This is a genomic window from Polaromonas sp., from assembly GCF_039930745.1.
Classification (GTDB): domain Bacteria; phylum Pseudomonadota; class Gammaproteobacteria; order Burkholderiales; family Burkholderiaceae_C; genus Polaromonas.
On sequence record NZ_JBDTTH010000003.1, the window covers coordinates 1 to 113,134 of the forward strand.

Annotated in this window: 113 protein-coding genes and 2 tRNA genes (1 of these 115 cut by a window edge); 87 read left to right on the forward strand and 28 right to left on the reverse strand. The window is 60.5% G+C overall.

Annotation, left to right across the window (positions count from 1 at the left end; all coding sequences use genetic code 11):
- Positions 1-1,081: methionine adenosyltransferase (gene metK, locus ABI660_RS01780; protein ID WP_348064341.1), on the reverse strand; the 1,081-nt coding region annotated here is incomplete at its 3' end.
- Positions 1,082-1,258: 177 nt separating this feature from the next.
- Between metK and ABI660_RS01785 the strand changes: the two genes are divergently transcribed.
- Together ABI660_RS01785 and ABI660_RS01790 are read left to right on the forward strand one after the other, a co-directional pair.
- A complete protein-coding gene (locus tag ABI660_RS01785; protein WP_348064343.1) occupies positions 1,259-2,146 on the forward strand; it encodes a lysophospholipid acyltransferase family protein in 888 nt (295 codons plus the stop codon).
- Positions 2,143-3,039: a lipid A biosynthesis acyltransferase gene (locus ABI660_RS01790; protein ID WP_348064345.1), complete on the forward strand. Its 897-nt coding sequence runs from the start codon at positions 2,143-2,145 to the stop codon at positions 3,037-3,039. Before ABI660_RS01785 ends, ABI660_RS01790 begins: the two co-directional genes overlap by 4 nt.
- 77 nt (positions 3,040-3,116) lie before the next feature.
- Here ABI660_RS01790 and ABI660_RS01795 read toward each other — a convergent pair whose 3' ends face one another.
- A complete protein-coding gene (locus ABI660_RS01795; RefSeq protein ID WP_348064347.1) occupies positions 3,117-4,166 on the reverse strand; it encodes an alpha/beta fold hydrolase in 1,050 nt (349 codons plus the stop codon).
- Positions 4,167-4,269: 103 nt separating this feature from the next.
- Positions 4,270-4,995, reverse strand: a complete 726-nt coding sequence (yihA, locus tag ABI660_RS01800; protein ID WP_348064349.1) for a ribosome biogenesis GTP-binding protein YihA/YsxC — start codon at positions 4,993-4,995, stop codon at positions 4,270-4,272.
- Positions 4,996-5,217: 222 nt separating this feature from the next.
- Here yihA and ABI660_RS01805 point away from each other — a divergent pair, with 222 nt between their 5' ends.
- Complete coding sequence (locus tag ABI660_RS01805) at positions 5,218-5,859, forward strand: c-type cytochrome (protein ID WP_348064351.1); 642 nt, start codon at positions 5,218-5,220, stop codon at positions 5,857-5,859.
- Here the strand turns inward: ABI660_RS01805 and ABI660_RS01810 are convergent.
- Complete coding sequence (locus ABI660_RS01810; protein WP_348064353.1) at positions 5,856-6,038, reverse strand: hypothetical protein; 183 nt, start codon at positions 6,036-6,038, stop codon at positions 5,856-5,858. The genes ABI660_RS01805 and ABI660_RS01810 overlap by 4 nt on opposite strands.
- On the opposite strand from ABI660_RS01810, the gene ABI660_RS01815 reads away from it, so the two are divergent.
- The 4 genes from ABI660_RS01815 to ABI660_RS01830 all read left to right on the forward strand — a co-directional run bounded on the left by ABI660_RS01815 (position 6,037) and on the right by ABI660_RS01830 (position 11,321).
- Positions 6,037-8,247, forward strand: coding sequence for a cytochrome c biogenesis protein ResB (locus ABI660_RS01815; protein ID WP_348064355.1), 2,211 nt, complete (start codon positions 6,037-6,039; stop codon positions 8,245-8,247). The two genes, ABI660_RS01810 and ABI660_RS01815, sit on opposite strands and share 2 nt — an antisense overlap.
- A complete protein-coding gene (gene ccsB, locus ABI660_RS01820) occupies positions 8,244-9,590 on the forward strand; it encodes a c-type cytochrome biogenesis protein CcsB (RefSeq protein ID WP_348064357.1) in 1,347 nt (448 codons plus the stop codon). The genes ABI660_RS01815 and ccsB overlap by 4 nt, the downstream gene beginning before the upstream one ends.
- Positions 9,591-9,675: 85 nt before the next feature.
- Entirely contained in the window at positions 9,676-10,674 is a 999-nt protein-coding gene (gene msrP / locus ABI660_RS01825; RefSeq protein WP_348064359.1) for a protein-methionine-sulfoxide reductase catalytic subunit MsrP, read from the forward strand.
- Positions 10,674-11,321: a protein-methionine-sulfoxide reductase heme-binding subunit MsrQ gene (locus tag ABI660_RS01830; protein ID WP_348064361.1), complete on the forward strand. Its 648-nt coding sequence runs from the start codon at positions 10,674-10,676 to the stop codon at positions 11,319-11,321. The genes msrP and ABI660_RS01830 overlap by 1 nt, the downstream gene beginning before the upstream one ends.
- Positions 11,322-11,395: 74 nt before the next feature.
- Here ABI660_RS01830 and ABI660_RS01835 read toward each other — a convergent pair whose 3' ends face one another.
- From ABI660_RS01835 to ABI660_RS01845, 3 genes are all read right to left on the reverse strand, one after another.
- On the reverse strand, positions 11,396-12,223 hold the full coding sequence (locus ABI660_RS01835; RefSeq protein WP_348064363.1) for an MBL fold metallo-hydrolase: 828 nt from the start codon (positions 12,221-12,223) through the stop codon (positions 11,396-11,398).
- Positions 12,224-12,306: 83 nt separating this feature from the next.
- Entirely contained in the window at positions 12,307-13,611 is a 1,305-nt protein-coding gene (lysA, locus tag ABI660_RS01840) for a diaminopimelate decarboxylase (protein WP_348064365.1), read from the reverse strand.
- Positions 13,608-13,946: a lipoprotein gene (locus tag ABI660_RS01845; protein ID WP_348064367.1), complete on the reverse strand. Its 339-nt coding sequence runs from the start codon at positions 13,944-13,946 to the stop codon at positions 13,608-13,610. Before ABI660_RS01845 ends, lysA begins: the two co-directional genes overlap by 4 nt.
- Between ABI660_RS01845 and cyaY the strand changes: the two genes are divergently transcribed.
- Positions 13,920-14,267 carry an iron donor protein CyaY gene (cyaY, locus tag ABI660_RS01850; RefSeq protein WP_348064369.1) on the forward strand — a complete coding sequence of 116 codons (348 nt, stop codon included), beginning with the start codon at positions 13,920-13,922 and terminating at the stop codon, positions 14,265-14,267. The genes ABI660_RS01845 and cyaY overlap by 27 nt on opposite strands.
- Here cyaY and ABI660_RS01855 read toward each other — a convergent pair.
- The gene (locus ABI660_RS01855) at positions 14,264-16,567 is read right to left on the reverse strand and encodes a penicillin-binding protein 1A (RefSeq protein ID WP_348064371.1); all 2,304 of its coding nucleotides are present in this window, start codon (positions 16,565-16,567) and stop codon (positions 14,264-14,266) included. The two genes, cyaY and ABI660_RS01855, sit on opposite strands and share 4 nt — an antisense overlap.
- Here ABI660_RS01855 and ABI660_RS01860 point away from each other — a divergent pair.
- From ABI660_RS01860 to tatC, 38 genes are all read left to right on the forward strand, one after another.
- Positions 16,560-16,916, forward strand: a complete 357-nt coding sequence (locus tag ABI660_RS01860; protein ID WP_348064373.1) for a hypothetical protein — start codon at positions 16,560-16,562, stop codon at positions 16,914-16,916. The genes ABI660_RS01855 and ABI660_RS01860 overlap by 8 nt on opposite strands.
- A 48-nt stretch (positions 16,917-16,964) precedes the next feature.
- A complete protein-coding gene (locus tag ABI660_RS01865; protein WP_348064375.1) occupies positions 16,965-18,044 on the forward strand; it encodes a pilus assembly protein PilM in 1,080 nt (359 codons plus the stop codon).
- Positions 18,041-18,697: a PilN domain-containing protein gene (locus ABI660_RS01870; protein WP_348064377.1), complete on the forward strand. Its 657-nt coding sequence runs from the start codon at positions 18,041-18,043 to the stop codon at positions 18,695-18,697. The genes ABI660_RS01865 and ABI660_RS01870 overlap by 4 nt, the downstream gene beginning before the upstream one ends.
- Positions 18,698-18,724: 27 nt before the next feature.
- Complete coding sequence (locus ABI660_RS01875) at positions 18,725-19,399, forward strand: type 4a pilus biogenesis protein PilO (protein ID WP_348064379.1); 675 nt, start codon at positions 18,725-18,727, stop codon at positions 19,397-19,399.
- 47 nt (positions 19,400-19,446) lie between these two features.
- Complete coding sequence (locus ABI660_RS01880; RefSeq protein ID WP_348064592.1) at positions 19,447-19,956, forward strand: pilus assembly protein PilP; 510 nt, start codon at positions 19,447-19,449, stop codon at positions 19,954-19,956.
- A complete protein-coding gene (locus tag ABI660_RS01885; RefSeq protein ID WP_348064380.1) occupies positions 19,953-22,070 on the forward strand; it encodes a type IV pilus secretin PilQ in 2,118 nt (705 codons plus the stop codon). Before ABI660_RS01880 ends, ABI660_RS01885 begins: the two co-directional genes overlap by 4 nt.
- A 168-nt stretch (positions 22,071-22,238) precedes the next feature.
- Positions 22,239-22,781 (forward strand): shikimate kinase, encoded by a 543-nt coding sequence (locus tag ABI660_RS01890; protein ID WP_348064382.1) that lies wholly within the window; start codon positions 22,239-22,241, stop codon positions 22,779-22,781.
- 115 nt (positions 22,782-22,896) lie between these two features.
- Positions 22,897-24,012 carry a 3-dehydroquinate synthase gene (gene aroB, locus ABI660_RS01895; RefSeq protein ID WP_348064384.1) on the forward strand — a complete coding sequence of 372 codons (1,116 nt, stop codon included), beginning with the start codon at positions 22,897-22,899 and terminating at the stop codon, positions 24,010-24,012.
- A gap of 79 nt (positions 24,013-24,091) precedes the next feature.
- Entirely contained in the window at positions 24,092-25,306 is a 1,215-nt protein-coding gene (locus tag ABI660_RS01900; protein WP_348064386.1) for a deoxyguanosinetriphosphate triphosphohydrolase, read from the forward strand.
- Complete coding sequence (locus ABI660_RS01905; protein WP_348064388.1) at positions 25,303-26,523, forward strand: MFS transporter; 1,221 nt, start codon at positions 25,303-25,305, stop codon at positions 26,521-26,523. Before ABI660_RS01900 ends, ABI660_RS01905 begins: the two co-directional genes overlap by 4 nt.
- Before the next feature lie 213 nt (positions 26,524-26,736).
- The gene (locus tag ABI660_RS01910) at positions 26,737-27,888 is read left to right on the forward strand and encodes an ABC transporter substrate-binding protein (protein WP_348064390.1); all 1,152 of its coding nucleotides are present in this window, start codon (positions 26,737-26,739) and stop codon (positions 27,886-27,888) included.
- A gap of 67 nt (positions 27,889-27,955) precedes the next feature.
- Positions 27,956-28,654, forward strand: a complete 699-nt coding sequence (locus ABI660_RS01915; RefSeq protein ID WP_348064392.1) for a transposase — start codon at positions 27,956-27,958, stop codon at positions 28,652-28,654.
- Positions 28,655-28,885: 231 nt separating this feature from the next.
- Positions 28,886-33,682 carry a glutamate synthase-related protein gene (locus tag ABI660_RS01920; RefSeq protein ID WP_348064394.1) on the forward strand — a complete coding sequence of 1,599 codons (4,797 nt, stop codon included), beginning with the start codon at positions 28,886-28,888 and terminating at the stop codon, positions 33,680-33,682.
- A gap of 27 nt (positions 33,683-33,709) precedes the next feature.
- On the forward strand, positions 33,710-35,188 hold the full coding sequence (locus ABI660_RS01925; protein WP_348064396.1) for a glutamate synthase subunit beta: 1,479 nt from the start codon (positions 33,710-33,712) through the stop codon (positions 35,186-35,188).
- A 325-nt stretch (positions 35,189-35,513) separates the two neighbouring features.
- The gene (locus ABI660_RS01930; RefSeq protein WP_348064398.1) at positions 35,514-36,359 is read left to right on the forward strand and encodes an ABC transporter ATP-binding protein; all 846 of its coding nucleotides are present in this window, start codon (positions 35,514-35,516) and stop codon (positions 36,357-36,359) included.
- Entirely contained in the window at positions 36,356-37,150 is a 795-nt protein-coding gene (gene mlaE / locus ABI660_RS01935) for a lipid asymmetry maintenance ABC transporter permease subunit MlaE (RefSeq protein WP_348064400.1), read from the forward strand. Before ABI660_RS01930 ends, mlaE begins: the two co-directional genes overlap by 4 nt.
- A gap of 97 nt (positions 37,151-37,247) precedes the next feature.
- A complete protein-coding gene (mlaD, locus tag ABI660_RS01940) occupies positions 37,248-37,751 on the forward strand; it encodes an outer membrane lipid asymmetry maintenance protein MlaD (protein WP_348064402.1) in 504 nt (167 codons plus the stop codon).
- The gene (locus ABI660_RS01945) at positions 37,748-38,491 is read left to right on the forward strand and encodes a VacJ family lipoprotein (RefSeq protein ID WP_348064404.1); all 744 of its coding nucleotides are present in this window, start codon (positions 37,748-37,750) and stop codon (positions 38,489-38,491) included. Before mlaD ends, ABI660_RS01945 begins: the two co-directional genes overlap by 4 nt.
- A gap of 149 nt (positions 38,492-38,640) precedes the next feature.
- Positions 38,641-39,276, forward strand: coding sequence for an ABC transporter substrate-binding protein (locus ABI660_RS01950; protein WP_348064406.1), 636 nt, complete (start codon positions 38,641-38,643; stop codon positions 39,274-39,276).
- Between the two features lie 14 nt (positions 39,277-39,290).
- On the forward strand, positions 39,291-39,566 hold the full coding sequence (locus tag ABI660_RS01955; RefSeq protein WP_348064408.1) for an STAS domain-containing protein: 276 nt from the start codon (positions 39,291-39,293) through the stop codon (positions 39,564-39,566).
- A 98-nt stretch (positions 39,567-39,664) separates the two neighbouring features.
- Positions 39,665-40,606 carry an ABC transporter ATP-binding protein gene (locus ABI660_RS01960; RefSeq protein ID WP_348064410.1) on the forward strand — a complete coding sequence of 314 codons (942 nt, stop codon included), beginning with the start codon at positions 39,665-39,667 and terminating at the stop codon, positions 40,604-40,606.
- On the forward strand, positions 40,603-41,358 hold the full coding sequence (locus tag ABI660_RS01965; RefSeq protein WP_348064412.1) for an ABC transporter permease: 756 nt from the start codon (positions 40,603-40,605) through the stop codon (positions 41,356-41,358). The genes ABI660_RS01960 and ABI660_RS01965 overlap by 4 nt, the downstream gene beginning before the upstream one ends.
- Positions 41,359-41,491: 133 nt before the next feature.
- Positions 41,492-41,740: a BolA family protein gene (locus ABI660_RS01970; protein WP_348064414.1), complete on the forward strand. Its 249-nt coding sequence runs from the start codon at positions 41,492-41,494 to the stop codon at positions 41,738-41,740.
- Between the two features lie 8 nt (positions 41,741-41,748).
- Entirely contained in the window at positions 41,749-43,023 is a 1,275-nt protein-coding gene (gene murA, locus ABI660_RS01975) for a UDP-N-acetylglucosamine 1-carboxyvinyltransferase (protein WP_348064416.1), read from the forward strand.
- Positions 43,020-43,667 (forward strand): ATP phosphoribosyltransferase, encoded by a 648-nt coding sequence (hisG, locus tag ABI660_RS01980; protein WP_348064418.1) that lies wholly within the window; start codon positions 43,020-43,022, stop codon positions 43,665-43,667. Before murA ends, hisG begins: the two co-directional genes overlap by 4 nt.
- Before the next feature lie 7 nt (positions 43,668-43,674).
- Positions 43,675-45,045 (forward strand): histidinol dehydrogenase, encoded by a 1,371-nt coding sequence (gene hisD / locus ABI660_RS01985; RefSeq protein ID WP_348064420.1) that lies wholly within the window; start codon positions 43,675-43,677, stop codon positions 45,043-45,045.
- Between the two features lie 107 nt (positions 45,046-45,152).
- On the forward strand, positions 45,153-46,220 hold the full coding sequence (gene hisC / locus ABI660_RS01990; RefSeq protein WP_348064594.1) for a histidinol-phosphate transaminase: 1,068 nt from the start codon (positions 45,153-45,155) through the stop codon (positions 46,218-46,220).
- A complete protein-coding gene (gene hisB, locus ABI660_RS01995) occupies positions 46,217-46,837 on the forward strand; it encodes an imidazoleglycerol-phosphate dehydratase HisB (protein ID WP_348064422.1) in 621 nt (206 codons plus the stop codon). Before hisC ends, hisB begins: the two co-directional genes overlap by 4 nt.
- Before the next feature lie 82 nt (positions 46,838-46,919).
- Positions 46,920-47,609, forward strand: coding sequence for an imidazole glycerol phosphate synthase subunit HisH (gene hisH, locus ABI660_RS02000; protein WP_348064424.1), 690 nt, complete (start codon positions 46,920-46,922; stop codon positions 47,607-47,609).
- Positions 47,610-47,693: 84 nt separating this feature from the next.
- Entirely contained in the window at positions 47,694-48,434 is a 741-nt protein-coding gene (gene hisA, locus ABI660_RS02005; protein ID WP_348064426.1) for a 1-(5-phosphoribosyl)-5-[(5-phosphoribosylamino)methylideneamino]imidazole-4-carboxamide isomerase, read from the forward strand.
- 180 nt (positions 48,435-48,614) lie between these two features.
- Positions 48,615-49,394 (forward strand): imidazole glycerol phosphate synthase subunit HisF, encoded by a 780-nt coding sequence (gene hisF / locus ABI660_RS02010; protein ID WP_348064428.1) that lies wholly within the window; start codon positions 48,615-48,617, stop codon positions 49,392-49,394.
- 195 nt (positions 49,395-49,589) lie between these two features.
- Complete coding sequence (gene hisI, locus ABI660_RS02015; protein WP_348064430.1) at positions 49,590-49,979, forward strand: phosphoribosyl-AMP cyclohydrolase; 390 nt, start codon at positions 49,590-49,592, stop codon at positions 49,977-49,979.
- 12 nt (positions 49,980-49,991) lie between these two features.
- The gene (locus ABI660_RS02020; RefSeq protein WP_348064432.1) at positions 49,992-50,372 is read left to right on the forward strand and encodes a phosphoribosyl-ATP diphosphatase; all 381 of its coding nucleotides are present in this window, start codon (positions 49,992-49,994) and stop codon (positions 50,370-50,372) included.
- 23 nt (positions 50,373-50,395) lie between these two features.
- Positions 50,396-50,767 (forward strand): hypothetical protein, encoded by a 372-nt coding sequence (locus ABI660_RS02025; protein ID WP_348064434.1) that lies wholly within the window; start codon positions 50,396-50,398, stop codon positions 50,765-50,767.
- A gap of 23 nt (positions 50,768-50,790) precedes the next feature.
- Positions 50,791-51,165 (forward strand): histidine triad nucleotide-binding protein, encoded by a 375-nt coding sequence (locus ABI660_RS02030; RefSeq protein ID WP_348064436.1) that lies wholly within the window; start codon positions 50,791-50,793, stop codon positions 51,163-51,165.
- A 241-nt stretch (positions 51,166-51,406) separates the two neighbouring features.
- Positions 51,407-51,649, forward strand: coding sequence for a Sec-independent protein translocase subunit TatA (tatA, locus tag ABI660_RS02035; protein ID WP_348064438.1), 243 nt, complete (start codon positions 51,407-51,409; stop codon positions 51,647-51,649).
- A 153-nt stretch (positions 51,650-51,802) separates the two neighbouring features.
- Positions 51,803-52,282, forward strand: a complete 480-nt coding sequence (tatB, locus tag ABI660_RS02040; RefSeq protein ID WP_348064440.1) for a Sec-independent protein translocase protein TatB — start codon at positions 51,803-51,805, stop codon at positions 52,280-52,282.
- Positions 52,283-52,336: 54 nt separating this feature from the next.
- Positions 52,337-53,137, forward strand: a complete 801-nt coding sequence (gene tatC, locus ABI660_RS02045; protein WP_348064442.1) for a twin-arginine translocase subunit TatC — start codon at positions 52,337-52,339, stop codon at positions 53,135-53,137.
- Between the two features lie 68 nt (positions 53,138-53,205).
- Here the strand turns inward: tatC and ABI660_RS02050 are convergent, their stop codons facing one another.
- Positions 53,206-54,360, reverse strand: a complete 1,155-nt coding sequence (locus ABI660_RS02050) for a trypsin-like peptidase domain-containing protein (RefSeq protein ID WP_348064444.1) — start codon at positions 54,358-54,360, stop codon at positions 53,206-53,208.
- 207 nt (positions 54,361-54,567) lie between these two features.
- Between ABI660_RS02050 and cysK the strand changes: the two genes are divergently transcribed.
- On the forward strand, positions 54,568-55,491 hold the full coding sequence (cysK, locus tag ABI660_RS02055; protein ID WP_348064446.1) for a cysteine synthase A: 924 nt from the start codon (positions 54,568-54,570) through the stop codon (positions 55,489-55,491).
- Between the two features lie 133 nt (positions 55,492-55,624).
- Positions 55,625-56,413 carry a Nif3-like dinuclear metal center hexameric protein gene (locus ABI660_RS02060; protein WP_348064448.1) on the forward strand — a complete coding sequence of 263 codons (789 nt, stop codon included), beginning with the start codon at positions 55,625-55,627 and terminating at the stop codon, positions 56,411-56,413.
- Positions 56,414-56,449: 36 nt separating this feature from the next.
- On the opposite strand, the gene ABI660_RS02065 is transcribed toward ABI660_RS02060, so the two are convergent.
- Positions 56,450-57,742, reverse strand: a complete 1,293-nt coding sequence (locus tag ABI660_RS02065; protein WP_348064450.1) for a diguanylate cyclase — start codon at positions 57,740-57,742, stop codon at positions 56,450-56,452.
- Between the two features lie 217 nt (positions 57,743-57,959).
- On the opposite strand from ABI660_RS02065, the gene pdxA reads away from it, so the two are divergent.
- A complete protein-coding gene (gene pdxA, locus ABI660_RS02070; RefSeq protein ID WP_348064452.1) occupies positions 57,960-59,000 on the forward strand; it encodes a 4-hydroxythreonine-4-phosphate dehydrogenase PdxA in 1,041 nt (346 codons plus the stop codon).
- 183 nt (positions 59,001-59,183) lie between these two features.
- On the opposite strand, the gene mscL is transcribed toward pdxA, so the two are convergent.
- The gene (gene mscL, locus ABI660_RS02075; protein WP_348064454.1) at positions 59,184-59,606 is read right to left on the reverse strand and encodes a large conductance mechanosensitive channel protein MscL; all 423 of its coding nucleotides are present in this window, start codon (positions 59,604-59,606) and stop codon (positions 59,184-59,186) included.
- Between the two features lie 226 nt (positions 59,607-59,832).
- On the opposite strand from mscL, the gene petA reads away from it, so the two are divergent.
- The 6 genes from petA (at position 59,833) to ABI660_RS02105 (ending at position 64,192) form a co-directional block, all read left to right on the forward strand.
- Complete coding sequence (gene petA, locus ABI660_RS02080; protein ID WP_348064456.1) at positions 59,833-60,456, forward strand: ubiquinol-cytochrome c reductase iron-sulfur subunit; 624 nt, start codon at positions 59,833-59,835, stop codon at positions 60,454-60,456.
- Between the two features lie 73 nt (positions 60,457-60,529).
- The gene (locus ABI660_RS02085) at positions 60,530-61,930 is read left to right on the forward strand and encodes a cytochrome bc complex cytochrome b subunit (protein WP_348064458.1); all 1,401 of its coding nucleotides are present in this window, start codon (positions 60,530-60,532) and stop codon (positions 61,928-61,930) included.
- 76 nt (positions 61,931-62,006) lie between these two features.
- Positions 62,007-62,717, forward strand: a complete 711-nt coding sequence (locus tag ABI660_RS02090) for a cytochrome c1 (RefSeq protein WP_348064596.1) — start codon at positions 62,007-62,009, stop codon at positions 62,715-62,717.
- Between the two features lie 85 nt (positions 62,718-62,802).
- Positions 62,803-63,414 (forward strand): glutathione S-transferase N-terminal domain-containing protein, encoded by a 612-nt coding sequence (locus ABI660_RS02095; protein WP_077594012.1) that lies wholly within the window; start codon positions 62,803-62,805, stop codon positions 63,412-63,414.
- A 156-nt stretch (positions 63,415-63,570) separates the two neighbouring features.
- Entirely contained in the window at positions 63,571-64,104 is a 534-nt protein-coding gene (locus ABI660_RS02100; RefSeq protein WP_348064598.1) for a ClpXP protease specificity-enhancing factor, read from the forward strand.
- A gap of 12 nt (positions 64,105-64,116) precedes the next feature.
- A tRNA-Thr gene (locus tag ABI660_RS02105) sits at positions 64,117-64,192 on the forward strand.
- A 119-nt stretch (positions 64,193-64,311) separates the two neighbouring features.
- Here the strand turns inward: ABI660_RS02105 and ABI660_RS02110 are convergent.
- Entirely contained in the window at positions 64,312-64,683 is a 372-nt protein-coding gene (locus ABI660_RS02110; RefSeq protein ID WP_348064460.1) for a hypothetical protein, read from the reverse strand.
- Here ABI660_RS02110 and ABI660_RS02115 point away from each other — a divergent pair.
- From ABI660_RS02115 to eutC, 7 genes are all read left to right on the forward strand, one after another.
- Positions 64,678-65,658: a M23 family metallopeptidase gene (locus ABI660_RS02115; protein WP_348064462.1), complete on the forward strand. Its 981-nt coding sequence runs from the start codon at positions 64,678-64,680 to the stop codon at positions 65,656-65,658. The two genes, ABI660_RS02110 and ABI660_RS02115, sit on opposite strands and share 6 nt — an antisense overlap.
- A 135-nt stretch (positions 65,659-65,793) precedes the next feature.
- Positions 65,794-68,559: a preprotein translocase subunit SecA gene (secA, locus tag ABI660_RS02120; protein WP_348064464.1), complete on the forward strand. Its 2,766-nt coding sequence runs from the start codon at positions 65,794-65,796 to the stop codon at positions 68,557-68,559.
- A gap of 93 nt (positions 68,560-68,652) precedes the next feature.
- Positions 68,653-69,894: a bifunctional glutamate N-acetyltransferase/amino-acid acetyltransferase ArgJ gene (gene argJ, locus ABI660_RS02125; protein WP_348064466.1), complete on the forward strand. Its 1,242-nt coding sequence runs from the start codon at positions 68,653-68,655 to the stop codon at positions 69,892-69,894.
- 12 nt (positions 69,895-69,906) lie between these two features.
- Positions 69,907-70,878: an ATP-binding protein gene (locus ABI660_RS02130; protein WP_348064469.1), complete on the forward strand. Its 972-nt coding sequence runs from the start codon at positions 69,907-69,909 to the stop codon at positions 70,876-70,878.
- Complete coding sequence (locus ABI660_RS02135) at positions 70,875-71,345, forward strand: NUDIX domain-containing protein (protein ID WP_348064471.1); 471 nt, start codon at positions 70,875-70,877, stop codon at positions 71,343-71,345. Before ABI660_RS02130 ends, ABI660_RS02135 begins: the two co-directional genes overlap by 4 nt.
- A 200-nt stretch (positions 71,346-71,545) precedes the next feature.
- Entirely contained in the window at positions 71,546-72,952 is a 1,407-nt protein-coding gene (locus ABI660_RS02140) for an ethanolamine ammonia-lyase subunit EutB (protein ID WP_348064473.1), read from the forward strand.
- A gap of 24 nt (positions 72,953-72,976) precedes the next feature.
- Entirely contained in the window at positions 72,977-73,804 is an 828-nt protein-coding gene (gene eutC, locus ABI660_RS02145; protein ID WP_348064475.1) for an ethanolamine ammonia-lyase subunit EutC, read from the forward strand.
- Between the two features lie 20 nt (positions 73,805-73,824).
- Here eutC and ABI660_RS02150 read toward each other — a convergent pair whose 3' ends face one another.
- Both ABI660_RS02150 and ABI660_RS02155 read right to left on the reverse strand, forming a co-directional pair.
- Positions 73,825-74,508, reverse strand: a complete 684-nt coding sequence (locus tag ABI660_RS02150) for a lytic transglycosylase domain-containing protein (protein ID WP_348064477.1) — start codon at positions 74,506-74,508, stop codon at positions 73,825-73,827.
- 5 nt (positions 74,509-74,513) lie between these two features.
- Complete coding sequence (locus ABI660_RS02155; RefSeq protein WP_348064479.1) at positions 74,514-76,256, reverse strand: proline--tRNA ligase; 1,743 nt, start codon at positions 76,254-76,256, stop codon at positions 74,514-74,516.
- Positions 76,257-76,370: 114 nt separating this feature from the next.
- Here ABI660_RS02155 and ABI660_RS02160 point away from each other — a divergent pair, with 114 nt between their 5' ends.
- Both ABI660_RS02160 and ABI660_RS02165 read left to right on the forward strand, forming a co-directional pair.
- Positions 76,371-77,060, forward strand: coding sequence for an RNA pyrophosphohydrolase (locus tag ABI660_RS02160; protein ID WP_348064600.1), 690 nt, complete (start codon positions 76,371-76,373; stop codon positions 77,058-77,060).
- Entirely contained in the window at positions 77,050-77,544 is a 495-nt protein-coding gene (locus tag ABI660_RS02165) for a CNP1-like family protein (protein WP_348064480.1), read from the forward strand. Before ABI660_RS02160 ends, ABI660_RS02165 begins: the two co-directional genes overlap by 11 nt.
- Here the strand turns inward: ABI660_RS02165 and proB are convergent.
- The 4 genes from proB to rplU all read right to left on the reverse strand — a co-directional run bounded on the left by proB (position 77,534) and on the right by rplU (position 80,576).
- A complete protein-coding gene (gene proB, locus ABI660_RS02170) occupies positions 77,534-78,670 on the reverse strand; it encodes a glutamate 5-kinase (RefSeq protein WP_348064482.1) in 1,137 nt (378 codons plus the stop codon). The genes ABI660_RS02165 and proB overlap by 11 nt on opposite strands.
- A gap of 87 nt (positions 78,671-78,757) precedes the next feature.
- Positions 78,758-79,846, reverse strand: a complete 1,089-nt coding sequence (gene cgtA / locus ABI660_RS02175; protein WP_348064484.1) for an Obg family GTPase CgtA — start codon at positions 79,844-79,846, stop codon at positions 78,758-78,760.
- 122 nt (positions 79,847-79,968) lie between these two features.
- Positions 79,969-80,226 carry a 50S ribosomal protein L27 gene (rpmA, locus tag ABI660_RS02180; protein WP_348064486.1) on the reverse strand — a complete coding sequence of 86 codons (258 nt, stop codon included), beginning with the start codon at positions 80,224-80,226 and terminating at the stop codon, positions 79,969-79,971.
- Positions 80,227-80,264: 38 nt separating this feature from the next.
- On the reverse strand, positions 80,265-80,576 hold the full coding sequence (gene rplU / locus ABI660_RS02185) for a 50S ribosomal protein L21 (RefSeq protein WP_077593996.1): 312 nt from the start codon (positions 80,574-80,576) through the stop codon (positions 80,265-80,267).
- 159 nt (positions 80,577-80,735) lie between these two features.
- Between rplU and ABI660_RS02190 the strand changes: the two genes are divergently transcribed.
- From ABI660_RS02190 to ABI660_RS02230, 9 genes are all read left to right on the forward strand, one after another.
- On the forward strand, positions 80,736-81,719 hold the full coding sequence (locus ABI660_RS02190; RefSeq protein ID WP_348064488.1) for a polyprenyl synthetase family protein: 984 nt from the start codon (positions 80,736-80,738) through the stop codon (positions 81,717-81,719).
- Between the two features lie 17 nt (positions 81,720-81,736).
- Positions 81,737-81,813, forward strand: a tRNA-Pro gene (locus ABI660_RS02195).
- Positions 81,814-81,968: 155 nt separating this feature from the next.
- Positions 81,969-83,705, forward strand: a complete 1,737-nt coding sequence (pilB, locus tag ABI660_RS02200; RefSeq protein WP_348064490.1) for a type IV-A pilus assembly ATPase PilB — start codon at positions 81,969-81,971, stop codon at positions 83,703-83,705.
- A gap of 86 nt (positions 83,706-83,791) precedes the next feature.
- Positions 83,792-85,009, forward strand: coding sequence for a type II secretion system F family protein (locus tag ABI660_RS02205; RefSeq protein WP_348064492.1), 1,218 nt, complete (start codon positions 83,792-83,794; stop codon positions 85,007-85,009).
- Positions 85,009-85,869: an A24 family peptidase gene (locus tag ABI660_RS02210; RefSeq protein WP_348064494.1), complete on the forward strand. Its 861-nt coding sequence runs from the start codon at positions 85,009-85,011 to the stop codon at positions 85,867-85,869. The genes ABI660_RS02205 and ABI660_RS02210 overlap by 1 nt, the downstream gene beginning before the upstream one ends.
- A 4-nt stretch (positions 85,870-85,873) precedes the next feature.
- Positions 85,874-86,473, forward strand: coding sequence for a dephospho-CoA kinase (gene coaE / locus ABI660_RS02215; protein WP_348064496.1), 600 nt, complete (start codon positions 85,874-85,876; stop codon positions 86,471-86,473).
- Between the two features lie 38 nt (positions 86,474-86,511).
- Positions 86,512-87,267: a cell division protein ZapD gene (zapD, locus tag ABI660_RS02220; RefSeq protein ID WP_348064498.1), complete on the forward strand. Its 756-nt coding sequence runs from the start codon at positions 86,512-86,514 to the stop codon at positions 87,265-87,267.
- A 40-nt stretch (positions 87,268-87,307) separates the two neighbouring features.
- Complete coding sequence (locus tag ABI660_RS02225) at positions 87,308-87,514, forward strand: DNA gyrase inhibitor YacG (protein ID WP_348064500.1); 207 nt, start codon at positions 87,308-87,310, stop codon at positions 87,512-87,514.
- A gap of 60 nt (positions 87,515-87,574) precedes the next feature.
- Positions 87,575-87,826: a hypothetical protein gene (locus tag ABI660_RS02230; RefSeq protein ID WP_348064502.1), complete on the forward strand. Its 252-nt coding sequence runs from the start codon at positions 87,575-87,577 to the stop codon at positions 87,824-87,826.
- A gap of 62 nt (positions 87,827-87,888) precedes the next feature.
- On the opposite strand, the gene grxD is transcribed toward ABI660_RS02230, so the two are convergent.
- From grxD to hemA, 4 genes are all read right to left on the reverse strand, one after another.
- Positions 87,889-88,209 (reverse strand): Grx4 family monothiol glutaredoxin, encoded by a 321-nt coding sequence (gene grxD / locus ABI660_RS02235; protein WP_348064504.1) that lies wholly within the window; start codon positions 88,207-88,209, stop codon positions 87,889-87,891.
- Positions 88,210-88,324: 115 nt separating this feature from the next.
- Positions 88,325-89,167 carry a peptide chain release factor N(5)-glutamine methyltransferase gene (gene prmC / locus ABI660_RS02240; protein WP_348064506.1) on the reverse strand — a complete coding sequence of 281 codons (843 nt, stop codon included), beginning with the start codon at positions 89,165-89,167 and terminating at the stop codon, positions 88,325-88,327.
- A gap of 100 nt (positions 89,168-89,267) precedes the next feature.
- Positions 89,268-90,386, reverse strand: coding sequence for a peptide chain release factor 1 (gene prfA / locus ABI660_RS02245; RefSeq protein ID WP_348064508.1), 1,119 nt, complete (start codon positions 90,384-90,386; stop codon positions 89,268-89,270).
- 94 nt (positions 90,387-90,480) lie between these two features.
- Complete coding sequence (gene hemA / locus ABI660_RS02250; RefSeq protein WP_348064510.1) at positions 90,481-91,761, reverse strand: glutamyl-tRNA reductase; 1,281 nt, start codon at positions 91,759-91,761, stop codon at positions 90,481-90,483.
- A 117-nt stretch (positions 91,762-91,878) separates the two neighbouring features.
- Between hemA and ABI660_RS02255 the strand changes: the two genes are divergently transcribed.
- Complete coding sequence (locus tag ABI660_RS02255) at positions 91,879-92,169, forward strand: hypothetical protein (protein WP_348064512.1); 291 nt, start codon at positions 91,879-91,881, stop codon at positions 92,167-92,169.
- Positions 92,170-92,176: 7 nt separating this feature from the next.
- Here the strand turns inward: ABI660_RS02255 and ugpQ are convergent, their stop codons facing one another.
- The 6 genes from ugpQ to ugpB form a co-directional block, all read right to left on the reverse strand.
- A complete protein-coding gene (gene ugpQ / locus ABI660_RS02260; RefSeq protein WP_348064514.1) occupies positions 92,177-92,917 on the reverse strand; it encodes a glycerophosphodiester phosphodiesterase in 741 nt (246 codons plus the stop codon).
- A complete protein-coding gene (locus ABI660_RS02265; RefSeq protein ID WP_348064516.1) occupies positions 92,914-93,255 on the reverse strand; it encodes a VOC family protein in 342 nt (113 codons plus the stop codon). The genes ugpQ and ABI660_RS02265 overlap by 4 nt, the downstream gene beginning before the upstream one ends.
- 5 nt (positions 93,256-93,260) lie before the next feature.
- A complete protein-coding gene (locus ABI660_RS02270; RefSeq protein ID WP_348064518.1) occupies positions 93,261-94,271 on the reverse strand; it encodes a sn-glycerol-3-phosphate import ATP-binding protein UgpC in 1,011 nt (336 codons plus the stop codon).
- 108 nt (positions 94,272-94,379) lie between these two features.
- Entirely contained in the window at positions 94,380-95,231 is an 852-nt protein-coding gene (gene ugpE, locus ABI660_RS02275) for a sn-glycerol-3-phosphate ABC transporter permease UgpE (RefSeq protein ID WP_348064520.1), read from the reverse strand.
- A gap of 78 nt (positions 95,232-95,309) precedes the next feature.
- A complete protein-coding gene (gene ugpA / locus ABI660_RS02280) occupies positions 95,310-96,197 on the reverse strand; it encodes a sn-glycerol-3-phosphate ABC transporter permease UgpA (protein ID WP_348064522.1) in 888 nt (295 codons plus the stop codon).
- 94 nt (positions 96,198-96,291) lie between these two features.
- On the reverse strand, positions 96,292-97,602 hold the full coding sequence (ugpB, locus tag ABI660_RS02285) for a sn-glycerol-3-phosphate ABC transporter substrate-binding protein UgpB (protein WP_348064524.1): 1,311 nt from the start codon (positions 97,600-97,602) through the stop codon (positions 96,292-96,294).
- 205 nt (positions 97,603-97,807) lie between these two features.
- Here ugpB and ABI660_RS02290 point away from each other — a divergent pair, with 205 nt between their 5' ends.
- From ABI660_RS02290 to folE, 13 genes are all read left to right on the forward strand, one after another.
- Entirely contained in the window at positions 97,808-101,752 is a 3,945-nt protein-coding gene (locus ABI660_RS02290) for an FAD/FMN-binding oxidoreductase (RefSeq protein ID WP_348064526.1), read from the forward strand.
- 19 nt (positions 101,753-101,771) lie between these two features.
- The gene (locus ABI660_RS02295; protein WP_348064528.1) at positions 101,772-102,185 is read left to right on the forward strand and encodes a DUF971 domain-containing protein; all 414 of its coding nucleotides are present in this window, start codon (positions 101,772-101,774) and stop codon (positions 102,183-102,185) included.
- A gap of 166 nt (positions 102,186-102,351) precedes the next feature.
- Positions 102,352-103,083, forward strand: a complete 732-nt coding sequence (gene ubiE, locus ABI660_RS02300) for a bifunctional demethylmenaquinone methyltransferase/2-methoxy-6-polyprenyl-1,4-benzoquinol methylase UbiE (protein WP_348064530.1) — start codon at positions 102,352-102,354, stop codon at positions 103,081-103,083.
- A gap of 23 nt (positions 103,084-103,106) precedes the next feature.
- A complete protein-coding gene (locus tag ABI660_RS02305; protein WP_348064532.1) occupies positions 103,107-104,048 on the forward strand; it encodes a Tim44-like domain-containing protein in 942 nt (313 codons plus the stop codon).
- Between the two features lie 159 nt (positions 104,049-104,207).
- Positions 104,208-104,792: a hypothetical protein gene (locus tag ABI660_RS02310; RefSeq protein ID WP_348064534.1), complete on the forward strand. Its 585-nt coding sequence runs from the start codon at positions 104,208-104,210 to the stop codon at positions 104,790-104,792.
- Positions 104,789-106,342 (forward strand): ubiquinone biosynthesis regulatory protein kinase UbiB, encoded by a 1,554-nt coding sequence (gene ubiB, locus ABI660_RS02315; protein ID WP_348064536.1) that lies wholly within the window; start codon positions 104,789-104,791, stop codon positions 106,340-106,342. The genes ABI660_RS02310 and ubiB overlap by 4 nt, the downstream gene beginning before the upstream one ends.
- A 45-nt stretch (positions 106,343-106,387) precedes the next feature.
- Complete coding sequence (locus ABI660_RS02320; protein WP_348064538.1) at positions 106,388-107,833, forward strand: sodium:solute symporter family protein; 1,446 nt, start codon at positions 106,388-106,390, stop codon at positions 107,831-107,833.
- Between the two features lie 133 nt (positions 107,834-107,966).
- A complete protein-coding gene (locus ABI660_RS02325; protein ID WP_348064540.1) occupies positions 107,967-108,314 on the forward strand; it encodes an FmdB family zinc ribbon protein in 348 nt (115 codons plus the stop codon).
- On the forward strand, positions 108,314-108,934 hold the full coding sequence (locus tag ABI660_RS02330; RefSeq protein ID WP_348064542.1) for a DUF502 domain-containing protein: 621 nt from the start codon (positions 108,314-108,316) through the stop codon (positions 108,932-108,934). Before ABI660_RS02325 ends, ABI660_RS02330 begins: the two co-directional genes overlap by 1 nt.
- 58 nt (positions 108,935-108,992) lie before the next feature.
- Complete coding sequence (aspS, locus tag ABI660_RS02335) at positions 108,993-110,780, forward strand: aspartate--tRNA ligase (RefSeq protein ID WP_348064544.1); 1,788 nt, start codon at positions 108,993-108,995, stop codon at positions 110,778-110,780.
- Between the two features lie 164 nt (positions 110,781-110,944).
- Positions 110,945-111,391, forward strand: coding sequence for a dihydroneopterin triphosphate diphosphatase (gene nudB / locus ABI660_RS02340; protein WP_348064546.1), 447 nt, complete (start codon positions 110,945-110,947; stop codon positions 111,389-111,391).
- 117 nt (positions 111,392-111,508) lie between these two features.
- On the forward strand, positions 111,509-112,762 hold the full coding sequence (gene clsB / locus ABI660_RS02345; RefSeq protein ID WP_348064548.1) for a cardiolipin synthase ClsB: 1,254 nt from the start codon (positions 111,509-111,511) through the stop codon (positions 112,760-112,762).
- Between the two features lie 143 nt (positions 112,763-112,905).
- Positions 112,906-113,134, forward strand: the 5' end (the start) of a protein-coding gene (gene folE, locus ABI660_RS02350) for a GTP cyclohydrolase I (protein WP_348064550.1). It continues 500 nt past the right edge of the window; 229 of the gene's 729 nt are visible here — the first part of the coding sequence; it begins with the start codon at positions 112,906-112,908; its stop codon lies beyond the right edge, outside the window.

Sequence of the window (113,134 nt, forward strand, 5' to 3'; positions counted from 1 at the left end):
CGTAGATGGGGCGCAGCAGGTCCAGCATCTGGATGATGCCTTTCGGACGCAGGTCAAAGTGCTCGTTCACCAGGGCTGAGAGTTTGTCGTCAGGCATGACACCTGTGCCTTCGGTGTACACGGTGACGTTCATCGGACGCGCGACGCCAATTGCATACGCCACCTGGATCTGGCACTGGCGCGCCAGACCGGCGGCCACGATGTTCTTGGCAACATAGCGGGCCGCGTAGGCCGCCGAACGGTCCACTTTCGAGGGGTCTTTGCCCGAGAACGCGCCGCCACCGTGCGGACAGGCGCCACCGTAGGTGTCCACGATGATCTTGCGGCCGGTCAGACCGCAATCGCCTTGCGGGCCACCAATGACGAAGCGGCCGGTCGGGTTGATCAAGTACTTGGTTTCCTTGAGCCACTCCTTGGGCAGCACTGGCTTGATGATTTCTTCAATGATGGCTTCGATGAACGAGGCCTTCATCTTGTGCGGCGTTTCGCTCTGGTCGGGGCTGTGCTGCGAGGAGAGCACAACGGTGTCAATGCTGTGCGGCTTGCCGTCGACATAACGCATGGTGACCTGGCTTTTTGCGTCAGGGCGCAGGAAAGGCAGGCGGCCGTCCTTGCGCAACTGGGCCTGGCGCTCCACCAGTCGGTGTGCGTAATAAATCGGTGCGGGCATCAGATCCGGCGTTTCGTCGCAGGCGTAACCGAACATCAGGCCCTGGTCGCCGGCGCCGGTGTTCAGGTGGTCGTCGGACGCGTGGTCCACGCCCTGGGCGATGTCGTTGCTCTGCTTGTCGTAGGCGACCAGCACGGCGCAACCTTTGTAGTCGATGCCGTACTCGGTGTTGTCGTAACCGATACGCTTGATGGTGTCCCGCGCGACCTGGATGTAGTCCACATGCGCATTGGTGGTGATTTCACCGGCCAGCACGACCAGACCGGTGTTGGTCAGGGTTTCGGCGGCCACGCGCGAAAGCGGATCCTGCTTGAAGATGGCATCGAGGATGGCATCGGAAATCTGGTCGGCGACCTTGTCGGGATGGCCTTCGGAGACGGATTCGGAAGTAAAGAGAAAATCGTTCGCCATTGCGTACACTCCATGAAGTTAGTCGGCGCGTTGCCGGCTTGGGGTGCTTCGGCGAACGCTTTAGCAGTTTGGTTTAATGTCGCCCTGCAAGTTGTTCAGTAACTCGGCGACAAGGACCATTATATCGTTTTCCCTCCACGGTATTGCTCGCATATCCCGGCCCTTCCTAGCCTTTTCATGATTCTGCTGTTTCGTTTTTTCTCCCACTGGTCTTTGCGCGCACTGCATGCGCTGGGTGCGGCCCTGGGCTGGCTCGTCTGGCTGCTCAGCCCCGCTTACCGCCGGCAGTTTCGCGCCAACGTGGCGCAGGCCGGCATCGGTTTTGACGCGGCCCGGCCGGCGATTGCCGAAGCCGGACGTTTTGTAGCCGAACTGCCCAAGCTCTGGATGCGGCCGCAAAACGAGTCCTGTCTCGCTAATGTGCGAGTGGAAGGCCAGATGCATGCCGAGCAAGCGTTTGGCCGGGGACGGGGGGTGATTTTTTTTGGGCCGCATTGCGGCAGCTTCGAGCTGGGCCCGCAGGCGCTGGCGGAGCTGTATGGCCCGATCACCGCGATTTACAGACCGGCCCGCAAGCCCTGGCTGGCGGCGATTGAACAGGCGACCCGCCAACGGCCGCAACTGACGGTGGTGCCCGCCAGCCTGAGCGGCATCCGGCTGATGCACAAGACCCTCAAGGCCAACCAGGCCGTGGCCCTGCTGACAGACCAGGTGCCGCCCGAGGGGCTGGGAGTGTGGGCGCCGTTTTTCGGCAAGCCGGCTTACACCATGACGCTGGCGGCCCGGCTGGCGCTGCAAAGTGGGGCCGTGCTGCTGCCGGTGAGCTGCGAGCGCCTGCAGCGCGGCGAAGGTTATTTCCTCAAGATCTGGCCACCCGTGACAGGTTTGCGAGCGCAAGAATCGCCGCCAGCCGAGGGCGGCCCGCGCACCGGGCCATTGCAGGCCGAGATCCTTCATGTCGTGACGCGCATCAACCAGGCGATCGAGGCCATCGTCCTGAGCCAGCCGGGCCAATACCTGTGGGGCTACGCGCGCTACAAGACACCACGCAAGGACGCGTTTTGAAGCCCCCTCGCCAATGGCTTGGTCGCCTGGTCACCCGGACCGGCATTTACCTGATGCAGGTGCTGGCAGTATTTCCGCTCCCCCTGGCGCGGGCGCTCGGTGCAGCCTTGGGATGGGTGCTGTACGGCCTGGTCGGGGCGCGCCGGCGCGTCGTGCAGGCGAATCTGCAACTGTGTTTTCCCTCACTCGGCCAGGCCGAGCGGCGCCGGTTGACCCAGCAGACCTTTGTGTATTTTGCCCAGGCGTGGCTGGACCGCGCCTGGCTGTGGCACGCGCCGCAGGCCTGGGTGCAGCAGCGTGTGCGGCTGAGCGGCGCTATGCACGAACTCGCCGGCAACGAACCCACGGTGATCTTTTTGCCGCATTTTGTCGGCCTGGATGCGGCTTGGGCTGCCGCCGCTCTGCATTCGCCGCGCCAGTCGACAACCATTTACACCGACCAGTCGAACAAGCTGGTGGATCGCTGGATATTGCGTGGCCGCCAGCGTTTTGGCCACCTGCGGCTGTTCGGGCGGGCTGACGGCGTCAAACCCATCGTGACGGCCTTGCGCGAAGGGCAGCCGCTGTACCTGCTGCCCGACATGGACTTTGGTCCCGACGATTCCGTGTTTGTGCCGTTTTACGGTCTGCCGACAGCGACCGTGCCTTCGCTTTCCCGCTTCGCCCGTCTGGGCCGCGCCAAGGTGGTGCCCCTGGTACCGCGCCTGACGCCTTGGGGCTACGAGGTAGAGGTTCTGCCGGCCTGGACCAACTTTCCGTCGGAAGACCCGGTGGCGGATACCGCTTTCATGAATGCGCAGCTGCAAGCCTACATTGACACCATGCCGGCGCAGTACTACTGGGTGCACAAGCGCTTCAAGACGCGGCAGGAAGGTGAGCCCTCGCTCTACTAGGCCGGATCAGCCCGATTTTAAGTGTTTTTGGGCTCCAGCCCTTGTGGATCGGGCGCTGATAGCTATAAAAACAATAGCTAATGGGTTTGGCCCAAGAAGTTCTGCAGGTAAGCGGCCACCCGTTCGGGCTGTTCATGCACGATCCAGTGGGAGGCGCCGGGCACCTGCTGCAGCTGCATGTCCGGCACGTAGTCGCCCAGGCCTTCGATCAGGGCCGGCGGCAAGGCGATATCGTCGAGCGCCCAGATCACCAGCGTTGGCAGCAGAACTGTCAGGCGCTCGCGTACCAGCGTAATTGCCGCGGCGGCGGGGTCGTTGTGCGGTGGCCCGGGCCGTGGCGGGCGCAGCGGCGAGGCGCGGTACAAGTTGCAGCCGCCGTTGAGCCCGGCGCGCCAGACTTCGCGGTACTGCTCCCTGACACTGTCGGTGAGCCAGGCCGGCTGGCTGTCGCTGCCGTTGGTCAGAAACTGCCACAAGCGGCGGAAGTCGTCCTGGGCCAGCAGCGCCTCGGCGTCCGGACGGATCAGGAAATTCATGTAAGCGCTGGCGGCCTGCTGGGCCGGCGAGTGCTGCAGCTCGCGCAGAAACGTGCCTGGATGCGGCGAGTTGATGATGGCGAGTTTTTTCATCAGCTGCGGCATGGCGGCAGCCAGGTTCCAGGCGATGGCGCCGCCCCAGTCGTGAGCCACGAGGCAGGCTAATTGGCCCCCACGCTTGTCACTGCGCGTACTGCGCTGCCCCCCGAGGGGGCGCTGCGCCTGCGGCCCGGCAAAGCCGGTTCCGCGGCCCCGGCTGGCAGGAAGAGAGCCCCCACGATTGTCATGGTGTGTACCTTCGCTGGCACAGACCATTTCAACCAGCGCGGCAATGTCCTGCATCAGGTGTTTGGGTCGGTAGGCGTCAACTTCCGGCGGTGCACTCGACTTCTCGAAACCGCGCAGGTTGGGTGCGATGCAAAAGTAAGCACCGTTTTCCGGCTTGGCAAAGTGCGCCAGCAGGGGGTCCCAGACAAAAGCTCCCTCCGGAAAGCCGTGCAGGAACATCAGGACGGGCCGGCCCGGGTCACCCGCCATGCGGCAGGACAGGGTGATGCCGTGGGGCAGGGGTATCAGACGGGTTTCAATCATGATGCTATGCATTCAGTAGCTGTCAGCCCCCGTGTTACCTGGGCTACAGGCAGTTTTACTTGAAAAATGCACAAGCGGTAAGCCCGGCCCTGCATGTGGGAATTCAGGCCTCGTCGGACTCTTCTTCCGGTGGCGGCGTTGCTACTGCCTTGGCGGCCTTGTCAGGCTTGACCAGCGGATGGGCCCACTGCCACAGGTGCTGGGCCACTTCTTCCACGCCTTGCCGCTTGAGCGCAGAAAACAGTTTGACATCGCCGCCGCCGGCCTGCAGTCGCACAATGGACAACGCCTTGGCTGCCTCGGTTTTGTTGAGCTTGTCGGACTTGGTCAGCAGCACCAGAAACTTCAGGCCTTCCTCGACCCGCGGGCGGATCACGTCCAGCAGAATTTCGTCAAGTTCCGTCAGTCCCAGGCGCGGGTCGCACAGCAGCACCACGCCCTTGAGGTTGTCGCGCGTCTGCAGGTAATTGCCCATCACCTGCTGCCAGCGGTATTTGGCGGCCTTGGGCACGGCCGCGTAGCCATAACCGGGCAGGTCGGCCAGCACCGCATCGGTCACCCCTTGTTTGCCTAGCGAAAACAAATTGATGCTTTGCGTGCGGCCCGGGGTTTTGGAGGCAAAGGCCAGGCGGTTGATCTGGGTCAGCGTGTTGATGCAGGTGGACTTGCCGGCATTGGAGCGGCCGACGAAAGCAATCTCCGGGAAATCGAGCATCGGCAGGTGCTTGAGTTCAGGCGCCGTGGTCAGGAATTTGGCGGTGTGCAGCCAGCCCATGGCGATCTTGGCTTCGGCCGATTGCGGGGGTTGGGCGGCAAGGGTTGCAGCCATTTTGGCCGCCGCCACTTTGGGTGGGGCCCTTTTGGCCGTGGGCTTCTGCGTTTTAACGGGGGTGGATCGCGGGGATATGCTCATATTTGGGATTGTCCCCCAAGCCATTGTAAAATCACGGAGTTTTGCGCCAAGTTCGCGTCCGGAAGCTTATTAATTTCAGCCCAGGCTGCGCGCCGGATAGCAACGTTCCCTTTAGAGTCAACTATTAAATCCCCCGATATGAAGCTTGTTTCCACTTCGTTGATTGCCTGTTTATTTGCCGCCTTGCTGGCGCCCATGGCTGCCCAGGCCGCTGGCGAGGCTGCACCGGCCAAGGTGGCCAAGCCTGACCTGGTCAGGGGAGAAGCGAGTTATACCGCTGTGTGCGTGGCCTGCCATGCCGCCGATGGCAATTCCGCCATACCGGTGAACCCCAAGCTTTCACAGCAGCATCCGGAATACCTCGTCAAGCAATTGCAGGAGTTCAAGGCTGGCAAGCGCAAAAACCCCGTCATGCAGGGATTTGCCGCAGCGCTTTCCGATGAGGACATGAAAAACATCGCTTACTGGGTGACGTCCAAAAAAGCCAAAGCCGGTTTTGCCAAGGACAAGGAACTGGTCACTCTGGGTGAGCGCATTTACCGCGGCGGCATTTCCGACCGCCAGGTGCCGGCTTGCGCAGGTTGCCACAGCCCCAACGGTGCCGGCATTCCCTCGCAGTACCCGCGTCTGGGTGGCCAGCATGCTGAATACACCGCGTCCCAGCTGACGGCCTTTCGTGATGGCGTGCGCGGCAACAGTCTGCAGATGACACAGGTGGCAGCCAAATTGAACGACAAGGAAATCCGCGCGGTGGCGGACTACATTGCCGGTTTGCGTTAAATCAACCGAAAACCCGCGAAGTCCGTGGGTTTGCCGGGCGGGAAAGCCTCTTTCTTGGGAAAATACGGCGGTGTATCAGCTTTGTATTGAACCCCTGCCGGAATAAGCACTCCATACCAGGGCGGGTCTTTTGCAGAAGACCCGCCTTTTTTTATTGCCGCCCACCAAGCATCACGCATGACCGTTTCCAGCCACGCAGTTTCCACCCACGGCCTGAGGCTCAAGTCCGGCTCGCATGCCTTGCGCTCGGCCGTAGAGCTGCTGTCGTCGATGCGGTTCTCGATCTCGCTGCTCACGGTGATCTGCATTGCATCGGTCATAGGCACGGTTCTCAAGCAGCAGGAGCCGCTTGGTAATTACGTGAATCAGTTCGGCCCGTTCTGGGCCCAGGTGTTTGGTGCTGTCAGCCTGTACACGGTGTACAGCGCCTGGTGGTTCATCCTGATTCTGGCTTTCCTGGTGGTGTCCACCTCCTTGTGCATCGCCCGCAACACACCAAAAATCTTCGCTGACCTGAACCAGCTGAAGGAGGACATCCGCACGCAAAGCCTCAAGGCTTTCGGACACCGCGCTGAGGCGGTGCTGGGCGAAGGGCCTGAAGCGGCAGCGCGACGCATCGGGCAAACGCTGGTGCAGGGTGGCTGGAAGGTCAAGCTGCAACAGCGGAGCACACCCGGCGGCGAGGGCTGGATGGTGGCGGCCAAGGCCGGTGCTGCCAACAAGTTTGGCTACATTGCGGCGCACAGCGCCATCGTGCTGGTGTGTGTGGGTGGCCTGCTCGATGGCGACCTGATCGTGCGGGCGCAGATGTGGCTGAACAACAAGACCACCTATACCGGCGGCGGACTGATTGCCGACGTGCCGGCCCAGCACCGTTTGGGTGAGCGCAACCCGACTTTTCGCGCCAATCTGCTGGTTGCCGAGGGCACGCAGTCGAGTACGGCCATCCTGAACCAGCCCGGTGGAGTGTTGCTGCAGGATCTGCCTTTTGCGGTAGAGCTGAAAAAATTCATCGTCGAGTACTACTCGACCGGCATGCCCAAGCTGTTTGCCAGCGAGATCGTGATTCACGACAAGGAAACTGGCGAGAAAATCCCGGCCCGCGTGGAGGTGAACCATCCGGCCCGCCACAAGGGCATAGAAATTTACCAGTCCAGCTTTGACGATGGTGGCTCGAGTGTCACGCTCCAGGCGGTGCCGCTGGCCATCGGCCGTCAGGCCTCGGGCAAGGCCTTTGAAATTCAGGGGACGATTGGCGGCTCCAGCAGCCTGACCAATGGTGCCGAAAAAATGACGCTGGAGTACACCGCGCTGCGTGTCATCAATGTCGAGAACTTCGGCGGCTCGGGCAGCATGGGTGCGACTTCCGGCGCGGATGTGCGCAAGGTCGATTTGCGCCAAGCCATTGATTCGCGCCTGGGTGCGGCCAACAAAACCCGGGAAAACAAGGAGCTGCGCAATGTCGGCCCCAGCGTGACCTACAAGCTGCGCGACGCGGCAGGCCAGGCCAGGGAATTCCACAACTACATGCTGCCGGTCAAGATGGATGCCGGCGAGTCCAGCCCGGCGCTGTTCCTGCTGGGTGTGCGTGAAACCCCGGCCGAGCCTTTCCAGTACCTGCGCATTCCTGCTGACGAGCAGGGCAGCATGGAGGGCTTTTTGCGTATGCGCCGCGCCTTGGCAGACCCCGTCCAGCGCGAGCGTGCCGTGCAGCGTTATGTGCGGCTGGCCACGCCCGCTGACCGGCCTGAACTGGCGCAGCAACTCTCTGCTTCTGCATCACGCGCCCTGGCCTTGTTTGCCGGGTCCGACCAGGCTGACGGCGCGGCCAAACCGCTGGCTGGCCTGCAGGCCATTTCTGACTTCATGGAGACCAATGTTCCGGAGTCCGAGCGCAACCGGGCGGGCGAGGTGCTGGTGCGCATTCTCAATGGTGTGCTGTTTGAGTTGCTTCAATCCACACGCGAGCAAAACGGCCTGAAACCTTTGCCGCTGGATGAAAAAACCCAGGCTTTCATGGCACAGGCCGTGTTGTCCCTCAGTGATGCGCACCACTACCCGGCACCCATGGCGTTTGCGTTGAAGGACTTCACGCAACTGCAGGCTAGCGTTTTCCAGGTGGCACGTACGCCCGGTAAAAACATTGTGTACCTGGGTTGCGCACTGTTGATTCTCGGCATTTTCGCCATGCTTTATGTGCGCGAGCGTCGCCTCTGGGTCTGGCTTGCGCCGGCTGGAGAAAACGTGGATTCCACAGAGTCCGGAAAAAGGCCAGAATCGGGTGGAGGCAGCCAGGCCACCATGGCTATGTCGACCAACCGCCAGACCATGGACGGCGGCAAGGAATTCGAAATGCTGAAGACAAAACTTTTACAGGTGCCACGATGAACACCACCACCCTGAGCTCGCGAACCACCGACGCGAACACCATCAGCCTGCAGCAAGGGTATTTCGCCAAACGCAATGCGCTCGACTGGATTTTCGCGGTCATAGCGCTGGTGGGCGGGCTGTATGCCTTCGCCCGCTACAGCGCTTTCATGGATGGTTACGAAAAAGGCATCCTGCTCGGGGCGATTCCTGCTGCCATTGCCATGGGCTGGTTCTGGCGACCGCTGCGCGTTCTGATGTTGCTGGTGGCGGGGTTCTCCTTGCTCGGCATCATGTCCTACCAGGGTGATCTGGCACGCGCGGAGCAGGTGTTCTGGCTCAAGTATTTCCTGTCCAGCCAGTCAGCCATCCTGTGGATGAGTGTGCTGTTTTTCATGAGTACCGCGTTCTATTGGCTCGGCATGTTTGCCCGGGGGCAGAGCGGCACGATGGAGTCGCTGGGCTCCCGGATCGCCTGGGTGGCTGTAGGCATGGCGCTGGTCGGCACCATGGTGCGCTGGTACGAAAGTTACCTGATCGGTGCAGATGTCGGCCACATCCCGGTGAGCAATCTGTACGAGGTGTTTGTGCTGTTCAGCTGGATGACAGCCGCGTTTTACCTCTACTTTGAAGCGCAGTACAAGACCCGTGCCATGGGGGCTTTTGTCATGCTGGTGGTCAGCGCTGCGGTGGGATTTCTGCTTTGGTACACCGTGGTCCGCGAGGCGCATGCAATCCAGCCGCTGGTACCTGCTCTCAAAAGCTGGTGGATGAAGCTGCATGTACCCGCCAACTTTATCGGTTACGGCATGTTTTCATTGGCAGCCATGGTGTCGCTGGCCTACCTGATCAAGCAGCAGGCGCTGGAGACACGCTGGTACAAACTGACGCCGCTGTGGCTGCTGGGTGTGGTGCTGTGTTTTGTGCCGGTTGTTTTTCGCAAGTCATCCGAAGTAGGTGGCGGCAATTATTGGCTCGGGTATCTGCTGGTTTCCGGCCTGATTGCTGCGGGTATTTTGCTGGGCCGCCAGCGGATTGCCGACCGCCTGCCGAGTGCCGAAGTGCTCGACGACGTGATGTACAAGGCCATTGCCGTTGGTTTTGCGTTTTTCACCATTGCCACCGTGCTCGGCGCCCTTTGGGCTGCAGAGGCCTGGGGCGGGTACTGGAGCTGGGACCCCAAGGAAACCTGGGCGCTGATTGTCTGGCTCAATTACGCCGCATGGCTGCACATGCGGCTGATGAAGGGCTTGCGGGGCACTGTGGCGGCTTGGTGGGCGCTCGTTGGGCTGGCTGTGACTACGTTTGCCTTTCTGGGCGTCAACATGTTTCTTTCGGGTTTGCACAGTTACGGGGAGCTGTAGCCGCAGCTTCCGGGGTTGAATCCTTGTAAGAAATGGCTGCGTACCCAGACTAACCCTCAACCATTCACGACAACAAGGACACAAGATGTTGATCAAAACCCCTACGAGCGGCTTTAGTCATCCGGTCTCCAGCGAGATCACGCCGCAAGGTGTCTACCAGCAACGGCGCGACCTGATCAAACTGATGGCTACCGGGGCAGCAGGCACAACCATCGCCTCCTGGGCCGGCCGTGAAGCCATGGCACAGGCTGTCACCAAACCCGGGAAGCTGGCCGCTTTGCCTGGCGGCAAGTCAGCGGTGGCTGGCGCGGTCACCATGGAGAAAGTCACGGACTACAAAGACGTGACGAGCTACAACAACTTCTACGAATTCGGCACCGACAAGGCGGATCCGGCAAAAAATGCCCACACCCTGGTGACCAAGCCCTGGACGGTGGCGGTTGAAGGCCTGGTCAAGCAGCCCAGAACTTATGCGATCGAAGATCTGATCAAGCTCAGTGCACAGGAAGAACGTATCTACCGCCTGCGCTGCGTTGAAGGCTGGTCCATGGTGATCCCTTGGGTCGGCTATTCGCTGGCGGAGCTGATCAGGAAGGTCGAGCCGCTGGGCAATGCCAGATACGTTGAGTTCATCACCCAGGCGGACCCTAAAACCATGCCTTTTGTCGGCTCACGTGTGCTCGACTGGCCTTATGTCGAGGCGCTGCGCATGGATGAGGCGATGCACCCCTTGACCCTCCTGAGCTTTGGCATATACGGCGAAGTACTGCCTAACCAGAGCGGCGCCCCGGTGCGCCTGGTGGTGCCGTGGAAATACGGCTTCAAAAGCGGCAAGAGCATCGTCAAGATCCGTTTCACCGACAAGGAACCGCGCACCGCATGGAACAAAGCCGCGGCCAATGAATACGGCTTCTATTCCAATGTGAACCCGAACGTGGACCACCCGCGCTGGAGCCAAGCCACGGAACGCCGTATCGGTGAGGATGGCTTGTTTGCGAAGAAACGCAAGACGCTGATGTTTAACGGGTATGAGGCGCAGGTCGGCCAGCTTTACGCCGGCATGGATCTCAAGAAGAACTATTGATGAAGACCGTCAATGCGGTATTGCTGCACCCGGCAGCCAAGCCGCTGGTATTTGTTTTGGCCCTGCTGCCTTTTGCCTGGCTGTTCTACGGAGCCTTAACCAACAACCTGGGTGCCAACCCAGCCGAGCACCTGATACGCGCCACCGGCGACTGGACCTTGCGCTTCCTGTGCATCGTGCTGGCCGTGACGCCCTTGCGCGTGATCAGCAGCACACCGGCGCTGGCGCGCTTTCGCCGCATGCTGGGCCTCTTCGTCTATTTTTATGTGCTGGTTCATTTGCTCAGCTACAGCTGGTTTGACATGGGCTTTGATCTGGCCGACATCCTCAAGGACATCATCAAGCGCCCTTTCATCCTGGTGGGATTTAGCGCTTTTCTGCTACTGACACCGCTGGCTGCGACCTCTTTCAACGCCGCCATACGCAAACTGGGTGCGAAGCGCTGGCAAATGCTGCACAAACTGGTGTACCTGATCGCGGGCCTGGGCTTGCTGCATTTTTTCTGGATGCGCTCAGGAAAAAACGACTTTGCCGAAGTGTTTGTTTATGCCGGGATCATTGCCGTCCTGCTGGGATGGCGCCTTTGGCAGCATTGGGGGCGCCGCCAGAGCCGCGCTGTGCCACAAAACACCGCTACCCTGCAGTGAGCGTGCGAAAGCGCTACTAAATCAGGAGCTGATTACGACCAACTCATAAGGGCTGGGGCCGGTTTTCCTTGATTTCAGCCGTTCACGGCACGTAGCGCCGGACGGATCTGGCGGGCGATCGGATCAATGCTTGCTGTGGGCAACTGATAAGCACGATCATCAAACAGGTCGATGCCGCACATCAAGTTCTCAACCCAGTCGAAGAACTCGTTCACAGCCTGCTTACCCACAATGGGCGCGCCATGCTGCGGCACCAGCATGGCGATGTCCATCGAACGCACCATGCTGACCCAAAGGCGCAGGATTTTGTTGGACACCATATAACGCCGGTGAAAACCTTCCATCAGGGGGATGTGGGGCTTGAGGCTGGTGACGGGCTGACGTGCCTGCACGCCAGACATCATGGACACGCCCAGGTCGCCCGTGAACAGGATGCGGCTCACGGGATCGTAGAAATGGAAATTGCCTTCGGAATGCATGAAATGGGCTGGGACGAGCCAGAGTTCATTATTTCCCAGGGGCAGGCGCCCACCGGCATCGGGAACGCCAATCACGCGCTTGTCGGTTTTTCCGACCTTGGTGAAGTGCGGAACAAAACGCTCCCATACCCGCGAAATTACCAGCAGGGCCTGGGTGCTGCTCATCCAGCGGTCCAGCGAGGCGATGATGTCGGGGTCCGCGTGCGAAGCAATCACATAGGACAGCTTGTACGGTGGAAAGTGCTGCGTCATGCCCATGAAGAGCTCGTTGTACGCCAAGTTGCCACCGGGGTCGATGATGGCACCGGTGCCGTTGTCAACGATGAGAAACTGGTTGGCTTGAACCGCCTGTCCGTCTTCTTCAATGAGATCGGTGAACATCAGGCAGATGTGATTTTTGTCGCGGTAAAGTTCCAGGGGCATGGTGCTTGCCGTTGCGTTGCTGAAAGCCAACTGTAGACTTACCCCCGCGGCAAGCCCTTGATGAATATCAAGGGCTGATGGTTTCAGGGCAGCAATTTTTCACCACGGAAGGTGTCGACGGCTGTTTCGCGCGCACGTATGAGATGCGCCTGGGTACCATCCACCAGAATCTCGGCGGCGCGACCGCGGGTGTTGTAGTTACTGGCCATGCTCATGCAATACGCGCCTGCCGACAGCACGGCGAGGCGATCACCCGCGACAACGGGCAGGGTACGGTCGCGACCGATCCAGTCACCACTTTCGCAGACCGGGCCAACCACATCGTAGACCTTGTCTGGTGTGTCACGACGCTGCACCACAGGCACGATGCCGTGAAAGGCCTGGTACATGGCAGGCCGCGGAAGGTCGTTCATTGCAGCATCAATGATGCAGAAATTTTTCTCCTCGCCGGGTTTTAGATAAAGCACCTCGGTCAGGCAGACACCGGCATTGCCTACCAGCGAGCGGCCCGGTTCGACCATCAGTTTTTTGCTGCCGTAACCGCGTGAATCGAGTTTGCCGAGCAATTCCTGCCACAGCGCATCCGCTGCGGGTGGCGCGTCCTGGTTGTAATTGATACCAAGGCCGCCACCAAAATCAATGTGCTCAATCGGAATTCCCGAGGCCTCTATGCTTTGGACCAGATCCAGCACTCGATCCATCGCGTCCAGATAAGGGGTGGACTCGGTAATCTGCGAGCCGATATGACAGTCGATGCCGACCACCTGCAGACCTTTGAGTGATGCCGCATGCCGGTAAATCCGCAAGGCGTCCTCGTGGGCCACACCGAACTTGTTGCCCTTGAGACCCGTCGAGATGTAGGGGTGGGTTTTCGGATCAACATTGGGGTTGACGCGAATACTGATCGGTGCGATGCGGTTCATGGCCAGTGCCACACCGGACAGCACATCCAGTTCGGCCTCGCTTTCGACGTTGAAGCAAGCAATGCCAGCCTCCAGCGCCTGCTGCATTTCCGGGCGCGTTTTGCCGACACCCGAGAAGATGACCTTGCGCATATCTCCACCGGCTGCCCGTACACGTTCAAGTTCGCCACCGGAAACGATGTCAAAACCGCAGCCGGCGCGGGCGAAAACCTGCAGCACGCCCAGCGAAGAGTTGGCTTTCATGGCATAACAAATCTGCGCGTTGCGGCCGGCAAAGCCCCGCTGGTAGGCGGCCAGCGCACCCAGCATGGCAGCCTTGGAATACACGAACACAGGGGTTCCGTGCTGGCTGGCCAGTGCGTCCAGGCGAACGCCTTCCATGTACAGGTCGTCCTGTCGGTAGACCAGTTGCGGTGCGCCTGGAAGGACGCCTGACGACGCGGCGGGTTGGGCGGATGTTTTCATCGAGAGGGCAGCAGGGCGGGGCCGGACGCGGGCGGCGCAGCTGGAAGATCCGTTGTCGCATTTGTTGCGCCTACCGGCGCGCTGGCTGAAGCGGCAGGTGTGGGTGCTGTGGACGGGGAGACGCTTGCCGGAAGCACTTTGGGTGGAGGTGGCATGAACAGCGGGCCTTTCTGGCCGCAGGCCACGAGGCAAGCCGCGGCAGTCGCAGCCCATGCGATTCTTGAAAGGCCATGAGCCCGGGAGGCAGGCGTGCTGCGGCCTAAAATTTGAAAACGAATTTGAAATCTTGCAAACATGATGGGATTGTAATGACCGACCTTGACTATCTTGACCATGCTGAGGCTGCACTCAAGGCAATCGAAGTAGCGTGTGACCGCATCAACGATGAAACGGATGCCGACATCGACAACCAGAGGACAGGCGGCATGATCACGCTGACTTTTGCCAACCGCAGCCAGATCGTCATCAATCTGCAAAAACCGCTGCAGGAAGTATGGATGGCTGCTCGCGCCGGCGGATTTCACTACAGGCTCAATGAGAACCGATGGATCGACACCAAGGACGGCAGCGAACTGTTTGCAGGCTTGTCGCGCTATGCCAGTGAGCAGGCCGGCCAACCGCTGGTGTTCAGCGCGCCACCCGTTGCCCGCCTTTAGTTTTTGAACAGGTCCAGAATCCGGCGCCGTTCGTCGCTCGGAGGAGGAGTCTGGATGGCGGCTCCCGGTGGAACCGGTTGACCGGTGACCGGAACATCTGGACCTGCACCCGAACCTGCAGCAGGCCGGTCGCCTAGACCCACACTGCTGACACCGGAACCTTTGGCGTATTCGTCATAAAACCATTCACCACCGATGTTGACCACCCCCTGGGGGGCTGAAAATTCAGTGACGGGCACCCCTTTAAGCGCATATTCCATGAAATTGATCCAGACCGGCAGGCTCAATCCTCCCCCGGTTTCCCTATCACCGAGCTTTCTCGGGTTGTCATAACCCATCCATACCGCTGCCGTGAGTGTTGGCTGGAAGCCCACAAACCAGGTGTCAATCGAGTCGTTGGTCGTGCCTGTTTTGCCATAGAGGTCTGGCCGCTTCAAGGTCGCCTGGGCTCGGGCAGCCGTGCCTGAGCGGGCAACTTCCTGCAAGAGGCTGGACATGATGAAAGCGTTCCGTGCCTCAATGCCGCGTACGGAGTCATCGAGAATCGGAACCGGGCTTTCTACTACCACCTTGCCTTTCTGGTCGGTAATTTTGGTGATCAGATAGGGGTTGATGCGATAACCTCCGTTGGCAAAAACCGAATAACCGATGGCCATCTGCAACGGTGTCACTGAGCCGGCGCCCAGTGCCATCGTCAGATAGGCCGGGTGTTTGTCGGCGTCAAAACCAAAGCGGGTTATCCATTCCTGGGCATATTTGGGGCCTATTGCTTGCAGTATCCGGATGGAAATCATGTTTTTCGATTTGGCCAGGCCGCGGCGCAGGCTCATCGGGCCATCGAAGGTGCCATCGTAGTTCTTCGGTTCCCACGGTTGGCCACCGGTAACGCCGGCATCAAAAAACAGGGGAGCATCGTTAACAACTGTGGCTGGCGTGAATCCCTTTTCAAGTGCAGCTGAATAGATAAATGGCTTGAAACTGGAGCCGGGTTGCCGCCAGGCTTGTGTCACATGGTTGAACTTGTTCTTTTCGTAGTCAAACCCGCCGACCAGCGCCCGGACAGCGCCGTTGCGCGGGTCCAGGGCAACAAAAGCGCCTTCGACCTCCGGCAGCTGTGTTATTTCCCAAGTGTTTTTGGGTGTTCTGGCTACACGGATCAAGGCGCCCGGACGGATTCTGATGTTGGGTGCAGCTTTCTCGGACAGGCCCGATTGGGCGGGCCTGAGCCCTTCACCGGTGATTTCGATGGTTTCGCTATTTTGGCGGACCGCCACGATTTTTTTAGGCCCTGCTTCCAGTACCACCGCCGACATCACATCATCGTTGTCCGGACTCTCGACCAATGCATCGTCAATGGCTTCCTCCACCTCCTTGGGGTCCTTGGGCAAGGCAATGAATTTTTCCGGGCCGCGGTAAATTTGCCGCCTTTCATAGTCCATGATGCCTTTGCGCAAGGCCTTGTAAGCCATTGCCTGGTCTGCCGCACGCAAGGTTGTATATACATTGAGGCCGCGCGTATAGGTCTCGTCGCCATACTGGCTGTAAACCAGTTGGCGTACCGTTTCTGCCACAAATTCAGCATGCACCCGTCCTGCATCGGGCCCTGATCTGACCTTGAGCTCCTGGTTTTTGGCTACCGCGGCCTGCTCGGGCGTGATAAAGCCGTTTTCTTCCATGCGCTCAATGATGTAACGCTGGCGTGCCTTGGCCCGCCTGGGATTGCTGATCGGGTTGTAGGCTGACGGGGCTTTGGGCAGGCCTGCCAGCATGGCTGCTTCGGCAATACTGATGTCTTTCAGCGGTTTGCCGAAGTAGATTTCGGATGCCGCCGCAAAGCCATAGGCACGCTGCCCGAGAAAGATCTGGTTCATATAGATCTCCAGGATCTGGTCCTTGCTCAGAAGGTGCTCCAGCTTGAAGGTCAGGAGGATCTCGTAGATCTTGCGGGTATAGCTTTTTTCTGTCGACAGATAGACATTGCGGGCAACCTGCATGGTGATGGTAGAGGCGCCCTGGCTTTTGGCGCGTCCCACGTTGGCGAGGCCAGCACGGATCACGCCAATGTAATCGACGCCGCCGTGAGAGAAAAACCGCGCGTCTTCAATTGCCAGTACCGCATCCTTCATTACCTTGGGAATCTCGCCAATCGGCGTGAGATTGCGCCGTTCTTCCCCGAACTCGCCAATCAGCACGGCATCCGCCGAATAAACCCGCAGAGGCAGTTTGGGCCGATAGTCCAGCAGATCGGACACATCGGGCAGGTTGGGGTAGGCAACCGCCAGTGCGACGGCAATGATCATCAGCAAGGATACAAGCCCGGCGAGTGCAATTCCCGCGGTCCAGGCAAAAACCTTGAGCAGCCCTGGCAACCACGTGAACTGGTTGGCGGGGGCGGAGCGGGATTCAGAAGTCGAAGAGTTTGACGGCATGAGGTTGAGCGTAAGTTCGCACCAGCATTATAAAAACCGCCTGTTCAGGAAGATTTTTCCGCTGGCTGGAGATTTCATGTTTTGCAATTATTGGTTGATCACCGAGTTGGCCTTAATCCAGCCAGAGCATCAAAAGCGTCGGCTTTTGACAACGGTGATAGTAAGCCAAAACCGGAAAATCCTTTGTTGTACAAGGATCTTACTGATAGCATTCAAGTGATTTCTTAAGTTTGCAGGGCTACACATTAGCCGTCATCTGGGGACCGTCTTGATCTCTTCGGGATCGTTATTCAACCGTCAATCGTCTGCCCTGCTGGGCTTGGACATCAGTTCCTCCAGTGTCAAGCTGGTTGAGCTGAGCCGCGACAAGGCGGGCAATCTGGTGCTTGACCGTTGTGCCATTGAGCCTCTGGAAAGAGGCTGGATCACCGACGGTAATGTGGAAAAATTTGACGAAGTGGCCGAGGCGGTGCGCCGGCTCGTCAAAAAAAGCGGAACCCGCACCAAAAATGTGGCCATGGCTTTGCCAGCTTCGGCGGTGATCACCAAGAAAATCATCTTGCCGGGCGGGATGAGCGAGCAGGAACTGGAGATCCAGGTTGAGGCCGAGGCGAACCAGTACATTCCCTTTTCGCTGGATGAGGTCAGCCTTGACTTTTGTGTGGTCGGTCCCAGCGCCAGTTCGGCCGGCGATGTAGAGGTGTTGATCGCGGCGTCCCGCAAGGAAAAAGTCAACGACAGACAGGGATTGGCCGAAGCAGCGGGGCTGAAGCCGGTCGTGGTGGATGTGGAGTCATATGCTTCGCGCCTGGCAACCGCCCGGCTGATCGAAAACCTGCCGAACAAAGGCCTGGACACCTTGGTTGCCCTGTTTGAGGTCGGTGCTCTGACGACCAGCATGCAGGTTATCAAGAACGACGAGGTCCTTTATGAGCGCGACCAGGCCTTTGGTGGCGCGCAACTCACCCAGCTGATTGTTCGCCAGTATGGTTTTTCGCCGGAAGAAGCGGAAAGCAAGAAACGTAGCGGCGAACTGCCGGACGATTACGATGCCAGCGTTCTCAAACCCTTTGTTGACAGCATGGCGCAGGAAATCGGCCGTGCTCTCCAGTTCTTTTTTACCAGCACGCCGCATAACAAGGTGGATTACGTGATGCTGGCGGGGGGGTCTTCGGCCTTGCCTGGATTGACAGATGCGGTCACTCAGCAAACTTCATTCGCTTGCATGGTGGCTAATCCGTTCGAGGGCATGACTCTCGGTAGCAACGTTCGGGAGAAGAAGATGAAGCGTGAGGCGGCGTCTTACCTGACCTCTTGCGGCCTGGCTTTGCGGAGGTTTTTCCAGTGATTCTGGTCAATTTACTTCCCCACCGTGAGGCTGCACGCAAGCAACGGCGAGAGGCGTTTTTTGTTGCGCTTGGTATTGCCGCCCTGGTGGGTGGCCTGCTTTGTGGCGCGGTCTACACTTGGTACCAGGCACAAATCTCGACGCAGCAGGGGAAAAATAATTTCCTGAAAACGGAAATCACCCGACTCGAGAACCAGATCAAGGAAATTGCCGGCCTACAGCAGGAAATTGCTGCCCTGCGTGCCAGGCAAATGGCGGTAGAAGATCTGCAAGGCAACCGCAATCTGCCAGTGTATCTGCTTGACGAGCTGGTCAAGCAATTGCCTGATGGTGTGTACATCACCAGCATGAAGCAGGACAACCAGATGGTCATGCTGACGGGGGTAGCCCAGTCTAACGAGCGGGTTTCCGAGTTGCTGCGCAATCTCGGCAATAACAGTCCCTGGTTGACCCGTCCTGAGCTCATTGAAATTACGGGAAAGTCGATAACCCTGGGTGCGCGCGATCAGCGTCGTGTGGCGAATTTTTCCATGCGAGTAGGGCTTCGGCGTGCAACTGATGTGCAGAAGGCTGCTGCTGCATCGGCGGCGGCTTCGGCAGGTGCCATCGTGGGTAAACCTGCACAGCCCGGCTCTGCTGCGGCCAAGATCTGATAACCCGGTCTGGAACAGGCACCGACTATGGCAACTACCCCGAAATTGAACGTAAATTTTGCCGCGCTCCAGGATGGGCTAAAGGCACAATTTGTCGGCCTCAACCCGAATGATCCGCCTTCCTGGCCGGCATTGCCACGATATCTTCTATATGTATTTGTGACGATTGCGGTGGTGGCCGCACTCTGGTTTGCATGGCTCAGTGCTTCCGATGAGGAGCTTAAGGCTGAACAGGCCAAGGAAGTGCAGTTACGGGAAGACTTCAAAAAGAAATTAGCCCAAGCCATCAATCTCGAGGCTTTGAAAAAGCAGCGTGAGCAAGTGCAGCAGTATGTGACGCAACTGGAAAAACAGCTGCCGAGCAAGGCTGAAATGGATGCCCTGCTGTCGGACATCAACCAGGCGGGCTTGGGACGCAGTTTGCAGTTTGAGCTGTTTCGACCTGGGCAGGTCAGTGTCAAGGAATACTATGCGGAGCTGCCTATCTCGGTCAGGGTGTCGGGGCGTTATCACGACATTGGAGCTTTTGCGGCCGATATCGCCAATCTGTCGCGGATCGTGACCCTCAACAACATGACGATTACGCCGCTCAAGGATGGAATGATGAGCATGGACAGCACCGCCAAGACTTTCCGTTATCTGGACCCCGAGGAAGTTGCCCTGCAGCGTAAAACGGCACCTGCGAAAGGTGCAAAGAAATGAAGCGAGCTGGCATTCAAAAGGCACTGATCCTGGTGACGGCCGTGGTGATGTGCCTGGGTCTGACAGCCTGTGGCTCTTCCGAACAGGAGGAGCTTCAGCAATGGATGGCCGAGCAACGTAATCTGACGAAACCCAGGATTGAACCGTTGCCGGAGCCCACCAAATTCTCGCCACAGGCCTATACCCAAGAGGGCGCCATTGAGCCTTTCAGCAGCCAGAAATTGACGCAGGCACTGAACAGGGATTCCAACCAGGCGACCTCCAATGCCGCCCTGATTGCGCCCGAACTCAGCCGGCGCAAGGAACCGTTGGAAGCGATGCCTCTCGACGCGGTGGCCATGGTTGGCAGCTTGATCAAGGTGGGGCAGCCGGTGGCACTGGTGCGGGTGGATAACCTTCTTTATCAGGTGCGGGTAGGCAACTATTTGGGTCAGAACTACGGGCGCATCACGAAAATTTCCGAGACTGAGGTTGGCCTGCGAGAAATTGTGCAGGACGCTGCAGGCGAGTGGATAGAGCGGACAGCGACTTTACAGCTTCAAGAGGGATCAAAATGAACAAAAATGCATCGACGATGCATGCCGTCCTGCAGCAGCAGGGCACATGGTCGCGGATATCAGGTCGCGTTGCCATCCAAGCGGTGTTGCTGTTGGCATCGCTGGCAACGCCTGTTTGGGCGCAAGCATCCAATGCCATCGAAGCGGTCTCAGGCTCCGTTCAGGGAGGCGCCGAGGTCATCCGCATTGACTTGACAGAAGCTTTGACTGCGGTCCCCACGGGATTCACGATTCAAACGCCGGCCCGGATTGCTCTTGATTTTCCTGGTGTCGGTAACTCGATGGGACGCTCCGCAGTTGACTTGAACCTTGGTAACCTGCGGTCCGCCAACGTCGTCCAGGCGGGAGAGCGTACGCGCGTCGTCCTTAATCTCAAGGCATCGACGGCCTACACAGCACAAATCCAGGGCAAATCCCTGCTGATCACGCTTGAGCCAGTGTCCGTTGCAGCGCCTTCGCCCGCCGCCACCCCTGTTTTTGCAGAGAGTCGGAACCGCGATACCTTGCCGCTGAAAGACATTGATTTTCGCCGGGGAACCGACGCTTCGGGTCGGATTGTGGTTGATCTGGCCAACAACCAGGTGGGTGTTGATATCCGTCAGCAGGGGCAGACTCTGGTAGTTGAATTCCTGAAGACTGCTTTGCCTGAAGGACTGCGCCGCCGGTTGGATGTATCCGACTTCGGTACACCGGTCCAGAGCGTGACCACCTCGCAGTTGGGTGACAAGGTACGCATGGTGGTGGAGCCCAAAGGGGCATGGGAACACAGTGCCTACCAGAGCGACAACCAGTTTGTGCTGGAAGTCCGTCAGCAGAAGGTGGACGAGTCCAAGTTGTCGCAAGGGCCTGGCTACACCGGTGAAAAACTCTCATTGAACTTCCAGAACATTGAAACGCGGTCCTTGCTGCAGGTTATCGCCGATTTCACCAATTTCAACATCGTGACGTCTGACAGCGTGTCGGGCGCCGTCACCCTGCGCCTGAAAGATGTTCCCTGGGATCAGGCCTTGGACATCATTCTCCAGGCCAAAGGTCTTGGCATGCGGAAAACCGGCAATGTGTTGCTGATTGCTCCCAAGGACGAACTAGCAGCCAAGGATAAACTCGATCTGGAGTCGCGCAACGCGATCCAGACGCTGGAGTCGGTGCGTACGCAATCTTTCCAGATCAACTATGCGAAAGCTGCTGATATTGGTGCTCAAATCACGGCCGGGGGTACTGGCCCGAACAGCGCGAGGATTCTGTCCAATCGTGGTAGCGCGATAGCCGAAGCCAGAACGAATCAGCTGTTTGTTACTGACATTCCTTCCAAGCTCGAACAAGTTCAAGGCTTTATTGCAAAAATAGACATTCCTGTGCGTCAGGTCCTGATCGAAGCGCGCATTGTGGAGGCTTCTGATAGCTTTGGGAAGTCCTTGGGAGTGCGGCTTGGCGGCCGGCCATTTACATTAAACGGGAATCAAAACACCTCTTTTGGCTCTACATATACTACCGGGGTACCTGGTACGACTGCGGGTAATTTTGTCAATATTCCTGGAGTTGGCCAAAACGGTTTCCAACCTGGAACTTTCGCCATCTCCTTATTCGAATCAAGCTTGACTAGATTCATCAACCTTGAGATTTCAGCCATGGAGGCCGACGGCAAAGGCAAGATTGTGTCCAGCCCGCGTATCGTGACGGCCGACCAGGTCAAGGCCCTGATCGAGCAAGGTACCGAGTTGCCTTACCAACAGGCGACCTCCAGCGGAGCGACTTCCATTGCCTTTCGCAAAGCCAATTTGAAGCTGGAAGTCACGCCCCAAATCACGCCTGAAGGAAACATCATCCTGAATGTTGATGTGAACAAAGACAGTGTGGGTCGATCTACAACCAATGGTTTCGCGATCGATACCAAGCACATCCAGACTCAAGTGCTGGTCGAGAATGGCGGTACGGTCGTGATCGGCGGCATCTTTGAACAAAATGAGCGCGAAGATGTGACCAAGGTGCCATTGCTGGGTGATCTTCCGGGCGTAGGTAATTTGTTCAAACAGAGAACACGTTCCGCGAACAAGTCGGAGCTGCTGGTTTTCATCTCGCCCAAAATGATCTCTAACGGCGCGGCACTGCGTTGAAGCGACACGGCTGCGTAGCGCGCAGCCGTGCACCTAAGTTGGCTAATTTTTAGCTCGCAGATCCAGGGATGTGTAAAGTCAGGAAGCGCTTTGTTTCAGCGAGCTTTGTGAGATGCTGCTTAAACAGGTTTTGTTTCTATTCCCCGTCTTTTCCGACTGGAGACACCTTTGACCAAGCCGTCTTACGTGGCCTTGGTCGGTCTTCCGGGCTCAGGGAAATCCACGATTGGTCGTCACCTCGCGCGCCGGTTGGGCCGCTCATTTTTCGATACCGACCAGGTCATTGAAACGCGAATGGGTCTGTCTATCCGTGAGTTTTTTGAACGCGAGGGTGAGGAGCCTTTTCGTGATCTCGAACAGAGCGTCATGGATGAACTGACGCAGGGCGAATCCTGCGTTTTGTCGACAGGCGGTGGGGCGGTATTGCGGCCGGTCAATCGCGAACACCTGAAGCAGCGTACCCAGGCGGTGTACCTGCATTCCGCCCCGGAAGAGGTCTTTCGCCGCTTGCATCATGACCGGAACCGGCCGCTGCTCCAGGTGGCTGACCCGCTGACGCGTTTGCGCGAGCTGTACACCTTGCGCGACCCGCTGTATCGCGAAAGCGCCCGCTTTGTCGTGGAAACCGGAAGGCCTTCGGTAGCTGCGCTGGTCAACGTGATCGCGATGCAGCTTGAACTGGCCGGAGCCTTGCCCGCCCCTCGGGCCTGATACGCGTGCGCTGTGGCAGCTGTTCCCGGGACGCCGCCGCATGCCGTCAAGACGAGGTAGTCCCGCGTACTGCTTGAGTTCCGACTGGACTGTCAGAGCCTCTACACTTGAGTTTATGCACACCCATTTCTCTCAGGCTACACAACAGGTTGTCATTGACCTGGGCGAGCGCAGTTATCCCATCTTCATTGGCGCCGGTCTGCTGGGCGACCCGGCGATTTATCAGGATCTGCCGGCCTCAAATACAGCGCTGATTGTGTCAAATGATACCGTGGCTCCTCTTTACGCACAGTCATTGCAGCGCGCGCTGCAGGGCCAGTACAGCAGGGTGCTGCAGGTGGCCTTGCCCGACGGCGAGGTCCACAAGGACTGGCCTACCCTGCAACTCATCTTCGACGCCTTGCTTGCTAACAGCTGTGATCGCAAGACGGTACTTTTTGCGTTGGGCGGAGGTGTGGTCGGCGACATGACGGGCTTTGCGGCAGCGTGTTACATGCGTGGCGTGCCTTTTGTACAGGTGCCCACGACCTTGCTTGCGCAGGTGGACTCGTCGGTTGGTGGAAAAACCGCCATCAATCACCCTTTAGGCAAGAACATGGTGGGTGCGTTTTACCAGCCGGAACGAGTGATCTGTGACCTCGACGTGCTCCAGAGCCTGCCCCCCCGCGAGCTGAGTGCCGGACTGGCAGAAGTCATCAAGTACGGGCCGATTGCGGACATGGTTTTTCTGGACTGGATCGAAGCGAACATCGACGCATTGCTTGCGCGGGAGCCGGCGGCGCTGGCACACGCCATCCAGCGCAGCTGCGAAATCAAGGCCGCCGTGGTAAGCCAGGACGAGCGCGAGGGCGGTCTCCGTGCCATCTTGAATTTTGGACATACCTTCGGCCATGCCATCGAGTCGGGACTCGGTTATGGGCAGTGGCTGCATGGTGAAGGTGTGGGTTGCGGAATGGTGATGGCCGCCGAGCTGTCGCACAGACTGGGTCTCATTGACCAGGCTTTTGTTGATCGCTTGCGCACGCTAGTCCAGCGCGCCGGGCTCCCGGTCATCGGCCCCCGGCTGTCTGCTGCTGACAGTGCAGGGCGTTATCTGGAACTGATGCGGGTGGACAAAAAGGCGGAAGCGGGGGAGATCCGGTTTGTGGTGATCGACGGCCCTGGCCGGGCAGCCGTGCGAAGCGCCCCGGATGCGCTGGTGCGCGAAGTGATTGAGGCCTGCTGCGAATGACCTGCTCATTTAATGTTTGCTATATTAAATATAGCAAACTGTGCTTGAATCTAAAGGGCTAGGACCCGATTTTGTATTCATGACGATGTTGGCGCCTTACGCCTGCGACCCCCACGCTTCGCGCGGCCGCCGTTACCCGGAGCCGGCAGCGCCGACGCGTTCCGCGTTCCAGCGCGACCGCGACCGCATCGTTCATTCCACCGCATTTCGGCGGCTGGTTTACAAGACCCAGGTGTTTCTGAACCACGAAGGAGACCTGTTTCGCACCCGCCTGACCCATTCCCTCGAGGTTGCACAACTCGGCCGTTCCATTGCCCGCACGCTGCATCTGAACGAAGACCTGGTCGAAGCCATCGCCTTGGCCCATGACCTGGGTCACACGCCTTTCGGCCATGCCGGGCAGGACGCGTTGAACAGCTGTCTGAAAGGCCATAGCCCGGACAGTGCCGGTTTTGAGCACAACCTGCAAAGCCTGCGTGTCGTGGACACATTGGAGGAGCGCTACCCTGACTATGACGGCCTGAACCTGTCGTTTGAAACCCGCGAAGGCATCCTCAAACATTGCTCACGCCGCAACGCCCAGCGGATTGAAGCGCGCGAACCGGGTGGTGTTGCGCATCGTTTCCTGGAGCCATCCGGCGCCGGCCCGCACGCCCGGCAGCCCGGGCTGGAAGCTCAGCTTGCCAATCTGGCCGATGAGATTGCCTACAACGCCCACGATATCGACGACGGCGTGCGTTCAGGCCTGCTCAGCATGGAGCAGCTCAAGGAAGTCGAATTGTTCGACCAGTACAGTCGCGAAACCTTGTCCAGACACCCGGCTTTGCAGGGCCGCCGCCTGCTGTTCGAAACCATACGCCGCATGCTCAGTGCGCAGGTCTACGACGTGATCGACGCAACGCGCGCGGCCCTGGCCAATACGGCCCCGGACAGTGCCCAGTCCGCGCGCCGGCATCCGCCGTTGGTCTGCTTTAGTGATGAAATGGCCTTGAAGTCCTCGTCCCTCAAGCGGTTTCTGCTACAAAATTTATACCGACACCCACAGGTGGTTGAGACCACCCAAACCGCTCAACAGGTCGTGCGTGACCTGTTTGCCGCCTACATGGCCGATCCGGCACAGATGCCGCAGGCGCACAGCGACCGGTTTGACCAGCTGGAAAGCAGCGCGCCCGCCAATGCACACCGCCCCACCAAACCCGAGCGGGTTGTCGCCGATTACATTGCTGGCATGACAGATCGGTTTGCGGCCAGGGAACACGAGCGCCTGAAGGGCCACGTGGTGTTTCCCGCTTGAAGGCTGCCCACTCCGCCGCCCTGGTGATCGCCGCTGGCGTGGTGGCGGCGATGCATGTGGGCAAGCTGCCGCCAGCCTTGCCCGCGTTGCAGCAGGTGCTCGGCGTGTCGCTGGTGCAGGCCGGGTTTTTGCTGGCGCTGGTTCAACTCGCAGGGATGACGCTGGGCCTGCCTGCAGGGTTGTTGATCCAGCGCTACGGGCCGCGACGCAGCATGCTTGCCGGTTTGCTGGTGCTCAGCGTCGCCAGTGCGCTGGGCGGCGCAGCCCAGGGCGCAGCGGGCTTGCTTGTTAGCCGGGTATTGGAGGGGGTGGGCTTTTTGTGCGTGGTCCTGCCTGCGCCGGGCTTGTTGCGGGGGATAGTGCCGGCCGAGCGTCTGAGTCGCGCGCTGGGTGCGTGGGGTGCCTACATGCCACTGGGTGCCGCATTGGCCATGCTGTTGGGACCTTGGGTGATGATGCAGGCTGAGCCAACTTGGGGCTGGCGAATCTGGTGGTGGGCCTTGTCCGCGCTGACTGCCTTGCTGGCGGCACTGGTCTTTCGCGGTGTTCCTGCCGACCGGTCCGTTTCAGTGTTGAACGGATCGTCCGTTTTTCCGGGAGCAAGCGCATCCTCTTCTGAGTCGTCTGGCCTCGTGAAGTTGACGTTGCAGTCAAACGGGGTCTGGCTGGTCGCTGTGTGCTTCGCCATGTATTCGGGCCAATGGCTGGCAGTCGTAGGATTTTTGCCTTCAATTTATGCTCAGGCCGGGCTGGCCGCTGGTGCCACGGCCTGGCTCACGGCGTTGGTGGCCGCCGTCAACATCATCGGCAACCTGGTGGCCGGCGTCCTGCTGCACCGGCGAGTGGCCCCGCTGGTTTTGCTGGTGGGAGGGTTCGCTGCGATGGGCGGAAGCGCTGTGCTGGCTTTTGGTGTGGATGCCAGTTCGTGGCTCCAGTATCTGGCGGTGCTGGCGTTTTCGATGGTGGGGGGCTTGATTCCGGCGACGCTGTTCAGCCTAGCGGTTCGGCTGGCGCCAAGTACCGCCACCGTGCCCACCACGGTGGGCTGGGTGCAGCAGTGGTCTGCCTTCGGCCAGTTCTGCGGACCGCCACTCGTGGCTTGGGTTGCTGCGCAGATGGGACATTGGCAGCTGACCTGGGCCGTCACGGGCGCATGTTCCCTGGTCGGCATTTTTCTGGCCTGGAAACTCCAGGGCCTGTTGGATCGCGCTCAGTAGCCGATTCCACGTCCGCCAGTGGCGTGCGAGGGGGCCTCCGTGCATAGCCTTATGACGTGTTGGCATCCGCAAACCTTTCATTTAGCAGCACGACTGACTAACCTCCAGGTTGGAGTGCTATTTGTTACAAGGCGCGGCATAGGCTGAATTTCCCGGCATTCAAGGGCCCGGGCATTCATTGTGCTTATTGCACGATATTTCAAAAGGTATGGCATGAAACTGAATCGACGCGCGCTCGTTATGGGCGGAATTTCAGCCGGTGTGACCGCTTTCAGTCCCTTGGCCCAGTCGCAGGCTGGCAAGGGCGCTCGCAAACTCGTGATTGGGCAATCTGTACCCCTGACTGGGGCAGCCGATCAGATCGGACTGGCGTATTTCAATGGAGCCAAGCTCTACTTTGATGCGATCAATGCAAAAAACGGTGCAGCGGGCTACCAGATAGAAGTCAAAGTACTGGATGATGGCTACAGCCCGCTAAAAGCCGCGGCGAACGCCAGGCAACTGATGGGCGAGGGCGTGGATGCCCTGTTCGGCTTTGTTGGAACAGCTAGCTGCGACGCCGCTTTTGCTGCGGCCAAGCCGGCTAACGCCTTGTTTTTTGCACCTTTCGCCGCGTCGGACGGGCTGCGTGAGGCCGCACTGAGCAATGCATTTCACGTTCGTCCGGCATTGGCCGACGAAGCCTACAAAATGGTGCGTCATTGCGCCACACTGAGCCAAGATCGCATTGCTGTCTTTGCGGAAGACGATGCCATGGGGCGCGCCGGGCTTGCCGCTGTCAAGCAGGCGCTGATCGATCTGAAACTCCCGCCCCTGGTAGCGAACGCCTTTGCGCCAGTGAACAGCGAAAAAGTCGAATCTGCGGTGGCGCAGCTGGCCAAGGCCCAGCCTCAAGCCATCATTCAGGGCTGCCTGTTCAACACCTCCGCTGCGTTCATTCGCGCCATGCGAAAAACCGGTTTTGCCGGCCAGTTCCTGAACTTTTCGGTGGTTGGAATTGATCCGCTGTTCACGGCCTTGGGCAAGGAAATTGGTGGCGTGATCATTTCACAGGTGGTGCCTTCGCCGCGTAGCGCGGGAACGCCCATCGTCAAGGAATACCTGGACGTGCTGAACCTGACGGACCAGATTCCCAGTTACGAGAGCATCGAAGGGTATATTGCGGCGCGCACTTTTGCGGAAGGCGTACGACGCAGTGCGGCCAGCAGTGGAAAGCCTGATCGTGCCGGGCTTCAGAAAGCCTTCGAATCCATGACTGACTACGATGTGGGCGGTTTTCGCGTGAATCTTCGCGCCAAAAAATACGAGTCAGTCCGCCTTGTCGATCTCGTCACCATCACGCCGGATGGCAAGGTGGTTCGTTAAAACTGATCAGGCCACCTAATTGGGGTCAGATTCCCATATGATGCGCTGAACCACAGCGCACCTTGTCATGGCACGTCTTCCCCGTTTGAGCCTTCCCGGTTATCCGCACCACATCATCCAGCGCGGCAACAACCGGCAAGCCATTTTTTCGGCGCCTGCCGACTATCAGGTCCTGTTGGATCTGATCGAGGAGCATGCAAAAAAATCTGGCGTCGCCGTCCATGCTTATGTGCTGATGGTGAACCACTTTCATTTGCTGGTGACGCCGGAAGCGGCGGATTCATTGCCCCGAATGATGCAGGCAGTGGGTAGGCGTTATGTGCGCTACTTCAACGACAGCCAGGGGCGCTCGGGCACCTTGTGGGAGGGCCGTTATCGCTCGGCGCTGATCCAGGCTGAGACCTGCCTGCTGGCCTGTATGGCCTACATGGACCTCAACCCTGTGCGCGCGGGCTTGGCCCCCGATGCGCGCGATTACCCTTGGTCCAGCCACGGCCACTATGTCGGATTGCGAAACGACAAGCTGGTGACGCCGCACTCCCTGTTCTGGGGGTTGGGCAACACGCCCTTTGCCCGTGAAGCAAGCTATGCGGACATGGTGCGCGCCGGAGTGCCCGCCGAGCAGCAGACCGCATTGACGAAATCAACGCTGGGTGGATGGGCCTTGGGGGATGCTGACTTTGTAGCCAATCTCCAGCCGTACATAGAGCGCAGATTGGTCAAGACCCAGGTTGGACGCCCCCCGCGAAAGCCAACGGGTATCTGATGAAGGCATTCACGTGGGGGCTAATACGGCAATTTTTGATATGTCCCTAATTTAATTGGTTTTCCGTCCATCTGTATTTAATTAAAACCTGACCCCAATTTTTCTCCTTGGCATTGTTGTTGCACTGCACTATGCTGTCTTTCCCGCGAAATATTACGAAAACCCGGCAGGACAGCCCTCAGCGCAGCTCGCGCGCCACAAGTTGTCCCGCCCCCTGATCAGGAGTGCGCCATGACCACGGCTGCTGAAATCACACACTTTGAACAACACGGCCTGTACAGCCCGGCGAACGAGCATGACGCCTGTGGCGTTGGTTTTGTTGCTCACATCAAAGGGCATAAAAGCCACGCCATCGTGCAGCAGGGTCTGAAAATTCTTGAAAACCTGGACCATCGCGGTGCGGTCGGTGCCGACAAGCTGATGGGCGACGGTGCCGGCATTCTGATCCAGTTGCCGGACGCGCTTTACCGTGAAGAAATGGCCAAACAGGGCGTCAATCTGCCGCCGCCAGGCGAATACGGCGTTGGCATGGTGTTCCTGCCCAAGGAGCATGCGTCCCGCCTGGCCTGTGAGCAGGCCCTGGAGCGAGCCGTGCGCGCGGAAGGCCAGGTCCTGCTCGGCTGGCGCGATGTGCCAGTGAACCGCGACATGCCGATGTCGCCGACGGTGCGAAAGAAAGAACCCATCCTGCGGCAGATTTTCATCGGCCGCGGCAACGACGTGATCGTGCAGGATGCCCTGGAGCGCAAGCTGTATGTGATCCGCAAGACCGCCAGTGCCGCCATCCAGCGCCTGAAGCTCACACACAGCAAGGAATACTACGTTCCCAGCATGTCCAGCCGCACCGTGGTCTACAAGGGCCTGCTGCTGGCCGACCAGGTCGGCACCTATTACATGGACCTGACCGATCCGCGCTGCGTGTCCGCCCTGGGCCTCGTGCACCAGCGCTTCTCCACCAATACCTTCCCCGAGTGGCCGCTGGCCCACCCTTACCGCTATGTGGCGCATAACGGCGAGATCAACACCGTCAAGGGCAACTACAACTGGATGAAAGCCCGCGAAGGCGTGATGTCCTCGCCGGTGCTGGGTGCCGACCTGCAAAAGCTCTACCCCATCAGTTTTGCCGACCAGTCCGACACTGCGACTTTCGACAACTGCCTTGAGTTGCTGACCATGGCAGGCTACCCCATCAGCCAGGCGGTGATGATGATGATTCCCGAACCCTGGGAACAGCACACCACCATGGACGAGCGCCGCAAGGCCTTTTATGAATACCACGCGGCCATGCTCGAGCCCTGGGACGGGCCGGCTTCCATCGTGTTCACCGATGGCCGCCAGATCGGTGCCACGCTGGACCGCAACGGCCTGCGGCCTTCGCGTTACTGCGTGACCGACGACGACCTGGTCATCATGGCCTCCGAATCCGGCGTGTTGCCGATTCCCGAAAACAAGATCGTGCGCAAGTGGCGGCTGCAGCCCGGCAAGATGTTCCTGATTGATCTGGAGCAGGGTCGCATGATCGACGACGAAGAGATCAAGGCCACGCTGGCCCACAGCAAGCCCTACAAGCAGTGGATAGAAAACCTGCGCATCCGCCTCGATGACGTGCAGGCGACCGCAGTGCCCGCGCCCACGGACGGCATGAAAATGGGGGCTGACGAGGCGAGCGCTACTTCGGCATCGAGTTCGGGCATGACCGAATCCCACGCCTTGCTGGATCGTCAGCAGGCCTTTGGCTACACCCAGGAAGACATCAAGTTCCTGATGTCGCCCATGGCCGTCAACGGGGAAGAGGGCACGGGCTCCATGGGCAACGACAGCCCCTTGGCAGTTCTCTCCAACAAGAACAAGCCGCTGTACAACTATTTCAAGCAGCTGTTCGCACAGGTCACCAACCCGCCTATCGACCCGATCCGCGAAGCGATCGTGATGTCGCTGGTGTCCTTCGTCGGCCCGAAGCCGAACCTGCTCGATATCAACCAGGTCAACCCGCCGATGCGGCTAGAGGTCAGCCAGCCGGTGCTCAATGTCGCTGACATGCAGAAGCTGCGCGACATCGAAGCGCACACCCAGGGCAAATTCAGGAGCTACACCCTGGACATCACCTATCCGCTGGCCTGGGGCCACGAAGGGGTAGAGGCCAAACTCGCCTCGCTGTGTGCGGAGGCGGTCGATGCGATCAAGAGCGGCAAAAACATCCTGATCATCAGCGACCGCGGCATCAGCCCGGTACAGGTCGCCATTCCGGCCGTGCTGGCGTTGTCGGCCATTCACCAGCACCTGGTCAAGGAAGGGCTGCGCACCACCGCGGGTCTCGTGGTGGAAACCGGTTCCGCGCGCGAAGTCCATCATTTTGCGGTGCTCGCCGGTTATGGTGCAGAGGCGGTGCATCCGTATCTGGCGATGGAAACGCTGACAGAACTTGCCAGAGACCTTCCTGGCGACCTGAGCGCTGACAAGGTGATCTACAACTACACCAAGGCCATCGGCAAAGGCCTGTCCAAGATCATGTCGAAGATGGGTGTGTCCACCTACATGAGTTATTGCGGTGCCCAGCTGTTCGAGGCCATCGGCCTGAACCGCGCCACCATAGACAAGTTTTTCACCGGTACGGCCAGCCAGGTCGAAGGCATGGGTGTGTTCGAAATCGCCGAGGAGGCGCTGCGCATGCACAGGGCGGCGTTCGGCAACGACCCGGTGCTGGCCAACATGCTCGACGCCGGCGGCGAATATGCCTGGCGCGTGCGCGGCGAAGACCACATGTGGTCGCCGGATGCGATCGCCAAGCTGCAGCATGCGACGCGTGCCAACAACTGGAACACCTACAAGGAATATGCCCAGCTGATCAATGACCAGAATCGCCGTTATATGACCTTGCGCGGCCTGTTCGAGTTCAGGATTGATCCGTCGAAAGCGATTCCGATTGACGAGGTCGAGCCAGCCAAGGAGATTGTCAAACGCTTCGCCACCGGCGCCATGTCGCTGGGTTCCATCAGCACCGAAGCCCATGCCACGCTGGCCGTGGCCATGAACCGCATCGGCGGCAAGAGCAACACCGGTGAAGGTGGCGAGGACCCGAACCGTTATCGCCAGGAACTCAAGGGCATCCCGATCAGAAAAGGCGAGACGCTCAAGAGCGTGATCGGCGAAAGTGTCGTTGAGGTGGACCTGCCTTTGCAGGACGGTGATTCGCTGCGTTCGCGCATCAAGCAGGTGGCTTCGGGCCGTTTCGGCGTGACTGCGGAATACCTGGTGTCGGCTGACCAGATCCAGATCAAGATGGCGCAGGGCGCCAAGCCGGGCGAGGGCGGCCAGTTGCCTGGCGGCAAGGTCAGCGAGTACATCGGCCAGCTGCGTTATTCGGTTCCGGGCGTGGGCCTGATCTCGCCGCCGCCGCACCATGACATCTATTCGATTGAAGATCTGGCGCAACTGATCCATGATTTGAAAAACGTCAATCCGCGCGCCAGCATCAGCGTCAAGCTGGTCAGCGAAGTCGGGGTTGGCACGATTGCGGCCGGTGTGGCCAAAGCCAAGTCCGACCACGTTGTGATTGCGGGGCATGACGGCGGCACAGGCGCGTCGCCCTGGTCGTCGATCAAACATGCCGGCTCCCCGTGGGAAATCGGCCTGGCGGAAACCCAGCAGACCTTGGTGCTGAACCGGCTGCGTGGCCGCATTCGCGTGCAGGCCGATGGGCAGATGAAAACCGGCCGCGATGTCGTGATCGGCGCGCTGCTGGGGGCCGACGAGTTCGGTTTTGCCACGGCACCGCTGGTGGTCGAGGGCTGCATCATGATGCGCAAATGCCACCTGAACACATGCCCGGTGGGCGTGGCCACCCAGGACCCGGTGCTGCGGCAGAAATTCAGCGGCAAGCCGGAACACGTCGTCAACTACTTCTTCTTCGTCGCCGAAGAAGCGCGGCAGTTGATGGCCCAGCTCGGCGTGCGCAAATTCGAAGACCTGATCGGCCGCGCAGATCTGCTCGATACCCAGAAAGGCATTGAGCACTGGAAGGCCGATGGCCTGGATTTCTCGCGGCTGTTCTACCAGCCGCATGTGCCCACCGATGTGCCGCGCAAACATGTCATGGAGCAGGACCATGCACTGGAGCGTGCGCTGGATGTGCGCCTGATCGAGAAATCAAAGGCGGCACTCGAAAAAGGCGAGAAAGTCCAGTTCATCGAAATAGCACGCAACGTCAACCGCACTGTTGGTGCCATGTTGTCGGGTGAGTTGACACGGCGCCATCCGGAAGGCCTGCCGGACGACACACTGCGCATCCAGCTCGAGGGTACGGGCGGCCAGTCTTTTGGAGCCTTCCTGGCCAAGGGCATCACCATGTATTTGATTGGCGACGCCAACGACTACACCGGCAAAGGCCTGTCAGGTGGCCGCATCGTGGTACGCCCCAGCATTGACTTCCGCGGCGACGCGGTCAAGAACACGATTGTCGGCAATACCGTGCTGTACGGTGCAACCACCGGCGAGGCCTTCTTCAGCGGTGTAGCCGGTGAACGTTTTGCGGTGCGCCTGTCGGGCGCCACCGCGGTGGTGGAAGGCACGGGCGACCACGGCTGCGAGTACATGACAGGCGGCACGGTGGCTGTGCTCGGCAAGACTGGGCGCAACTTTGCGGCCGGCATGAGCGGTGGCGTGGCCTATGTCTACGACGAAGACGGCCAGTTTGCCAAACGCTGCAACACGGCCATGGTATCGCTGGAAAAAGTGCAACCTGCCGCCCAGCAGGAAGCCGGCACAGACCACGCTGTCTGGCATGGCGGCAAGACCGATGAAGCGCAACTGAGAAAACTGCTCGAAGACCACAACCGCTGGACGGGCAGCAAGCGCGCCCGTGAACTGCTGGACAACTGGGCAGAAGCGCGCGGCAAGTTCGTCAAGGTGTTCCCGCTGGAATACAAGCGCGCGCTGGGCGAGATGGCTGCCAGGCAGCTGGCCGCCGCTGCACCTGCCAAAACGGCAGGCAAGGCCTCCTCTGCGAAAACAGCCATCGCCGCAGCCTGAACAACAAGAAGCATCTGGAGTAGCCACATGGGAAAAGTCACCGGTTTCATGGAATACGAGCGTGTCGAGGAGGGTTACAAACCCGTGCCCGAGCGCCTGAAAAACTACAAAGAGTTTGTGATCGGACTCGATGACGCACAGGCCAACAAGCAGGCAGCGCGCTGCATGGACTGCGGTACGCCGTTTTGCAACAGCGGCTGCCCGGTCAACAACATCATTCCTGATTTCAACGACATGGTGTTCCGGGCCGACTGGAAAAGCGCGATCGACACGCTGCACAGCACCAATAATTTTCCGGAGTTCACGGGGCGCATCTGCCCCGCTCCCTGCGAAGCTGCCTGCACACTAAACGTGAATGATGATGCGGTGGGCATCAAGTCCATCGAACATGCCATCATCGACCGGGCCTGGGCAGAAGGCTGGGTCCAGCCGCAAATGCCGCAGCACAAAACAGGCAAAAAAGTCGCGGTGGTGGGCTCGGGGCCGGCCGGCATGGCCGCCGCACAGCAACTGGCACGAGCCGGCCATGACGTGACCCTGTTCGAGAAGAACGACCGCATCGGCGGCTTGCTGCGTTACGGCATCCCCGACTTCAAGATGGAAAAAATCCACATTGACCGCCGGGTGCAGCAAATGCAGGCCGAAGGCGTGACCTTTCGCACCGGGGTCATGGTGGGCAAGGCCAAAGACCCGCTCGGCAAGGACTCGAAGGTCACCAACTGGGCCAAGGAAACCATTACGCCCGAGCAACTGCAAAAGGACTTCGACGCGGTCTTGCTGACCGGCGGCGCCGAGCAGTCGCGCGACCTGCCGGTGCCTGGCCGCGATCTGGACGGCATCCATTTCGCGATGGAGTTTTTGCCGCAGCAAAACAAGATCAATGCGGGTGACAAGGTCAAGGACCAGCTGCGCGCCGACGGCAAACACGTCATCGTCATTGGCGGTGGTGATACCGGCTCCGACTGTGTCGGCACCAGCAATCGCCATGGTGCGGTCAGCGTGACGCAGTTTGAACTGATGCCGCAACCACCCGAAGAAGAAAACCGGCCGATGACCTGGCCCTACTGGCCGATCAAGTTGCGCACCTCTTCCTCCCACGAAGAGGGTTGCGAGCGGGAATTCGCCATTTCCACCAAGGAGCTGATTGGCGACAAGGGCAAGGTCACTGGCCTGAAAACCGTGCGCGTCGAGTGGAAGGACGGCAAGATGCAGGAGGTGGCGGGCTCCGAGCAGACGCTCAAGGCCGACCTTGTTCTGTTGGCCATGGGTTTTGTCGCTCCTGTGGCGGCCGTGCTCGATGCATTTGGCATCGAAAAGGATGGACGCGGCAACGCCAAGGCGACGACGGATTTCACCGGCGGTTATGCGACCAATGTGCCCAAGGTTTTCGCGGCGGGCGACATGCGTCGCGGCCAGAGCCTGGTGGTCTGGGCGATTCGCGAGGGTCGCCAAGCCGCGCGCTCCGTTGATGAGTTCCTGATGGGGTACAGCGACCTGCCGCGCTGAAAGCAGCAAGACCCTCGCAAATCGCCCCAAAGGGGGCGTGCAGTGGAACGTTGCGGAGCGCTGCACACATGGATTGCTGCAAAAATAATAGCTATTGGTACCCGTATCTAAAGGGCTGAGGCCCGATTTCATCTAAAAATGAAAGACTGAGAAACCTTTCCCGGACCCGCGCCCAGGGCTGGCTCCACGCGCGCCGGCCCCATGTTCATGGGGTGGTTTTAGAGGGACATGCTCTTGGTTCGCAGTACCGGCTCAGGGCAAACCCTTTATCATTGAGCCATCGCAATCGAAGCCGGCTTCTTCCGCAGGCTTTTCTTTTCTCCCCATGTCCGACAGCGCGCCTTCCCTTGTTGAATTCAAGCATGTGACTTTTGCCTACCCGGGCGCAACAGGGGATCGTGTGATCCTGAGCGACGTCACGCTGTCGGTGCCGCGCGGCAAGGTCACGGCACTGATGGGCGCTTCCGGCGGCGGCAAAACCACGGTATTGCGCCTGATCGGTGGTCAGCAGAAAGCAGGCAGCGGCGATGTCCTGTTTGACGGCCAGAACATTTCCAGCCTGAACCAGGCCGAGCTGTACGCCGCGCGGCGGCGCATGGGCATGCTGTTCCAGTTTGGCGCCTTGTTCACCGACTTGAGCGTCTTCGACAACGTGGCTTTTCCGCTGCGTGAGCACACAACCCTGGACGAAGCCCTGATTCGCGACATTGTTCTGATGAAGCTCAATGCCGTCGGGTTGCGAGGTGCGCGGGCGTTGCTGCCCAGTGAGATTTCGGGCGGCATGGCCAGGCGCGTGGCACTGGCCCGCGCAATTGTGCTGGACCCGGAACTTATCATGTACGACGAGCCCTTTGCTGGCCTGGATCCGATCTCGCTGGGCACGGCCGCGCAACTGATACGCCAGCTCAACGACAGCTTGGGCATCACCAGCATCGTGGTGTCGCACGACCTGGAAGAAACTTTCCGCATCGCCGACAAGGTCATCATTCTGGCCAATGGCGGAATCGCCGCACAGGGCACGCCCGATGAAGTTCGCCATTCCAGCGACCCACTGGTGCACCAGTTTGTCAATGCACTGGCCGAGGGGCCGGTCCAGTTCCATTACCCGGGCCCGAACGTGGCCGACGATTTCGGCCTTCAGGCAGCGGCAGGAAAAGGACGGCGTTCATGAGCCGCTCCCTGCTCGTCACCCTGGTGGCCGACCTGGGCTTTGCCACGCGCAGCAAGCTGGTTGAACTGGGGTATGGCGCCCGCATGATGGCCCGGTTGCTTGCATTGACAGGGCCGGCGTTTGCGCGTTTTGGCCTGATCCGCGACCAGATCTTCTTTCTGGGCAACTACTCGCTGGCCATCATCACGGTGTCGGGGCTGTTCGTCGGTTTTGTGTTGGGGCTGCAAAGTTATTACGCGCTGCAGCGTTATGGCTCATCTGAAGCGCTGGGCTTGCTGGTGGCCCTGAGCCTGGTGCGCGAACTTGGTCCGGTGGTGACGGCCCTGCTGTTTGCCGGGCGGGCCGGCACGGCGCTGACGGCGGAAATCGGGCTCATGAAAGCCGGTGAGCAGTTGTCGGCCATGGAAATGATGGCGGTGGACCCGGTGCGCCGGATTCTGGCGCCGCGGTTCTGGGGCGGTGTAATTGCGATGCCGCTGCTGGCGGCAGTTTTCAGTGCCGTCGGCATTCTGGGCGGCTGGGTGGTTGGCGTGCTAATGATTGGTGTAGACGCGGGCGCTTTCTGGAGCCAGACGCAGTCGGGTGTGGACGTCTGGCGCGATGTCGGCAACGGCGTTGTCAAGAGTTTTGTCTTCGGTGTGACCGTCACCTTTATCGCCCTGTTTCAGGGGTTCGAGGCGCAGGCGACGCCTGAAGGCGTTGCGCGGGCCACCACCCGCACTGTGGTACTGGCCTCGCTGGCGGTGCTCGGCCTTGACTTTGTTCTCACGGCGCTGATGTTCAGCGTGTGATTTATGTCACCTCAGAAATTGTCTCGTCCAGTGCGAAAATCAACTCTCCTTGATGCCCCGGCGCATGCCGCGGCCCTGTGCAATTTTAGGAACCAAGATGCAACGCTCGAAAAATGACCTGTGGGTCGGCCTGTTTGTGCTGGCCGGCGCTGCTGCCATCCTGTTTTTGGCGCTGAAGTCGGCCAACCTGCTGACGCTGAATTTCGACAAGTCCTACGCCGTGGTGGCGAAGTTCGACAACATCGGTGGTTTAAAACCACGTGCACCGGTCAAAAGTGCGGGCGTAATTGTCGGTCGCGTTGAAAATATTACATTTGATGACAAATACTACCAAGCCAGTGTTAATCTGGCCTTGGAAAGCCGCTATGTGTTCCCCAAAGACAGTTCGCTGAAGATCCTGACCAGCGGTTTGTTGGGGGAGCAATACATCGGTGTGGAGGCGGGCGCTGACGAGAAAAATCTGGCAGCGGGCGACGTGATCAAACAGACACAGTCGGCCGTGGTGCTGGAAAGCCTGATCAGCCAGTTTTTGTATAGCAAGGCGGCGGACAGCAGTTCCTCGACGACCGCAGCGCCAGCAGGGAATAACGATAAAAAATGAAAACACGAACCATGATGAAACGGCCCGGCCTGTGGGCCGGCCTGCTGGCCCTCGCACTGCTGCAGGGCTGTGCGACCGGCCCCAACCCGCGCGACCCCTTTGAACCTTTCAATCGTGGCGTCACCCGCTTTAACGATGGCCTCGACGAAGCCATCGTCAAGCCTGTGGCTCAAGCCTACCAGGGCGTGGTGCCTTCGCCGGTGCGCACGGGTGTCAACAATTTTTTCGGCAACCTTTCGGATGTCTGGTCCTTTGTCAATAATGTGCTCCAGGCCAAACCGCAAGCGGCGGCTGACAGTTTCATGCGCGTCAGTGTTAACACGCTGATCGGCCTGGGAGGCGTGCTGGACTGGGCCACAGAGATGGGCATAGAGCGGCACCGCGAAGACTTCGGCAAGACCTTGGGGCGTTGGGGTGTGGCGACCGGCCCTTACCTGGTGTTGCCGATATTGGGCCCCTCTACCGTACGTGACACGGCTGCGCTGGCGGTTGACACCAAAGGTGACCTGGTTTTGCAGCTTGACCATGTGCCAACCCGCAATTCCCTCTATGTGCTGCGAGCGGTGGACCTGCGCGCGAACCTGCTGCGTGCCGGAGAAGTACTGGATGGGGCTGCACTCGACAAATACAGTTTCACGCGCGATGCCTACCTGCAGCGGCGCGGCGCAGTCGTGGAGCCGAATGGGGACGAAGAGCGTTATGACCTTCCGGAGGCCTCTCCAGCGGCACCCGTCAAGTAAAGAACGCTTACAGATGGTGCAGGAACTTCACTGAGCAAGCCGAACCAAAGTCCAAAAAACACTGTCAAATCAACTACTTGCTTGCAACTGCCCAAGGATGGATCTCCCGCCCGGCCCGGCAGGCAATGGCCTCGAACTGAAGGAAAACCATGAACCGACGAATTTTTAGCCAAGTCCTGGGTGCCTGCTTTGCCGCAGGCCTGCTGACCGCCGGCCCGGCCGTGTTTGCTGCCGACGAAGCGCCCGATGTCCTGATCAAGCGTACTTCCACCGAAGTGCTGGACACCATCAAGGCAGACAAGGGCATCCAGTCCGGCGACACGAGGAAGATCATTGCGCTGGTTGATGCCAAGATCATGCCGCATGTGAATTTCACGCGCATGACGGCGGCTACCGTGGGACGGAACTGGCGCCAGGCCACCCCCGAGCAGCAAAAACGCCTCCAGGAGGAATTCAAGATCCTGCTGGTGCGCACCTATTCCGGGGCGCTCTCCCAGGTCAAGGATGAGACCATCAACGTCAAGCCCCTGCGTGCCGCACCGGCGGACACGGAAGTCGTCGTGCGGACAGAGGTGATAGGCCGCAGTGAACCAATCCAGCTGGATTACCGCATGGAAAAAGCCGCCGGCGGCTGGAAGATCTATGACCTGAATGTCCTGGGCGTGTGGATGGTGGAAACCTACCGCACCCAGTTCGCGCAGGAAATTTCAGCCAAAGGGGTGGACGGCCTGATTGCGGCGCTCGCCCAGCGCAACAAGTCCAATGCGGGTGCGCAGAAATCCTGAGCGGGATCGCTGACGTGCTGACACTTCCTGCGGTGCTGACCCATGCGGTGGCACCTGGTTTTGTTCGCAGCCTCACGCCCGGACTGTTTGTCGGCCCGGGAGAGGTGGTGGCAGATGCCAGTGCCTTGCAACAGTTTGATTCGTCCGCGCTGGCCATCCTGCTGGAATGCCGGCGCCGCGCGTTGGCGGCGGGGAAAACGTTTTCTGTGCGCGGCGCTCCCGCACGCTTGCGCGAGTTGGCCGGGCTTTATGGTGTGGCCGAGCTGATTCCACCCGCTGCGACGGCCTGAGCCTTAGCGCACGTGAGGGCAGGGCCCCGGCCCGCCTGCGGGACATTGAGCTGCCAGGTCGGATGAAACAGGCGCCAGCCGCTTAAAATAGCGGGCTCATGCCAGCCATCTCATTCCAGTCCGTTTCCAAATCCTATTCATCGACTCGAAGCCAGACCGGTCCCGGTGTCCAGGCGCTGGACAATGTGAGTTTTGATATTCAGCAGGGCGAATTTTTTGGCTTACTGGGCCCCAATGGCGCTGGAAAAACTTCCCTGATCAGCATTCTGGCCGGCCTTTCGAGGGCCAGCAGTGGCCGGGTGCTGGTGCACGGCAGCGATGTGGTCGCCGATTACGCCAATGCCAGGCGCAAGCTCGGCATCGTACCCCAGGAACTGGTGTTCGACCCTTTTTTCACCGTGCGCGAAGCGCTTCGCATCCAGTCTGGTTATTTTGGTGTCAGGAACAATGACGACTGGATTGACGAGCTGCTTCTGAGCCTGGGCCTGTCTGACAAGGCCAACGCCAATATGCGCCAGCTTTCTGGCGGCATGAAACGCCGTGTGCTGGTGGCGCAGGCGCTGGTTCACCAGCCCCAGGTCATTGTGCTCGACGAGCCTACCGCCGGGGTCGATGTAGAACTGCGCCAGACGCTGTGGCAATTCATTGCCAGGCTCAACAAGCAGGGCAGCACGGTGCTGCTGACCACCCATTACCTCGAAGAAGCCGAAGCCCTGTGTAGCCGTATCGCCATGCTCAAGCAGGGGCGCATGGTCGCTCTGGCCTCAACCTCGGAGCTGCTCAAGGCGGCTTCGTCGAATGTGCTGCGCTTCAAGCTCGACAGCGAGCTCCCCAAGGCGCTGGCAGACAAAGCCCGCATCACCGGCCGCATTGTCCAGTTGCCGGCGCACAATGCAAACGAGATTGAGCAGTACCTCAGCGCCATCCGCGAGGCGGGGTTGGTGGCTGAAGATGTGGAGATCCGCAAAGCAGACCTGGAAGATGTGTTTCTTGAGGTGATGGCTGAAAAAATCGGCGTGCCTGAAGGAGCGCCGGCATGATGGGTTGGCAGGCGCTTTTCCACAAGGAAGTGATGCGGTTCTGGAAGGTCGGCTTTCAGACTGTCGGTGCGCCCATCCTCACCGCCGTCATGTACATGCTGATTTTTGGCCATGTGTTGCAGGACCAGGTGAAGGTTTACGGCACCGTTGGCTACACGGCTTTCCTGGTTCCGGGCCTGGTCATGATGAGCGTATTGCAGAACGCTTTTGCCAACAGCTCTTCATCGCTGATCCAGAGCAAGATCATGGGCAGTTTGGTGTTTGTGCTGCTGACACCTCTGTCGCACTGGCACTGGTTTTTTGCCTATGTTGGCTCGTCAATTGTGCGAGGGCTCGCGGTTGGTCTGGGTGTGTTTGTGGTCACTGTCTATTTTGGCCAGCCCAGCTTTGTCGCACCGCTGTGGATTGTGGTGTTCGCGGTGCTGGGGGCGGCGCTGCTGGGCTCTTTGGGCTTGATTGCCGGCCTGTGGTCGGAAAAGTTCGACCAGATGGCGGCTTTCCAGAACTTCGTCATCATGCCCATGACTTTCCTGAGTGGCGTGTTTTACTCCATCCACTCGTTGCCCCCGTTCTGGCAAACCGTCAGCCACCTGAACCCGTTTTTCTACATGATCGACGGATTCCGTTATGGCTTTTTTGGCGTCAGCGACGTGTCACCCTGGCTGAGTCTGGCCATCGTGGGCGTTTCTTTGCTGATCATCAGCGGCATCGCAGTGAATTTGCTGCGTATTGGCTACAAAATCAGAAATTAATATGCCCCCACGTTCGCGCACTGCGTGTCGCTCTCTGCCCCCCGAGGGGGGCGCTGCGCCTGCGGTCTGGCAAAGCCAGTCCCGCGGCCCCTGCCTGAATTGATCGCTTTCGGTACCAGTCTGACAATAAAACATGACCAGCGAAGAACTCCAAACCATCATTGCCGCGGGCCTGCCCTGCGAGCACATTGACCTGTCCGGCGATGGCCGGCACTGGTATGCCACCATCGTGTCTGCCGCTTTTGAAGGCCAGCGCCTGATCCAGCGCCACCAGCGCGTGTATGCGACGCTGGGTGGCCGAATGCAGACCGATGAAGTGCATGCCCTGTCCATGAAAACCTACACCCCGGCCGAATGGGCCGCCAATAACGCAGAAGAATAGACAGACATATGGACAAACTAATCATCAGGGGCGGTAAATCGCTCGCTGGCTCTGTCGACATTTCAGGTGCCAAGAATGCTGCTTTGCCCGAGCTGTGCGCGGCGCTGCTGACCGCAGACACCGTCACGCTGGAGAATGTGCCCCGCCTGCAGGACGTGGCCACCATGCTCAAGCTGATCCGCAACATGGGCGTGAGTGCCGAGCGCAAGGACAGCGCCCCCGGCACCGTCATCATCAATGCGGGCGGATTGAGTTCGCCCGAAGCTCCTTACGAGCTGGTCAAGACCATGCGCGCCTCGGTGTTGGCGCTGGGCCCATTGCTGGCGCGTTTTGGCGAGGCCACCGTTTCCCTGCCCGGCGGCTGCGCCATCGGCTCGCGGCCGGTGGACCAGCACATCAAGGGCATGCAGGCCATGGGGGCCGACATCGTGGTCGAACACGGCTACATGATCGCGAAGCTGCCGGCGGGACAAAAACGTCTCAAGGGCTGCAGCATCACGACCGACATGGTGACAGTCACCGGCACCGAGAACTTCCTGATGGCCGCCAGCCTGGCCGAGGGCGAAACCATTCTTGAAAATGCGGCGCAGGAACCGGAGATCGGTGATCTGGCCGAGATGCTGATCAAGATGGGCGCGAAGGTCGAAGGCCATGGTAGCAGCCGCATCCGCATTCAGGGCGTGGAGCGCCTGCACGGCTGCACGCATCGGGTTGTCGCTGATCGTATCGAGACGGGTACTTTTCTGTGTGCGGTTGCGGCGGCGGGCGGTGATGTGGTTCTGCGTCATGGTCGCGCCGACCATCTCGACGCCGTGATCGACAAGCTGCGCGACGCCGGTGCCGTGATCACCGCGGGTGAGGGGTTCATCCGCGTGCAGGCTTCGGGACGGATGCAGGCGCAGTCCTTCCGCACCACCGAATACCCAGGCTTTCCGACCGACATGCAGGCGCAGTTCATGGCGCTCAACGCGATTGCCGAGGGCCCGAGCAAGGTGACGGAAACGATTTTTGAAAACCGCTTCATGCACGTCAACGAGATGGTGCGGCTGGGGGCCAAGATTGAAATCGATGGCAAGTTCGCCGTCATCGAAGGCGTGGAAAAACTCTCCGGCGCCACTGTGATGGCCACGGACCTGCGCGCTTCTGCCAGTCTGGTGATTGCCGGCCTGGTGGCCGAGGGCGAAACCCTGGTGGACCGCATTTACCACCTGGATCGCGGCTACGACCAGATGGAAGCCAAGCTGCGGGGCATTGGCGCCGATATTGAACGGATCAAGTCATGATTATGCTAGCGCTTTCCAAAGGCCGCATCTTCGACGAAACCCTGCCGCTGCTCGAAGCTGCTGGCATCAGGGTTCTGGAGGACCCGGAAAAATCGCGCAAACTGATCCTGGCGACCAACCGGCCCGAGGTGCGCGTGGTGCTGGTGCGTGCCACCGACGTGCCGACCTATGTGCAATACGGCGGCGCCGATATCGGCGTGACAGGCAAAGACACGCTGATCGAACACGGTGGCCAGGGCCTGTACCAGCCGCTGGACTTGCAGATTGCCAAGTGCCGCATGAGTGTGGCGGTGCGTGCCGGTTTTGATTACGAAGCCGCAGTGAAGCAGGGCTCACGCCTGAAAGTGGCGACCAAGTTCGTCAGCATTGCGCGCGATTTTTTTGCGACCAAAGGCGTGCACGTGGACCTGATCAAGCTCTACGGCAGCATGGAGCTGGCGCCGCTGACCGGTCTGGCCGACGCGATTGTCGACCTGGTCAGCAGCGGCAACACGCTCAAGGCGAACCACCTGGTCGAGGTCGAGCGCATCATGGACATCAGCTCGCATCTGGTGGTTAACCAGGTTGCGCTCAAGCTCAAGCAGGCGCCGCTGCGCAGCATCATCGATGCTTTTGCCTCGGCCATCGGCGAGCCCTCTGTCTGAATATGCTATGAACTTTATAGCTAACCCCGCTCGTATTTCAACGGCCAGCAGCGCTTTTGAGTCGCAATTCCAGGCTCGACTGCATTGGGCTGCCGATACTGATGCGGCGATCGAGCAGCGCGTGGCCGATATCCTGGCTGACGTACAAAAACGCGGCGATGCCGCTGTGCTGGAATACACCGCGCGGTTTGATGGCCTGTCGGCAGCGTCGATGGCCGGGCTCGAACTGACACAGGCAGATTTCAAGACTGCGTTTGATGCCATTCCTGCTGCTCAGCGCGAGGTCCTGCAGGCCGCTGCCGCCCGGGTGCGCAGCTACCACGAGGCGCAAAAGAAAGCCTCTGGCGAGAGCTGGAGCTACCGCGACGAAGACGGCACGCTGCTGGGCCAGAAGGTCACACCGCTGGACCGCGTGGGCATTTACGTTCCTGGCGGCAAGGCTGCTTATCCGTCCAGCTTGCTGATGAACGCCATTCCCGCCCACGTGGCCGGGGTGCAGGAGATCATCATGGTGGTGCCAACGCCCGTGCGCGGCAGTGTCGCCACAGGCGGCTCGGGCGACCAGGCGGCCTCCAGCAAAGGCGAGCGCAATGAGCTGGTGCTGGCTGCGGCTTACGTGGCCGGTGTCACGCGCGCTTTCACCATCGGCGGCGCGCAGGCCGTGGCCGCACTGGCGTACGGCACGCAGACCGTTCCCAAGGTCGACAAGATCACCGGTCCCGGCAATGCTTATGTTGCGAGCGCCAAGAAACGCGTGTTTGGCACGGTGGGCATCGACATGATTGCCGGCCCCAGTGAAATCCTGGTGCTGGCCGACGGCACCACACCGGCCGACTGGGTAGCGATGGACTTGTTCAGCCAGGCCGAGCACGATGAACTCGCGCAGAGCATCCTGCTGTGTCCTGACGCGGCTTATATCGATGCCGTTCAGGAAGCCATCAACCGGCTCTTGCCCGGCATGCCGCGCGCAGAAATCATCGCCAAGTCCCTGAGCGGCCGGGGCGCCTTGATCCACACCCGCAGCATGGAAGAGGCCTGCGCCATCAGCAACCGCATCGCGCCCGAACACCTGGAAGTCTCCAGCCGCGACCCGCACAAGTGGGAGCCGCTGCTCAAGCATGCCGGCGCCATCTTCCTGGGCGCCTACACCAGCGAGTCACTCGGTGATTACTGCGCCGGCCCCAACCACGTGTTGCCTACCAGCGGTACCGCGCGATTTTCCAGCCCACTGGGCGTGTACGACTTCCAGAAGCGTTCCAGCATCATCGAAGTCAGTGAAGCCGGCGCGCAGTCGTTGGGGAAAATCGCCGCCGAGCTGGCTTATGGCGAGGGACTGCAGGCGCACGCCCGCGCCGCCGAAATGAGAATGAAAAAATGAGCGCAATCGAAGACAAGTCAGATATCTCCCCTCCAACCGGGGCCGCGGAACCGGCTTTGCCGGGCCGCAGGCGCAGCGCCCCCTCGGGGGGCAGCGCATTACACGCAGTGAAAAGCGTGGGGGCGCACATTTTTCGCCAAGATGTTCAGTCCATGCACGCCTACGCCATCCAGGCCTCAAGCGGCATGATCAAGCTCGATGCGATGGAAAATCCGCATCGCCTGCCGCCGGCCCTGCAGGCGCATCTGGGACAGCGCCTGGGTGCGTTGGCCCTGAACCGCTACCCGGACGGCCGTGTCAACGATTTGCGCAAGGCGTTGGCCGATTACGCGCAGATGCCAGAAGGCTTCGACATCATGCTGGGCAATGGCTCGGACGAGCTGATTTCCCTGCTCGCCATGGCTTGCGACGTGCCGGGTGCGTCGATTCTTGCACCACTGCCCGGCTTTGTGATGTATGCCATGAGCGCGCAACTGCAGGGCCTGAAGTTCATCGGCGTGCCCCTAACGCCTGACTTCGAGCTGGACGAGGCCGCCATGCTGGCCGCGATCAAGGAACACCAGCCCTCCATCATCTATATCGCTTACCCGAACAACCCGACCGCGAACCTGTGGGACGACGCAGTGATTGACAAAATCATTGCGGCAGCGCCTGGCCTGGTGGTGTTCGACGAGGCGTACCAGCCCTTTGCCAGCAAAAGCTACATGGACCGCATCGCCAGGCATGGCCACGTGCTGCTGATGCGAACCCTGAGCAAGTTTGGCCTGGCCGGCGTCCGTCTGGGTTACATGGTGGGCCCGAAGGCGTTGATCGCCGAAATCGACAAGGTGCGCCCTCCCTACAACATCAGCGTGCTGAATTACGAGTGCGCGCTGTTTGCACTCGAACATGCAGAGGTGTTTTCGGCCCAGGCCCAGGAAATACGAACGCAGCGCGCTATCCTTCTGGAAGCGCTGCAGGGTCTGCCGGGTCTGAAAACCTGGAAAAGCGATGCCAACATGGTCCTCGTGCGGGTGCCCGATGCCCAGAAAACCTTTGAGGGCATGCGCGCGCGCAGGGTACTGGTCAAAAACGTTTCTAAAATGCATCCATTGCTTGCCAACTGCCTGCGCCTGACTGTCGGCACCGCCGACGAGAACGCACAGATGCTGGCAGCCCTCAAAGAATCCCTATGACCACCCCCTCCACCATGGCGCCGCTTGCCCCACGCACCGCCGAAGTTTCGCGCAATACCGCCGAAACCCAGATCACCGTGAAGCTCAACCTCGACGGCACGGGCAAGGCCAACCTGTCCACGGGCATCGGTTTTTTCGACCACATGCTGGACCAGATCGCCCGGCACGGCCTGATTGATCTGGACATCCAGGCCAAGGGCGACCTGCACATTGACGGCCACCACACGGTGGAAGACGTTGGTATTACTTTCGGGCAGGCGGTGGCCCAGGCCGTTGGCGACAAAAAGGGCCTGCGCCGCTACGGCCACGCCTATGTGCCGCTGGACGAAGCGCTGTCGCGCGTGGTCGTCGATTTTTCGGGCCGGCCCGGCCTCGACATGCATGTGCCCTTCAAGAGCGGCATGATCGGCACTTTCGACAGCCAGCTGGCCTACGAGTTCTTCCAAGGGTTTGTGAATCATGCCTTTGTGACCCTGCACATCGACAACCTCAAGGGCGACAACGCGCACCACCAGGCCGAAACCGTCTTCAAGGCGTTTGCCCGCGCTTTGCGCATGGCGCTGGAAATCGACCCGCGGGCAGCGGGCGTGATTCCCTCGACCAAAGGCTCGCTGTAGGCAAACTTTTGTATGTTTTCGCTCTCCAGCCCTTGCTGTACGGGCGCAAGCAGCTATAAAAACGGTAGCATCACTTAATCTCATGGCGAAACTGAAGAAAATCGCGGTGGTTGACTACGGCATGGGCAACCTGCGTTCGGTGTCGCAAGCGGTCCAGCACGTGGCGCAGGACAGTGGTTTTGAGGTCGTGGTGACTTCCCGCGCCGAAGACGTGATGGCCGCGGAGCGTGTGGTGTTGCCGGGGCAGGGCGCGATTGCCGACTGCATGCGTGAGCTGGCCGAATCCGGCATGCAGGAGGCCGTATTGCACGCGGCCGCGCACAAGCCGCTGTTCGGTGTCTGCGTCGGCATGCAGATGATGCTGACCCACAGCGACGAAGGCCAGCCCGGCGATGGCGGGGCCGGCACCGCAGGCCTGAACCTGGTGCCCGGTGAGGTGCATAAATTCGACCTGGCCGGCCAGACCCAGCCCGACGGCAGCCGCTACAAGGTGCCGCAGATGGGCTGGAATCAGGTTTACCAGGCGGGCGCCGAAAGCGGGAAAAGCCACCCGGTGTGGGCCGGCGTGCCTGACGGCGCCTACTTTTATTTTGTGCACAGCTTCTACGCGTGCCCGTCGGATGCGCGCCACACCGCGGGTTTTGCCGACTATGGTGCGCGCTTTACGGCAGCGCTCGCACGCGATAATATTTTCGCCACGCAGTTTCACCCTGAAAAAAGCGCAGACCACGGACTGGCCCTGTACCGCAACTTCCTGCACTGGAACCCCTGATTCCCAAGGACATGAGTCACCTGTTCCTGCCCATACCTGCGCCCCTGCTTTCCTCACTTTCCAACCACCCTCGCATTACTGCCCATGCTACTCATCCCTGCGATTGACTTGAAAGACGGCCATTGCGTGCGCCTCAAACAGGGCGACATGGACCAGTCCACCATCTTCAGCGAAGACCCGGCCGCCATGGCGCGCAGCTGGGTGGACAAAGGCGCGCGCCGCCTGCATCTGGTCGACTTGAACGGCGCGTTTGCCGGCAAACCGAAAAACGAGGCGGCCATCAAGAAGATCTTGGCCGAAGTCGGCAGCGAAATAGACGTGCAGCTGGGCGGCGGCATCCGCGACCTGGACACCATCGAGCGCTACCTCGACTCGGGCCTCCGTTACGTCATCATTGGCACCGCCGCCGTGAAAAACCCCGGCTTCCTGCAGGACGCCTGCACCGCTTTCGGCGGCCACATCATCGTCGGGCTCGACGCCAAGGATGGCAAGGTCGCGACTGACGGCTGGAGCAAGATGACCGGCCATGAGGTGGTGGACCTGGGCAAAAAATTCCAGGACTACGGCGTCGAATCCATCATCTATACCGACATCGGCCGCGACGGCATGCTCAGCGGCATCAACATCGAGGCCACCGTCAAGCTCGCGCAAGCGCTGACCATCCCGGTGATCGCGTCTGGGGGGCTGTCCAACATGGCCGATATTGAAGCGCTGTGTGCGGTGGAAGACGAGGGCGTCGAAGGCGTGATCTGCGGCCGCTCGATTTACAGCGGTGACCTGGACTTTGCTCTTGCGCAAGCCAAAGCCGACGAGCTCAACGGATAAGCCTGCCCAGCCTGTTTCGAGGCTGGTAGTGGCTCTCACGATTGCTGCCTGCCTGAGTGCGATTTTCGGTTACGTCATTTTTGAATATGGGATTGCTTCATTGCCCGGATTTTTAGTATTCGGGCTCGCCCTCTTCGTCGCGCTGCCGATCATTTTTCTACTTGCTTTTTTTTCGTAACCATGCTCGCCAAAAGAATCATTCCCTGCTTAGATGTCACTGGCGGGCGCGTCGTCAAGGGTGTCAATTTCCTCGAGCTGCGCGACGCTGGCGATCCGGTGGAAATTGCCGCGCGTTACAACGAGCAGGGCGCCGACGAGCTGACCTTTCTGGACATCACCGCCACCAGCGATGGGCGCGATCTGATCCTGCACATCATCGAGGCCGTGGCCTCCCAGGTTTTCATTCCACTCACTGTGGGCGGCGGTGTGCGCACCGTTGAAGACGTGCGCCGCTTGCTCAACGCCGGCGCCGACAAGACCAGTTTCAATTCAGCCGCGCTGGCCAATCCGCAGGTGATTGAAGACGCCTCGGCAAAATACGGCGCGCAATGCATTGTGGTCGCCATCGATGCCAAGCGCCGTTCCGAGGAAGAGGCACTCACCCGCGGGCCGGGCTGGGACGTTTACAGCCACGGCGGGCGAAAAAATACAGGGTTGGACGCAGTGGCCTGGGCCACCGAGATGGCGCGGCGCGGCGCCGGCGAAATCCTGCTCACCAGCATGGACCGTGATGGCACCAAGGCCGGCTTTGACCTGGCGCTGACGCGCGCCGTCAGTGATGCCGTCAGCGTGCCGGTCATCGCCTCCGGCGGCGTCGGCAACCTGGATCACTTGGCCGACGGCATCAAGATCGGCGGCGCCGACGCCGTGCTGGCCGCCAGCATTTTTCATTACGGCGAATACACGGTGCAGCAAGCCAAGGCGCACATGGCCGCGCGCGGTATCCCTGTTCGCATGTAATTTCAAGCCTTTTTGGTCTCCAGCCCTTTCCTGACACACGCAAGCAGCTATAAATTTGATAGTGCGCGCGGTGCAGATCTGTTCCCCAAACCAGCCAGGGCCACGGGTCCGGCTCCGCCGACCCGCAGGCGTAGCGCCCCCTCGGGGGGCAGAGAGCTACGCGCAGCGAGCGAACGTGGGGGCGATAATACTTTCATGAAATGGCTAGACGACATCCAATGGGACGACAAGGGTCTGATTCCCGTGATTGCCCAGGAAGCTTCCAGTGGCGACGTGTTGATGTTCGCCTGGATGAACCGCGAGGCGCTGCAGAAAACCGCCGAGCTCGGCCAGGCGGTCTATTACAGCCGTTCGCGCGGGCGCCTCTGGCACAAGGGCGAAGAGTCCGGCCACCTGCAGACGGTGCACGAGATCCGGCTGGATTGCGACAACGACGTGATTTTGCTGAAAGTGACACAGCTGGGCCACAAACCGGGCATCGCCTGCCACACCGGGCGACACAGCTGTTTTTTTAGCCTCTACAAAGACGGCCAATGGGTGGTCACCGAGCCGGTCCTCAAAGATCCGGCAAGTATCTACAAGTGAGCCAGCAAGCCAATGACTTCCAACGACTCCCTCCAGCGCCTTGCGCAAATCATTGAAAGCCGCAAGCCGGCTCGTGGTGGCGACCCTGACACCAGTTATGTGGCTCGCCTGCTGCACAAAGGCCCCGACGCCTTCTTGAAAAAAATCGGCGAGGAAGCCACCGAAACCGTGATGGCGGCCAAAGACCTGGAGCACGGCGGCGCCACACCCGAACTCAAGGCCAAGCTGGTCGGCGAGGTGGCCGATCTCTGGTTTCACAGCCTGATCGCGCTGGCGCACTATGGCCTGTCGCCAGCCGACGTGATCGCTGAGCTGGAGCGCCGTGAAGGCACCAGTGGCATCGAAGAAAAAGCCTTGCGCAAGGCGCAAGACCGTGAAGCTGCCGAGAAATAAAGACAGGAACCAAGAGGACAACAATGAGTGAAACCGATCTGGCCGAATTCGACTCCAAAAACCCCAATGACCGCATCGTCATGCATGTGCTCTACGGCCTGCATACGTTGGCCTGGTTCAGTGGTGGTGTTTTTGCGGTGGTCGCGTTGATCGTGAACTATGTGCGGCGCGGCGAAGAGTCCGATGCACTTTATATCGACCATCACAACTACATGATCCAGACCTTCTGGTGGACGCTGCTGTGGCTGGTGCTGCTGTCGCCGCTGTGGCTGCTGCTGGTGATCCCCGGCGCCATTGCCTATTTCATCGTCTGGCTCTGGTACCTGTACCGCTGCGTGCGCGGCTGGACACGTTTCAACAGCAACCGGCCCGCCCGCAGCGTTCCACTCGTCTGATCCCTTTTCTGCAAGAGCATCCCATGAGTCAGCCCCCTGCCCACGCCTCCGACAACTGTATTTTCTGCAAGATTGCTGCCGGCCAGACTCCCAGCCGCAAGGTGTACGAAGACGATGAAATATTCGTTTTCCACGATATCCAGCCGTGGGCGCCCGTGCATTTCCTGATGATCCCCAAGATGCATGTAGCTTCGATGGCGCAAGTCGGGCCTGAGCACGCAGGCTTGCTGGGCCGCATGATGGCACTGGCCCCCGGGCTTGCTGCGGAACAGGGTTGCAACCCCTACCCCGAGGGTGGTTTTCGCATGGTGATTAACACCGGCGCTGAGGGCGGACAGGAAGTGCATCACTTGCACATCCATGTGATCGGCGGACCTCGCCCCTGGCTCAAGGGTTAGCCCCCACGCTCCGCCGCTACGCGGGTCGCTGCCCCCCGAGGGGGTGCTGCGCCTGCGGGCCGGCAAAGCCGGACCCGCGGCCCCTGCTGGAAAAGAGGGATAGCCCCCAAAAAAGCGGACCCTGCCGCTGGTCGCTCGGGCGTGATGGTCAATGCAGGGCTATTCGGGCGCAGCGGGGTGCAAGGCCTTTAGAATGGACAGAACCTTGTGCAAAATTGCAATTAGAGATTAGGAGAGAAACATGGGTTCATTTTCCATTTGGCACTGGCTGATCGTGCTGTTGATCGTTGTGATGGTGTTTGGCACCAAAAAACTCAAGAACATGGGCAGCGACTTGGGCGGTGCCGTCAAGGGCTTCAAGGACGGCATGAAAGAAGGCGGCCAGAGCGCTGCCGATGCCAAGGATGCGCCGGCTGGCCAGGTCAGCCATGCGCCAAATGCCGACAAGACCACGATCGACGTGGAAGCCAAGCAGAAGTCTTGAATGGCCCCCACGCTTTTCGCTTCGCGTAATGCGCTGCCCCCCGAGGGGGCCGCTGCGCCTGCGGGCCGGCAGAGCCGGACCCGCGGCCCCTGCTTGGAAAATACAGCGCGCCATCCGCGTCGGCGGCTGGTGATCCAAGGCGCCTGATCCCGCATGATTGATCTTGGCATCTCGAAAATTGCGCTGATAGGCGCTGTGGCCCTGATCGTGATCGGCCCGGAGAAACTGCCGCGCCTGGCGCGAACGGTGGGAACCCTGCTGGGCAAGGCGCAGCGCTACGTTGCTGACGTCAAGCAGGAAGTCAACCGGTCCATGGAGCTGGACGAACTCAAGAAAATGAAGGAAACGATGGAAGGCGCCGCCCGCGACGTCGAAAACTCCATCCAGACCAATGCCAGCGACTTCGAGAAGTCCTGGGCTGAAACCACCGGCTCTGCCTCCACCGACGAGCTGCCCGGCATGATCAGTTTTCCCGAATACAAACACCCGAAAAAAAAATGGCGCCTCAAGCAGGGTGCCATGCCACAGTGGTACAAGGCTCGCTCTGGCGTGCGTACCCGGGCCCAGTCGGGTGCGGCACGTGTGGCACGTTTTCGTCCCCGCTCAAGCACCTCGTCCGGGCGCAATGCCTGACATTCAGTTTTTCGCGCATTTACCGGCGCCATCTAATCAGCGCAAACTTCCTTCATGAGCGATCCCAACACCGACAAGCCCGACGAACTCGCGGGTACCGAGCAGCCTTTCGTGCAGCACCTGATGGAACTGCGCGACCGGCTGATCAAGGTGGTCATCGCCATTGGCATCTGTGCCGCGTTGCTGGCGCTTTACCCCGGCCCGGGTGCGTTGTATGACCTGCTGGCCGCGCCGCTGGTGGCGGCCTTGCCCAAGGGTGCCACGCTGATCGCGACCAACGTGATTTCGCCGTTTGTGGTGCCGATCAAGATTCTTTTCATGGCCGCCTTCATGATTGCGCTGCCGGTGGTGCTGTACCAGGTCTGGGCATTTGTCGCCCCGGGCCTGTACTCCCACGAGAAAAAACTGGTGATGCCGCTGGTGGTGTCCAGCACTCTGCTGTTTTTTGTGGGCGTGGCTTTTTGTTATTACTTTGTGTTCGGCCAGGTCTTCAGGTTCATCCAGAGCTTTGCACCCAAATCGATCACCGCCGCGCCGGATATCGAGGAATACCTGAACTTCGTGCTCGGCATGTTCCTGGCGTTCGGCCTGGCCTTTGAGGTGCCGATTGCGGTAATCCTGCTGGTGCGCATGGGCATCCTCAGCGTGGCCCAGTTGCGCGAGTATCGCGGTTATTTCTGGGTGATCGCCGCCGTGGGCACGGCGCTGGTTACGCCACCTGATGCGGGTTCCATGATCATGCTGCTGATGGTGGTGGGTGGCCTGTACGAAGTCGGTATTGTGGCGGCGCAGATGTTTGTCAAGCACACGAAGAAACCCGAAACAGACAGCGACACCGAAACTGCCAAACCTTAAGAGAAAAGGGCCTGTAGCCCTTTGATTTCGGGCGCGGAAAGCTACTATTTAGATAGCAATCTAATCGCCTACCGCCTGATTTTCGGGCGTTGCCTGGTGCCTGGCACCACCGCAATTTCGGTTTTCTTGTCCTTGCGCAGCACACCCAGGGGTGCCTGAGTTCCGGGCTTGAGGGCCGCCACGGTGCTCAGCAGTTCGGTGACGGTTCGCACCGGCTTGCCGCCCACGTCGGTGATCACGTCGCCCGGCAAAATGCCGGCCTGCGCCGCCGGGCCGTTTTGCAGCACACCGGTGATGATCACACCGCCGGTTTTGACGGCGTCGGGCCGGATGCCAAAGGCTTCCACCAGTTCGGGGCTCAAGTCCTGCGGCTCCACGCCTATCCAGCCGCGCGTCACCTGCCCGTCTTTCACAATGCTTTCCAGCACCTGCTTGCCGGTGGACACCGGAATGGCAAAACCAATGCCCATGGAGCCGCCCGAGCGTGAATAAATCGCGGTGTTGATGCCCAGCAGCCGGCCCTGCGTGTCGACCAGCGCACCGCCGGAGTTGCCGGGGTTGATGGCGGCATCGGTCTGGATGAAATTTTCGAAGGTGTTGATGCCCAGCTGGTTGCGGCCCAGCGCGCTGACGATGCCGCTGGTCACCGTCTGCCCCACGCCAAAGGGGTTGCCGATGGCCAGCACCGGGTCGCCGACCTGCAGCGTGTCGGAGCTGCCCAGCACAATGATGGGCAGCTTGTCGAGTTCGATCTTCAGGATCGCCAGGTCGGTTTCAGGGTCGGTGCCTATGACTTTGGCTTTGGCCTTGCGTGTGTCGTTGAGGATGACCTCGATGTCGTCCGCGCCTTCGACCACGTGGTTGTTGGTCAGGATGTAGCCGTTGGGGCTGACAATCACGCCGCTGCCCAGGCCGACCTGTGGCTCGCTCTGGCCGCCCTGGTCGCCGAAGAAGAACTTGAACCAGGGATCGTCCATGTTCGGATTGCGCGCGGCCGCCTTGCTCGTATTGATGCTGACGACCGCCGCAGAGGCAGCCTTGGCGGCGGCGGCAAAACTGCCAGCGGGGGCAGCAACGCCGGGCAAGCCAGCCGGCGCTTCGATCACGGCCAGCGTGTTTCCCGGGCCCCGGTCCAGCCATTGCGGCTTGAGTGTGGCCACCACGAAATAAGCAGCCAGAAAAACCGTGACGGTTTGGGAAAACAAAAGCCAGAATTTGCGCATGGATGGGTCCAGGAAGAGGGCGGCCGAAGGGTAATACGCCTTGCAGCTGAAAAGGTGAGGGCCGAGAGGGAATTACCAAGTGTTGCGATTTTCTCTCAGTTCTTTGTTGCGGTGGCGTGGGCAACGCCACTGCGGCCTGTGGCGGGAGGGGACATAATTTGCAGAACCTGCGCCCGCGTCCGGGCAGAAACACAAGGAACCCCTGCCATGAAAGCTTCCAGCGTCCTCACCACCATTGGCAACACACCGCATATCCGGATCAACCGGCTTTTTGGCGCCGCCTGCCAGACCCATCAGATTTACGTCAAGTCCGAGCGCAGCAACCCGGGCGGCTCCATCAAGGACCGCATTGCGCTGTCCATGGTCGAGGCGGCGGAAAAGTCGGGCGCTTTGAAACCAGGGGGAACCATCATCGAGCCGACCTCGGGCAACACCGGCGTCGGGTTGGCGATGGTTGCAGCTGTGAAGGGTTACACGCTGGTGCTGGTGATGCCCGACAGCATGAGCATCGAGCGGCGCCGGCTGATGCTGGCTTACGGCGCCACCTTCGAGTTGACGCCTCGGGAAAAAGGCATGAATGGCGCCATCGCGCGGGCCAAGGAGCTGGTGGCGCTGACGCCCGGCGCCTGGATGCCGCAGCAGTTTGAAAACCCGGCCAACATCGATGTGCATGCGCGCACCACGGCGCAGGAAATCCTGGCCGATTTTCCGCAAGGGGTGGACTACCTGATCACCGGTGTCGGCACCGGCGGGCATCTGAGCGGTGTGGCGCAGGTGCTCAAGGCCAAGTTTCCGAACACCAAGGTTTATGCGGTGGAGCCGTCGGCCTCCCCGGTCATCAGCGGCGGCAAACCTTCGCCGCATCCGATCCAGGGCATAGGGGCAGGATTCATTCCTGCCAACCTGTTGACCGATTTGCTCGATGGCGTGATCCAGGTTGAAGGCGATGCCGCCAAGGATTTCGCACGCCGCAGCGCTGCCGAAGAAGGACTGCTTGTCGGTATTTCCTCGGGCGCCGCGCTGGCCGCCATTGCCCAGAAGCTGCCCGACATTGCGCCCGGTAGCACGGTGTTGGGTTTCAACTACGACACCGGCGAGCGTTACCTCTCGATCGAAGGCTTTCTGCCTTGAAGGCCCCCACGCTCCCCACTTCGTGTGGTTCGCTGCCCCCCGAGGGGGCGCTGCGCCTGCGGGCCGGCAAAGCCGGACCCGCGGCCCCTGCTGAGCGAGAAGAAACCTCGGGCGCTGCGTTTGGTTGTTGCCTATGAACCCCGATAGCTCCGCCATTGCGCCGCGTGCGCTGCTGCTGGCCGCCTTCGACCAGCTGCTGCAGCCCGAGCGTTTCAAGGACTACGGGCCGAATGGCCTGCAGGTGGAGGGCAAGGCTGAGGTGCGCAAAATTGTTTCAGGTGTCACTGCCAGTCTGGCGCTGATCGAGGCGGCGGTGGCTGCGCAGGCGGATGCGATTTTTGTGCATCACGGACTGTTCTGGCGCGGCCAGGACGGCCGGGTGACCGGCTGGATGAAGCAGCGCCTGGCGTTGTTGCTGGCGCATGACATCAACCTTTACGCCTACCACCTGCCGCTCGATGCGCACCCGGAGCTGGGCAACAACGCGCAACTGGGCAGTCAGCTCGGCTGGAAGGCCGACCGTTATTTTGGCGATAACAATCTGGGCTTCATGGCCAGCGCAGGCGGCCCCGCAGGTGGCAGCGGTCCGTGGAGCGCACAAAACCTGGCCGACCATGTAAAAAAAGCATTAAATCGGTCCGTAGTCCTTGTCGGACCTGCGCAAGCAGCTATAAAAAACATAGCGTGGTGTACCGGCGGCGCACAAAGCTATTTTGAAGATGCCATCGCTGCCGGGGCGGACGCTTTCATCACCGGCGAAATCTCTGAACCGCAGGCGCACTATGCGCGCGAAATGGGCGTGGCCTTCATTGCCTGCGGCCACCATGCGTCGGAGCGCTACGGCGCCCCGGCGGTGGCAGCGCATGTGGCCGCACAGTTCGGGCTGGTGCACGAGTTCATCGACATCGACAACCCGGCCTGAAAAAAGAGCGAAAGCGCGAAAAAGCGTTGCGAGGGCTCAGGCCGGCGACCTCTGCTGGCGCACGCCATGCGCAGGCCGTGGGTGGTGCGGCCTGGCCGGGCGCATGGCATGCCAGCTGCTACCGAGCTCGGCGTTTTCCACCGGGACGGCCTGGCGGTTGAACTCGTCGAGCAGCGCCGCGCGTGAACGCATGCCGCGTGCTGCCTTGGCCATGTCTTCGGCTTCATGCAAAAGCTGGTCTACGTCCTTGCCGCCGCCCGACAGATGCACCATGCCCACGGCGATGTCCGCGCTGACCTTGATGCGCTCACCGCTGAGTGAAACCACCTCCAGCGGCCGGCGCAGGCTGGAGGCCACGCGCAAGCCCATGGTCCGAATCCAGCCCGGCGAGTGCAGGCTTTCAATCAGCACGACAAAGCAGCGGTCGTAATAGCGGCCGGCGGGGTTGACGACCCCGGTATGACGCTGCATGCGCCGCGCCAGCTGGCTGTAAATCTCATTGAGTCCATGCTGGCCGACCAGGTTCAGCAGTTGCTCGGGCTCAAACACGCGCACAGCCATCAGCGCCCCGTCGCGCCGCGTGCGTGCGAGCCGGCGCTGCCCGCGAATGATCTTCTGGACGATGGCGACGCTGTCATAGAGCTGGGTCGTCGGGTCGCGACGTGAGCGGCGGTCATGGCGTATCTGCAGGTCCTGGTGGTTGCGCAGCCAGAGCACCACGGCGATCACGGCGATGCTGAGCAAGCCCAGAAGCGCCACACCGGCTTGCAGCAGGACCGAAGGCCGGCTGGCATTCAACGCGATTCGATAAAGCCCCAATTCCATCGGAAGCGTCAGCAGGCATCCGGCGGCCAGGCCCCAAGCCAGCCGGTCCCCCTGCTGGGTGGCCCGCACGGCCAGCCACACGGCCACGGACAGGCTCAATACGGTGAGTACCGCAGACGCCACCAATTGCGAACCGATCGGCAGGAACAGGCACAGCGGCCCGCCCGCCAGGCTCAGCGCGCTGGCGCTGCGGAAACTGATATCGGTCAGGCGGTCGCGCCGGGGTGCGGCGAGCCAGTGGCCCGCGCCATACGTGCCCAGGCCTGCGCAGAGGGGGCCGATCAGCACCTGGGCGGTATGTAGCCACGACGCATTGCCGTCAGGCAGCAGCGTGGCCGGCAAACCGCTGAGCAGGGTGAAAAACAGCCAGGAGGCGGTGAGGTACACCAAGCTCTGCACGCTGGCGCGGCTCCGGCTGAAGAGGGCATCCGCGACGCCGAGCAAAACCACCAGCCCTATCGACCCGCTGGCTGCGCTCCAGATCATGGTTTCGGCAGCGTTCATGCGCTCTCCTGCCTTGCCGCAGGCGCGGACGACAGCGTTTGCGAGAGAATACCGACAAAATGCATTTTGTTCGTTCGTCCCCGTTCGGTGGTCCCGACCGCTGTCTGTCCTTCGGGCCAGCGATCAAGGGGCGCATGCATCTGGTGGCGCCCTGCAAACTATTATGGAGCGTTCAGATGACAAGGGGAAGAACTGGATGGGCGGACAGGACCCTGCCATGCCCGTGACCCGCCCCATCGCCATCACCATGGGTGATCCTGCCGGGATAGGGCCCGAAATCATTGCCAAAGCGTTTCGCGAGGCGCCGGCGGAGCTGGCAGGCTGTGTGGTGGTGGGCGATGTCGCCACCTTGCGCCGGGCTGCGCAGCGGGTGGCCGCCGGCTGCGTCCTGCCGGTGGCCCAGATGGAGGCTCTGGCGGATTGGCAGGCCGTGTCGCCGAACTGTATTCCGGTGCTACAGAAATGTGAGCTGGCGGCGCCCGCCCCCTTTGGGCAGATCAGTGCTTTGGCAGGCAAGGCCGCAGCCGACTGCATTGTCTGGGCGGCCCGCGCGACCCTGGCCGGCGAATGCGTAGCCATGGTCACCGCGCCGATTCACAAGGAGGCGCTGGCCGCCGCCGGCGCGGCTTTTGCGCGTTTTCCCGGCCACACCGAACTGCTGCAGGCCGAAGCCGCAGCCTTCCTCGGCAAGGAGCCGTCAGCGCTGCCGGTGCGCATGATGCTGGCCAACGATGAGCTCAAGACCGTGCTGGTCAGCATCCATCTGTCCCTGCGCGAGGCACTCGATGCCGTCACTTTCGACAGCGTACTGCAGACCCTGCGCATCACGCACCAGGCGGTGCGCAGCCCCACCAGCGGCAGGCCGCGCATCGCCGTGGCCGGCCTGAACCCACACGCTGGCGAGGGTGGCCTGTTCGGCAGGGAAGAGGTGGACGTCATTGCGCCAGCGATCGCCAGGGCCCGCGAAGAGGGCATGGATGTGAGCGGTCCCTTTGCACCTGACACGGTGTTCATGCGGGCCAGAGCCAAAGCCGGGCAGGCGGGGGAGTTTGACGTGGTGGTGGCCATGTACCACGACCAGGGCCTGATCCCGGTCAAATACCTCGGGGTGGAGCAGGGCGTCAATGTCACGCTGGGCTTACCGATGGTGCGTACGAGTCCCGATCACGGCACGGCTTTCGACCTTGCCGGCAGCGGAACGGCAGATCCGTCCAGCCTGATGGCAGCCATTCGCATGGCGCGTCGGCTGGCTGCCTGAATCACGCGGTTAAGTGTCAAAAGGGTCGCCAGCCCTTTTTTGGCGAGCGTAATCAGCTATGAAATAAATAGCAGACGTTCGGTGTTTACAAGCGGGGGCCGCGCGTCCGGCTTTGCCGGCGCGCAGGCGCCGTCCCCTGCAGGGGAGAGGCCGCTACACGAAGTGAGCGCCACAGGGGGGAGCCTATTTCTTCAGGCTGTCACGAATTTCGCGCAGCAGCATCACGTCTTCCGGCGTGGCCGCGGGCGCTGGTGCAGCCTGCTGGCGCTTGAGCCGGTTGATTTGCTTGACCATGATGAAGATGATGAACGCCAGAATGAAAAAGTTGAGCGACACCGTCAGGAAGTGGCCGTAGGCAAACACCGGCACACCGGCTTTGCGCAAGGCGTCCAGCGACATGTCGCTGCCCGCCGGCGCCGAGCCCAGCAGGATGTAGAGGCTGGAAAAATCGAGCTTGCCAAAGACCAGGCCAACCACCGGCATGATCAGGTCGCTGACCACGGCGTCCACAATCTTGCCGAAGGCAGCGCCGACGATCACGCCCACCGCCAGGTCAATGACGTTGCCCTTGACGGCAAATTCCCTGAATTCCTGCATCATTCCCATGGAGTGCTCCTTTGCTGTGGGTGGATCAACCGGGGCCTAGGCTGTTGCCCTCGCCCTGACTTGCAGCAGGAATTATGGACGCGCGCCAGCCCTGCCTGCTGCCTCGCCTCGTTGCCACAGGGGCTCGCTGCGGCTTGAAAAAGCACTTCGCGCTCCGTTACAATCCCGGGTTGACCCCAATAAGCCCCCTTTCGAGTTTTTCAAGCCCTGTTCTTGTAGGACATTCATGACCCACGCAAGCCTCAACGTGCCGCCCGGCGCACCCATTGACAAAGATAAAAGAAACTGGATCGTGACCACCTGCGCCGTCGGTGGCGCTGGCGTGGCCGCTGTCGCCGTGCCGTTTGTCAGCACCTTCCAGCCTTCCGAGCGGGCCAAGGCCGCCGGCGCTGCCGTTGAAGTGGATATTTCGGCCCTGAAACCCGGCGAGAAGCTCACGGTGGAGTGGCGCGGCAAACCGGTGTGGATCGTTCGCCGCACCCCCGAGCAACTGGCTGCGCTGCCCAAGCTGGATTCCCAGCTCGCCGACCCCAAATCTGAACGCAAGCAGAGTGAACTCACTCCCGAGTACGCACGTAACGAAAACCGCTCGATCAAGCCCGAATTCATGGTGGCTGTGGGCATCTGTTCACACCTGGGTTGCTCGCCCAGCGACAAATTCCAGCCGGGCGCCCAGCCCTCGCTGCCGGACGACTGGGCGGGCGGCTTTCTGTGTCCCTGCCACGGCTCGACTTTCGACATGGCCGGCCGCGTTTACAAAAACAAGCCGGCGCCGGACAACCTCGAAGTGCCCCCCCACATGTACCTGTCAGACGTCAAGCTGCTGATTGGTGAGGACAAAAAAGCCTGAAGCTTTGCTGGACAGACGGACCGCGCCGCGTGGCGCCCCCAAGTCCCCCATCGAATAGCAAATAGGATCCCTTATGGCTGAATTCAAAGAAATTTCCCCCGATGCGCCGGCCGCTGCCAAGTTGATGAACTGGGTTGACAACCGCTTTCCCGCCAGCAAGCTCTACAAAGAGCACATGAGCGAGTACTACGCGCCGAAGAACTTCAACTTTTGGTACGTCTTCGGCTCGCTGGCCTTGCTGGTACTGGTCATCCAGATCGTCACCGGCATTTTTCTGACCATGCATTACAAGCCGGATGCCGCGCTGGCCTTCGGCTCGGTCGAATACATCATGCGCGATGTGCCTTGGGGCTGGCTGATCCGCTACATGCACTCCACCGGCGCTTCGGCCTTTTTTGTGGTGGTCTACCTGCACATGTTCCGCGGCCTGATTTACGGCAGCTACCGCAAGCCACGCGAGTTGATCTGGATTTTCGGATGCGCGATTTTCCTGGCCCTGATGGCCGAGGCCTTCATGGGTTATCTGCTGCCCTGGGGCCAGATGAGCTACTGGGGTGCCCAGGTGATCGTCAACCTGTTTGCAGCCATTCCCTTCATCGGCCCCGACCTGGCCCTGCTGATCCGCGGCGACTATGTGGTGGGGGATGCAACGCTGAACCGCTTCTTCGCATTCCACGTGATCGCCGTGCCACTGGTGCTGCTGGGCCTGGTGGTCGCGCACCTGATCGCGCTGCATGAAGTGGGTTCGAACAACCCCGACGGCGTGGAAATCAAGGCGAAGAAAGATTCGGCTGGCCTGCCGCTGGATGGCATTCCTTTCCATCCTTACTACACGGTGCACGACATCTTTGCCGTGAGCGTGTTCCTGATGATCTTCTCGGCCATCATTTTCTTTGCACCCGAGGCAGGTGGTTATTTCCTCGAGTACAACAACTTCATTCCCGCGGATTCGTTGAAGACCCCGGCGCATATTGCCCCGGTCTGGTACTTCACACCTTACTACTCCATGCTGCGTGCCATCACCAGCGAGATGATGTATGCGCTGATTGCCTGCGTGCTGGCGGGTGCGGTGTTGGGCGTGCTCAAGGCCCGGATTGCTGGCCTTTTCAAGGCCGTGATCGTCGGCGCTGCCGTGGTGCTGATTGCCGCGATGCTGATGATCGACGCCAAGTTCTGGGGTGTGGTTGTCATGGGCGGCGCTGTCATCATCCTGTTTTTCCTGCCATGGCTGGACAACAGTGCAGCCAAGTCGATTCGCTATCGTCCGGGCTGGCATTCCTGGCTGTATGGCATTTTTGTCGTCAACTTCCTCGTGCTCGGCTACCTGGGCATCAACCCGCCCTCGCTGATCAACGAGCGTGTGTCGCAGCTGGGAACCCTGTTTTACTTCGGCTTCTTCCTGCTGATGCCCTGGTGGAGCCGTCTGGGAACCTTCAAACCGGTGCCCGACCGCGTGACTTTTGCTGCCCACTGAGCCGGAGATTCCTGACATGATGAAGACACTGAAACAACTGGCTTTGGGTTTTGCCATCGTGCTGGCGCTGGCCGGTATGGGCGCGCACGCTGCGACCACAGGCATTGCCTGGGACAAAGCACCCAACATGACCAACGACCTGGGCGCCCTGCAAAACGGCGCCAAGCTGTTCGTCAACTATTGCCTGAACTGCCACTCGGCCGCGTTCATGCGTTACAACCGCCTGAAAGACATCGGCCTGACCGAGCAGCAGATCAAGGACAACCTGCTGTTTGCGACCGACAAGGTGGGCGAAACCATGAAGGCGTCGATCGACCCGAAGCAGGCCAAGGACTGGTTTGGCGCCAATCCGCCTGACCTGACCGTGGTCGCCCGCTCGCGCGCCGGCCACGGCGGCACGGGCGCCGACTACCTGTACACCTACATGCGTACTTTCTACCGCGACGACACCACGGCGACCGGTTGGAACAACCTCACTTTTCCCAGTGTGGCCATGCCGCATGTGTTGTGGGAATTGTCCGGCGAGCGCAAGCCCCTGTTCGACACAAAGGAAGAACACGGCCACAAGGTCTCGGTCTTCAAGGGCTGGGAGCAAGTCACGCCAGGAACGATGTCGCCCTTGCAGTATGACCAGGCGATGGGCGACCTCGTCGGTTACCTGCAATGGATGGCTGAACCTGCACAAAATACCCGCGTCCGGGTGGGTGTCTGGGTGCTGCTGTTTCTGCTGATATTGACCTTTGTCGCCTGGCGCCTGAACGCCGCATTCTGGAAAGACGTCAAGTAATTTTTCGCCGGGGACCCGCTCCCCGGCACCTTCTGGAGTGGTACCTTCAACGGTTCCACTCCTTTGCATTTAGGAGTCCCGAGACATGATGGTCCTTTATTCAGGCACGACCTGCCCGTTTTCGCATCGCTGCCGTTTTGTCCTGTTTGAAAAAGGCATGGACTTCGAAATCCGCGACGTGGACTTGTACAACAAGCCCGAAGACATCAATGTCATGAACCCCTACGGCCAGGTGCCGATTCTGGTGGAACGTGACCTGATTCTTTACGAGTCGAACATCATCAATGAATACATTGACGAGCGTTTCCCGCATCCGCAATTGATGCCCGGCGACCCTGTGGACCGCGCGCGCGTTCGCCTGTTCCTGCTCAACTTCGAGAAGGAGCTGTTCGTCCATGTGAATACGCTGGAGGCACGCGCTTCCAAGGGCAATGAAAAGGCGCTGGAAAAAGCCCGCTCGCACATCCGCGACCGTCTGACGCAGCTGGCCCCGGTGTTTCTGAAAAACAAGTTCATGCTGGGCGACAATTTCTCCATGCTGGACGTGGCGATTGCTCCGCTGCTCTGGCGCTTGGACTATTACGACATCGACCTGTCGAAGAATGCCGCGCCGCTGCTCAAGTACGCCGAACGCATCTTCTCGCGCCCGGCCTACATCGAGGCGCTGACGCCGTCCGAGAAGGTCATGAGAAAATAATGGCCCCCACGCTTGCCGCTGCGTGTACCTTCGGCGGTGCGCTGCCCCTTGCACGCAGAAGCGGGGCCGCTGCGCCTGCGGACCGGCAAAGCCGGTTCCGCGGCCCCTGCTTGAAGGGACATGCCGCGCAGATTCGAGTGCAATGTGGCTGATTTCATGAACGCGCTCGATTCCACATCGACCCGTCCCTACCTGATCCGTGCTCTGTATGACTGGTGCACGGACAACGGCTTGACACCTTATGTGGCGGTGGCTGTGGACGAGACCGTGCAGGTGCCGCGTGAATACGTGAAGAACAACGAGATTGTGCTCAACATCAGCTTTGATGCGACCAGCTCCCTCAAACTGGGCAACGATTTCATTGAGTTCAAGGCGCGTTTTGCAGGAAGCGCCCGCGAGATCATGGTGCCGATTGGCCGTGTGATTGCGATTTACGCCCGCGAAAACGGCCAAGGCATGGCTTTTCCATTGGCGGTTTCTCCTTCGGCGTCTTTTCAGCCGACCCCGACAGACGGTGAAGAAATTGTGGCACCGGCGATTGAGCTGGCGACCGGGCTGGCCTCTGAGGCAAAGGTCGTACAATTGGTCCCGCCCAACAATACTTCTTCGGCGCGCGACGATGATCCGGAGCCGCCCGAACCACCCAAGCCGCAGCAAGGCAAACGTCCTTCGCTCAAGCGCGTCAAGTAAAATAGTATTCGTGCCGCTTTAGCTCAGTTGGTAGAGCAACCGCCTTGTAAGCGGTAGGTCGTCAGTTCGAATCCGACAAGCGGCACCATTCATTCCAGACCCTGCCCCACCGGGGCCGTTGATCGCCCGGCTGTAACCGGCTATCAGTTCGATAGCAGGCTGATCAGGCTAGACAGGCCTTGCCGGCTGCGAGCTTCAGCCTGGCTACTACTTTCGGGTGATTAGTATCTTCAGCCGAATTGATGTAACCTTCCAACCTTTGTCGGCGAGGCGCGACTGGAGCAGAGGCAATAACTGGCGCACTTTGGCTGCAGCGGCGTTGCTGCTCACCAGCAAGCACCAAGTACCGTCTTCAATCGGCCCGGCCTGAATGGCGGGTCGTAAAGCTTCGGGAATCAGGGACTCGATGGCCTTGAGCCTGTCGCTGGATTCCTGCACAAGCCCGGCCAGCCGTGCGAGCGACGGCGAGTTCTCGACGGCCTGGCTGAAAGTGACGGCCTGGCGCAGGCGTGGGCTGGGGTTCAAGATGGTCGGGCTCGGCGGGGTGTGGACAAGTTCCAAGGAGAAGAATACGTGCATTTGATTATCACGGATGCGTGGCTTGCGCAAAGCCGTGCGATCTATCTGAGCGGGACCAAACTGGTGGTGGCGGGCTTTGTCATGGCACTGACGTTGATGCTGGTGGCTGCAGGCATGTACCACTGGGTTTTCCTCAAGGGCGCACGCGAGGGATGGCCGGTGATCGGTGCACTGGTGAAGCTGATGGTCAAGGACGAGTTTGAGCAGCGCGACCGATTCATGCGGGAGAACCTCGATGCCATGGCCAAGCGACTGGGCGAAATGCAGGCCAAGATGATGCAGCTTGAGTCGCTCGGTGAGCGGGTGTCGGGCCTGGCAGGCGTCAATCCCAATGACATCAAAACCCTGCCCGGACGCGGCGGCGCTTTGGTGGCGGGGCGCTCGCTGAGCATGGAGGAGTTGCAGGCGACCTTGGCTGACCTCGACAAACTGACCGACCAGCGTGTGGACTTGATGACGGTGATGGAGTCCCGGCTTTTCGACCAGAAAGTCAAAAAGATGATGGTGCCGACCCAGCAGCCGGTCGCGGCCGGTATTCTGGGGTCTTCCTTTGGTTGGCGGATTGACCCGCTGAACGGGCGGTCCGCACTGCACACGGGGCTGGATTTTCCGGCGGAACCCGGCACTGCCATCCTGTCCGCTGCGGGTGGCGTGGTGGTCACTCAGGAATACCACGCTGCTTACGGCAACATGGTCGAGGTGGATCATGGCAACAACCTCGTATCGCGCTACGCACACGCCTCGAAAGTGCTGGTCAAGAAGGGCGACCTGGTCAAACGCGGCCAGAAAATCGCCGAGGTGGGCACAACCGGGCGTTCTACCGGGCCTCACCTGCATTTTGAGGTGCTGGTACAGGGCGTGTTCCAGGATCCCCAGAAATTCCTCACGGCCGGGCAAAAATTGCCTGCTCCCATGGCCGTCGCCGCTGTTCCGTTGCCGGCGATGCAGCCTGCCCAACCTCCCCGGCCGAAGTAGCGGCAGGTCAGAGGTAAAATCTGCGGTTTGCGCCCAGTTGAAACCGGCTGGCAGCGCCCACAACTAAGTCGATACTCAATAAGGATTTCGGCCGCACTGCCCGCTCATGGGAGCTGTCAGCGCGGCCTCGCATTTATGGCTTCCAACATCCTGACCAAAATCTTCGGCAGTCGAAACGACAGGCTGCTCAAAACCTACCGCAAAAGCATAGAACGCATCAATGCCCTGGAAGCAGAGTTCGAAAAGCTGGACGACGAGCAGCTGCGCGCCAAAACCCGCGAGTTCATAGACCGCATCGCCGGTGGGGAGACACTGGACGCTATTCTGCCGGAAGCCTTTGCGGTGGTTAGGGAAGGCAGCAAGCGTGTCATGAAGATGCGCCACTTCGACGTCCAGATGCTGGGCGGCATGGCTTTGCACAACGGCAAGATTTCCGAGATGGGGACTGGTGAAGGCAAGACGCTGACTGCAACGCTGCCGGTCTATCTCAACGCACTGACCGGCAAAGGCGTGCATGTGGTCACGGTCAATGATTACCTGGCCAACCGCGATGCGCTGTGGATGGGCAAGCTCTACAACTTCCTGGGCCTGACCGTCGGCATCAACCTGCCCAACATGCAGCGCCCCGAGAAACAGGACGCCTACCGCGCCGACATCACCTACGGCACCAACAATGAATTCGGCTTTGACTATTTGCGCGACAACATGGTCTACGAAGTGGCCGACCGCGTGCAGCGCGGCCTGAACTACGCCATCGTCGATGAGGTGGACTCCATCCTGATCGACGAAGCCCGCACGCCGCTGATCATCAGCGGTCAGGCCGAAGACCACACCGAGATGTATTTGGCCATCAACAAGGTGGTTCCGCTGCTGACGCGCCAGGAAGGCGAAGCCGACCCGCGCACCGGCGAAGGCATCATCAAGCCCGGTGACTTCACGCTGGATGAAAAAACCCACCAGGTGTTCCTGACAGAACAGGGCCATGAAAACGCCGAACGCATTCTCTTCAGCCTGGGCCTGATTCCCGAGGGGGCCACACTGTATGACCCGGCGAACATTTCGCTGATGCATCATCTGTACGCCGCCTTGCGTGCCAACCACCTGTACCACCGCGACCAGCATTACGTGGTGCAGGATGGTGAAATCGTCATCGTGGACGAGTTCACCGGGCGCCTGATGTCGGGCCGGCGCTGGAGCGAGGGCTTGCACCAGGCCGTTGAGGCCAAGGAAGGTGTGGCGATCCAGCCCGAAAACCAGACGCTCGCCTCCATCACCTTCCAGAACTACTTCCGCCTCTACGGCAAGCTGGCGGGCATGACCGGCACCGCCGATACCGAGGCTTACGAGTTCCAGGAAATCTACGGTCTCGAGACCACGGTGATCCCGCCGAACCGTCCAAGCCGGCGTGAGGACCAGCTGGACCGCGTGTACAAGACCACGCGCGAGAAATATGAAGCGGCGATCAAGGACATCCGCGAATGCCATGAGCGCGGTCAGCCGGTGCTGGTTGGCACCACCTCGATTGAAAATTCGGAAATCATCGACCAGTTGCTGGACAAGGAAAAGCTGCCGCACCAGGTGCTCAATGCCAAGCAGCATGCGCGTGAAGCCGACATCGTGGCCCAGGCGGGCCGCTCCGGCATGATCACGATTGCCACCAACATGGCTGGTCGCGGCACTGACATCGTGCTCGGCGGAAATGTGGAGAAACTGGTCGAAGTGGTTGAGGCTGACGAGTCGCTGGATGGCGGCGCCAGGGAAGCAGAGATTGCCCGTCTGCGTGTGCGGTGGGCGCAAGACCACGAGACGGTGAAGTCGCTGGGTGGTCTGCGCATCATCGCTACGGAACGGCATGAATCACGCCGGATTGACAATCAGCTGCGCGGCCGTTCCGGTCGCCAGGGCGACCCCGGCTCCTCGCGTTTCTACCTGAGTCTGGACGACACGCTGATGCGCATTTTTGCTGGCGACCGGGTTCGCGCCATCATGGAGCGGCTCAAGATGCCGGACGGCGAGGCCATCGAGGCCGGCATTGTGACGCGCAGCATCGAGTCCGCCCAGCGCAAGGTGGAAGCACGCAACTTCGACATCCGCAAGCAGTTGCTTGAATACGATGACGTGGCCAATGACCAGCGCAAGGTGATTTACCAGCAGCGCAACGACATCATGGATGCGGCCAACCTTGAAGGGCAGATCGCTTCGCTGCGTGAGGGCTGCTTCACGGATCTGGTGCGGCAGTACATCCCGGTGGAAAGCGTGGAAGAGCAGTGGGACATTCCCGGACTTGAAAAAGTGCTGCGCGACGAGTGGCAGATGGAGGTGTCGCTGCAGGGCGATGTGGAAGCGGCGACCGCCATCACCGACGAAGACCTGCTGGAAAAAGTGATTACAGCCGCCAACGCGGCATTTGCCGCCAAGGTTGAAAAAATCGGCGAGGAAAACTTCACGCAATTCGAGCGCATTGTTCTGCTGCAAAGCATTGACTCGCACTGGCGTGAGCACCTGAGTGCGCTCGACTACTTGCGCCAGGGCATTCACCTGCGCGGCTACGCCCAGAAGCAGCCCAAGCAGGAGTACAAGCGCGAGGCCTTCGAGTTGTTCGGCCAGTTGCTGGACAGCGTGAAAAACGAGGTCACCAAAATCCTCATGACGGTCCAGGTTCAGTCGGGCGAGCAGCTCGGGCAGGCCGCCGAGGAGATGGAAGATCGGGCGGAGAGAATTTCCAACGTCACCTACTCGGCGCCGACTGAAACCGGCGAGGTGGAAACAACGGTGGACGAGGAGTCGCAGCGTTACAAGAAAGCTTTGCCGGACGGCGCTGTGCCACGCGTGGGCCGCAACGACCCCTGCCCCTGCGGCTCCGGTAAAAAATACAAGCTCTGTCACGGCAAACTGAATTAATGCCCCCACGTTCGTTCACTTCGTGTAACTCACTGCCCCCCGAGGGGGTGCTTTTTATTTGCTTAGTCCACCGTTTTCTTTAGAGTCAAGAACATGCCCGTGAACCTGCTTGCCACCCCCGCCGACCAGCTTTATCCCGTGCCGGGCGTGCGCTGGGGCATTGCCGAGGCGGGCATACGCAAGACCGGCCGCAAGGACCTCTCGGTGCTGCTGCTGGATGAGGGCGCCTCGGTGGGTGCCGTGTTCACGCAAAACCGTTTCTGCGCAGCTCCGGTGCAGATCTGCCGCGAACACCTTGCCAAAACCGGCAAGCAGGGTCCCGGCATCCGCGCCATGCTGATCAACACCGGCAATGCCAACGCCGGCACCGGTGCCGACGGCCTGAGCCGGGCGCAGGCCAGCTGCGTGGCGCTGGCGCGCGAACTCGCGGTGGCTCCGGAGCAGATATTGCCGTTTTCCACCGGCGTGATCATGGAGCCCTTGCCGCATGAACGCATCGCCGCCGGCCTGCCGGCCGCGCTGGCCGATGCCAAGGCGGACAACTGGGGCAAGGCTGCAGAGGCCATCATGACCACCGACACCGTGGCCAAGGCGTTTTCCAGCCGCATCACGCTGAGCGGCGTGCCGGTCACCATCACCGGCATCAGCAAGGGCGCCGGCATGATCCGGCCCAACATGGCCACCATGCTGGGTTTCATGGCAACCGATGCCCGCGTGTCGCGGGGCTTGATGGCGCAACTCGCTACTGAACTGGCGGAAGGCTCCTTCAACCGCGTGACGGTCGATGGCGACACTTCGACCAATGACTCTTTTGTGGTGATCGCGAGCAACCAGGCGAAGCATCCGGAAATCACTTCGCTGGACAGTGCCGAGGGTGCGACGTTGCGCGCCGCCATGCTCGACATCGCCAAAAAACTGGCGCAAGCCATCGTGCGCGACGGCGAAGGCGCGACCAAGTTCATCACCGTGCAGGTGGAAGGCGGGAAGACCGGCGCCGAGTGCCGCCAGGTTGCCTACGCCATCGCGCATTCGCCTCTGGTCAAAACAGCTTTTTTCGCCAGCGACCCCAATCTCGGCCGCATTCTGGCCGCCGTCGGTTATGCCGGCATCACTGATCTCGATCAGACAAAAATCGACTTGTACCTGGACGATGTGCTGGTGGCTAAAAAAGGCGGCCGCCATCCTGACTATGTCGAAGCCGACGGCCAGCGAGTCATGAAACAAAGCGAAATCACCGTACGTGTGATGCTGGGCCGAGGCGATGCAGTCGATACAGTCTGGACCTGCGACCTCTCCTACGATTACGTCAAGATCAACGCGGACTACCGCAGTTAATCAGGCTGGCACATGAACGAGCAGTTTGAGCGCCTGATCGCCCGCGTCGAGTCCCTGATGGCGCGGATTGAATCCGTGCTACCGCAGCCCCTGAGCGCGCCGGACTGGAGCGCCTCCATCGCCTATCGCTATCGCAAGCGCAGCTCCGGCCACGGTTCGCTGGAGCCAGTGCGCCACATCGGCCACATGAGCCTCGGCGACCTCAAGGAAATTGAGGACCAGAAGGAAAAGATCAGGCGCAACACCGAGCAGTTTGTGCTCGGCAAGCCCGCCAACAACGTGCTGTTGACCGGCGCGCGCGGCACCGGCAAGTCCTCGCTGATCAAGGCTTGCCTCAATGAATATTCGGCGCGTGGCCTGCGGCTGATTGAAGTCGACAAAGCCGACCTGACCGACCTGCCGGACATCGTGGATGTGGTGTCCGGACTGCCTGAAAAATTCATTGTCTTTTGCGACGACCTGAGTTTTGAGGAAGGCGAGGCCGGCTACAAGGCACTCAAATCCATCCTCGACGGGTCCATCGCTGCGGCCACGCCTAATGTGCTGATCTACGCGACCAGCAACCGGCGCCACCTGTTGCCCGAGTACATGACGGAAAACCTCACCTACAGCCGCAGCGAAGACGGCGAGGTGCACCCGGGCGAGGTGGTGGAAGAAAAAAATTCCCTGTCCGAACGCTTCGGCCTGTGGGTCAGCTTTTACCCGTTCAGCCAGGATGAATACCTGACCATCGTCGCGCAATGGCTGTCGTCGTTCGGCGTGGGCCCGGACGCGATTGCGCTCGCCAAGCCAGCGTCGCTGGTCTGGGCACTGGAGCGCGGCTCGCGCAGCGGCCGTGTGGCCTACCAGTTCGCCCGCGATTACGCCGGCCGTGACAGCGCCAGCCGGCCCGTGGCGGCACCTGCCATCGCGGCCTATGAGCGGCCCGGCGCTGCTGCTGCGTCGTCTGACCAGGGCGACCAGGCCCCTGATCATTCGACATGAGCGTGCTGGTTGCCGACGGCGAGCGCCCGCGCGAGGGCGGTGCTGACCGCAAGGTGGTCGATGTGGCCGTCGGCGTGCTGGTCCGGCCGGATGGCGACTTCCTCCTCACCTCCCGCCCACCGGGCAAGGTTTATGAACACTACTGGGAGTTCCCCGGCGGCAAGCTGGAGCCGGGCGAAACCGTGGAGCAGGCCCTGCGCCGCGAATTGCAGGAAGAAATCGGCATCACAATCGGTTCTGTCCAGCCCTGGAAGGTGGAACTGGTGGACTACCCGCATGCGCTGGTCAGGCTCCATTTCTGCAAGGTGTTTGACTGGACAGGCGAAATGCACATGCATGAAGGCCAGCAGTTCGCCTGGCAACGCCTGCCGGTCGAGGTCAAGCCGGTGCTACCCGGGACACTGCCAGTGTTGGCGTGGTTTGCTGGCGAACGTGCTTTTTCAGGAGCCACCCACGACGTGGGTTGATGCCTTCTTCCCCCGTTCCATTCCAGTTGATTGCTCCTGTATTAATAGCTGCTCGCGCCCAGCCTATAAGGGCTGGACTCATTTTTTGCTTATAAAATGAGGTGGCAGGCGGATTTGGCCGCAACGACTTGCCCCCAGGGCTAAATGGCCCCAAGATAAGGCGGCGCACTGCCTTGCAACGGGGTTTTGAGGGAAATGCCATGCCAGCCCATGCACTGAGCCACACCGCCGGTACCACCACCTATCACTTCCGCGACCTGAAAGACCTGCTGGCGAAGGCGACGCCGCTGCGCTCGGGCGACAAGCTGGCCGGGGTGGCCGCTGGCACCGATGAAGAGCGGGCCGTGGCGCAGATGGCACTGGCCGAGTTGCCGCTGGGCCGGTTTCTGGATGAGGTCGTCATACCGTATGAAGACGACGAAATCACGCGCCTGATCATCGACGGGCATGATGCCGCCGCATTTGCGCCCATCCGCCATCTGACCGTGGGAGATTTCCGCAACTGGTTGCTCAGCGACGCGGTGGACAGCGCAATGCTGGCGGCGGTCGCGCCGGGCATCACGCCGGAAATGGCGGCCGCCGTGTCCAAGATCATGCGCAACCAGGATCTGATCCTGGCGGCGCAGAAATGCCGGGTTGTCACGGCGTTCCGCAGCACCATCGGCCTGGCAGGGCGCCTGTCAACGCGTCTCCAGCCGAATCATCCGGTGGACGACGCTGCCGGCATTGCCGCCAGCCTGCTCGATGGCCTGCTGTATGGGAGTGGTGACGCGGTGATCGGCATCAATCCCGCAAGCGATCATGTGCCGCAGGTGGTGCATCTGCTCACGCTGATGGACGAGATCATCCAGCGTTACGCCATACCCACGCAGTCCTGCGTGCTGACCCACGTGACCAATACCCTGGAAGCGATAGGCCGTGGCGCGCCGGTAGACCTGGTGTTCCAGTCAATTGCCGGCACCGAGGCGGCCAACCGCAGCTTCGGTATCAATCTGCAACTACTGGCCGAAGCCCAAAGCGCAGCCTTGTCGCTGGGGCGCGGCAGCGTCGGCAACAACGTGATGTATTTTGAAACCGGGCAGGGCAGCGCCCTGTCGGCGAATGCCCACCACGGGTTGGACCAGCAGACCTGCGAAGTGCGGGCCTATGCCGTGGCGCGCCGGTTCAAGCCCTTGCTGGTCAACACGGTGGTCGGCTTTATCGGGCCCGAATACCTGTTCGACGGCAAACAGATCATCCGCGCCGGGCTGGAAGACCACTTCTGCGGCAAGCTGCTGGGCCTGCCCATGGGCTGCGATGTCTGCTACACCAACCACGCCGAGGCCGACCAGAACGACATGGATGTGCTGCTGACCCTGCTGGGGGTGGCAGGCTGTACTTTTGTGATGGGCGTTCCGGGTTCGGACGACATCATGCTCAACTACCAGAGCACTTCTTTTCACGACGCCCTGTATGTGCGGCGTGTACTGGGCCTGCGGCCCGCACCGGAGTTCGAGGCATGGCTGGAGAGGATGCAGATCGCCAGCGCAGGGGCGTCGGGCGGCGACTTCCGTTTGACGGACAGCCTGCCACCCGTCTTTCATGAAGCCTTGCGCCGGCTGGGCTGAGCCGGTGCAGAACGGAAGAAACACATGCGTGTTCCCAAAACAATCGTTGTCACCAATCCCTGGCAGCAGCTGCGCGAGTTCACCGCGGCACGTATTGCATTGGGCCGTACGGGCGTCAGCCAGCCAACGCAGCCACAACTGGCGTTCCAGTTGGCCCATGCGCAGGCGCGTGACGCGGTGCATCTGGCGCTTGACGTGCCGCGGCTGGTGCAAGACCTGGAGAGTGCAGCGCTGGCACGCTCCCGGGATTGCCTGGTGCTGGACAGTGCCGCGGGTGATCGTCTCGGCTATCTGCAAAACCCCGACCTGGGGCGTCGGCTTGACGAGGCTTCACGTGCCCGTCTTGCGGACAGGACGCAATCGGCCGCGCGCCACTACGACATGTCGGTGGTGCTGGCCGACGGTCTGTCAGCCCAGGCCATTGCGCAGCATGCGGTGCCATTTTTGCGTGCCCTCGACCGCCTTATCGCGGCAGAAAAATGGTCGCAGGCGCCGCTGGCCATCGTGCGGCAAGGGCGGGTGGCCATCGGTGACGAGGTGGCCGAGCTGCTCGGTGCGCGGCTGGTGCTGCTTTTGATCGGCGAGCGCCCGGGCCTGAGTTCGCCGGACAGCATGGGCCTGTACCTGACCTGGATGCCGCGTGTGGGCCTGCGGGACGACAGCCGTAACTGCATCTCGAATATCCGGCTGGCGGGATTGCCCTATGAAGAAGCCGCGCTCAAGGCGCATTACCTGCTGTCTGAAATGCAGCGGCGGCAGTTGTCGGGTGTTCGGCTCAAGGAAGAGAGCTCGGGCGGCCCGGCTTTGCCACATGCGTCAGGGAACAATTTTTTGCTGGGCGGCCCCGCCTGAATCCACCTGTGACCAAGGAACTATGGGCTCAACTCCCACTGCTTCCTGGCGCCCAGCACCGCGTCCGGGTAGGGCGCTTTGCCGCGCGAGCCGTTGTAGCGGCCCAAGCCCATGAACAGGTCGCCCTTTTCACGGTCCAGGTAGTGCCGCAGGATCACGCAGCCAAAGCGCAGATTGGTCTGCATGTGAAACAGCTTGCCGGCATCGCCGTCGCCGATCACACGCGTCCAGAAAGGCATGACCTGCATATACCCACGCGCGCCGACCCGGCTGACCGCAAACTTGCGAAAGTTGCTCTCCACCTGAATCAGGCCCAGCACCAGGGCCACGTCGAGCCCGGCGCGCCTGCTCTCGTACCAGACGGTTTGCAAAAATTCCTTGCGGATCTGCCACTCCGGTTTTTTCTTCTTGAGGCGCTCGCTCATCGCGCCCAGCCAGCGCAAGTAAGCCAGGCGGCTTTCGGTGTCGCGAAATTCGGGCACTGGCGGCGCATGGTTGGCGATGGCTGAACTCAGGGCGGTGCGCACCGAGTCGATCAGGGGTTCCTCAATCTGCGCACCGGCGCTCGCATGCTCCGAAAACAATAGCGAACTACCAAGGACAGATAAGGACTGGAGGCACTTTCTCCTCGATACTTCTGCCGTTCCGGTGGTTGGCACGGCATCGGATGCCGGCTGGTGCAGGGGCGGGGCAAGAGATGTCATGCGGCTCAGAACGCCAGCTTTCCCTTGAGAAAGGTGAAGGCGTCGGCCACACTGATTTTGCTGGAAGCTGCGTCACGGCGGTGCTGGTATTCCAGTTGCCCGTCCTTCAGGTCGCGGTCACCGATGGTCACGCGGTGCGGAACACCAATGAGCTCCCAGTCGGCAAACATCGCACCGGGCCGCTCCCCCCGATCATCCAGGATCACATCCACGCCGGCCGCAAGAAGCTCGGCGTGAAGCTTGTCGGCCGCTGCCTTGACCTCCGGGAAACGGTCCGGGCTGATCGGACACAGCACCACAGTAAAAGGTGCAATTGCGTCGGGCCAGATGATGCCGCGCTCGTCATGATTCTGCTCGATGGCCGCGGCCGGCAGGCGCGTGATACCTATGCCGTAACAGCCCATTTCCATGAACTGGGGTTTGCCGTTTTCGTCGAGAAAGGTTGCGTTCATGGCCTTGCTGTATTTGGTGCCCAACACAAACACGTGGCCCACCTCAATGCCGCGCTCGATCGCCAGTACGCCTTTGCCATCCGGCGACAGGTCACCCGTTTTTACATTGCGCAGATCCGCGACCAGCGTGGGCTCGGACAGGTCGCGGCCCCAGTTGACGCCGGTGAGGTGGAAGCCTTCAGCGTTGGCACCGCAAATCCAGTCGGCCATGACGGTCACTTCGCGGTCTACAACCAGTTGCACCGGTTTTCGTAAACCGATGGGCCCCAGGTAACCCGGCTTGCATCCGAAATGCTCTTCAATCTCGGGCAGGGTAGCAAAACGGAACTCTTCCAGGCCCGGCACTTTTCTTGCCTTGACTTCATTCATCTCATGATCGCCGCGCAGCAACAGCAGCCAAACTTGGGTCTTGACGGTGTTGCCTTTGTCGTCCTTGGCATCGGTGGCCAGCACCAGGGACTTGACCGTGGTTTGCAGCGCCACACCCAACAATTCCGCTACGTCTTCGCAAGTGCTCTTGCCCGGCGTGGCCACTTTGGCCAAGGCCTGGCTGGACGCAGCGCGGGGGGCTGTCGGAGCCAGGGCTTCGGCCTTTTCCATATTGGCGGCATAACTGCTGTCAGGGCAGTACACGATGGCATCTTCGCCGGTGTCGGCAATCACCTGAAATTCCTCACTCAGGTCACCACCAATGGCGCCGCTGTCGGCAGCAACTGCGCGATAACGCAGGCCGAAGCGGTCAAAAATTCGACGGTACGCACTGCTCATCACGTCATAGCTTTTTTTGGCAGCGTCCAGGTCGCGGTCAAAACTGTAGGCGTCCTTCATCGTGAACTCGCGCCCGCGCATCAGGCCGAAGCGGGGACGGCGCTCGTCGCGAAATTTTGTCTGGATCTGGTACAGGTTTTTGGGCAGTTGCTTGTAGCTTTTGATTTCCTGGCGTGCAATGTCCGTGATCACTTCTTCGCTAGTGGGCTGGACCACAAAGTCTCGGTCGTGCCGGTCTTTGATGCGCAAGAGTTCGGGGCCGTTGGTCGTGAAACGCCCGGTTTCTTGCCACAACTCTGCGGGCTGTATCACCGGCATCGTGAGTTCAACGGAGCCGGCACGGTTCATTTCTTCCCGAACAATGGCCTCCACCTTTCGAATCACGCGCAGTCCCATGGGCATGTAGGTGTAAATGCCCGCCCCCAGTTTCTTGATCATGCCCGCTCGCGTCATCAGCTGGTGGCTGACGACTTCGGCATCGGCAGGCGCTTCCTTGAGCGTGGAAATGAAGAACTGGGAGGCTTTCATGGATGGTTTTTCTGGGCTTCGTGAGGTTTTTGGGACGGCCGCCCCGGGGTGCGCTTGGCTCTGAGCATTCTGCTGTGCATAATGGACTCAGTTTAAAAAATTTGAGGTTTGATTATGCTTGACCGGGACGGCTTTCGGCCCAACGTCGGCATCATCTTGCTCAACCAGAGAAGTCAGGTATTTTGGGGCAAGCGTATCCGTACCCACTCGTGGCAGTTTCCGCAGGGTGGCATTGACCGGGGCGAGAATCCCGAGCAGGCCATGTTCCGCGAACTGCATGAAGAAGTGGGGCTGTTACCGCAACACGTGCAGGTGCTTGCCCGAACCCGGGACTGGTTGCGCTATGAGGTGCCTGACCGGTTTATCCGCCGCGATGCGCGCGGACATTACAAAGGCCAGAAACAGATCTGGTTCCTGCTTCAGCTGGTCGGCCACGACTGGGACCTGAACCTGCGCGCGACCGACCACCCGGAGTTTGATGCCTGGCGCTGGAACGACTACTGGGTGCCGCTCGATGTGGTCGTGGAGTTCAAGCGAGGCGTTTATGAAATGGCACTGACCGAGCTCTCACGTTTTGTGCCGCGTTTTGACAATCGCTCCGAGCCGCGTCCGGACCATCGCAACCGCTATTTGCGTGGCGGCATGCGCCACCGCGATCCGGCAGATGCCGGGCCGGGGGAACAGGGCGCCCCTGGGCCTCGGAGTGTCGGTGCGTCCTTCGAGTTGCCCCCCGGGGCAACATTTGAACCCGATCCCCAAACCGGCTTGGTGGCTGCCTCCAGGAATGACAAGCATGACATTTAGATTTCTGGCCCTGGTCTGTTTGCTGGGGCTATCTTTGACCGCCGCAGCGCAGAATATCGTCGACGACTCCGACTGGAAAGAGGGCAAGGTACCTCCGCCTCCAGCTTTCAATGCTGCGAAATTGCTGCGCTTTGACGTGTCGTCCGGTTCCACGCTGGTGTATGGGGTCGATCCCGCAAGTTTGAGTATTGGGGAGGACGGCATCGTTCGTTATGTGCTGGTGGCCAGCAGCAGTACCGGTGCGCGTAATGTGTTGTACGAGGGCCTGCGCTGCTCGAGTGGCGAGTTCAAGACCTACGCGCGCTACATGCCTGATGGCAACTGGACCAATGTGGAAAAAGCGGAGTGGCGCTCCATGTTTGGGAATATGCCGTCCAGGCACGCCTTGCAATTGGCCCGGGCCGGTGCCTGCAACAATTCAGCCCCGGCTTCCTCGGTCGGCGAAATTGTCCGCCAGCTCAAAAATCAGGGTGTCAGCCCGTAAGCACCAGGTTGGTCCGGTGGATCATTTCCGCCTCACCGGTATAGCCCAGCAGCTTTTCGAATTCGGCGGAGGGTTTGCGGCAAATCAGCCGGGCTTCGGCGCTTGAATAGTTGGCCAGCCCGCGGGCGACTTCCCTGCCTTCGGCATCGCGTATGGCGATCACGTCACCGCGGGAGAACTCGCCCTGCACGCCGGTCATGCCGATGGGCAGCAGGCTTTTCCCTTCGTCGCGTACCTTGGCGGCAGCCCCGACATCCACGCTGACCGCGCCGCGCAACTGCAGGTGGTCGGCAATCCACTGTTTGCGGGCCTGGGTTTTGGCTGTCTGGGCCACCAGCAAGGTGCCGATGGCCTCGCCCTGCGACAGGCGGACCAGGGCGTTCGGCTCGCGGCCCCAGGCAATCACGGTGGATGCGCCAGAGCCTGCGGCGCGTTTGGCCGCCAGGATTTTCGTGATCATGCCGCCCTTGCCGATGCTCGAACCTGCGCCGCCCGCCATGGCTTCCAGCGCAGGGTCGCCCGCCTTGGCCTCGTGGACAAAACGCGCAGCAGGATCCTTGCGCGGATCGGCGGTGTACAGGCCTTTCTGGTCCGTCAGAATGACCAGCGCGTCTGCGTCCACCAGGTTGGCGACCAGCGCACCCAGCGTATCGTTGTCGCCGAACTTGATCTCGTCATTTACCACGGTGTCGTTTTCATTGATCACCGGCACCACACCGAACTGGAGCAGGCTCAGCAGGGTAGAACGCGCGTTGAGATAACGTTCACGATCGGCGAGATCGGCATGTGTCAGCAACACCTGGGCACTGCCGACACCGTTTTCGCGCAACTGACTTTCGTACACCTGCACCAGGCCCATCTGGCCGACGGCAGCTGCGGCCTGCAACTCATGGATGGCTTTGGGCCGTGTTACCCAGCCCAGCCGCTTCATTCCCTCGGCAATGGCACCGCTGCTGACCATGATGACTTCGCGTCCGCCCTTGACCAGAACAGCGAGCTGCTGGCACCACTGTCCGATGGCTTGCGCATCCAGCCCCCGCCCCTCGTTCGTGACCAGGCTGGAGCCCACCTTGACCACGATGCGCCTGGCATTGAGAAGAACCTGGGAACCTGGATTTTCTTGCATGTTCAGGTGATTTTTGGGCCACAGCCCATAACAGATGGACGTAGGTTGCTATCATTAATATAGCGGACGGACTGTGCGGCAGTGCTCTCAGCCGGCGGCCGACGGCGGCTCGGTTGGCAGGTCTGCAAAACGCGGATCGATTTCTTCCGGCTCCTGCTCGCTTTTCTGCACCGACTTTACATGCTGGTAAATCGTCTTGACCAGTTGCTCGCAGCCTTCACGCGTGAGGGCCGAAATCTCAAATACCGGGCCCTTGAATTTGAAGCGTTTGACGAAGTCCTTGATGAGTGCGGCACGTTTGTCCGCATCCACCATGTCGAGCTTGTTCAGCACCAGCCAGCGCGGCTTGTTGTAAAGCGCCTCGTCGTATTTCTTGAGTTCACCCACAATGGCCTTGGCTTGCGCCACGGGATCCACACTGTCGTCAAAAGGAGCCATGTCCACAATGTGCAGGAGCAGGCGGGTGCGCTGCAGGTGGCGCAGGAACAGGTGGCCCAGGCCCGCACCCTCGGATGCACCTTCAATCAGTCCGGGCAAATCCGCGACGACGAAACTCTGCTCCGGTCCGACACGTACAACGCCCAGATTGGGGTGCAGCGTGGTGAAAGGGTAGTCGGCGATACGTGGCCGCGCATTGGAGACGGCAGAGATGAAGGTGGACTTGCCGGCATTCGGCATGCCCAACAGGCCGACATCGGCCAGTACCTTCAGTTCCAGCTTCAGGCTTTTGTGTTCACCGGGCCAGCCCGGCGTCTTGCTACGTGGCGCGCGGTTGGTCGAACTCTTGAAGCGCAGGTTGCCGAAGCCGCCGTCGCCGCCTTTGGCGATCAGCACTTCCTCGCCGGGGACCAGCAGTTCATAAAGGACTTCGCCGGTTTCGGCATCGGTCAGGATGGTGCCCACCGGCATCTTGAGGATGATGTCGTCGCCTTTGGCGCCAAACATGTCCGAGCCCATGCCGTGTTCACCGTTGCGGGCTTCATGGCGGCGTGAAAAGCGGAAATCGACCAGCGTATTCAGGTTCACATCCGCCAGGGCATAGACATGTCCGCCACGTCCGCCATCGCCGCCGTTCGGGCCGCCGAATTCCTTGTATTTTTCATGACGGAAGGAGACACAGCCACTCCCGCCATCGCCTGCGGCGATGTCAATATAGGCTTCGTCAACAAATTTCATGATATTGGAGGGAATCCGATAGCCGGGAGAGGCCTGAATCCTGAAGGTAGTTTACAAATTTCCGGGGCCAAAACAACAAAGCCCCGACCAAGCGGGGCTTCGATGCCATCGAAGTGATCAGCTTACGCTGGTGTCACGTTGACGGTGTGCTTGTTCAGCGAGCCCTTGACAGCAAAGGATACCGAGCCGTCCACCAATGCGAACAGGGTGTGGTCCTTGCCGATGCCCACATTGACGCCCGGGTGGAACTTGGTGCCGCGCTGGCGAACAATGATGCTGCCTGCGTTGATCACCTCGCCACCGAACTTCTTGACACCCAACATCTTGGGCTGCGAATCGCGCCCATTTCGCGTAGAGCCGCCGCCTTTTTTCTGTGCCATTTTTCAATACTCCTTGGTGAGTCCTGGTACTTCGCTGCTTAACCGACGATGGCGCCGATTTGCAGTTCAGTGAAGTTTTGCCGGTGACCTTGGCGTTTTTGGTAGTGCTTGCGACGGCGCATTTTGAAAATGCGCACTTTGTCGTGCCTGCCTTGGGAAAGAACTGTAACCGTGACAGTAGCGCCGGACACCAAGGGCGTACCAACCGTGATCGTGCTGCCGGTTCCGACAGCCAATACCTGGTCAATAACGATCTCTTGGCCTACGTCCGCAGCAATCTGTTCTACTTTAATTTTTTCGCCAGTGGCAACTTTGTATTGTTTGCCACCGGTTTTTATGACCGCGTACATGTGAGACCTCGTATGTGAGTTCTGCGGACGGATTTCCACAGAGCCCTCTATTCTAGCACGGTGGGCCCGAAACCTCTCAACTCGAACCCGCGGCGTTTGGAGGCCAGGGGAGGGTGTGCTGGCTTCCTATAATCCTCAAAACCTCTTGTCTGGACCGTTTTGACAGTAAATTCTTCTAGTACGGCCGCCGCGCTGGCCCTGATTGCCGACGATATGAAGGCCATGGACGCGGTCATAGCGCGCCGCCTGAACTCTGAAGTGTTGCTGGTCAGCCAGGTATCCCAGTACATCGTTGCTGCTGGCGGAAAACGCCTGCGGCCCGCCTTGCTTTTGCTGATGTGCGGAGCCCTTGGCTATCGTGGCGATCAGCGCTTTAACCTGGCAGCTGTGGTGGAATTCATACATACGGCCACCTTGCTGCATGATGATGTGGTGGACGAATCCACCTTGCGCCGGGGTCGGGCTACCGCGAATGCCAATTTTGGTAATCCGGCCAGTGTTCTGGTGGGGGATTTCCTGTATTCGCGGGCTTTCCAGATGATGGTCGATGCGGGGGACATGCGCATCATGCAAACCCTGGCCGAGGCGACGAATATCATCGCTGAAGGCGAAGTCCTGCAGCTGATGAACATGCACGACGCCAGCCTGTCGGAAGAGGGTTATTTGCGGGTGATCAGGTCCAAGACCGCCAAGCTTTTTGAGGCGAGTGCCCGCCTGGCAGCCTTGCTGGCCAAGGCGCCTCCTGAAATCGAACAGGCTTGTGCAGCGTATGGGCAATCACTGGGGACGGCTTTTCAGGTCATTGACGACGTTCTGGATTACGACGGTGATGCTGCGGAAATGGGAAAAAACCTGGGAGATGACCTGCGCGAAGGCAAAGCCACTTTGCCGCTGATCATCGCCATGCAAAGGGGCGACACCGCTGAAAGGGACATCATTCGCCAGGCCATAGAAACCGGCGGAACAGAGCGCTTGGTCGAGATCGTGGCGATCGTCAGACAAACGGGGGCTTTGCAAGCCACCCGGGATGCGGCGGCGGCGGAAGGTCAGCGGGCGGCCCAGGCTTTGTCGCGGCTCGGGCGCAACACCTACAGCGAGGCCTTGCTAGAATTGGCAACGCAACTGCTGCAGCGTCGTTCCTGACGACTGAGCGGCATTTTCGGGGTGTAGCTTAGCCTGGTAGAGCGCTACGTTCGGGACGTAGAGGCCGGAGGTTCGAATCCTCTCACCCCGACCATCTGCGGCCTTTTCCCTTAATTTCCTGCTCACCTTCTTCGGGCAATTTGCCTTGGTTCCAACACCAGAGCAGGTGTAGACCGCTTTTCGATTTACACCACCAGAGCTATCAGCGATGATGTCAATTTTGTCATTTCAAGGTTGAGTCGCGAAACCATGGCTGCCGTCGATACCGTAACCAACGCACCCGCCGCCTTGGCCTTGCCGGGCTTGGGCCGGGCTTTGGTGATCGCAGGCAAGCTTGGGCAGAAAGCTGCGGAAGATATCTTTCGCAAGGCCCAAAGCGGCCGCACCAGTTTTATCGCTGAATTGACAGGCTCAGGTGCGGTTTCCCCATCGGATCTCGCGCACACCATGTCGACGGCTTTTGCAGCTCCGCTGCTCGACTTGGACGCGATAGACACCCAGCGCCTGCCGAAAGGCCTGCTGGATGCCAAGATCTGCCAGTCCTACCGTATTGTTGTTCTCAGCAAGCGCAGTAATCGCCTGATTGTGGCTACCGCCGACCCGTCGGATCAGGAAGCCGCGGAAAAAATCAAGTTTTCCACCCAAATGGGCGTGGACTGGGTTATCGCCGAATATGACAAGCTGTCCAAGATGGTGGAGGCATCTGCCACCACGGCGTCCGAGGCCATGGACAGCATCATTGGTGATGACTTTGAGTTCGACGAGTCCACAGCCGAGGCAGCCAGTGTGGACAGCAATGACACCAGTGGTGCTGAGGTCGAAGATGCGCCGGTCGTCAAGTTTTTGCACAAGATGCTGCTGGACGCGTTCAGTATGCGGGCTTCGGACCTGCATTTCGAACCCTACGAGCATACCTACCGGGTGCGTTTCCGTATCGACGGCGAGTTGCGCGAGATTGCATCCCCGCCTGTTGCCATCAAGGAGAAGCTGGCGTCCCGCATCAAGGTCATCTCGAAGATGGACATTTCCGAGAAACGGGTGCCGCAGGACGGGAAAATGAAGCTGAAGATCGGTCCCGACCGGGTGATCGATTTCCGGGTGAGCACCTTGCCCACGATGTTCGGCGAGAAAATCGTGATTCGTATTCTGGACCCCAGTAGCGCCAAGCTGGGTATCGATGCGCTGGGTTACGAGCCTATCGAAAAGGAGCGCCTGCTCAACGCCGTGCAGCGTCCCTATGGCATGGTGCTTGTGACCGGTCCCACCGGTTCGGGTAAAACCGTGTCGCTGTATACCTGCCTGAATATTCTGAACAAGCCGGGTGTGAACATCGCCACGGCCGAAGATCCGGCCGAAATCAACCTGCCCGGTGTCAATCAGGTCAGCATGAACGACAAGGCTGGCCTGACATTTTCCGTGGCCCTGAAAGCCTTTTTGCGGCAGGACCCGGACATCATCATGGTCGGCGAGATTCGTGACCTGGAAACAGCCGAAATTTCCATCAAGGCGGCGCAAACCGGCCACTTGGTACTGTCTACCTTGCACACCAATGATGCGCCGGCCACGCTGACGCGTTTGCGCAACATGGGCATTGCGCCTTTCAATATCGCCTCAAGCGTCATCCTCATCACAGCCCAGCGTCTGGCCAGGCGCTTGTGCCCCAACTGCAAGGCGCCGGCAGATATTCCCCGCGAAACCCTGCTGGACGCGGGGTTCAAGGAAGAAGATGTGGATGGCTCCTGGACCCCTTATCGTCCGGTGGGTTGTTCGATGTGCAACAACGGGTACAAGGGCCGGGTCGGGGTGTATCAGGTCATGCCCATCACGGAAGAATTGCAGCGGATCATCCTGCGAGATGGCAGCGCGCTTGAAATTGCCGAGCAGGCCGAAATCGAAGGCGTGAGAAGCCTGCGAGGCGCAGGCTTGCACAAAGTTAAGCTGGGCATGACTTCGCTCGAAGAAGTTCTGGCCTGTACCAATGTTTAAGCTCTTATTCATGAATAAAAACCTGGTTTTTCGCTTCGCCGGACGTTTCAAGTCCAAATCATCACTTCCGCATTGAAGAAGGTACCATGGCAACAGCAGCATCCAGAGACATCAAGGAATTTGTCTTCGAGTGGGAAGGCAAGGATCGCAACGGCAAGCAGGTGCGAGGTGAGACTCGGGCCGGCGGACAAAACCAGGTGAAGGCTACTTTGCGCAGGCAAGGTGTGTTGGCCACGAAGATCAAGAAGCGCAGCATGCGCTCCGGCAAATCCATCAAGCCCCGTGATATCGCCATCTTCACACGGCAGTTGGCTACCATGATGAAAGCAGGTGTCCCGCTTCTGCAGGCCTTTGACATCGTGGGGCGCGGCAATGCCAATGCCAGTGTGACCAAGCTGCTCAATGATGTGCGTACCGATGTGGAAACTGGTACCTCCCTGAGTGCTGCTTTTCGCAAATACCCGCTGTACTTCAATGCGCTGTATTGCAACTTGGTGGAAGCGGGCGAGGCGGCCGGTATTTTGGAGCAGCTGCTCGATCGTCTAGCGGTTTATATGGAGAAAACCGAGGCCATCAAGTCGAAGATCAAGTCAGCGCTGATGTACCCGACCTCCGTCGTTGTCGTGGCTTTTGTGGTGGTCGCAGTGATCATGATTTTCGTGATTCCGGCATTCAAGGAGGTGTTTACCTCGTTTGGCGCAGATTTGCCAGCGCCGACGTTGTTTGTGATGGCGATCAGCGAATTTTTTGTGGCGTACTGGTGGCTGATTTTCGGAGGCATTGGCGGGAGTATTTATTTTTTCATGCAGGCATGGAAGCGCAATGAAAAAGTGCAGCGATTCATGGACCGGCTGTTACTTAAAGTGCCGGTTTTTGGCGCCTTGATTGAGAAGTCCTGCATTGCGCGCTGGACGCGCACGCTCTCCACCATGTTCGCCGCGGGCGTGCCGCTGGTGGAAGCCCTGGATTCAGTCGGAGGTGCTTCTGGCAATTCACTGTACGCCGACGCTACGCTGAAAATCCAGCAGGAAGTCTCCACGGGGACCAGCCTGACGGCAGCCATGGGCAACGCCAATCTGTTTCCGACCATGGTGCTGCAGATGTGCGCCATCGGTGAGGAGTCGGGCTCCGTGGACCACATGCTCGGAAAAGCGGCGGATTTTTATGAAGCAGAAGTCGATGAAATGGTGGCTGGCCTGTCCAGTCTGATGGAGCCCATCATCATCGTATTTCTCGGCGGCCTCATTGGCGGGATTGTGGTGTCCATGTACCTGCCAATTTTCAAGCTGGGCCAAGTGGTCTGATGCCGGAGTCCGTGCTCGGTCTGCCTGCTGAATTCAACGCCGCGCTGGCCGGTATTCTGGGGCTGCTCATTGGCAGCTTCCTGAACGTTGTCATTTATCGGTTGCCGAAAATGATGGAGCGGCACTGGGCGGCCGAATGCGCAGAGCTCACCGGCAAGCAGCCGGAGAGCATTGAAAAATTCAATTTGCTGGTTCCCCGGTCCCGCTGTTCGAATTGCGGCCATGTGATTGCCTGGTACGAAAACATTCCCATCCTGAGCTATCTTTTCTTAAGAGGGAAATGTTCGGTTTGCGGAACGAAGTTCGGATGGCGCTATCCGATGGTCGAAGCCGCAACCGGCGCCCTGTTTTTTTTCTGCGCCTGGCGCTGGGGCTTGACGACCACCGGACTGGCGTGGAGCGGATTTTCAGCAGCCTTGCTGGCCCTCGCGCTGATTGACTGGGACACCACGCTGCTGCCGGACGATATCACCCTGCCTCTGCTGTGGGCCGGACTGATCGTTGCAGCGCTGGGCTGGAATCCGGGAGTTTTACTGGGCCAGGCCTTGTGGGGGGCGGTGGCGGGTTACCTGTCCCTGTGGCTGGTTTACTGGGCGTTCAAGCTGGTGACCGGCAAAGAGGGCATGGGTTACGGAGACTTCAAGCTTTTTGCGGCCCTGGGAGCATGGTTCGGCTGGGCCGCACTGGTACCCATGATCCTGATGGCGTCCGTGATCGGTGCTGCAGTAGGTATTGCAATGAAGCTGGCCAGCAGCCTGCGTGAGGGAGGTTATGTGCCATTTGGCCCCTTCCTTGCCGGTGCAGGGTTGACGGCCATGGTGTTTGGTCCCCAGTCCATCCTGCGCGTCATAGGACTGTAGTGGCATGGATCCGCTGCGGGTAGGTTTGACGGGCGGCATCGGCAGCGGAAAAAGCACGGTGGCCCAGGTATTGGCCGATTGCGGTGCGGCGGTGATTGATTCCGACGCCATCTCGCGTTCGGTCACATCACGAGGTGGGGCGGCCATTGAGCTGATCGCAAAACAGTTTGGGCCGCAGTTCATCACGCCGGAAGGCGCTTTGGATCGCGATGTGATGCGCCAGCTGGTATTTGTGGATGTAGCGGCAAAAATGCAGCTGGAATCCATCGTGCACCCACTCATTGGCGAGGAGGCCGCCCGGCAGGCGGCACGGGCTGACAGCGTTTGCATCGTGTTTGATGTTCCGCTACTGGTAGAGTCCGGGCGCTGGCGCCAGCGGTTGGACCAGGTGCTGGTGGTGGATTGTGGGGAGGAAACACAAATCAGCCGTGTGATGGCGCGCAATGGCTGGACGCGCGAAGCGGTGGAACGCGTCATGGCCAGCCAGGCCAGCCGCGACCAGCGACTGGCTGCCGCTGACATCTGCATATACAACGACGCGCCTTTGTCGCTGGCTGCACTGACAGGGACGGTGCGACAACTTGCACAACGCTTCGGGCTATGATGGACGGCCGATCAACCCGCTGAAAAAGATATATCGCAGTGATCCTTTACGAATATCCCTTCAACGAACGCATTCGTACTTATTTACGGCTAGAGCATCTGTTTCACCGCCTTGGCGAGCTGGCTGTGCGGGAGCATCCGACCGACCACCACTATGCGATCACGACCATTTTCGAGGTCATGGACGTGGCGGCCCGCGCCGACCTGAAGACCGATGTGCTCAAGGACCTTGACCGGCAAAAACATACACTCAATGGTTATCGCGGCAATCCAGCGATCTCCGAAGCGGTGCTTGACGAGGTCACCGCACAGCTGGACGGCTGCTTTACGGCGCTGAACAGCTTGCCCGGCAAGGCGGGACAGTCGCTGACCGAGAACGATTGGCTTATGAGCATTCGCAGCCGCATTGGCATCCCCGGGGGTACTTGTGAATTTGATTTGCCGGCTTATTTCGCCTGGCAGCACCTTGATATACACGAGCGGCAGCAAGACCTTCAGCGCTGGATTGCCACCTTGGTGCCCCTGGCCGAGTCGATTCGCATGTTGCTCAAACTGCTGCGCGATTCCGGCCTGCCTCAAAAAGTCGTGGCGGCGGGCGGGCAGTACCAGCAAACCCTGCCGCAGGGGCGGACGTTTCAGCTTCTGCGCTTGCTGATCGATCCAGGCCTGAGGCTGATTCCCGAAATCAGCGGCAACCGCCTCATGGCTTCCGTACGGCTGATGCGCCATGAAAGCGATGACCGTTTGCATGCCAGCACCGACGATGCCGCATTCGAACTGACCCTTTGTTCCTGAGAACGGATCCACAACGCCTGAACCGTTTGAGTTTTTGACAATGAATCGAGATTTGCCCAAGCCCAAAACAGTGGTCTGCCCCACCTGTGGCGGCCCCAGCATGTATGCGCCAGAAAACCGCTTTAGGCCTTTTTGCAGTGAGCGCTGTAAAAACGTCGATCTGGGCGCCTGGGCCAGCGAAAGCTTCCGGATGCCGGCCGATGCACCGCCGGATGACCAAGTCTACGGTGACGCGAAGCTGCAGTAGAAGCCTGCGATTGTGTAAAACGAAACGGCGGTTGAACGCCGGTCAACAGGGGGAGACAAAATGGATCAGCCATCTTTTGCACGCCGCACAGCGGCCGTGCTGGCGGTGATTTTCATGCTCGGCATGGCCGGTGGCCAGGGTCTGGCCGCCACGAAAAAGGAAAAAGCCAAAAAACCGGCAAGCACCCAGCCCGGCAAAAGCGCCAAGTTCATTCCCGGGTCGCAAGAAAGTGCCAAGGAGCGCTCAACGCGGCTCAAGCGCGAATGCAAGGGTCGGGTCAATGCCGGGGCCTGCGAAGGTTATACCCAGTAGGCTGGGTGGGGTTCGCCATGAAGTGAACCGTTGCCTGCCCCAGATGGGCAGGTGAACCGGGCTTATTCGGCGGGTGTGCCGAGTACCTGTTGCAACTCACCGTTCTCGTACATTTCCATCATGATGTCCGAGCCACCGACGAACTCCCCTTTGACATAGAGCTGCGGAATGGTGGGCCAGTTGCTGTAGTCCTTGATGCCCTGGCGGATTTCTTCGTCTTCCAGTACGTTGACGGTCGCGGGCTTGTTCACGCCGCAGGCTTTGAGCACCTGGATGGCACGACCGGAAAAGCCGCACATGGGAAACTGGGCGGTGCCTTTCATGAAAAGCACGACCTCGCTGGATTTGACAATTTGGTCAATGCGCTGCTGGGTATCGTTCATTTTCAGGTCCTTGGGTGGGCACGTAGCAGCCGGAAAAACCGGCCTGTGCAGAGGTAATTGGATTTCAAAAACGGAAAATCAATAGCTGATTATCCAGCCGTTTGCTGGTTATTGCCTAAAGGACGGCCCAGCGCCCTCCGGAGCAGCGGGTAATACCGGCCAGGTCGTTGCGGCTTTGCACCTCGGTAAACCCGCGCAGTACAAGCAGGGCGCGGACAGCCTGGGCCTGATCGTAGCCATGCTCGAGCAGCAGCCAGCCCTGCGGGTGCAAGTACCCGGGTGCGTGTTCAATGATCTGGCGAAGATCGCTCAGACCGTCTTCCCCGGCCGCCAGCGCCTGCAGCGGCTCATGCCGCAGGGCGATCAGATGTTCGTCGGAATTCGCTACATAGGGTGGATTACTGACGATCACGTGAAAGTGGCCACTTACATTTGCAAGCCAACTGCTCTGGATGAAGCTGAGGGGCAGTTGGTGTGCCATTGCGTTGACCCGTGCCACGGCCAAAGCATCGCTGCTGGCATCCACCGCTGTCATGTCTACTGCGGGGCGGGCTTTTTTCAGCGCCAGGGCAATGGCGCCACTGCCCGTGCCCAAGTCGAGCACCCGGGCGGAGGCCGGCAGTTCCGCCTCTGCCAATTGCTCCAAGGCCCATTCCACCAGGGTTTCCGTGTCCGGTCGCGGCACCAGAACGCGTGGGTCCACCTGCAGCTTCAGGCCAAAAAACTCCTGGCTGCCAACAAGGTAGGCCAGTGGCTCGCCGCTGGCGCGACGCTGGCTCAGGCGCTCGAACTGCTGCGCCACGCCGTCGGTCAGGGCGTCGGTGTCATGCGCGAGCAACCAGGCCCGATCGGAGCCGGGTTTGCCCAGCGCGTGCAGCAGCAGCAACTGGGCATCCAGCCGATCCAGTCCCGTGGCTTGGGCCGCGGACAAGGCCTGGACACAGGTAAGGGCGGTCAAGGGCAGATTCCTGAGGTCATTCGATTGCTATGTATTTAATAGCTGGTAGCGCTTACTCATCAAGGGCTGAAAGCCTATTTTGCTTATAAACATGGGTTTATCAGCCGTTCGAGGCTGTTTCCAGTTCCGCCAACAGTTCGGCGCCGCGCGCGACCTGCAGGGCAGTGACCACGTCGTCCAGGTCGCCCTCCATGATGGTCAGCAGCTTATAGAGGGTCAAGTTGATGCGGTGATCAGTCAGGCGCCCCTGGGGGAAGTTGTAGGTCCGTATCCGGTCGCTTCGGTCGCCACTGCCGATCAGCCCCTTGCGCATGGCGGCATCCTTGGCAGCGCGTTCTGAGCGGTCTTTTTCATGGATGCGGGCAGTCAACACCTTGAGCGCCTGGGCTTTGTTGCTGTGTTGGCTGCGGCCTTCCTGGCATTCGGCGACGATGCCGGTGGGCAGGTGGGTGATGCGTACAGCCGAGTCGGTCTTGTTGATGTGCTGGCCGCCGGCGCCGCTGGCGCGGTAGGTGTCGATGCGCAAGTCGGCCGGATTGATCTGGATGGCGACTGCTTCGTCGGGTTCGGGCAGCACGGCCACAGTGCAGGCGCTGGTGTGAATGCGTCCCTGGGTTTCCGTGGCGGGCACGCGCTGCACGCGGTGGCCGCCCGATTCGAAACGCAGCTTGCCGTAAACGCCTGCGCCCAGCGCATCGGGCGAGCCCTCGATGCGCACCACCACTTCCTTATAGCCGCCCAGTTCACTGGCCGATTCGCTGATGATTTCGGCGCGCCATCCTTTGCGCTCGGCATACCGTGTGTACATGCGAAACAGGTCACCCGCGAACAGGGCCGATTCGTCGCCACCGGTGCCGGCGCGGATTTCGATGAAGGCCGGGCGTGTATCGTCCGGGTCCTTCGGAATCAGCATCAGCTGCAGGGCTTCGTCGAGTCGGGCGATGTCGGCCTTGGCGGCCTCGATCTCTTCTTCGGCCATGCCGGCCATCTCGGGATCGTCTTTGGCCTCTGCCAGCATGGTTTGGGCGCTGGCCAGGTCAGCTTCGCGCGCGGTGAGTTGCTGGTATTGCGCGACCACGATGCTGGCCTCGGCATGTTCGCGCGTCAGGTTGCGAAAGCGCTCCATGTTGCTGACCACGTCGGCGGCCGAGAGCAGGGCGTCGAGCTCATGCAGGCGGAAAATCTGGCGGTCCAGGGTCTGGCGGAGAAAGGGTTTCATGAAGAGGCCGGGAGCAAAAACGTTCAGGACAGGGGGCCGGTGACTCGGCCCCGCGTTCAGCCTGGTGCGGGCTGCGGTTCGCGCGAAAGTGGCGCTAACGCTCTTTCTGTTCCCTGGGCAGGTTGCCGCGCAGGAAGAGTCTGGAAACGGTTTGCGCGGTTGCCTCGCGGTTGTCCGCATTGCCGGAATGCAATTCTGCCAATGCGCCGTGCAGCATTTTCTGCGTCAGGCCGCGCGACAGCGCGTCGAGAACGGTCTCCACGGATTCGCCTTTGGCCAGCAGCTTCCTGGCGCGTGCAATTTCCGTGGCGCGCCATTCGTCGGTTTGTGCGTTGAGCTGCTGGATCAGCGGCACACTGCGCCGCTGGTCCAGCCAGTGCATGAAGTTCTGCACCCCCGCGTCAATGATCACTTCCGCCTGCGCGACGGCCGCCTGCCGGCTGTCCTTGCCGGTTTGCACCACGTGCGCCAGGTCGTCAACCGTGTACAGATAGATATCGGGAAGGTCCTTGACCTCGGGCTCGATGTCGCGCGGCACGGCCAGGTCGACCATGAACATCGGCCGGTGCTTGCGCAGCTTGACCGCGCGCTCGACCGCGCCCAGCCCGATGATGGGCAGGGTGCTGGCGGTGCAGCTGATCACCGCATCGAATTCATGCAACCGGCTGGGCAGGTCGGCCAGGCGCATGACCTCGGCGCCAAAACGGCCGGCCAGCTTTTCACCACGCTCCAGCGTGCGGTTGGCTACTGTCATGGCTTTCGGGTTTTTGGCGGCAAAGTGGGTCGCCGCCAGGTCGATCATTTCGCCCGCACCGACAAACAGGACCCTGATGTCGCTTAAATCTTCAAACAGCTGCCCCGCCAGCCGCACGGACGCCGCCGCCAGGCTGATGCTGTGCGCGCCGATCTCGGTGCTGGTGCGCACTTCCTTGGCCACTGCAAAAGAGCGCTGGAACAACTGGTGCAGGGTACTGCCCATGGCGCCCGCGTCTTCAGCCGCGCGCACGGCGTCCTTCATCTGGCCCAGGATCTGCGGTTCGCCCAGCACCATGGAGTCGAGCCCGCTGGCCACGCGAAAGGCGTGGCGTGCGGACTGGTCGTTTTCAAGGGTGTAGGCATGGGAGCGCAACAGGGAAGGCGAGACGCCGCCGCGGTGCGCCAGCCATTCCATCGTATGGTCAAGCTCGGACCTGCCGCCTGCACAATAAATCTCGGTGCGGTTGCAGGTGGACAGCAGCGTGGCTTCGGGCCGGCGTGCCAGCGATTCTCGCAAGCTCCGCAAGGTCGGCTCGATCTGGTCGATGGCGAACGCAAACCGCCCGCGCAAATCGAGCGGTGCGGTGGTATGGTTGATCCCCAGGGTCCAGACTGACATGGCCGGATTATAAAATTGAAGGCCAGGGCAAGCCCCAACATTCTTTCAATCCCCTTGATAAAGGGCAAGTCGCCAGTTCATGACGGCCCTGCCGTCCATTCCCCCACGCATGCAGCCATGACCGCACTCAACCTGACCAACCAGCTGCTTAATTTCATGGCCCCGGCAGCCTTTGTGGCCTTGCTGGTGGTGCTGGGGACTCGGCTTTTTGCCTTGTTATTCAGGTCAAAAAGGCCTGTAGCCCTTTCTGAATGGGCGCAGATAGCTATTGTTTTTGTAGCGTCCCTGATGCTGCTTGTGGCCGGGCTGGCAATTTTCGGCCGCGACGGCAAGATGGCTACTTATGTCCTGCTCGCGGTGGGCGCGGCGACCTGCCAGTGGGTTTTGCTGCGCGGCTGGAAAGCCTGAACAGGTATCAGCTTCCGGGCGCGAAAAGATCGATGCGGTCGGTGATGATGCCGTCGGTGCCCAAATCTAGCAGGCGCTGAACGGCCCATTCGTCGTTGACGGTGTAACTCAGACAGCGAAAACCAGCACTTTTGGCCTGCAACACGCTGGAGCTGTCCCACAGAGCGTGGTTGCAGACCAGCGCGGTGCAGTCCAGGGTCAGCCCGGTTTCCAGCCAGCCCTTCCACAAGCTATCGAGCAGCAGGCCGCGCGGCAGCTGCGGCTGTGCGGCTTGGGCCGCTTCCAGTGCTTCCGGTTGAAACGAGGTCAGCAGCGGCGGCACGGCGGCGCCTTCCCAAAGCCTGGCGGCAGCGTGGGCCACGGCGGTGCCGGTCTGCGCCTCCAGCCCGGGCGTGGGTTTGATCTCTATGTTCAGGAAATAGCCGTTGCGCAGGCAATAACGCGCGAGGTTGCCCAGGCTGGCCAGCGGCTCGCCCGCATAGGCGCGCGAGTGCCAGCTGCCGGCGTCAAGCAGCGACAGGGCATGCCAGGGCTGATCACCGCCAGTGCCCCGGCCGCTGGTCGTACGCTCCAGCGTGGTGTCGTGCATCAGGAAGAGCACGCCGTCGGCGCTCAGTTTCGCGTCGCATTCGAACATGCGGTAGCCGTGGGCTGCGCCCAGGCGGAAAGCCGCCAGCGTGTTCTCAGGGGCGAATTTGCCGGCGCCGCGATGGGCGATCCAGCGCGGATAGGGCCAGCTGCTGCTCATGCGGACTCCCCGAATTTCAGCAGATTGCCGTGCGGGTCGATCACGTATAGCTCCTTCATGCCCCAGGGTTGCAGCACCGGCGGATCCAGCGCCAGGCCGCGCTGCACGAAATCCGCGTGCAGCGCTGCGGTGTCGCCGCGCACATAGCAGGAGGTGTTTTCAGCGATGTGCCGTTCGTGGCAGAGCCAGAAATGCAGTTCGCAGCCGTCTCGCCGAAGGATCAAATACCCGGGGGTTTCCAGTTCGCAGGCAAACCCGAGCCGCTGCGTATAAAACGCCAGCGACTGCGCGATGTCCAGCGACGCCAGGACCGGGACGGTGGACTGTATGCCTGCCATGGCGGTCAGCCGGCGATGCGTTTTCCGGTGGCTGCGTCAAACCAGTGCAGCCGGTCTTCGCGTGGTGCGACATGGATGATCGAGTCGGCTCGCGGGGCGGGCAACTGTTCGTCAGTGCGTACGATGAGTTGTTCGTCACCCATGCGGCAGTACACCAGGCGCTCGGCGCCCAGCAGCTCGACCGTCTCGACTTTCATTTCCCAGCCGGTCGTGCCGATGTCCATGTGTTCGGGGCGAATGCCCAGAATGGTGCCGGCCTTGCCACCGGGCGCGTTCTTCAGCAGGTTCATGGGCGGAGAGCCGATGAAGCTGGCCACAAAGGTGGACGCCGGGCGGTGGTACACCTCTTCAGGCGTGCCGAACTGCTCCATCACGCCGGCGTTCATCACCATCATGCGTTGCGCCAGGGTCATGGCTTCGACCTGGTCGTGGGTGACGAACAGGCTGGTGATGCCCAGTTCGCGGTGCAGCTTCTGGATTTCCAGGCGGGTCTGCGCGCGCAGCTTGGCGTCGAGGTTGGAGAGCGGCTCGTCGAACAAGAACACCTGGGGTTGGCGCACGATGGCGCGGCCCATGGCCACGCGCTGGCGTTGCCCGCCCGAGAGCTGGCGGGGCTTGCGGTCCAGCAGGTGGCCGAGCTCCAGGATGCCGGCCGCCTTGTCGACACGGACCTTGATCTCGTCAATGGGCACCTTTTTGATCTTCAGGCCATAGGCCATGTTGTCAAACACGCTCATGTGCGGATATAACGCGTAGTTCTGAAACACCATCGCGATGTCGCGCTCGGCGGGTTCCAGGTCGTTGACGACGCGTTCACCAATGGAGATTTGACCGCTGGTGATTTCTTCCAACCCCGCCACCATGCGCAGCAGGGTGGACTTGCCGCAGCCCGAGGGGCCGACGATGACGATGAATTCGTGGTCGGAAATGTCGGCGTTCACGCCGTGAATCACCTTGACCGCGGTTTTGCCGGTGCCATAGTGTTTGACGACATCTTTGAGCTGGATTGAAGCCATTGAGACAACCTACGTTGGATTTAATTCAAGTGGACGCCGCGGAACCGGCTCTGCCGGGCCGCTGGCGGCGCCCCCTGGGGGAAGGCGCCGAAGGCGCTTCGGGGAGGGTCATTTTTCTGTATCGACCAGGCCCTTGACGAACCAGCGCTGCATCAGCATGACCACCGCCGCCGGCGGGATCATGGCGAGCACGGCCGTGGCCATCACGATGTTCCAGTCGGTGGCTGCGTCACCGCCGCTGATCATGCGCTTGATGCCGATCACTACCGGGTACATGGTCTCGTTGGTGGTCACCAGCAGCGGCCAGAGGTACTGGTTCCAGCCGTAAATGAACTGGATCACGAACAGCGCAGCAATGCTGGTGGTCGACAGCGGCACCAGCACGTCCTTGAAGAAGCGCATCGGTCCGGCGCCGTCCATGCGGGCAGCCTCGACCAGTTCGTCAGGCACCGTCAGAAAGAACTGCCGGAACAGGAAGGTAGCCGTGGCCGAGGCGATCAGGGGCACGGTGAGTCCGGCGTAGGTGTTGAGCATGCCCAGATCGGACACCACCTGATACGTCGGACCGATACGCACCTCCACCGGCAGCATCAGCGTGACAAAGATGGCCCAGAAGAAAAACATGCGAAACGGAAACCGGAAGTACACGATGGCAAACGCCGACAGCAGCGAGATGGCGATTTTACCGACCGCGATGACAAGCGCCGTGATCAGGCTGACCATCATCATGCGGCCCACCGGCGCATTGGACGCACCGCCTGCACCAGTGCCCTTCAGGGCGGCGGTGTAATTCTCGATCATGTGCGAGCCGGGCAGCATGGACATGGGCGCCTGCAAAATCTGGTCGGCGGTCTGGGTGGAGGCGACGAAGGTCACATACAGCGGAAACGCCACGACAAATACGCCGATGATCAGCACGAGGTGCGCGAGGATGCGCAGGAAGGGGCTGCGTTCAACCATCAGCGACCGCCCGGCCGCCCGAAGGGCGCTGAGCGCCCCCTCTGGGGGCAGTGAACAAAGTGAACGTGGGGGCTCATGTCAGTACTGCACCTTCTTTTCGACAAACCGGAACTGGATGACGGTCAGGATGATGACGATGAACATCAGCACCACGGACTGCGCGGCCGAACCACCCAGGTCGAGCGCCTTGAAACCGTCGTAATACACCTTGTAGACCAGGATCGCGGTGTCCCGACCGGGGCCGCCTTCGGTTGCCGCGTCCACGATGGCGAAGGTGTCGAAGAAGGCGTAGACCATGTTGATCACGAACAAAAAGAACGTGGTGGGCGACAGCAGCGGGAACTGGATGGTCCAGAAGCGCCGCCAGGGTCCGGCGCCGTCAATGGCGGCCGCCTCCACCAGCGATTTCGGAATGCTCTGCAACCCGGCCACGAAGAACAGGAAGTTGTACGAAATCTGCTTCCACACTGCCGCCACCACGATCAGCGTCATGGCATGGTTGCTGTTGAGCAGGCTGTTCCAGTCGATGCCCAGCTTGCGCAGCGCGAACGACACAATGCCGATGGACGGCGCAAACATGAACAGCCACAACACCCCGGCCACCGCGGGCGCGACGGCGTAGGGCCAGATCAGCAGGGTGCGGTAGACCCCCGTGCCCTTGACCACGCGGTCGGCGAACACGGCCAGCACCAGCGACAGACCAATGCCCAGGCCCGCCACCAGCACCGAAAAGAGGGCGGTGATCTTGAACGAGGCAAGGTAGGTCGGGTCGTCCAGCAGGTTGCTGAAGTTCTTGAGCCCTACCCACTCGGTGGACAGGCCGAACGCGTCCGACTGCTGGAACGATTGCAGCAGCGCCTGGGCGGCTGGCCAGAAAAAGAAAATGGCAATGACCGCGACCTGGGGTGTCAACAACACCCAGGGCAGCCATGCCGAACGGAAAACAACGCGTTTTTCAGAAGCCACAGTATTTCAAATCTGGAAACGCCGCGCCCCGGGTTGGGGCAGCGGCAATCGGAGTCAGGAGTTTAGTGCCTGAGCACGCCCGACCCCGGACGCGTTACTTATTGGCCTTCTGGAAACGTTCCAGTTGCTCGTTGCCCCGGCTCACGATGGCGTCCAGTGCTTCTTTCGCTGTCTTTTTGCCGGCCCAGACCTGCTCCAACTCTTCGTCCTCGATCGCGCGGATCTGGATGAAGTTGCCCAGGCGGATGCCGCGCGACTTGTCGGTGGTTTTGCGGATCATCTGGTTGACTGCCACCTCGGTGCCGGGATTCTGCTTGTAGAAGCCAGAATCTTCCGTGACCTTGAACGAGGCCAGGGTGATCGGCAGGTAGCCGGTGCGCTGGTGGCTCTTGGACTGGATGTCGGCATTGGTCAGGTAGTTGAAGAACTCGGCCACGCCCTTGTATTCGGCCGGCTTCTTGCCACCCATGACCCACAGCGAGGCGCCGCCAATCACCGTGTTTTGCGGGGCACCGGCCACGTCAGGGTAATAAGGCAGAGGGGCGATGCCGAATTCGAACTTGGCGTTCTTCTTGATGCTCGCATAGGACGATGACGATGCCGTTTGCATCGCGCACTCGCCCGAGTAGAAAGGCGCGTCGCCCTTGTTGCCGCGGCCGCGGTAGACAAACAGGCCCTGCTTGGCCATGTTGGACAGGTTCTCGATGTGACGCACATGCAGCGGACTGTTGGTCACCAGGCGGGCGCTGGTGCCGCCAAAGCCATTGCCTTTGGTGGCGAATTCGGCGTTGTGCCAGGTGGAAAAACTCTCCAACTGGGTCCAGCCCTGCCAGCTGGTGGTGAAGGGGCAGCTCACGCCGGCCGCCTTCAGTTTGGCCGCGGCCAACACCACTTCAGGCCAGGTCGCCGGCGGCTTGTTAGGGTCGAGTCCTGCTTTCTTGAACATGTCCTTGTTGTAGTTCAGAACGGTGGTCGAGCTGTTGAACGGGAAGCTCAGCATCTGGCCGTTGGGTGCGGTGTAATAACCCACCACAGCCGGGATGTAAGCCTTGGGGTCGAACTTGTAGCCGGCATCGGTCAGCACCTTGCCGACCGGGACCACCGCGCCTTTGGCGGCCATCATGGTGGCGGTGCCCACTTCGAACACCTGCAGGATGTGCGGGGCGTTGCCGGCGCGGAAGGCGGCAACCGCTGCGGGCATGGTTTCGTCGTAAGTGCCCTTGTACGTCGGCACGATTTTGTATTCTTTCTGACTCTTGTTGAAGCCGTCCGACAGGTCGAGCACCCAGTCGTTCAGGCCGCCGGTCATGGAATGCCACCACTGAATTTCGGTTTGGGCGTGGCTGGCGACGGGCACAACAAGTGCGCAGGCGGCAAGGGCAATGGCTGTCAAGCTTTTTTTCATTACAACTCCTGGATAGAAACGGTTCATTCGCACAACAAACCGCCTAGTCTATAAATAATTTGTGACACTTCGATTTAAGCGACTTGCCACAGCCTTCACAAGCGGGTTTCCACGAAGGTGGGCGCGGCAGGGTGTCGCGAATGTTGCACTGCGGTAACATAGGGTCAACGCGCCGGACAGACGCCTGCAACCCCGGCTTTTCACGATGAATGCTCCTGAATCCCTCCAAAAAATAAACGTTTTTGCCGATGAGGCGAAAGCAGGCGAAGCCCGTATTCGCGAGATTCCTTATAACTACACCTCGTTTTCCGACCGCGAGGTTGTGATTCGCCTGCTTGGCACGCGTGCCTGGGATTTGCTGAACCTGCTGCGCGACGAGCGCCGCACCGGCCGCTCCGCCCGCATGCTGTACGAGGTGCTCGGCGATATCTGGGTGGTGCAGCGCAACCCCTATTTGCAGGACGACCTGCTGGACAACCCCAAGCGCCGCAAGATGCTGGTCGATGCCCTTCAGCACCGCCTGTCCGAAGTCGAGAAACGCCGCACGCCGGGTGCCGACATGCAGCGTGATGCCATCGTCGGCGAGCTGCTGGATACCGCCAGGACCGCAGTCAGCGGCTTCGCCACCTCGTTCGAAGACATGGCCGACCTGCGCCGCCAGACCGCGCGCAAGCTGGGCAAGTTCACGCTCAAGGACAACATCAAATTTGACGGCCTGTCCCGGGTCTCTCATGTGACAGACGCCACCGACTGGCGCGTCGAATACCCCTTTGTTGTGCTGACACCGGACACTGAAACCGAGATGGCCGGGCTCGTCAAGGGCTGTATCGACTTGGGGCTGACCATCATTCCGCGTGGCGGCGGCACCGGCTACACCGGCGGCGCGATTCCGCTGAGTTGGAAGTCGGCCGTGATCAACACCGAAAAACTCGAGGCCATGACCGAGGTGGAGCAGGTCGCGCTGCCCGGGCTGGACCAGCCGGTCGCCACCGTGTGGACCGAAGCCGGCGTGGTCACGCAGCGCGTGGCCGATGCGGCTGAACGCGGCGGTTTTGTGTTTGCGGTGGATCCGACTTCGGCAGAAGCTTCCTGCATAGGTGGCAACATCGCCATGAATGCGGGCGGCAAAAAAGCTGTGCTCTGGGGCACGGCGCTGGACAACCTGGCCTCCTGGCGCATGGTAACGCCCGAGGCGCAGTGGCTCGAAGTTACCCGCCTGAACCACAACCTGGGCAAGATTCACGATGCCGAGATGGCCAGCTTCGAGCTGAAGTATTTCGAAGCCGACGGCAAGACGCCCGTGCGCAGCGAACGTCTGGACATCCCGGGCAAGACCTTCCGTAAGGAAGGCCTGGGCAAGGACGTGACCGACAAGTTCCTCAGCGGCTTGCCCGGCATCCAGAAGGAAGGCTGCGACGGCCTGATTACCAGTGCGCGCTGGATCGTGCACCGCATGCCGGCCCACACCCGCACGGTCTGCCTGGAGTTTTTCGGCAACGCCAAGGACGCGGTGCCCAGCATTGTCGAAATCAAGGACTTCATGTTCGCCGAGCAGAAGCGCGGCGGTGCCATCCTCGCGGGCCTCGAACACCTGGATGACCGCTACCTCAAGGCGGTGGGTTATGCGACCAAGTCCAAGACCCACGGCGGCCTGCCCAAGATGGTGCTGTTTGGCGACATCGCCGGCGACGACGCCGACGTGGTGGCGCGCGCCACCTCCGAAGTCGTGCGCATCGCCAACTCGCGCCGCGGCGAGGGTTTCATCGCTATCAGCCCGGACGCACGCAAGAAGTTCTGGCTGGACCGCAAGCGCACCGCCGCGATTTCGCGCCATACCAACGCCTTCAAGATCAATGAAGACGTGGTGATTCCGCTGCCACGCATGGCCGAGTACACCGACGGCATCGAACGCATCAACATCGAGCTGAGCCTGGCCAACAAGGTCAGGCTGTGCGATGCCATGGAAACCTTTTTCCTCAAGGGCCATTTGCCTTTGGGCAAGTCGGACGATGCCGGGGAAATCCCCTCGGCCGAATTGCTGGAAGACCGCGTCGGGCAGGCATTGGCACTGATCGCCGAAGTCCGCGCCTTGTGGTCGGGCTGGCTGCGTGACATCAATACGCTGTTCCCGCAGTTGCAGGACCATTCGCTGCGCGCCAGTTGGAAAACCCAGCTTCGCGTACCGCTGCAGGGTATTTTTTCGGGTGTGGCCTTTGCACCAATTCTTGAAGAATGCAGCGCCATCCACAAGCAGGTGCTCAAGGGCAGAGTCTGGGCGGCATTGCACATGCATGCCGGCGATGGCAATGTGCACACCAACCTGCCGGTCAACAGCGACGACTACGAAATGCTGCAGACCGCACACCATGCGGTGGCCCGCATCATGGTGCTGGCGCGCTCGCTCGATGGCGTGATCTCCGGCGAACATGGCATCGGCATCACCAAGCTGGAGTTCCTGACCGACGCCGAGCTCCAGCCCTTTGCCGACTACAAGCTGCGGGTGGACCCGGAAGGCCGCTTCAACAAAGGAAAGTTGCTACGAAATCAGGAGCTACTTGCGCCCGTCAGTCGAAGGCTGGAGGCCGGAAAGCCTTATAAAAACGGCGTGAACGAGGCTTTGTTTGCCGATTTGACGAATGCGTATACGCCCAGCTTCGGCCTGATGGGCCATGAGTCGCTGATCATGCAGCAGTCCGACATCGGCGCCATCGCCGACAGCGTCAAGGACTGCCTGCGCTGCGGCAAGTGCAAACCGGTCTGCGCCACCCATGTGCCGCGCGCCAACCTGCTGTACAGCCCGCGCAACAAGATCCTGGCGACCTCGCTGCTGGTGGAAGCTTTTCTGTATGAAGAGCAGACGCGCCGCGGCATCAGCATCAAGCACTGGGAAGAGTTTGAGGACGTGGCCGACCATTGCACGGTCTGCCACAAATGCCTGAGTCCTTGTCCGGTGGACATCGACTTCGGCGACGTCTCCATGAACATGCGCAACCTGCTGCGCAAGATGGGCCAGAAGACCTTCCGGCCTGGCAATGCTGCCGCCATGTTGTTCCTCAATGCCACCAGCCCGCAGACCATCAAGTTCATGCGCGGCGCGATGGTGGATGTCGGCTTCAAGGCGCAACGCCTGGCCAACGACCTGCTGCGGCGTGTGGCGCGCAAGCAGACGGCACAGCCGCCGGCAACTGTCGGCAGCTCGCCCGTGAAAGAGCAGGTCATCCACTTCATCAACAAGAAGATGCCGGGCGGTCTGCCCAAGAAAACTGCGCGCGCATTGCTGGACATCGAAGACAAGGACTACGTTCCCATCATCCGCAACCCCGCGGCCACAACGGCCGAGACCGAGGCGGTGTTTTATTTTCCCGGATGTGGTTCGGAGCGTCTTTTTTCCCAGGTCGGCCTGGCAACGCAGGCAATGCTCTGGCATGCCGGCGTGCAGACGGTGCTGCCGCCGGGTTACCTGTGCTGCGGTTACCCGCAAAAGGGCAGCGGGCAGTTCGACAAGGCCGAAAAGATCATCACCGACAACCGGGTGCTGTTCCATCGCGTGGCCAACACCCTGAATTACCTCGACATCAAAACCGTGGTGGTGAGTTGTGGCACCTGCTACGACCAGCTGCAGGGGTATGAGTTCGAGAAAATTTTCCCGGGCTGCCGCATCATCGACATCCACGAGTACCTGCTTGAAAAAGGCATCACCCTGCGCACCGACCAGCCCGGCGCTGGTTATCTCTACCACGACCCCTGCCACAGCCCGATGAAGCTACAGGAGCCGATGAAAACCGTCAAGGCGCTGCTGGGTGACCAGGTGCTCAAGTCTGAACGCTGCTGCGGCGAATCGGGCACGCTGGGGGTGACCCGGCCCGACATTTCGACGCAGATCCGATTTCGCAAGGAAGAAGAGCTGCGCAAGGACGAGGCCAAGCTGCGCGCCAGCGGCGCCGTGGCCGAAACCGGCAATGTCAAGATCCTGACCAGCTGCCCGAGTTGCCTTCAGGGTCTGACCCGGTATGGCGACGACCTGCAGAACGGGCTGCTCGAGGCCGACTACATCGTGGTGGAAATGGCCAACCAGATCCTTGGCAAGGAGTGGCTGCCCGGTTATGTCGATGCAGCCAACAACGGCGGCATCGAAAGGGTGCTGGTCTGATTCACTGAAGGAAAAGTTCATGGCAGGCCTGACCCCCGACACCCCCACCCCTACCGCGTTGACCGTGCACGCCCAGTCGCGCATGCTCGAAATTGCGTTCTCGGACGGCACCGAATTCAAGATACCGTTCGAGCTGATGCGCGTTTATTCACCTTCGGCAGAGGTCCAGGGCCACGGCCCCGGCCAGGAAGTGCTGCAGACAGGCAAGCGCGAGGTCAACCTGGTTGAACTCGAACCTATCGGCAACTACGCGGTCAAGCCGGTTTTTTCAGACGGCCACGAGAGCGGTATCTTTTCCTGGGACTACCTTTACTTCCTCGGCTCCGAGCAGGCGCGTCTGTGGGCAGACTACCTGCAGCGCCTGGAAACTGCGGGCGCGCAGCGTGATGCGCCCATGGCCGCAGCTGGCGGGCATGGATGTAGCAGCCACTGATGCCTGCTGCCGCTGCCATCCAGCATCCGCCTGCTATCAACTTCATAGCTGCCCGCGCTCGACTATCGGGCGCAGGTGTTGTTTTTCAACATAAATACAGGGCAATGCCCCAAGCCGGGACAGGGTTGTCGCTTGAATTGCCGGCTTTCACCCCTAGCATAAGACCATGAGCAGTACCCACTTCGGATTTGAGTCGGTCGACGAGAAAGACAAGGCAAGCCGTGTGCGCAGCGTGTTCGATTCGGTCGCGCCCAAATACGACGTGATGAACGACCTCATGTCCATGGGATTGCACCGGGCCTGGAAAGCTTACGCTGTGATGGTGGCCGACGTGAAGCAAGGCCAGCGGGTGCTGGATATTGCCGGTGGTACCGGCGATCTGGCGCTGGCATTTGCGCCCAAGGTGGGCAGCACCGGGTGTGTTGTCCATACCGATATCAATGAGGCGATGCTGCGCGAAGGCCGCAACCGCATGCTGGATGCCGGCAAGATTTTGCCGACCACGGTGTGTGATGCCGAACACCTGCCTTTTTCCGATGCCAGCTTTGACCTGGTCACCGTGGCTTTCGGTCTGCGCAACATGACGCACAAGGACGACGCCCTCAAGGAGATGAACCGCGTGCTCAAGCCAGGCGGCAAGCTGCTGGTGCTGGAATTCTCGAAAATCGCCAAGCCGCTGGAAAAAGTTTACGACTGGTATTCCTTCAATGTGCTGCCCAAGCTGGGCAAGCTGGTAGCCAATGACGACGCCAGTTACCGCTACCTGGCGGAGTCCATCCGCATGCATCCCAGCCAGGAAGAGCTAAAGGCCCTGATGCACAAAGGTGGTTTTGGCCATGTGGACTATCACAACCTCACCGGCGGGGTGGTGGCATTGCATGTTGGAATCAAATGCTGAAGCAATTAATTAGAGGAGACGGTATGAAACTTTGGTCTGCGATTCTGGCGGCTGTATTGGCCGCAACCATGCTCCTCGCTTATGCTCCTGCGGAGGCTAAACGCATGGGCGGTGGCGGCTCGATCGGACGTCAATCGTCCAATGTGACGCAGCGCCAGGCGACCCCGCCGGCGCAAGCCCCCGCAACACCTGCCGCGCAAACCCCCAGGAAACCCTGGGGTGCCATGTTGGGCGGTTTGGCCGCAGGACTGGGGCTGGCCTGGCTGGCCTCTTCACTGGGGTTAAGTGGTGCTTTCGGCCAGATCATCATGTTTGCCTTGTTGGCCATGCTGGCGATGGTGGTCGTCGGCTTCATCATGCGCAAGCTCAAGGGCAACCAGGGCCAGGGCGCCACGCCTTACGCCATGCAAGGCGCCGGCAGCGCGACCATGCCACGAGACTACAGCCCTCAAAATGTCGGCAACGATTCATCGGCCCGGCCCTGGGAGCGCAGCAGCATGGCTTTTGATGCCACCAAGGCCGGCACAGCGGCCGGCGGTTCCATGATCGGGTCCGCTTTGGGTGGCTCGCAGTCCTGGGGTGTGCCGGCCGGCTTTGATGCCGAGGGGTTCCTCAAGGCCTGTAAAACCAATTTTGTGACTTTGCAAGATGCCTGGGACCGCTCGGACGTCAACAGCCTGCGCGCCATGATGACCGATGAAATGCTCGAGCAGATCAAGGCGCAGCTGGCAGATCGTGAATCGCATACCGGCGGCGCGGCCAACAAAACCGATGTGGTCATGCTTGACGCGCAGTTGCTGGGCATCGAAGAGCTCAGCGATGTCTACATGGCCAGCGTGGAGTTTTCCGGCATGATCCGCGAGGACGCCTCGGCCGGCCCCAGCCCCTTCCGCGAAGTATGGAACATGACCAAGCCGCGCAACGGCGGCGGCTGGCTGGTTGCGGGCGTACAAGCGCTTCAATAAGCCCCCACGCTCCGCCGCTGCGCGGGTCGCTGCCCCCCGAGGGGGCGCTGCGCCTGCGGACCGGCAAAGCCGGATCCGCGGCCCCGGCTGAACTTTAAAATCCCTCCATCGCTCGCGCGATGGAGGGATTTTTTCAATCTGCTGCAAAATCGGGGGCGTATGCGCATTAACACTACGTCCCCTTTTTCTTTTCTGCAGTCCTTGGCCAGCCGTTTTCAGCCGCCTGCCTGGTTTGTTGACGAAGGCCAGCAAAAGATTGTTCTTTTGCTGAACCATGTCCTGATGCAGGAAAAAGAGGCACAAAACCGTCTCCTGCGAAAAAAAGGCAGCGTGGTACACATCCGCTGGGGCGTGTTTGCACTGGACTTGTTGATCACGCCGGCAGGGCTGGTGGACCGCGCACCATCTTCCGCCAAACCTGATCTGTTGCTGGCCGTCGTCGCAGAATCGCCCGACGTGGTGTTCCAGTCGGTGCTGGCCGGCAAGCCTCCTCCGGTCAAGATCGAAGGCGACGTGCAGCTCGCGGCCGAGCTGGGCTGGCTGGCCGACAATTTGCGTTGGGATGTTGAAGAAGATCTGTCGCGCCTGATTGGCGACGTGCCGGCTCACACGCTGGCCGGATTGGCGCGCCAGGCACTGGCGGGTTTACGGCAGTTTCTTGCCCACGCGCCGCGGCCGCCGTCCGCCGCAACGGGGCAGTCCGGCGCGGCATCCATGACGGAGCCGATGAAGGCTTCCTCATGAGTCGCCTCTTCAGGGGCGCTTTCATCGTCTGGACGGTGTTGCGCTTCGGCCTGGACGAGCTGGTGCTTTCGAGTTTCAGCAAACCCTGGATCAGGATGTTGACCCGCATGGTGTCGGTCGGGCGCAACCTGAAAGCACCGCGCGGCGAACGCTTGCGCGAGGCGCTCGAAAGTCTGGGCCCGATTTTTGTCAAGTTTGGCCAGGTCATGTCAACCCGGCGCGACCTGTTGCCGCTGGATATTGCCAATGAGCTGGCCAGGTTGCAGGACCGCGTGCCGCCGTTCGATCCGGATGTGGCCATGGCCATCATCGAAAAAGCCTTTGGCCGGCCGATCAGCCAGATTTTTGCCACCTTCGAGCGCAAGCCGGTGGCCAGCGCATCGATTGCCCAGGTTCACTTTGCCACCCTGCCTGATGGGCGCGAAGTAGCGGTCAAGGTGCTCCGGCCCAACATGCTACCGGCGATTGAAAAAGACCTGGCGCTGATGCACATGATGGCCGGCTGGGTCGAAGGCCTGTCGGCCGATGGCAAGCGCCTCAAGCCGCGCGAAGTGGTGGGCGAGTTTGACAAATACCTGCACGACGAACTCGATTTGCTGCGCGAGGCCGCCAACGCGGCCCAGCTGCGCCGCAACATGCAAAACCTCAACCTCGTGCTGATCCCGGAAATGGTCTGGGACTTCTGCATGCCCAATGTCATGGTGATGCAGCGCATGGACGGCGTGCCCATTGGGCAGGTGCAGCGCCTGCGCGACGCTGGCGTGGACATGAAAAAGCTGGCGCGCGACGGCGTCACCATCTTTTTCACCCAGGTTTTCCGGGACGGATTTTTCCACGCCGACATGCACCCCGGCAATATCCAGGTCAGCCTGGACCCGGCGACGTTCGGGCGCTACATCTCCCTTGACTTCGGCATTGTGGGCACGCTCACCGAGGTCGACAAGGAATACTTGGCGCAAAATTTCAGCGCGTTTTTCCAGCGCGACTACAAACGCGTGGCTGAACTGCATATTGAATCCGGCTGGGTTCCGGCGCAGACGCGGGTGGATGAACTGGAATCGGCCATACGCGCCTGTTGCGAACCTTATTTCGACCGCCCCCTCAAGGAAATATCACTGGGCATGGTGCTGATGCGCCTGTTCCAGACCTCGCGTCGCTTTCATGTAGAAATTCAGCCTCAGCTGGTGCTGCTGCAGAAAACCCTGCTCAACATCGAAGGCCTGGGCCGGGAACTCGACCCTGACTTGGACCTGTGGAGTACAGCCAAGCCCTTTTTGGAAACCTGGATGCTGGAGCAGGTGGGCCCGGAAAAGCTGCTGGAACAACTCAAGGCCGAGGCGCCGACCTACGCCAAGCTGCTCCCCGGCTTGCCGCGCCTGCTTCAGCAGTACCTCAAAGGCCAGTCCGGCGGCAACCGCCGGGAACTCCAGGAGCTGCTGCAGGAGCAGCGCCGCACCAACAAACTGCTGCAAAGCCTGATTTATGGTGGCTTGGGTTTTGCATTGGGTTTGCTCGCCATGCAACTGGTGCTGCGGATTCGCCTTTTTTAGAAGGTGGAAATGTGGTGATAATCACGCATTCTTGAGGAGGTTGCTGTGCTTTTAACCCTGGTTTTTGTCTATCTGCTGATCACCATCATCATCGGCCTGTACGCCGCCAGGCGCGTCAAGAACACCGCGGACTACGCGATCGCCGGTCGCAACCTGCCACTGATCATGATCGTGACGACCACCTTTGCCACCTGGTTCGGCTCTGAAACCGTGCTGGGCATCCCGGCCAAGTTTGTCGAGAGTGGGCTGAAGGGGGTGGTGGAGGACCCTTTCGGCGCCGGCGGCTGTCTGATTTTGGTTGGCCTGTTTTTTGCCGGCAAACTCTACAAGATGTCGCTGCTTACCATCAGCGACTACTACCGCGAGCGTTATGGCCGAACCATCGAAGTAGCCTGCTCCATCATCATCATGATCAGTTACCTGGGCTGGGTGGCCGCCCAGGTTACGGCACTCGGGCTGGTCTTCAACATCCTGTCCGGCGGCGCCATCAGCACGACAGCCGGCATGATGATTGGCACGGCTTCGGTGCTGGCCTATACGCTGTTCGGAGGCATGTGGTCGGTCGCCGTGACGGACTTCATCCAGATGATTGTGCTGGTCGCGGGCCTGGCGGTGCTGGCCATTTTTGCCGGCAACCTGGCCGGCGGTGCCGACAAGGTGATTGCCCTGGCCACCAGCAAGGACCTGTTCAGATTCTGGCCGGAGCCGAACTTTCGCGACATGGTATTTTTCTTCGCCGCCGCCATCACCATGATGTTTGGCTCCATTCCGCAGCAGGACGTGTTCCAGCGCGTGATGTCGGCCAACAGCCAGAGCGCCGCGACCAAAGGGCCGGTCATCGGCGGTATTTTCTACATCCTGTTTGCCTTTGTTCCGATGTTCCTGGTCGCCAGTGCGCTGATCATCATGCCGGAGGAGACAGCCTTGCTGCTCAAGGAAGATCCGCAGAAAATCTTGCCGACGCTGGTGCTGCAGAAGATGCCTTTCGTCATGCAGGTGCTGTTTTTTGGTGCCTTGCTGTCGGCCATTAAGTCAACCGCATCGGCCACCCTGTTGGCACCCAGTGTGACTTTTGTGGAAAACATCTGGCGCCAGTTCAAACCGCGCATGAGTGACAAACACGAACTCAAGCTGATGCGCACCACGGTGCTGGTGTTCAGCGGCCTGGTGCTGACTTATGCCATCTCTATGCAGGGCACCCCGATTTACGAGATGGTGTCGGGGGCTTACCAGGTGCCCCTGGTCGGTGCGTTCGTCCCGCTGGTGTTTGGCCTGTACTGGAAAAAAGCCAGCACCCAGGGCGCTGTTTTTTCCGTGGTGTGCGGCATTGGGGTCTGGCTGCTGTTCACCTTCAGTACCCTGGGTGAGCAGTTTCCGGGCCAACTGGCCGGGGTGCTGGCGGCCACACTGGGTATGCTGGTCGGTTCGCTGACGCCGCAGACCATCGAAAACAGCCGGGGCGGCCACCACCGTCTTTCGACGGAAGCCTGAGAGCCAGCGGGCCGGCCGCCCTGCCGGACCAAAGGCGCGCTGGCCCCGGGGAATAGCCCCGCGCCTATAATTGAGGGTTTTGCATTCCCGGGGATTTCCGGGACCACGCCTCCCTGACAAAACCTCTAGAACCATGCCAATCTACGCCTACAAATGCGAGTCCTGCGGGCATAGCAAGGACGTTTTGCAAAAGATGTCCGATGCGCCGCTGACCGACTGCCCCCAGTGCGGTGCCCCCGCGTTTAAAAAACAGCTCACCGCTGCGGGTTTCCAGCTCAAGGGCTCGGGCTGGTATGTGACTGACTTCCGGGGTGGTGGCGGTGCCACCGCGGTTCCTCCCGTCGCCGGAGGCGAAGCACCACCGGCCGCTGCCGCGAGCTCTGAAAGCAAGCCCGACTCAGGGGTAAAAACGGCGCCCGCAGCAGCGCCTGCTGCTGCCGCTGCGCCGGCGGCCTCCGGTTCCACCTCCAAGGCTGACTGATGGCCGCTGTACGCCGCTGGCTGCTGGCTGGCTTGCTGGTGCTTGTGCCACTCATCGTTACGGTGTGGCTGCTGAACTGGTTCATCGGTACGCTGGACCAGACACTGCAGATCCTTCCTGGTAACTGGCACCCGGACAAATTGCTCGGTTTTCACATTCCGGGCTTTGGCGTGTTACTGGCGCTTGCCATTGTTCTGGCCATGGGTGCCGTCGCCACCAATTTTTTTGGCAAAAAACTGGTGAGCTGGTGGGACGCGCTGCTCAGCCGCATTCCCATCGTCCGGTCGATATATTCGAGTGTCAAACAGGTTTCCGACACACTGTTTTCAGAAAACGGCAACGCTTTCCGCAAGGCGCTGTTGGTTCAATGGCCGCGTGAAGGCGTCTGGACCATCGCTTTTCAGACCGGCATGCCTGGGGGAGATGTCGCCAATCACCTGCCTGGCGACTACCTGAGCGTCTATGTTCCGACGACGCCCAACCCGACGGGCGGCTATTTCGTCATGCTTCCCAAGGCCGACTGCATTGAACTCAAAATGAGCGTCGATGAGGCCCTGACCTATGTCATTTCCATGGGCGTGGTGGTGCCTGGAAGCGCCGTCACCTATAAACCCAGGTAACTTTTTTCCCAGCGCGAGAGCGCACACAAGCACAAGCGACTTATCTATGACTTCCCAAATGCGTTCCCACTATTGCGGCCTGGTCACCGAAGCCCTGCTGGGCCAAACCGTCAGCCTGTGCGGCTGGGTCAATCGCCGGCGTGACCACGGCGGCGTGATCTTCATCGACCTGCGTGACCGTGAGGGTTATGTGCAGGTGGTCTGCGACCCGGACCGTGCCGACATGTTCACCACGGCCGAAGGCGTGCGCAACGAGTTCTGCGTGCAGATCAAAGGCCTGGTCCGGGCGCGCCCCGAGGGTACGGTCAACGAGGCGCTGAAAAGCGGCAAGATCGAGGTGTTGTGCCACGAGCTGATCGTGCTCAACCCCAGCGTGACGCCGCCGTTCCAGCTCGACGACGACAACCTGTCCGAAACCACGCGCCTGACACACCGCGTGCTGGACCTGCGCCGCCCTTACATGCAAAACAACCTGATGCTGCGTTACCGCGTGGCGATGGAGACGCGCAAGTTCCTCGACGCCAACGGTTTCATCGACATCGAGACGCCGATGCTCACCAAGAGCACGCCCGAAGGCGCGCGCGACTATCTGGTGCCCAGCCGTGTCAACGAAGGACAGTTCTTCGCGCTGCCGCAAAGCCCCCAGCTGTTCAAGCAGCTGCTGATGGTGGCGGGCTTTGACCGCTATTACCAGATCACCAAATGCTTTCGCGACGAAGACCTGCGCGCCGACCGCCAGCCGGAGTTCACGCAGATCGATATCGAGACGTCCTTCATGGGCGAGCAGGACATCCGCGACATGTTCCAGGGCATGATCAGCAACATCTTCAAGACCGTGCTGGCCACCGACCTGGGCGAGTTCCCGGTCATGACCTATGGCGATGCCATGCATCGCTTCGGTTCTGACAAGCCGGACCTGCGCGTGAATCTGGAGTTCACTGAGCTGACCGATGTCATGGCCGATGTGGACTTCAAAGTCTTTAGCGCGCCAGCCACGACTCCGGGTGGCCGCGTGGTTGCCCTGCGCGTGCCCGGCGGCTCCGAAATGAGCCGCGGCGAGATCGACGGCTATACCGAGTTTGTCAAGATTTACGGCGCCAAAGGTCTGGCCTGGATCAAGGTCAACGACGTGAGCAAGGGCCGCGAAGGCCTGCAGAGCCCCATCGTCAAGAACATCCATGACGCAGCGGTGGCCGAGATCCTCAAGCGCACGGGTGCGCAGAACGGCGACATCATTTTCTTTGGCGCAGACAAGGCCAAGGTCGTCAACGACAGCATAGGCGCGTTGCGCCTGAAAGTCGGCCACAGCGCGTTCGGTAAGAAGACTGGCCTGTTCACCACCGGTTGGAAACCGCTGTGGGTGGTGGACTTCCCGATGTTCGAACACGACGAGGAAAACAACCGCTGGAGCGCGGTGCATCATCCGTTCACCGCACCCAAGGACGGCCATGAAGACTGGATGGACACCGACCCGGGCAAATGCATCGCCAAGGCCTACGACATGGTGCTCAACGGCTGGGAGCTCGGTGGCGGCTCGGTGCGTATCCACCGCGCCGAGGTGCAGAGCAAGGTGTTCAGCGCGCTGAAGATCGGGCCCGAGGAAGCGCAGGAGAAATTCGGCTTCCTGCTGGATGCCCTGCAATACGGCGCGCCGCCGCACGGTGGTCTGGCGTTTGGTCTCGACCGCATCGTGACCATGATGACCGGCGCCGAGTCGATTCGCGACGTGATTGCTTTCCCCAAGACCCAGCGCGCGCAGTGCCTGCTGACACACGCGCCCAGCCCGGTCGACGAAAAGCAGTTGCGCGAGCTGCACATCCGCCTGCGCAATCCTCAACCAGCCTGATGCCGGTGTAGCGGGGCGCTCCGATATTGATAGCTGCTGGCGACCGTATTTACCGGGCTGGAGGCCGATTTGTCTTGTAGCGGCAGGCAATATGCGTTGCGCGCCGCGGGAGCAGTACATCTCCCGCACATCGCTGCCTGCTCAGACAGAAGCGGACCCAGGCCATGACTTTCTTCAAGATTCCCGAGTCGGTACTGGTCGTCATTCACACGCCGGCGCTGGAGGTGCTGCTGATCGAGCGGGCCGACCATCCCGGTTTCTGGCAGAGCGTGACCGGCTCCAAGGACGCTTTGGACGAACCGCTGGAGCAGACTGCGCTGCGTGAAGTGATGGAAGAAACCGGCATCCAGGCCCGCTCGCAAGACTTGCGGGACTGGGCGCTTGCCAATGTCTACGACATTTATCCGGCTTACCGGCACCGCTATGCACCAGAGGTGGCGCGCAACACCGAACATGTGTTCAGCCTGTGCGTGCCGTCCACGACGGCGGTCACGCTCAGCGCGCGCGAACATTCGGCTTATCAATGGCTACCCTGGCTGGCCGCCGCCGATCTCTGCTACTCCTCCTCCAATGCAGAAGCTATTTTGTTGTTGCCACAATTCGTGACATAAAGGGAAGGGCGGACGTCCCTTGCAGGCTCTACAGTAGGCCGGACGAGCATGCACTGGCCGGCTGCGCGTGACCAGGCGCAAGCCCCCCTGCTTTTCCACGGAGACCCTTCGCGACCCATGCCTTCGCTTACCCCCCAACACGCGCTGCAACTGCTGCAGGGCGGGCAGGCGCTGTTTCCCGCGATGGTCAAGGCGCTGGACGAGGCCACCGCCTGGGTGCAGCTTGAAACTTATATCTTCGATTTCCACGGGCGCAGCGAGGAGCTCGCCCGGGCTTTGCTGCGTGCTGCGCGGCGCGGCGTGCTGGTCCAGGTGCTGGTGGACGGCATAGGCACCGACCCGCTCAGCGCCGATTGGCAGGCCCGCTTTGCAGAGGCGGGCGTGCAGTGGCGGGAGTATGCGCCCCTGGGCCGCGGCCGATTCGCCGTGTTGGGCCTGCTGGTGCCCGAGCGCTGGCGTCGCCTGCACCGCAAGCTTTGCGTCGTCGATGAGCAGACCGTTTTTTGCGGCGGCATCAACATCCTTGACGACTTTTACGATCCCAATCACGGTGACCTGACAGAGCCGCGCTTCGATTTCGCAGTGGCGGTCACCGGTCCGCTGGCGGCGCAAGCTTCAGATGCCATGGCGCTGCTTTGGTGGCGCGTGCAGGCGGGCTACAGCGCGCGCCAGCGTCACCTCAGTGCCGCATGGGAGGCCGTCAAGGCGGCCGGTTACGGTGGCCGCAGCGGCCGCCAGGGCCGTGCCATGCCATTTCGTGCCAGGCGCCCCGCCGATGCGGCTGCGTCCCCGCCCGGCGCCAGGGCTGCACTTTTACTGCGAGACAACCTGCTCAACCGCGGCATCATCGAACGCGCCTACCGCAAGGCCATCGGTCAGGCCCACGAGGACATCATCATCGCCAACGCTTACTTTGTGCCCGGCGGCAAATTGCGCCGGGCCCTGGTCCGGGCTGCCCGGCGCGGTGTCAAGGTGACACTGCTGCTGCAGGGGCGCTACGAGTACTTCATGCAATACCATGCGGCGCGGCCGGTGTATGGCGCGCTGCTGGAGGCGGGTGTCGAGATTCATGAGTACGACGCTGGCTTCCTTCATGCCAAGGTGGCGGTGATCGACGGTCACTGGGCCACGGTGGGTTCGTCCAACCTGGACCCCCTGAGCCTGTTGCTGGCACGTGAGGCCAACGTCGTGGTGAATGACCGGGCTTTTGCGCTGGACCTGCAGCAGCGCCTGCTCCGTGCCTTGGCCAACGAAGGCCGGCGCCTGGACGCTGCCGCCTACAGCCGGCGGCCCCTGCGCCAGCGCGTGCTGGACTACATGGCCTATGCCCTGATGCGCCTGGCCCTGCTGGTGGCGGGGCAGCGTTACTGATTCCGGACCGCCCGCCCGCCGGGAGGCCCGGATTCGCTCCTGAATTTATAGCTGTCCGTGCCCGCCGGATAAGGGCTAAAGGCCTAAAACCTGCATAAAAAAGGGGCATGGTTGTTTTTGGTCGGGCTGGTAACATCTGGCCCATGCTTATGAAATCCAATACGCCTGACAGCCCGCTGGTGATTGACGAGGGAACGCCGGTCTCCGTCAAGATCCGCGAACGCCTTGCATTGGCGAAAAAACGCTTCAATGCCAACGACAACATTGCCGAGTTCATCCAGCCAGGCGAGCTTGAGCAACTGCTCGACGAGGTCGAAGGCAAGATGAAGGGCGTGCTGGACAGCCTGGTGATCGACACCCAGACCGACCACA

Bases quoted from the DNA above. Each gene is read 5' to 3' on its own strand.
- ABI660_RS01875 (WP_348064379.1), top strand. From the start codon at position 18,725: ATGGCAACTACCCCGAAATTGAACGTAAATTTTGCCGCGCTCCAGGAT.
- coaE (WP_348064496.1), top strand. From the start codon at position 85,874: ATGGATCCGCTGCGGGTAGGTTTGACGGGCGGCATCGGCAGCGGAAAA.
- ABI660_RS02325 (WP_348064540.1), top strand. From the start codon at position 107,967: ATGCCAATCTACGCCTACAAATGCGAGTCCTGCGGGCATAGCAAGGAC.
- ABI660_RS02065 (WP_348064450.1), bottom strand. From the start codon at position 57,742: ATGAACGCTGCCGAAACCATGATCTGGAGCGCAGCCAGCGGGTCGATA.
- ABI660_RS01830 (WP_348064361.1), top strand. From the start codon at position 10,674: ATGAAGACCGTCAATGCGGTATTGCTGCACCCGGCAGCCAAGCCGCTG.
- ABI660_RS02165 (WP_348064480.1), top strand. From the start codon at position 77,050: ATGACATTTAGATTTCTGGCCCTGGTCTGTTTGCTGGGGCTATCTTTG.
- ABI660_RS02060 (WP_348064448.1), top strand. From the start codon at position 55,625: ATGAACCCCGATAGCTCCGCCATTGCGCCGCGTGCGCTGCTGCTGGCC.
- ABI660_RS02090 (WP_348064596.1), top strand. From the start codon at position 62,007: ATGGGCGCGCACGCTGCGACCACAGGCATTGCCTGGGACAAAGCACCC.
- hisG (WP_348064418.1), top strand. From the start codon at position 43,020: ATGATTATGCTAGCGCTTTCCAAAGGCCGCATCTTCGACGAAACCCTG.
- tatC (WP_348064442.1), top strand. From the start codon at position 52,337: ATGAGCGATCCCAACACCGACAAGCCCGACGAACTCGCGGGTACCGAG.
- ABI660_RS02030 (WP_348064436.1), top strand. From the start codon at position 50,791: ATGAGTCAGCCCCCTGCCCACGCCTCCGACAACTGTATTTTCTGCAAG.
- ABI660_RS01915 (WP_348064392.1), top strand. From the start codon at position 27,956: ATGGCACGTCTTCCCCGTTTGAGCCTTCCCGGTTATCCGCACCACATC.
- ABI660_RS02230 (WP_348064502.1), top strand. From the start codon at position 87,575: ATGGATCAGCCATCTTTTGCACGCCGCACAGCGGCCGTGCTGGCGGTG.
- ABI660_RS02160 (WP_348064600.1), top strand. From the start codon at position 76,371: ATGCTTGACCGGGACGGCTTTCGGCCCAACGTCGGCATCATCTTGCTC.
- ABI660_RS01925 (WP_348064396.1), top strand. From the start codon at position 33,710: ATGGGAAAAGTCACCGGTTTCATGGAATACGAGCGTGTCGAGGAGGGT.
- hisB (WP_348064422.1), top strand. From the start codon at position 46,217: ATGACCACCCCCTCCACCATGGCGCCGCTTGCCCCACGCACCGCCGAA.
- secA (WP_348064464.1), top strand. From the start codon at position 65,794: ATGGCTTCCAACATCCTGACCAAAATCTTCGGCAGTCGAAACGACAGG.
- ABI660_RS01970 (WP_348064414.1), top strand. From the start codon at position 41,492: ATGACCAGCGAAGAACTCCAAACCATCATTGCCGCGGGCCTGCCCTGC.
- ABI660_RS02050 (WP_348064444.1), bottom strand. From the start codon at position 54,360: ATGCGCAAATTCTGGCTTTTGTTTTCCCAAACCGTCACGGTTTTTCTG.
- rpmA (WP_348064486.1), bottom strand. From the start codon at position 80,226: ATGGCACAGAAAAAAGGCGGCGGCTCTACGCGAAATGGGCGCGATTCG.
- murA (WP_348064416.1), top strand. From the start codon at position 41,749: ATGGACAAACTAATCATCAGGGGCGGTAAATCGCTCGCTGGCTCTGTC.
- ABI660_RS02310 (WP_348064534.1), top strand. From the start codon at position 104,208: ATGCGCATTAACACTACGTCCCCTTTTTCTTTTCTGCAGTCCTTGGCC.
- ABI660_RS02295 (WP_348064528.1), top strand. From the start codon at position 101,772: ATGGCAGGCCTGACCCCCGACACCCCCACCCCTACCGCGTTGACCGTG.
- ABI660_RS01910 (WP_348064390.1), top strand. From the start codon at position 26,737: ATGAAACTGAATCGACGCGCGCTCGTTATGGGCGGAATTTCAGCCGGT.
- ABI660_RS02135 (WP_348064471.1), top strand. From the start codon at position 70,875: ATGAGCGTGCTGGTTGCCGACGGCGAGCGCCCGCGCGAGGGCGGTGCT.
- ABI660_RS02025 (WP_348064434.1), top strand. From the start codon at position 50,396: ATGAGTGAAACCGATCTGGCCGAATTCGACTCCAAAAACCCCAATGAC.
- ABI660_RS01945 (WP_348064404.1), top strand. From the start codon at position 37,748: ATGAAAACACGAACCATGATGAAACGGCCCGGCCTGTGGGCCGGCCTG.
- aspS (WP_348064544.1), top strand. From the start codon at position 108,993: ATGCGTTCCCACTATTGCGGCCTGGTCACCGAAGCCCTGCTGGGCCAA.
- ABI660_RS01855 (WP_348064371.1), bottom strand. From the start codon at position 16,567: ATGATCATTGCCGTCGCACTGGCGGTTGCCTACCCCAACCTGCCCGAT.
- proB (WP_348064482.1), bottom strand. From the start codon at position 78,670: ATGCAAGAAAATCCAGGTTCCCAGGTTCTTCTCAATGCCAGGCGCATC.
- ABI660_RS01815 (WP_348064355.1), top strand. From the start codon at position 6,037: ATGACCGTTTCCAGCCACGCAGTTTCCACCCACGGCCTGAGGCTCAAG.
- ABI660_RS02210 (WP_348064494.1), top strand. From the start codon at position 85,009: ATGCCGGAGTCCGTGCTCGGTCTGCCTGCTGAATTCAACGCCGCGCTG.
- grxD (WP_348064504.1), bottom strand. From the start codon at position 88,209: ATGAACGATACCCAGCAGCGCATTGACCAAATTGTCAAATCCAGCGAG.
- ccsB (WP_348064357.1), top strand. From the start codon at position 8,244: ATGAACACCACCACCCTGAGCTCGCGAACCACCGACGCGAACACCATC.
- ABI660_RS01795 (WP_348064347.1), bottom strand. From the start codon at position 4,166: ATGATTGAAACCCGTCTGATACCCCTGCCCCACGGCATCACCCTGTCC.
- argJ (WP_348064466.1), top strand. From the start codon at position 68,653: ATGCCCGTGAACCTGCTTGCCACCCCCGCCGACCAGCTTTATCCCGTG.
- ABI660_RS02140 (WP_348064473.1), top strand. From the start codon at position 71,546: ATGCCAGCCCATGCACTGAGCCACACCGCCGGTACCACCACCTATCAC.
- ABI660_RS02100 (WP_348064598.1), top strand. From the start codon at position 63,571: ATGAACGCGCTCGATTCCACATCGACCCGTCCCTACCTGATCCGTGCT.
- ABI660_RS01835 (WP_348064363.1), bottom strand. From the start codon at position 12,223: ATGCCCCTGGAACTTTACCGCGACAAAAATCACATCTGCCTGATGTTC.
- ABI660_RS01930 (WP_348064398.1), top strand. From the start codon at position 35,514: ATGTCCGACAGCGCGCCTTCCCTTGTTGAATTCAAGCATGTGACTTTT.
- ABI660_RS02085 (WP_348064458.1), top strand. From the start codon at position 60,530: ATGGCTGAATTCAAAGAAATTTCCCCCGATGCGCCGGCCGCTGCCAAG.
- mlaE (WP_348064400.1), top strand. From the start codon at position 36,356: ATGAGCCGCTCCCTGCTCGTCACCCTGGTGGCCGACCTGGGCTTTGCC.
- ugpQ (WP_348064514.1), bottom strand. From the start codon at position 92,917: ATGAGCAGCAGCTGGCCCTATCCGCGCTGGATCGCCCATCGCGGCGCC.
- ABI660_RS02305 (WP_348064532.1), top strand. From the start codon at position 103,107: ATGAAACTTTGGTCTGCGATTCTGGCGGCTGTATTGGCCGCAACCATG.
- ABI660_RS02330 (WP_348064542.1), top strand. From the start codon at position 108,314: ATGGCCGCTGTACGCCGCTGGCTGCTGGCTGGCTTGCTGGTGCTTGTG.
- ABI660_RS02270 (WP_348064518.1), bottom strand. From the start codon at position 94,271: ATGGCTTCAATCCAGCTCAAAGATGTCGTCAAACACTATGGCACCGGC.
- ABI660_RS01880 (WP_348064592.1), top strand. From the start codon at position 19,447: ATGTGCCTGGGTCTGACAGCCTGTGGCTCTTCCGAACAGGAGGAGCTT.
- tatB (WP_348064440.1), top strand. From the start codon at position 51,803: ATGATTGATCTTGGCATCTCGAAAATTGCGCTGATAGGCGCTGTGGCC.
- cyaY (WP_348064369.1), top strand. From the start codon at position 13,920: ATGACCGACCTTGACTATCTTGACCATGCTGAGGCTGCACTCAAGGCA.
- ABI660_RS01885 (WP_348064380.1), top strand. From the start codon at position 19,953: ATGAACAAAAATGCATCGACGATGCATGCCGTCCTGCAGCAGCAGGGC.
- ABI660_RS01810 (WP_348064353.1), bottom strand. From the start codon at position 6,038: ATGCGTGATGCTTGGTGGGCGGCAATAAAAAAAGGCGGGTCTTCTGCA.
- hisA (WP_348064426.1), top strand. From the start codon at position 47,694: ATGCTACTCATCCCTGCGATTGACTTGAAAGACGGCCATTGCGTGCGC.
- ABI660_RS02155 (WP_348064479.1), bottom strand. From the start codon at position 76,256: ATGAAAGCCTCCCAGTTCTTCATTTCCACGCTCAAGGAAGCGCCTGCC.
- ugpE (WP_348064520.1), bottom strand. From the start codon at position 95,231: ATGGTTGAACGCAGCCCCTTCCTGCGCATCCTCGCGCACCTCGTGCTG.
- mlaD (WP_348064402.1), top strand. From the start codon at position 37,248: ATGCAACGCTCGAAAAATGACCTGTGGGTCGGCCTGTTTGTGCTGGCC.
- ABI660_RS01845 (WP_348064367.1), bottom strand. From the start codon at position 13,946: ATGGTCAAGATAGTCAAGGTCGGTCATTACAATCCCATCATGTTTGCA.
- ugpB (WP_348064524.1), bottom strand. From the start codon at position 97,602: ATGAAAAAAAGCTTGACAGCCATTGCCCTTGCCGCCTGCGCACTTGTT.
- cysK (WP_348064446.1), top strand. From the start codon at position 54,568: ATGAAAGCTTCCAGCGTCCTCACCACCATTGGCAACACACCGCATATC.
- hisD (WP_348064420.1), top strand. From the start codon at position 43,675: ATGAACTTTATAGCTAACCCCGCTCGTATTTCAACGGCCAGCAGCGCT.
- pilB (WP_348064490.1), top strand. From the start codon at position 81,969: ATGGCTGCCGTCGATACCGTAACCAACGCACCCGCCGCCTTGGCCTTG.
- ubiB (WP_348064536.1), top strand. From the start codon at position 104,789: ATGAGTCGCCTCTTCAGGGGCGCTTTCATCGTCTGGACGGTGTTGCGC.
- prfA (WP_348064508.1), bottom strand. From the start codon at position 90,386: ATGAAACCCTTTCTCCGCCAGACCCTGGACCGCCAGATTTTCCGCCTG.
- eutC (WP_348064475.1), top strand. From the start codon at position 72,977: ATGCGTGTTCCCAAAACAATCGTTGTCACCAATCCCTGGCAGCAGCTG.
- ABI660_RS02225 (WP_348064500.1), top strand. From the start codon at position 87,308: ATGAATCGAGATTTGCCCAAGCCCAAAACAGTGGTCTGCCCCACCTGT.
- nudB (WP_348064546.1), top strand. From the start codon at position 110,945: ATGACTTTCTTCAAGATTCCCGAGTCGGTACTGGTCGTCATTCACACG.
- ABI660_RS01965 (WP_348064412.1), top strand. From the start codon at position 40,603: ATGATGGGTTGGCAGGCGCTTTTCCACAAGGAAGTGATGCGGTTCTGG.
- hisI (WP_348064430.1), top strand. From the start codon at position 49,590: ATGAAATGGCTAGACGACATCCAATGGGACGACAAGGGTCTGATTCCC.
- hisH (WP_348064424.1), top strand. From the start codon at position 46,920: ATGGCGAAACTGAAGAAAATCGCGGTGGTTGACTACGGCATGGGCAAC.
- yihA (WP_348064349.1), bottom strand. From the start codon at position 4,995: ATGGCTGCAACCCTTGCCGCCCAACCCCCGCAATCGGCCGAAGCCAAG.
- ABI660_RS02020 (WP_348064432.1), top strand. From the start codon at position 49,992: ATGACTTCCAACGACTCCCTCCAGCGCCTTGCGCAAATCATTGAAAGC.
- pdxA (WP_348064452.1), top strand. From the start codon at position 57,960: ATGCCCGTGACCCGCCCCATCGCCATCACCATGGGTGATCCTGCCGGG.
- ABI660_RS02265 (WP_348064516.1), bottom strand. From the start codon at position 93,255: ATGGCAGGCATACAGTCCACCGTCCCGGTCCTGGCGTCGCTGGACATC.
- ABI660_RS02205 (WP_348064492.1), top strand. From the start codon at position 83,792: ATGGCAACAGCAGCATCCAGAGACATCAAGGAATTTGTCTTCGAGTGG.
- ABI660_RS01960 (WP_348064410.1), top strand. From the start codon at position 39,665: ATGCCAGCCATCTCATTCCAGTCCGTTTCCAAATCCTATTCATCGACT.
- ABI660_RS02110 (WP_348064460.1), bottom strand. From the start codon at position 64,683: ATGCACGTATTCTTCTCCTTGGAACTTGTCCACACCCCGCCGAGCCCG.
- aroB (WP_348064384.1), top strand. From the start codon at position 22,897: ATGCACACCCATTTCTCTCAGGCTACACAACAGGTTGTCATTGACCTG.
- tatA (WP_348064438.1), top strand. From the start codon at position 51,407: ATGGGTTCATTTTCCATTTGGCACTGGCTGATCGTGCTGTTGATCGTT.
- ABI660_RS01900 (WP_348064386.1), top strand. From the start codon at position 24,092: ATGACGATGTTGGCGCCTTACGCCTGCGACCCCCACGCTTCGCGCGGC.
- mscL (WP_348064454.1), bottom strand. From the start codon at position 59,606: ATGGGAATGATGCAGGAATTCAGGGAATTTGCCGTCAAGGGCAACGTC.
- ABI660_RS02130 (WP_348064469.1), top strand. From the start codon at position 69,907: ATGAACGAGCAGTTTGAGCGCCTGATCGCCCGCGTCGAGTCCCTGATG.
- rplU (WP_077593996.1), bottom strand. From the start codon at position 80,576: ATGTACGCGGTCATAAAAACCGGTGGCAAACAATACAAAGTTGCCACT.
- ABI660_RS02255 (WP_348064512.1), top strand. From the start codon at position 91,879: ATGACCGCACTCAACCTGACCAACCAGCTGCTTAATTTCATGGCCCCG.
- clsB (WP_348064548.1), top strand. From the start codon at position 111,509: ATGCCTTCGCTTACCCCCCAACACGCGCTGCAACTGCTGCAGGGCGGG.
- ABI660_RS01860 (WP_348064373.1), top strand. From the start codon at position 16,560: ATGATCATCAGCAAGGATACAAGCCCGGCGAGTGCAATTCCCGCGGTC.
- ABI660_RS01920 (WP_348064394.1), top strand. From the start codon at position 28,886: ATGACCACGGCTGCTGAAATCACACACTTTGAACAACACGGCCTGTAC.
- lysA (WP_348064365.1), bottom strand. From the start codon at position 13,611: ATGAAAACATCCGCCCAACCCGCCGCGTCGTCAGGCGTCCTTCCAGGC.
- ABI660_RS01785 (WP_348064343.1), top strand. From the start codon at position 1,259: ATGATTCTGCTGTTTCGTTTTTTCTCCCACTGGTCTTTGCGCGCACTG.
- ABI660_RS01805 (WP_348064351.1), top strand. From the start codon at position 5,218: ATGAAGCTTGTTTCCACTTCGTTGATTGCCTGTTTATTTGCCGCCTTG.
- cgtA (WP_348064484.1), bottom strand. From the start codon at position 79,846: ATGAAATTTGTTGACGAAGCCTATATTGACATCGCCGCAGGCGATGGC.
- hisF (WP_348064428.1), top strand. From the start codon at position 48,615: ATGCTCGCCAAAAGAATCATTCCCTGCTTAGATGTCACTGGCGGGCGC.
- ABI660_RS01950 (WP_348064406.1), top strand. From the start codon at position 38,641: ATGAACCGACGAATTTTTAGCCAAGTCCTGGGTGCCTGCTTTGCCGCA.
- msrP (WP_348064359.1), top strand. From the start codon at position 9,676: ATGTTGATCAAAACCCCTACGAGCGGCTTTAGTCATCCGGTCTCCAGC.
- petA (WP_348064456.1), top strand. From the start codon at position 59,833: ATGACCCACGCAAGCCTCAACGTGCCGCCCGGCGCACCCATTGACAAA.
- hemA (WP_348064510.1), bottom strand. From the start codon at position 91,761: ATGTCAGTCTGGACCCTGGGGATCAACCATACCACCGCACCGCTCGAT.
- ubiE (WP_348064530.1), top strand. From the start codon at position 102,352: ATGAGCAGTACCCACTTCGGATTTGAGTCGGTCGACGAGAAAGACAAG.
- ABI660_RS02150 (WP_348064477.1), bottom strand. From the start codon at position 74,508: ATGACATCTCTTGCCCCGCCCCTGCACCAGCCGGCATCCGATGCCGTG.
- ABI660_RS02290 (WP_348064526.1), top strand. From the start codon at position 97,808: ATGAATGCTCCTGAATCCCTCCAAAAAATAAACGTTTTTGCCGATGAG.
- ABI660_RS02095 (WP_077594012.1), top strand. From the start codon at position 62,803: ATGATGGTCCTTTATTCAGGCACGACCTGCCCGTTTTCGCATCGCTGC.